This is a genomic window from Pseudomonas sp. NFPP28, assembly GCF_900115535.1.
GTDB lineage: Bacteria > Pseudomonadota > Gammaproteobacteria > Pseudomonadales > Pseudomonadaceae > Aquipseudomonas > Aquipseudomonas extremorientalis.
Map to the genome: position 1 here is coordinate 342,976 of NZ_FOWT01000007.1, position 87,632 is coordinate 430,607.

Sequence of the window (87,632 nt, forward strand, 5' to 3'; positions counted from 1 at the left end):
AGCGCATCGTTGAGACGGCGCTGCTGGGTCGCGTTGAACAGGGCGCTGTGGGCCGGGTCCAGGTGCAACAGCCAGTGGTCGCCTTCGATGGAGATCAATGTGCAGTTGGCGGCGATGCTGCCGGTCATGCCGGAGATCGGCAGTTTCGGGAACAGCTCCAGCCATTGCAGGGCCAGGCCGGTGGCGGGGGCCGCAGCGGGTTCCGCTTCGGGCTCGGGGGCCGGTTCGGCGGTGTGCTCGCTGGCCAGGTCGTCCAGGTAGCTGTAGGCCGAATCCATGTCCGGCTCGATGTAGTCTTCGTCCAGCGGCGGTTCGTCGTCGAGGTCGATACCCGGCGTGGCGGCTTCCACCTGGGCCACGGTCGGCTCGGGGACGGGGGCAGACACCCATTCGGGGGCATCCGGCACCACGCTATCCGGAGTCGGCGTGGGCATCGGTGTCAGTTCGGGCTGCTCGCCGCTGGTTTCCAGCACAGGCTCCACGGCGGGCGCTTGCTCGGCCTCGGCGTCTGCTTCGACCGGATCATTCCAGGGCAGGTCGACGACCGGCTCGGGCTCGACAATGGGTGCCGGCTCGACCACTGGCGCAGCTGCCACAGGTTCAGGCACCGGTGCAGGTGCAGCAACCACTGGTGCGACCTGCGCCGCGCCAGCCACTGGTTTGGCGGAATCAACTGTGGCCTGGCTGATCCCCACTGGCTTTAGCGGCTGTCTCGGCGCGTCTGCCGAATCAGCGGGCCGGAACGCCAGCATTCGCAGCAACACCATTTCAAAGCCGCCGCGCGGGTCGGGCGCCAGGGGCAAGTCGCGGCGACCGATGAGGCCCATCTGGTAGTAGAACTGCACATCTTCAGCCGGCAGCGCCTGGGCCAGCGCCAGCACACGGTCGCGGTCGCCATGGCCGTTGTCGACGCCTTCGGGCAGCGCCTGGGCGATGGCGACACGGTGCAGCACATTGAGAATTTCCGAGAGCACGCCGTTCCAGTCCGGGCCTTGCTCCGACAGGTGGCGCACGGCTTCGAGCAGCGCCTTGGCGTCGCCTTCGATCAGCGCGTGCAGCACGTCGAAGACCTGGCCGTGATCGAGGGTGCCGAGCATGGCGCGCACGTCGGCGGCCATGACCTTGCCTTCACCAAAGGCGATGGCCTGGTCGGTGAGGCTCATGGCATCGCGCATCGAACCATCGGCGGCGCGACCGAGCAACCACAGCGCGTCGTCTTCGAACGGTACGTTCTCGACGCCCAGCACATGGGTCAAATGCTCGACCACCCGCTCGGGGGTCATGTTTTTCAGGGAGAACTGCAGGCACCGCGACAGAATCGTTGCAGGAAGTTTCTGCGGATCGGTGGTGGCCAGGATGAATTTGACGTAGGGCGGCGGCTCTTCCAGGGTTTTCAACAGGGCGTTGAAGGAATGGCTGGACAGCATGTGCACTTCGTCGATCAGGTAGACCTTGAAGCGGCCACGGCTGGGCGCGTACTGCACGTTGTCGAGCAACTCGCGGGTGTCTTCGACCTTGGTGCGGCTCGCGGCGTCGATCTCGATCAGGTCGACGAAACGCCCTTCGTCGATTTCCTTGCACACCGAGCAGGTGCCGCAGGGCGTCGAAGTGATACCGGTTTCACAGTTCAGGCATTTGGCGATGATGCGCGCAATGGTGGTCTTGCCCACCCCACGGGTACCGGTGAACAGGTAGGCGTGGTGCAGCCGTTGGCTGTCCAAGGCATTGATCAGAGCCTTGAGCACATGGGTCTGGCCGACCATTTCGCGGAACGAGCGCGGACGCCATTTACGTGCAAGAACCTGATAACTCATCGAAAACCGTCGCAACTGGGAAGCGGAAGCCGGTAATGCTAGCGGAGCAAGGGGGAAATTGCATCCGGCACGCTCGCCTAATCTGACTAAGCTTGCCTGGCTGGCCCCAAAAAGGCCTGAACCCGGAGTGTGTATGCGCGTAGTCCTGGGCGCTTTATGGATGATCACCACGGCTTGCCTGGCAGCGCCCGCACCGTTGCGTTTCTCGGTTTCCGACAGCTGGGCGATGCCCATGGTGCAACTGGACAGCGGCCGGCCCACCCAGGGCATTTTGTATGACCTGATGTTGAGCCTGGCTACCCAGGTCGGACGGCCGGCCGAATTCCATGTGTTGGCACGGGCGCGTATCTCAAGCGCCATGGAGCATGGCGATATCGATGTACGCTGTTATGTCACCCAGGCCTGGGTCGACGACGCGTCCGGCGATTACGTCTGGAGCGTGCCGCTGATGGTGCAGCGCAACCTGTTGGTGAGCACCCACATCCCCCCGAAGCCGATACAGCTGGACACACTCGTACCGCAGGCCATCGGCACTGTGCTCAACTACCGCTACACGTCCCTCGACCCTCTGTTCGCCAAAGGCCAGCTCAGCCGCGACGACGCGCGCAGCGAAGAGCAGGTGCTGCACAAACTGGTGGCCGGGCGCTTCAAGTTTGCGGTGAGCAACGAATGGATACTCGAGCGTTTCAACCAACGCATGCCGGTCGGCAAGCGGCTGCACAAGGTTGCGGTGATTGATGAGCAGCGCCTGGGCTGCATCGTGCGCAACGACCCGAATGTGCCGGTGCAGTTGATCCTGCGCACCTTGCTGCGCATGCAGCAGTCGGGCGAGATCGAGCAGATCATCCGGCTCTACACCGGTGAGACTCCTGACAGAAACTGACAATGCCGCCTTATAGACTTGGCTCCATCGAATCGAACACGCATTCCCAAGGAGCCTGCATGAACACCCTCGCCCATTACTTCCTGCTGTACGTCGACAGCCCGGCCACCAGCGCCAACTTCTATAGCCGCCTGCTGGACAAGCCGCCCGTGGAACTCAACCCGACCTTCGCGCTGTTCATTCTCGACAATGGCGTAAAGCTGGGGCTGTGGTCGCGTCATACCGTGGAACCGGCGGCCCGGCTCACCGGGGGTGGCGGCGAAGTGGGCCTGTCCCTGGCTGACCAGGCCGCGGTGGACGCGCTGCATGATCAATGGGTAGAGCGCGGCGCAACCATCATCCAGTCACCGACCACCCTGGATTTCGGCTACACCTTCGTCGCCCAGGACCTCGATGGCCACCGGCTGCGCGCGTTTTGCCTGAGCGACTGACCGCCAGCGCCCCTCCAGGCTGATGGCGGCCACGCTGGCCAGCACGATCACGCCGCCCAGCACCACTTGCAGGGCGATGTGCTCACCGAGCAGCGTGGCCGCCATCGTCATCGCCACCGGGGGGATCAGGTACATCGCTACCGAGGCGCGGCTGACCTCGACATGTTTCAACACATAGCCCCAGGCCAGGTACGCCAGGGCGCTGGGGAAAACCCCGAGCACCAGCACCGCGAGGTTCTCGGGCAACGGCGCCTGTACCACCGCAGCCGGCAGGCCCGGCAGGTTCACGCAGAGCATCAAGGTGCCGGCCCAGACCATGTAGCACGCCATCGTCAGCGGGCTGTAGCGATGGGCGTAGTGTTTCTGGATGGCGAAGTACAGGCTCCATGAGACTGCCGCCAGCAGAATCAGCAAGCCGCGCGGGTCAATATCACCCACGCCGTGATCGCCCCAGATCACCACCAGCACGCCGAGCAACCCCAGCAGCACGCAGCTCCAGCGCCAGAGGCTGACCCGCTCCTTCAAGCAGAAGAACGCGATCAACACGCTGAACAGCGGCGCCGATTGTGCCAGCACACTGGACGCCGCCGCCGTCACGAATTGCTGCCCATAATTGAGGCTGGTGTGGTGCAGGAACACGCCGAAAAAACTCAATACCAACAGCCACGGCAGATCCCGCAGGCGTGGCCGACCGATGCCGAGCACCAGCGCCACGCCGGCCATGAACAGCGAGGCGATCAGAAACCGCAACAGCGCAAGCTGGCCAGGGCTGTAGCTGTGCAGGCCCGTGTGCACGCCAATCGGCGAATAGGCCCAACAGAGGATGACGCTGGCGATGATTAGCGTAAGCTTCAGGGGTGACGGGGTGTTCATCGACGGCATCCGAAAACGGGGAAGGAATGCCGTCAGTCTTCGCCCGAGCAACGCGCAGGACAATTAACCGTTTCTGACTTCTGAAATCACTGGAACTGAGCAATGGAACTGGCCCAACTGAAAATGGTGCGCGCCGTGGCACAAACCGGCAGCGTGGCCCAGGCCGCCGTGCAATTGCATTGTGTGCCGTCCAACATCACCACGCGCATCAAGCAGCTGGAAAGCGAGTTGGGCACACCGCTGTTTATCCGTGCCGGACGCGGGCTGGCGATCAGTGCGGCCGGTGAGATCTTCCTGGAATATTGCGAACGGATCCTGGCCCTGGTGGACGAATCCAAACGCGCCGTCGATGCCAATGCCATCCCCCGTGGCACCCTGCGTATCGGTGCTGTGGAGTCCAGCGCCAGCGGACGCCTGCCGCCGTTGCTGGCCGAATACCATCGGCGCTACCCGGATGTCAGCCTGGAGCTGGTGACCGGCGCCTGGGGCGAACTGCTCGATGACCTGCAACACCACCGCCTGGACGTGGCGCTGGTGGCCGCGGGCAACAAACGCGCAAAGCTCGAACACAGCGTGGTCTACAGTGAGCGTCTGGTGTTGATCGCCAGCGCTTCCAGCGCACCGATCCACAGCGCCGAAGACCTGGCCGGCCGCACCCTGCTGGTATGGCCGCCCGGCTGCCCTTATCGGGCAGCGCTGGAGAACTGGGTCAAGCCCCACGCGTTCAAGCCGGCCATTGCCAGCTATGCCAGCTGGGGCACGATCATCGGTTGTGTCAGTGCGGGAATTGGCGTGGCACTGGCGCCGGAGGGCATCCTGGCCCGCTATGAACAGGCCAACCAATTGGCGTCGTACCGATTCGAGGAACTGCAGGCGGTGGACAACCTGCTGTTCTGGCACAAGGACACCCAGCGGCACCTGGCACGGGATGCGTTTGCCGGGTTGTTGCGCGAAACCTTCGGCTGATCAGCTTTTGGGTGCCGCCAGACGGCTGTACTGATCCTGGCTGATCCACCCGGTAAACGAACGATCATCGGCATTGATGAACTCGACCTGGGCCCAGCCATCCTTGAAGGCCAGGACCCCCACTACGTCATTCTTGACGATGTACGGACGCTTGGCGGCCTTGGCGCTTGGGTTTTTCAGCAGGTAAGCCTTGTCGGCGGACACCTTCACCAGGCCGATCCATTTCGTGTTGGCGGTCTGGCTCAGGTCCAGGCCGGTGGCGATCTCCGGCATCAGCACATTGAAGCAACCCGGATGCTGGCGGCCTTCTGCCACGGTCAGGGTCACGCCATCGGACGAGGGTGCCACGCTGCCGGGGTAGGTGGCGTCGGCCCAGGTGGTCAACGCCGCGGGTTTGCCTTGCAGGTAGAACGCGCAACTGCGGGTCACGCCTTCGCCCATCTCCTCCGAGTAGTAACCTTCCACCTGATGCTCAGGCGTCACCGCCAGCATCAGCCCTTCGTACTTGCCCGAATGCAACGCGGGCGAACCGGCAAACGCAGGGGCTACGGCGCACAACGACAACAGGCCCATCGCTAGAAAACGGATCATCTTATTTTTTCCCTTCAAGTTTCTCGTAGGCTTTCTGCATAAGGACGTCATAGTTGCCATAGTCCTCGCCATTATAGTTACGCGCCATGCCGGTAAAATCCTTGGCTTTCATGGCTTTCATCAACGCCGGGCTCTTGCTGCAAAAACCGAGGAAGGCCTTTAGTTGGTTACCGGCATTCACTTTTAATGCCGCAGAGAATTCAAACACCGTCTTGTAGCCGCAGGACGCGTAGTTGAAGCCCATGATCTGAAACATGCCCCAGGACGCCGACATCAACGCGGCTTCCTGATCCAGCGCAAACGCGGTGGCCATGGTTTCCCAGGCCTTGGTCTGGTCCTTGTTATTGGTCTGCCACTGCGGCCCGGCTTTTTTCTTGTAGGGGTAGGACAGCAGCGGATGCGCCTGGTCGTAGATGTGCTTGGTGTACTTGCGAAACAGGTGCCCTTCGAACGCGATTACCGGCAACTTGGCCGGGCCGAAACCCGAACGGCCGCCGGATTCCACCGTGGCGAAGGCCTTGATGATGTTCACCGAAATACCGCCACCCAACTGCGTAGCGGCATTCTGGAAATCCGTCTCGCTGAGGGTCATGCCCCCGTCGCACGTGGCCTGCAGCATCAATTGGCGGTTGCGCTTCTCGGCCTCGATCATCGCGCGCATGCGGTCCAGGTACACATTGACCGTGGCCTGCACTGCGTCGCCCTGATTGTTGCCGAACACATTCAGAAAGCTCGGGATACGCATGCTCGGGAACGCCTTCACCGGCACTTTCACCGCTTCTTCGATCAGGCTGTTGAAGGTTTTACCAGTCGGGTCGATCACGCCATCAGGGTGGGCATATTTGAGATGACGGAATTGATACTGGCTGATGCATTGCACCAATTGGCCATCGCACTTGCCGTTTTCGGCCAGCGGGAAACCCATTTTCGGAATGATCAGATTGAATAAATACTGGACGCACTGCACATCGGCGGGCAAGTTGCGGGCTTTGCCGGGCGCGCCTACCGAAGCACTGATAAGACGGGGCAACCCTTGCAGGCTTTTCATCACAGACATCCTTGTTAGTTAAAGAAGTGATGGCACTTCAATATCAACCTCGCATACTTGTCACACTCTGAAACAAGTAGCTGGCGGAAACTAGCAAGGTGGTTTTGGGTTGTCCAGAGCGACCTGCAAAAGTTGTGAAACAGCCGAATTAAATCACTCAGTAACCGTGGAACTCCCGGGTTTTCTGATACGTGTGGAAATCAATCCACTCGACCACGTCGTAAGGCAGGTAAAGCTGCATCCGCGCGCGGGAAATGGCGATATACACCTCGCACAGCCGTTGGTCGAACGCGTAGGCGTCCTTGAACTTCAAGTTGGTCAGCAACTCGGGCGTCAGCAGCACCCGGTCAAACTCCATGCCGCCCGCCTCTGCCGCCAGCATCAGCAGGCAACGTTTACCGGGCACGCCGCCCAGCCGGTTCAAGCGCGTGATGTCGGCGACATTGAAGCCTTTTTCCAGCTCGCTCTCGACCCACAGAAACGCCTCGTCGAACTGGCTGGCGTCGCGCACCTGCTGCCAGTCTTGCATGTCACTGAAATAGGCGTGAGGGCCGTTGTCGTTGTGCTCGTTGCTGTAGAACTCCGGCTTGAACAAGGCAATGACGCTGATCATGAAACGCTGCAGATCCTGCTGCGCCGCAGTGTCGAAGAACCCGAACGGGCAGTTGGCCTGCTGCAACTGGATGGCCCATTTCATGGTGTCCCAATGGGAGGCGGTCAACACCACGCAGCCTTCCGGCGGTACGAAGCCCTGGGGGTAATGTTCGATGCCGACGTCCGCGTCCCGTGCGCCTTCGAAGGGGGTCTTGCACTTTTGTGAGTGCACACTGATCAACGGGTTGACCAGGCGCTCGACGTTGCGACCCGAGCGCACCGAATAATTGATGTCGGTGTGTCGGACTTCGCGCTTTCTTCGCACCATCACACCGCTGGCCAATTGGTATTCATCGCCGAGGGTGATCAAGACTTGGCGGCCACGCTCGATGATCTGCAGCAACGAAGGCGGGATGTCCTGGCTTTCATCGATCAACACATGGGTATAGCGAGGCGGCACCACACAGCCTTCGAGACTCGCACGCTTGATCAGCCATAGCGCCGCGAAAGCAGTCTGGCCGGCCCACTGTGGGTTGGCCTCCAGGTACGTCCACAACCGGCTGGAATACTCCAGCAACGCCTGGGTATCCACGCTGGACAACGGGTGCTTGAAATGCGGCAGGTGCCTGGCCGACAGGCTGTGATGGCTGGAGTGGCAATAGCTTTCGAGCACCTTCAGACAGATATCCAGCGTCGCCACGCCCTCGTGCCCTCGCCAGCCGTGGATATTCAGGGCCTCAGACACTTCATGTTTGCCGGGCAACCTGGCCGGCGTGCCCTGCACGGTAGGGCGTGGCCCCTGCAGCAGCGCCTTGGCGAACGCAGCGAAGGTCGAACCCGCCTTGCTGTCCTTCCCCAGCCCCATGCGCTCACGCAGGGTCGCCAGTTTTGCCCCCGTGCGGGCCAGCACCAGGGTCTGAGCGGGGCGCAGGCACTCCATCAAGGCGCCGAGCAGGTGGCTCTTGCCGATGCCGGCGTAGCCTTGGACGTGCAGGTCTTCGTTGAGGTTGGCGCGGAAGGTACGCACCAGTTTGTCTTGGGCCGGGCTGAGCCAGCGCTCACGCTGGCGGGGTGTGATCATCTGCTGGCTGAAGGGGTCATTGCTGCGCAGGTGGCGGACCTTGTAGCCGATATCCCATTTTCCCGTAGGCAGCAGGTAATCCCGCGCGGCGACCTCTTCAGCCGACAACAGGCGCAGGTTGACACTTTTCAGCGCGTTGAAACCGAAGTAGAGCTTGCGCGGGTCGAACAGTCGCTGGGCTTCGGACAGCAGCGTCGCGGCGCCCCCTGCCTGCGTGTCCACCGACCAGTCGAGCAACTTGGTCAGAATGCGCTCGGCGCCTGCGCAGGTCAGGTCTTTTTCCGCGGCCTGGGCCAGGTTCTGGATGACCAGTACGGCGGCCAGCTCCGGATTCGTCAGGCCGACCAGGGCCTGGGCGCCGTCCGAGCCGAGCAGGGTCGTGCAGGTTTGCTCCGTGACAGGCAGGAAGACCGGGCTGGATAAATCGAAGTGTTCAGGTTGCATAGTGCCTCGCCGCCAGGGAGTCAGGCATTGCCCTGACCGCCCAGTTCAAACCGATACTCGCCCAGCGAGCCCGACATCCCGCCGCAATGAGGGCCTGCGTCAGCCGCAGCCGCCATCGCATTGATCTGTTGCTGGAGTTCGAACACAGCCATATCGAGCAAGCGACGCAAGTCTTCGGCACTCTGCGCGGCCACGTTCAATTGCAGCGTGCAAGCGCCCGCCAGCGGTGGCTGCGCGGGCTCATCAGCCACTTGCGCAGAGCGGATCATTTCCGCCTGGCTGAGAATTTCCGCATGTTCGTCGTCCATGAGGTCCAGCACCCTCGACAATTCCAGGGTCTGCTCAGGGTGGGATTGAATGCGGTCCTTGATCTCCAGGCGGCGCATCTGCCATTCCCGCAGTTTTTCGCGAGTGAGGTCGTCGACTTTTTCCACGTGTGCTGTCTCCGGATGCCAGGCACTGGAGTATGCCGCCATGGACTGCCCGATGGCAGATGGCGTGAAAGCATTTTTGATTTGAATTTGAACAGGTACTGCAAGGAAGAGCGTTATGGAGGCAACCCCACCAGCCACACCCCGGCACACAATGTTCCCGCTGTGGCTGCTGCCTTCCGGCTCTGACCAGGTTCACGGGTAATCGTTGCGGGGGGACCGATGGGGTCACCATAACGACGCCTGCCTCTCGGCAAGCGGGGCCATTGTACCGATCTCATCGGAAGTTACAACCGTTGGGGACGGATTAAAAATATGAAGGGGTTCAAGTACTTGTCACCGCCAACAGCATCTGTGGGAGGGGGCTTGCCCCCGATGACGGTACATCAGCCAATAAACAGGTGACTGACCCAGCGCCATCGGGGGCAAGCCCCCTCCCACAGTGCTCATCATTGTGCCAGTACCACCTCATCCGCTCGGCCGCCCTCTTCCTGGATCACCAGGTGAATGAAATGCAGCTTGGCGATCACCGCCGGTGGCAGCACGAAGGGATAGAAATCCGGCTGGCCCATGCTGCGCGACAGTTCGTTGAGCATGCCGGCCAGTTCGATCCAGGCGTTGACGAATGACAGGAATGCCGCGCCGCCAGGGTGTTCGGGATCATAGAGCGTGCTGAGGGGAAATGGCTGGTAGTCCAGGTCCATCTCGCGGGCGCTCATGCCAAAGCCGAGGGCGGTGTCGACGGCGTCCATCATATGCAGGTAGTGCGCCCAGGTTTCTGCCCAGTCTTCCCAGGGGTGCATGGTGGCGTAGGCGCTGACGCAGGTTTGCTGCCAGTCGGCACGTGGGCCGTGCTGGTAGTGCTGGTCGAGGGCTTCGGCATAACTGGCACGTTCGTCGCCGAACAGGTTGCGAAACGGTTCTAGCCAGTGGGTATTGGCGATCAGGCGATCCCAGTAGTAATGGCCGACCTCATGGCGAAAGTGACCGAGCAGCGTGCGGTAGGGTTCGCGCATCTGGACGCGGACCTTTTCACGGTGGGCGTCGTCGGCCTCCTTGATGTCGAGGGTGATCAGGCCGTTTGCGTGGCCGGTCATGGGCGCGTTGCCTTCCAGGTCGATACCGACAAAATCGAAGGCCAGGCCGGTGTCTTCGTCGACGCTTTTGGGCACCACTTGCAACCCCAGGCTGATCAATTGCGCGACCAACCGGCGCTTGGCGGTTTCGACTTTTCGCCAGCGTTCATGGTTTTCCGGGATCGACAGGTCAGGAATGGTGCGGTTCAGGCTACAGGCCACACACAGCGGCGCGGTGCTGTGGGCCGGGATCAGCCAGTTGCAGGCGGCAGGAGTGTCGAGGTTGGCGCAGCGACGGAAGGCGCCGGCGTCAAGGTTGCCGTCCTGCAGCCAGGTGCCTTCGACCGGGCCGGGCTGCAGGGAGTCCAGCCGGGCTTGCTGGGGTTGGTAGCCCAGCAGCGCCTGGCAGGCCAGGCACTGGCTGTTGCGAAAGAACAGGGATTGGCCGCAGCGGCACTGCCACACCTTGCTGTCGCGAGATGTGCCGGCTACAAAGGGGGCAGCGATGCGAGAACTGAGTTGCTCGAAGTAGCGGAACATGGCGATCTCTCCCTGGGTGACTGAGACTAGATCACTTTCTGTTCAGGATCGTTCCACTTTGGTGATGGTTGGGAGGGGGCTGCTGCGCAGCCCGACGCGGGGCAAGCCCGCTCGCCACAGCAAGCCCGCTCTCCACAGCGAACCCGCTCGCCACAAAGCCCGGATCAGACCGTGATGTTGTGCTTGGCCAGGAAGGCGACGAAGGCTTCTTCATCCAGTACCTTCAGGCCCAACTCGCTCGCCTTCGCCAGCTTGGAGCCGGCGCCCGGCCCCGCCACCACGCAGTGGGTTTTCGCCGAGACGGAACCCGCTACCTTGGCGCCGAGGCTTTCGAGTTTTTCCTTGGCCACGTCGCGGCTCATCAGCTCCAGGGAACCGGTGAGCACCCAGGTGTGCCCCGCTTCGGGCAAGCCTTCGACGACCTTCTTCTCGCTCAGCCAGTGCATGCCGAAGTCCTTGAGCTGCTGCTCGATGGCCAGGGCATGGTTGGCGTTGTCCGCGTTATCGAAGAACTCACGCACAGCCTTGGCCTGCTTTTCGGGCAGCGCCTGGCGCATATCCAGCCAGTCGGCCTTGATCACGCCTTCCAAGGTGCCGAATTTGTCCGCAAGTTTCTGCGCGGCGCCGGGGCCGACGCTTGGCACATGCAACTTGTCGAGCAAGCCGCCCAGCGTGGTACTGGCGGCGAATTCGGCACTCAGGTCGCCCTGGTCCTGCAATTGCAGGCCGCATTCGTCTGGCGACAGCAGCGCACCGATCACGTCCTGGTTATGGCTGTCTTCAAAGAAGCTGTGGATCTCGTGCGCCACTTCCAGGCCCACGTCCGGCAGGTACGTCAGCACTGCCGGCAAGGCCTTCTGTACGCGCTCCAGGGATGCCAGCGAACGCGCCAACACCTTGGCGGTCTCCTCGCCCACGTCGGGAATGCCCAGGGCATAGATAAACCGCGCCAGGGTCGGGGTCTTGCTGTTTTCGATAGCAGTGATCAGCTTCTTGCTGGAAATATCGGCAAAGCCTTCCAGGTCGATGATCTGCTCGTACTTGAGCTTGTAGAGGTCGGCCGGTGAGCCAATCAGTTTTTCATCCACCAGTTGCTCGATGGTCTTGTCACCCAGGCCATCGATGTCCATGGCGCGGCGCGAGACGAAATGAATGATCGCCTGCTTGAGCTGCGCGCCACAGGCCAGGCGCCCGACGCAGCGGTACACCGCGCCTTCGCTGACGGTTTCCTTGCCCTTGCTGCGCTTGACCAGTTGCGTGCGCTCCACATGGGAGCCGCACACCGGGCAGCTTTCGGGAATCTGCACGGCGCGGGCATTTTCCGGGCGACGCTCGGTGACCACCGAAACCACTTGCGGGATCACATCCCCGGCGCGGCGAATGATCACGGTATCGCCGATCATCAGGCCCAGGCGCGCGACTTCATCCATGTTGTGCAGGGTGGCGTTGGACACGGTCACGCCCGCAACCTTGACCGGCTTCAAGCGCGCCACAGGCGTCACGGCGCCGGTGCGGCCAACCTGGAATTCCACGTCGAGCAGTTCGGTCAACTCTTCCATGGCCGGGAATTTATGCGCGATGGCCCAGCGCGGTTCGCGGGCGCGGAAGCCCAGTTCACGCTGGGAGGCGATGCTATTGACCTTGAACACCACGCCGTCGATTTCATAGGGCAGGCTGTTACGCCGCTCACCGATGTCGCGATAGTACTCCAGGCAATCCTGAATGCCTTTGGCCAGCTTCAGCTCATGACTGATGGGCATGCCCCACTTCTTCAACTGTTGCAGGTTGCCGATGTGGGTATCACTGATGTCGGTGGTCACGCCGTAGCAGCAGAACTCCAGCGGGCGGCTGGCGGTGATCTTCGAGTCCAACTGACGCAGGCTGCCGGCGGCGGCGTTGCGCGGGTTGGCGAAGGTCTTGCCGCCGACTTCCAGTTGCGCGGCGTTGAGTCGCTCGAAACCGGCCTTGGACATGAACACTTCGCCGCGCACTTCCAGGGTTGCCGGCCAGCCGCTGCCGTGCAGTTTCAGCGGGATATTGCGCACGGTGCGCACGTTGACGCTGATGTCCTCGCCGGTGGTGCCGTCGCCCCGGGTGGCGCCGCGAACCAGCTCGCCATCCTGGTACAGCAGGCTGACCGCCAGGCCGTCCAGCTTCGGTTCGCAGCTGTATTCCACCGCTGCGCCACCGCCGAACAGGTCGCCCACCGGCAGGTCGAGGCCTTCGGTGACCCGGCGATCAAACTCGAGCATGGTGGTTTCATCGAACGCGTTGCCCAGGCTGAGCATCGGGATCTCATGCTTGACCTGGGTGAACGCCGACAGCGCCGCACTGCCGACTCGCTGCGTCGGTGAATCCCGCGTGACCAGTTCCGGATGCTCGGCCTCCAGGGCCTTGAGCTCGTGGAACAAGCGGTCGTACTCGGCGTCCGGAATGCTCGGCTCGTCGAGGACATGGTAGCGGTAGTTGTGCTGATCCAGTTCAGCGCGCAGTTCGAGGATGCGGGTGTGGGCGGCGGTCATGGGTGTTCTCTCATAAAGCAAAAGAGCAGCCGAAGCTGCTCAATATGTTAGTGCACGGATTCTACAGGCAACGCTTAAGATCGGACCTCAGCGCTTCTGTGTCAGGGCGCGACGCTCGAACTCGACGATGCGCTGACGGTAGTGCTCGATGGTCTGGGCGGTCAGCACGCTGCGCTGGTCGTCCTTGAGCTCGCCATTGAGTTCCTGGGACAGCTTGCGGGCCGCGGCCACCATCACGTCGAATGCCTGTTTCGGGTGACGCGGGCCTGGCAGGCCGAGGAAGAAGCTCACGGCCGGGGTGCTGAACAGATCGATATCGTCCAGGTCGAAGGTGCCCGGCTTGACCGCATTGGCCATGGAGAACAGCACTTCGCCGTTGCCGGCCATGCTTTCGTGACGGTGGAAGATATCCATCTCGCCAAACCGCAGGCCGCTTTCGAGGATGTTCTGCAACAGGGCCGGGCCTTTGAAGCCAGCAGCGTCGCGGCAGATCACGCTGATCACCAGCACTTCTTCGGCGGCCGGCTGGTCGTTCACGGATTGGCGCGGCGCATTCTTGCCGGCGTTCTCGTCCGGGAAATCATCATCGCGGCTGCTGAAGCTCGGGCCGTCATTGACGTCCAGGTCCAGGTCGGCCTGGCGCGGTTCCGCGACCACCGGAGCGGTGCGCTTGCCACGCTTGGGCGACGGCTCGCGGGCTTCACGCACCGGCGCGCTCATCGACGGCAAGTCGTGCTCGTCCAATTGCGGTTCTTTATGGGTGTCCAGCACACGGGGCGGCCCCAGCAGCTCGGCGCTGCCGTCGTCGTCAGGCAAGTTGGACAGGTTGCGGTCCAGACGGAATTTGAGCTTGCCCTTGCCACCGCGCATCCGGCGCCAGCCATCAAAAAGAATACCGGCAATGACAATAATGCCGATGACGATCAGCCACTCGCGCAGACCGATTTCCATGTAATCCCGTGCCTCTAATAAAAAATGCTGAAAAATAAGGGGTTTAGCAACGTGCAAACCGCTTTAAAACGTGGCGCCAACTCTATGTTCTGACTGACGTTTTGCCCACGCATACGAAAATTTGACATTAAACTAGCACGACCAAAGATAACTTTACACCGTCTGTCAAAATGCCTTGAACAAATATGTCCATTTGCCACTTTCGCCAGGCCGGTAAAGTCTCTTACCGCACGCTACAAAAATTCTTTGCCGGCATGGGTCAAGACTCCACCATTGCCATCGCTTCTTCGACATCCACCGCCACCAAACGCGAACAGCCCGGTTCGTGCATCGTGACCCCCATCAACTGATCCGCCATTTCCATGGCGATCTTGTTGTGGGTGATATAGATGAACTGCACGGTCTGGGACATCTCTTTCACCAACCGCGCGTAGCGTCCAACGTTAGCGTCATCGAGCGGCGCGTCAACTTCGTCGAGCATGCAGAACGGCGCCGGGTTCAACTTGAAGATGGCAAATACCAGGGCCAATGCGGTCAGGGCTTTCTCGCCGCCGGACAACAAATGGATGGTGCTGTTCTTCTTGCCCGGAGGCCGCGCCATGATCGTCACCCCAGTATCGAGTAGATCTTCGCCCGTCAGTTCCAAGTAAGCGCTGCCACCGCCGAAAACTTTTGGGAATAACGCCTGTAAACCGCCATTAATCTGATCAAAGGTATCCTTGAAACGGTTACGGGTTTCCTTGTCGATCTTGCGAATCACGTTTTCCAGGGTGTCCAGGGCTTCCACCAGATCGGCGTCCTGGGCATCCAGATAACGTTTACGTTCGGATTGCTGCTGGTACTCGTCGATGGCCGCCAGGTTGATCGCGCCCAGGCGCTGGATACGTGCGGCAATGCGCTCCAGTTCTTCTTCGGCTTCTTTCTCGTTGGCCTGGGCGGTCAGGGTGTTGAGTACGCCGTGCAGGTCGTAGCCGTCCTCCAGCAATTGGTCTTGCAGGGTCTTGCGGCGCACGGTCAGGGCTTGCCACTCCATGCGCTGCTGTTCGAGCTGGCCACGGATCAATTGGGATTGCTGCTCGGCCTGGGTCCGGCGTTTTTCGGCGTCGCGCAGTTCGCGGTCGGCGTCTTCGAGGGCGATCTGCGCGGTCTTGAGCTCTTCGTCGACGGTCATGCGCTTGTCGAGCAACTCTTCGAGCTTCAGGCGCAGCTCTTCCAGTGGCGCTTCGCCCTCCTCCAGGTTGAGGCTCAGTTGCTCGCGCTTTTCCGTCAGGCGTTCGGACTGCATCTCCAGGCGCTCAAGGGCCTGGGCGGTGGACGCGTGCTGGGCCTTGAGCGACCCCAGGCGCACGGCCAACTGGTGGGCGTGGTCCTTGTGCTGGCGCGCCTCCTGGCGCACACGGTCGAGGCGTTCGCGCAGGCTGTCGCGCTGGGCCAGCAACAGTTCGCGCTGCTCGGTGTCGAGGGCCATGCTGTCGAGGGCTTCCTGCAACTGCAGGCGCGCTTCGCCGATCTGTTCGTGTTCCAGGGCGCGCTGCTCGCCCATTTCCGCGACTTCTTCGTCGAGACGGGTGCGGCGCAGGGTCAGTTGCTCGACCTTGGCTTTGCTCGCGGAGAGCTGGGCCTTGAGTTCGCCTTGCTGGCGCGCTTCGTCCTGCAACAGGCGGCGCAGGTGCTCGCGGCCGGTCTCCTGCTGGCGCTGGGTGGCACGCAGGGTTTGCAGTTCGGTTTCCAGGCTTTCCAGGGTGGCTTCGCGCTCTTCGCGCTCGGCGATCAGGTTGACGATTTCCTGACCACGGGCCAACACGCCGCTTTCCGCTTCACTGGCGCGGCGCACGCGCAGGAAGTGGCGGCCGACCCAATAGCCGTCACGGCTGATCAGGCTTTTGCCGGCGCCCAACTGACCGCGCTGGGCCAGGGCCTGCTCCAGGGAATCCACCGGCTTGACCTGGCCCAGCCACGGCGACAGATCAATCGCCGCTTCAACTTTATCCAGCAAACTGCCCGGCACCCGCGTGCCATCGGCGGCAGGGCTGAGCAAACGCAGGTCGCCCTGGGCAAAACCGGCCAGGTCGAAGCCGCCAAAGTCATCCACCAACACCGCTTGCAGGTCGGCACCCAGGACGGTTTCCACCGCCAGCTCCCAACCGGCTTCTACCTTCAAACCTTCGGCCAAGCGCGGGCGTTCGGCCAGATGTTGATCACGCAGCCACTCGGCGGTGCCGGTGCCCGGGTCCAATGCAGCCTGCTGCAACGCTTCAAGGGAGGCGAGCCGGCCATTGAGTCGCTGCAAATCACCCTGGGCCTGTTGCTGTGCCTGGGTCGCCTGTTGCAACTGCTGACGCAATTGCTCCAGGCGCTCCACTTGTTGTTCTTCGCTGGCTTCCAGCTCTTCCAGCGTCATTTCGCTTTCGGCCAGTTGCTCGCTCAGCTCCATGATCGCCGCGTCTTCCGGGTCGGCGGACAGCAACGCGCGCTCTTCCTGCATGCGGCGTTGGCGCTCGGCCAGGCGCTCCATGCTGGTTTCCAGTTGCTGGATGCGTGACTGCTGCACTTCGGCCTGACGCCGGGGTTCGGCAGACTTCAGGTTGAAGGTGTCCCACTGCTCCTGCCAGCCGTGCATGGTGGCTTCGGCTTCTTCCAGGGCGGCGGCGGCTTCTTCGGCGGCGGCGCTGGTGACTTCCTGCTCGGGGGTGAGCATATCCAGCTCTTCGCCCAGGGTCAGCAGCAAGGTGCGGTCGTGGCCCAGGTGGGATTCGGTCTCCAGGCGCGCGCGCTCGGCTTCCTTGAGGTCATCCTGCAACTGGCGCAGGCGCTGCTGGCCGTGCTGGATGCTCTGCTCGACGCGGGCGATATCGCCACCCACCGAATAGAAGCGGCCCTGCACCAGATTGAAGCGCTCGGACAGGTCATGGTGACCGTCACGCAGGCGTTCGATACTGGCGTCGGCATTGCGCTGCTCGGCCACCAGGGCTTCAAAGCTGATTTCCTGGGTGCCGATGATCGCTTCGCGCTGGCCCACCTGGTCGTTCAGCGCCTGCCAGCGCAGGGCCGACAGTTGTGCCTTGAGCTGGCGCTCCTCGCCTTTGTATTCCTGATACTTCTCGGCGGCCTGGGCCTGGCGGTGCAGGCGCTCCAACTGGCGCTCCAGCTCTTCGCGCAGGTCGGTCAGGCGGGCGAGGTTCTCGTGGGTGCGGCGGATACGGTTTTCGGTCTCGCGGCGGCGCTCCTTGTACTTGGAGATGCCAGCCGCTTCTTCGATGAAGTTACGCAGGTCTTCGGGCTTGGCTTCGATCAGCTTGGAGATCATGCCCTGCTCGATGATCGAGTAGCTGCGTGGGCCCAGGCCGGTGCCGAGGAAAATATCGGTGATGTCGCGACGGCGACACTTGGTACCGTTGAGGAAGTAGCTGTTCTGGCTGTCGCGGGTCACTTTGCGGCGAATGGAGATCTCCGCGTAGGCTGCGTACTCGCCGATCAGAGTGCCGTCGGAGTTGTCGAACACCAGTTCGATGCTGGCCTGGCTCACCGGCTTGCGGCTGGTGGAGCCGTTGAAGATGACGTCGGTCATCGACTCGCCGCGCAGGTTCTTGGCCGAGCTCTCACCCATCACCCAGCGGACGGCGTCGATAATATTCGACTTGCCGCAACCATTGGGCCCGACCACCGCCGCCATGTTACTGGGGAAGTTCACCGTGGTCGGGTCGACGAAGGATTTGAACCCCGCCAGTTTGATGCACTTGAGCCGCACGTTTAGGCGTCCGCCAACGCAGCAATGACCAGCGAGCAACTGCGCTCGCCGTAGGCTGAGAGCACTTGGCGGATCTGCGGCAAGTCACGGGCGAGTACGGCGGCGAGCAGTTGCTCGAACAACGCCAGGTATTCGCTCATGGAGGCCTTGCGCTGATCCAGGGCCAGGTAATAGGCGCGATTCATCGCCGGCTGCAGGTTCTCGACGGTTTCCTGCAAGTACGGGTTATTGGCGAAGGGGTACGCGGCGCGCATCACGTTGAAGCTTTCTTCAACGAAAGCGCGGATGTCCTCGCGCTCGTAACTGGTCACCAGGCGCTGCTGGATCTGCAGGAACGGCGCCATGTCGGCCTGCACCTGCCAGCCCTGGGCGACCGCATTGCCGAGCAGGATGTACAGCTCGCCCATCAAGGTGCACAGGCTCTGCACCTTGTGCGCCGTCAACTCGGTGACATGGGCGCCACGGCGCGGCAGGATCGCGATCAGGTGGCGGCGTTCGAGGATCAGCAAGGCTTCGCGCACGGAACCACGGCTGACATTGAGCGCCAGCGTGACCTTCTGTTCCTGGATCCGCTCCCCAGGCTGGAGATCGCCGCGAATGATGCGTTCGGCGAGGTGGTGAGCAATTTGCTCGGCGAGACTGTCCGGCGCCTTGAACGTCATGTTTTCCCTTCAAAATCTTCTATCGGTACAAGCGCGGCAGTGTAGCGCATTGGCTGGCTGATGGCGCTACGCCCACCGTGGCGAATTTGGCACGGAATAAGCAACGATGAATAGCCACAAGCCCCCAAAAACGCCGGTTCCAGAAGACTGAACCATAATTGAAAGTGTTGCGATCGCAATTTCTTGACCTTCTGGTCAGAAAATCGTTGACCGAAAAGTCAGAGATGACTAGATTCGGCGCAAAGCGGTTAACAACAATAATGAGTCTGCGAGGCCTTCCGTGATCCAGTTTTTACTTAACCAGGAACTCCGTAGCGAGCACGCCCTGGACCCCAACCTGACCGTGCTCAACTATTTACGCGAGCATTTGGGCAAATCCGGTACCAAGGAAGGCTGCGCCAGCGGCGATTGCGGCGCGTGCACGGTGGTGGTCGGCGAGTTGCACACCGACGATCAAGGCGCCGAGCGGATCCGTTATCGCAGCCTCAACTCCTGCCTGACCTTTGTCTCGTCGCTGCACGGCAAGCAACTGATCAGCGTCGAAGACCTCAAGCACCAGGGCCAACTGCACAGCGTGCAACAGGCGATGGTCGAGTGCCACGGTTCGCAATGCGGCTTTTGCACCCCCGGTTTCGTGATGTCGCTGTTCGCCCTGCAAAAGAACAGTGATGCCCCCGACAGCCAGAAAGCCCATGAAGCCCTGGCCGGCAACCTGTGCCGCTGCACCGGCTACCGCCCGATCCTCGCCGCAGCCGAACAGGCCTGCTGCAACAAGCCCCAGGATCAGTTCGACAGCCGTGAGGCGCAGACCATCGCCCGCCTCAAAGCCATTGCGCCGACCCAGACCGGTGAACTCAACAGTGGCGACAAACGCTGCCTGGTGCCGCTCACCGTCGCCGACCTGGCCGACCTCTACGACGCCTACCCGCAGGCCCGCCTGCTGGCCGGTGGCACCGACCTGGCGCTGGAAGTGACCCAGTTCCATCGCACCTTGCCGGTGATGATCTACGTCGGCAACATTGAAGAAATGAAGCGCATCGACGACTTCGACGACCGTCTGGAAATCGGCGCTGCCACCGCCCTCTCCGACTGCTACACCGCGCTGCACCACGAATACCCGGACTTCGGCGACCTGCTGCACCGCTTCGCCTCCCTGCAGATCCGCAACCAGGGCACCCTCGGCGGCAATATCGGCAATGCGTCGCCGATCGGTGATTCGCCGCCGCTGCTGATCGCCCTCGGCGCGCAGATTGTGCTGTGCAAGGGCGACACACGCCGCACCCTGGCACTCGAAGACTACTTCATCGATTACCGCGTCACTGCCCGCCAGGACAGCGAGTTCATCGAGAAGATCATCGTTCCCAAGGGCCACACGCTGTTCCGCGCCTACAAGGTCTCCAAGCGCCTGGACGACGATATTTCCGCCGTCTGCGCCGCGTTCAACCTCAAGCTCGACAACGGCGTGATCCGCGAGGCCCGCGTGGCGTTCGGCGGCATGGCCGCCACGCCCAAGCGCGCCAAAAGCTGCGAGGCCGTATTGGTCGGCGCCACCTGGAACAGCGCCACCGTGGAGAAAGCCTGCGCCGCCCTGGCCCAGGACTTCACCCCGCTGTCGGACTTCCGCGCCAGCAAGGAATACCGCCTGCTCAGCGCACAGAACCTGCTGCGCAAGTACTTCATCGAGTTGCAAACACCGCACATCGAGACTCGGGTGACCGCTTATGTCTAACCATCACGCCGTCGTTAAAACCCAGGCCGAACTCGCCGAACTGTTTGCCCAGGATCTTACTTCCGGGGTCGGCCGCAGCGTCAAGCATGACAGCGCCGCCAAGCACGTATCCGGCGAAGCGCAGTACATCGATGACCGCCTGGAATTCCCCAACCAGTTGCACCTGTATGCGCGCATGTCCGACCGCGCCCACGCCCGCATCATCAGCATTGACACGTCGCCCTGCTACGCCATTGACGGCGTGCGCATTGTCATCACCCATGAGGACGTGCCGGGCCTTAAAGACATCGGCCCATTGATGCCCGGCGACCCCTTGCTGGCGATTGATACGGTGCAGTTCGTCGGCCAAGTGGTGCTGGCTGTTGCTGCCCGTGACCTGGAAACCGCCCGCAAGGCCGCCATGGCGGCGGTAATCGAGTACGAAGACCTTGAACCGGTGCTGGATGTGGTCGAGGCGTTCCGTAAAAAACATTTCGTACTCGACAGTCACACCCACCAGCGCGGCGATTCGACCGGCGCACTGGCCACTGCGAAAAACCGCATCCAGGGCACCCTGCACATTGGCGGCCAGGAACACTTTTACCTGGAAACCCAGATCTCTTCGGTGATGCCCACCGAAGACGGCGGCATGATCGTCTACTGCTCCACGCAGAACCCCACCGAAGTGCAGAAACTGGTGGCCGAAGTGCTGGACCTGTCGATGAACAAGATCGTGGTGGACATGCGCCGCATGGGCGGTGGTTTCGGCGGCAAGGAAACCCAGGCGGCGAGCCCGGCGTGCCTGTGCGCGGTGGTCGCACGCCTGACCGGCCAGCCGACCAAGATGCGCCTGCCGCGCGTCGAAGACATGCTGATGACCGGCAAGCGCCACCCCTTCTATATCGAATACGACGTCGGCTTCGACGACAGCGGTCGCCTGCACGGGATCAACCTGGAACTGGCGGGCAACTGCGGCTGTTCGCCGGACCTGTCCAACTCGATTGTCGACCGCGCCATGTTCCACGCCGACAACGCGTATTACCTGGGCGACGCCACCGTCAACGGGCACCGCTGCAAGACCAATACCGCGTCCAACACCGCGTATCGCGGCTTCGGCGGCCCGCAAGGCATGGTGGCCATCGAGGAAGTGATGGACGCCATCGCCCGCCACCTGGCGCTGGACCCGCTGGCGGTGCGCAAAGCCAATTACTACGGCAAGACCGAGCGCAACGTCACCCACTACTACCAGACCGTCGAGCACAACATGCTCGACGAGATGACCGCCGAACTGGAAGCCAGCAGCCAATACGCCGAGCGCCGCGAAGCGATTCGCCTGTACAACGCCCACAGCCCGATCCTGAAAAAAGGCCTGGCGCTGACCCCGGTGAAATTCGGTATCTCGTTTACCGCGAGTTTCCTCAACCAGGCCGGTGCGCTGATCCATATCTACACCGACGGCAGCATCCACCTGAACCACGGCGGCACCGAAATGGGCCAGGGCTTGAACACCAAGGTCGCGCAGGTGGTGGCCGAGGTGTTCCAGGTGGACGTCGACCGCGTACAGATCACCGCCACCAACACCGACAAGGTGCCCAACACCTCACCGACCGCCGCCTCCAGCGGTGCCGACCTGAATGGCAAGGCCGCACAGAACGCCGCCGAAACCATCAAGCAGCGCCTGGTGGAATTCGCCGCACGCAAGTACGACGTGAGCGAAGCGGACGTGGAGTTCCACAACGGCCATGTGCGCGTGCGCGAGCAGATCCTGACGTTTGAGGCGTTGATCCAGCAGGCGTATTTCGCCCAGGTGTCGCTGTCGAGCACGGGCTTCTACAAGACCCCGAAAATCTTCTACGACCGCAGCCAGTCAAGGGGTCGGCCGTTCTACTACTACGCGTTCGGCGCCGCGTGCTGCGAAGTGATCGTCGACACCCTGACCGGCGAATACAAGATGCTGCGCACCGACATCCTCCATGACGTAGGCGCCTCGCTGAACCCGGCCATCGACATCGGCCAGGTCGAAGGCGGCTTCATCCAGGGCATGGGCTGGCTGACCATGGAAGAGCTGGTGTGGAACGACAAGGGCAAGCTGATGACCAATGGCCCGGCCAGCTACAAGATCCCGGCCGTGGCCGACATGCCGCTGGACCTGCGGGTGAAGCTGGTGGAAAACCGCAAGAACCCCGAAGACACGGTGTTCCATTCCAAGGCCGTGGGCGAACCGCCCTTTATGCTCGGGATTGCTTCGTGGTGTGCGATCAAGGATGCCGTGGCGAGCCTGGGTGACTATCGCCATCAGCCCAGGGTCGATGCACCGGCCACGCCAGAGCGAGTGTTGTGGGGGTGTGAGCAGATGCGGCAGTTGACTGCGGCGAAGGTGGTTGAGGCGGATACCGAGATGGCTTCGCTTTAGACCGAGGCGCTGCCATCGGGGGCAAGCCCCCTCCCACATTGGAATGCATTCCAGTGTGGGAGGGGGCTTGCCCCCGATAGCGGCCTGACAGACACCACAAGAGGTGACCATGAACAACTGGATCAGCGCCCTCGCCGACCTGCAAAACCAAGGTGAACCCTGCGTGCTGGTGACCATCATCGAAGAGCTCGGCTCCACGCCGCGCAATGCCGGTTCGAAGATGGTCATCAGCGCCGCCCAGACTTTCGACACCATCGGTGGCGGGCACCTGGAATTCAAGGCGATGCAGATCGCCCGGGACATGCTCGTGCGCGGCCAGCAGAACACCCATCTGGAGCGCTTCAGCCTCGGCGCGAGCCTGGGCCAGTGCTGCGGTGGCGTGACCGTATTGCTGTTCGAGCCCATGGGCCAGGTGCAGGCGCAGATTGCGGTGTTTGGCGCCGGCCATGTCGGCCGGGCGCTGGTGCCGTTGCTGGCCAGCCTGCCGTGTCGGGTGCGCTGGATCGATTCCCGTGACCAGGAGTTTCCGGCACATATCCCCCAGGGCGTGCGTAAAATCGTCAGCGAAGAGCCGGTCGACGAAATTGCCGATCTGCCGGTGGGCAGTTATTGCATCGTCATGACCCACAACCACGCGCTGGACCTGGAACTCACCGCCGCCCTGCTCAAGCGCAATGACTTTGCCTACTTCGGCCTGATCGGCTCGAAGACCAAGCGCGTCAAGTTCGAACATCGCCTGCGGGATCGCGGCTTCGACTCCGCGCAACTGCAACGCATGCGCTGCCCCATGGGCCTCACCGAGGTGAAGGGCAAGTTGCCGGTGGAGATCGCCATCTCCATCGCCGGCGAAATCATCGCCACCTATAACGCCAATTTCGGCCAGCACACCGCCAGCGCCGAACCCATTGCCAAACTGCTGCCGGCCTCGCGTCGCAGCCAAGCCATTTGAAATGAGATCACCATGCCTTTGACTCGCAAAGCCTACCGTGCCGCCCTGCTGCACAGCCTCGCCGACCCCGCTGAAGTGGGCATCGAAGCCTCCTACGCGTACTTCGAAGACGGCCTGCTGGTGATCGAAAACGGTCAAATCAGCGCCATCGGCCATGCCAGCGATTTACTGCCGACCTTGCCCGCCGACATCGACATCACCCATTACCAGAACGCGTTGATCATCCCGGGCCTGATCGACACCCACATCCACCTGCCGCAGACCGGCATGGTCGGCGCCTATGGCGAGCAGTTGCTCGACTGGCTCAACACCTACACCTTCCCGTGCGAAAGCCAGTTCGCCGATAAGGCTCACGCCGAGGAAGTCGCGGATATCTTCATCAAGGAACTGCTGCGCAACGGCACCACCACCGCGCTGGTGTTCGGCAGTGTGCATCCGCAATCGGTGAATGCATTCTTTGAAGCGGCAGAAAAACTCGACCTGCGCATGATCGCCGGCAAGGTGATGATGGACCGCAACGCGCCGGAATACCTGACCGACACCGCCGAATCCGGCTACCAGGAAAGCAAGGCGCTGATCGAGCGCTGGCACGGCAAGGGTCGCCTGCATTATGCGGTGACGCCACGCTTCGCCCCGACCAGTACGCCGGAGCAACTGGCACTGGCCGGGCAACTGCTGGGGGAATACCCGGACCTGTACATGCAGACCCACATCAGCGAGAACAAGCAGGAAGTCGAGTGGGTGAAGGAGCTGTTCCCGGAGCGCAGTGGCTATCTGGATGTCTACGACCACTACAAGTTGCTGGGCGAGCGCTCGGTGTTTGCCCATGGCGTGCACCTGTGTGATGACGAGTGCGCGCGTCTGGCAGAGGCCGGTTCAGCGGTCGCATTTTGCCCGACCTCGAACTTCTTCCTCGGCAGCGGTTTGTTCAACCTGCCGATGGCCGAGAAGCACAAGCTGAATGTGGGCCTGGGCACCGATGTGGGGGGCGGCACCAGTTTCTCGCTGCTGCAAACCCTGAACGAAGCCTACAAAGTCATGCAGTTGCAGGGCGCGCGCTTGAGCCCGTTCAAGTCGCTGTACCTGGCGACCCTGGGCGGTGCGCGGGCGCTGCGGCTGGAAGACAAGATCGGCACGCTGCAACCGGGCACCGATGCGGACTTCCTGGTGCTGGACTACAACGCCACGCCACTGCTGAGCTATCGCCTGAAGCAGGCGAAGAACATTGCCGAGACGTTGTTTGTGTTGATGACGCTAGGGGATGATCGGACGGTGTTGCAGACGTATGCGGCGGGGCAATTGGTGCACCAGCGCTAATCCCATAAACACCCCAAAACAAATGTGGGAGGGGGCTTGCCCCCGATAGCAGAGTGTCAGTCTCTGGATTAATTGACTGATGCACCGCTATCGGGGGCAAGCCCCCTCCCACATTGTTGGTCGTATTTACAACTTTATGGACGAACGCCCCGGTTTCTTGGTCTGCAACAAATGCGAAAATACCGCATGCAGATCATCCGACGCGCTCTCTTCATCGAGGTTGAGCTTGCTGTCGATGTGATCCATGTGATGCATCATCAAGTTCACTGCCAACGCCGCATCTCGTGCCTCGATTGCGTCGATCAGCTGGGTGTGTTCATCGTAGGAACAGTGCGAGCGGTTGCCGCTTTCGTACTGGGCGATGATCAATGAAGTCTGGGACACCAGGCTGCGCTGGAAGCTGATCAGCGGCGCGTTCTTCGCCGCTTCGGCCAGCTTGAGGTGGAACTCGCCGGAGAGGCGGATACCGGCACCGCGATCGCCACGGGAGAAGCTGTCGCGTTCGTCATTGACCATCTGGCGCAGTTCGGCCAGTTGCTCGGCTGTCGCGTGTTGCACCGCCAATTCAGTGATCGCCCGCTCCACCAGACGCCGCGCGAGGAACACCTGGCGTGCCTCCTCGACGCTTGGGCTGGCCACTACCGCACCGCGATTGGGCCGCAGCAGCACCACGCCTTCATGGGCCAGGCGCGACAACGCGCGGCGAATGATGGTGCGGCTGACGCCGAAGATTTCGCCCAGTGCCTCTTCGCTCAACTTGGTACCGGGTGCCAGGCGTTGTTCGAGGATCGCCTCGAAGATATGCGCGTAGACGATATCGTCCTGGGTTCCGCTGCGACCGGCCTTGCCGGCACGCGGTTGTTTCTTGAGAGGTTGCAACTGTTCGTTCATGGGCACTCGGGTTTGGAGAACGGCGGCGAATTAACGGTAATACGGCAACAGCGTGTCGCTGGCAAGTATCACCTAAAAACAGGGCACATTGTACACAACCCAATGCGCCAACACACTGTACGGCTGTTTGCGGCGTCGGCTGTATTGCAATGGGTCGCTGCGTTTGAGTTTAGGCTTGAATCCGCAACTTCCCTGGTAAAAGGAACACCTGTTCATGACCGATGCCGCCCAAGCGCCTCTGCGCCCGCTGGCCGACACTTCACCCTCGGCCGTCGTCGCCGGCTTCATCGCCATGATGACCGGCTACACCAGCTCCCTGGTCCTGATGTTCCAGGCCGGGCAAGCCGCCGGTTTGACCACGGCGCAGATTTCCTCATGGATCTGGGCGATCTCCATCGGCATGGCGGTGTGCAGCATCGGCCTGTCCCTGCGCTATCGCACCCCCATCACCATTGCCTGGTCGACGCCAGGTGCCGCGCTGCTGATCACCAGCCTGGGCGGTGTGAGCTACGGCGAAGCCATCGGCGCGTACATCACCTGCGCGGTGCTGGTGACGATCTGCGGCTTGACCGGCAGCTTTGAAAAACTGGTCAAGCGTATCCCGGCGTCATTGGCGGCGGCCCTGCTGGCGGGCATCCTGTTCAAGATCGGCAGCGAGATCTTCGTCGCCGCGCAGCATCGCACCGGGCTGGTGCTGGGAATGTTCTTCACCTACCTGGTGATCAAGCGCCTGTCGCCGCGTTATGCGGTGCTGGCCGCGCTGCTGATCGGCACCGCGCTGTCGGGGTTGATGGGGCTGCTGGACTTCAGCGGTTTCCACCTGGAAGTGGCGACGCCGGTATGGACCACGCCGCACTTTTCGCTGGCGGCGACCATCAGCATCGGCATCCCGTTGTTCGTGGTGGCGATGACCTCGCAAAACATGCCCGGCATCGCCGTGCTGCGGGCCGACGGCTACAACGTGCCGGCCTCGCCGCTGATCACCGCCACCGGGCTGGCATCGCTGGTGTTGTCGCCGTTCGGCTCCCACGGCATCAACCTGGCCGCCATCAGCGCAGCGATCTGCACCGGGCCCCATGCCCATGAAGACCGCAACAAGCGCTATACCGCAGCCGTGTGGTGCGGGGTGTTCTACGGGATTGCCGGGGTATTCGGCGCGACCTTGGCGGCGCTGTTCGCAGCCTTGCCCAAGGAACTGGTGCTGTCGATCGCGGCGCTGGCGCTGTTTGGCTCGATCATCAATGGCCTGAGCATCGCCATGAATGAGCCGAAGGAACGTGAAGCGGCGCTGATCACCTTCATGGTCACGGCGTCTGGCCTGACGCTGTTTTCCATCGGGTCGGCGTTCTGGGGGATTGTGGCGGGGGTGTTGACGCTGCTGATTCTGAATTGGCGCAAGGCATAAAAAAACGGCGACCCTGGGGTCGCCGTTTTTTCAGTATCACTTAGCCGCGTTGATCGGCTTTTCCGGATACCACACGTCCAGCAGCGGGCTGACTTCAGCCTTGGTCAGCTCGGAACGGGTTTTCAGCCAGGCCTCAACGGCAGCACGTTGCTCTTCGGAGACCGAGCCACGCTTCTGCAGGCAAACCAGACCGTAGTCATCGCCGCCGACGTAGCCCAGACCATTGGCTTCCATGGCTTCTTTGATGAATGCTTCGAGGAAAGCGTCGATAGCTTCTTCACTCAGGCCTTCTTTGAAGTCCAGGTTCAGTTCGAAACCCAGCTCTTGAAATTCATCAACGCACAGTTTTTTGCGCAGACGCTGGGAACGGTTAGTCGCCATTGGAACAATCCTCATAAGTAATAACGGGCGGCACTTTAGCAGTTTAAGGCGGCGATTGCCCGACTCTCTGGGACAGGCGGCACAATGGCGCTAAAAAAAACGCGCAATACCAGCTATCGTTCAGCTACAAGTGGATCAACCTTGGGGCATAATGCCGACACTTTCATGACTATTGAGGGATTTTTCTTATTTACCCCTCGCCTTTTTCACCCTCCTCAGCAGTAGGGTTTTACTTCTTATGATCAAATCTTTGCGTTCCGTCTTGCTCGCCGGTCTTCTCCTTCCGCTGGCCTTTTCCACCTCCGCAGCCCCCGTCAACAATACCCTGCCACCGAATGTTCAGCAGGCACTCGCCAAAGCCAAGCTGCAAAACACCGCGCTGTCCCTGGTGATGATTCCCCTGAACGGCCCCGGTACACCGACCGTTTTCAACGCCGATGTCTCAGTGAACCCGGCCTCGACCATGAAGCTGGTCACCACCTATGCGGCGCTGGAAATGCTCGGCCCCAACCACCAATGGAAAACCGAGTTCTACACCGACGGCACCCTCAGCGGTGGCGTGTTGCACGGCAACCTGTACCTCAAGGGTGGCGGCGACCCCAAGCTGAACATGGAAAAACTCTGGCTGCTGATGCGCGACCTGCGCGCCAACGGCGTGCAGCAAGTCACTGGTGACCTGGTGCTGGACCGCAGCTTCTTCAACCAGCCGCTGTTGCCGGAATTCAACGACGACGGCAACGACGAGAACAAGCCCTTCCTGGTCAAGCCGGACGCGCTGCTGGTCAACCTCAAGGCCCTGCGCTTCGTGACCCGCAATGATTCGGGCCGGGTACTGGTATCGGTCGAGCCGCCGATTGCCAGCATCCGTATCGACAACCAGGTCAAGGTGTCCAACGCCAAGCAGTGCACCGGCGACGTACGCTATAACCCGGTCACCGCCGCCGACGGCAACGTGACGGTAACGGTCAGCGGCCAATTGGCCGATGGCTGCAGTTCGCAGACCTACCTGTCGCTGCTGGACCACGCCACCTACACCGCCGGCGCCGTCCGGGCGATCTGGAAGGAACTGGGCGGCACCATCCAGGGCCGTGACATCCAGGCACCGGTGCCCAAGGATGCCAAGGTATTGGCCCGGGCCTTTTCGCCGGACCTGGCGGAAATTATCCGCGATATCAACAAATACAGTAACAACACCATGGCCCAGCAGTTGTTCCTGAGCCTGGGCGCGCAGTTCCGCAATGACGCCGATGGCGACGATGCCAAGGCTGCGCAACGCGTGGTGCGCCAGTGGCTGGCGAAGAAAGGCATCACCGCGCCGCACCTGGTGATGGAGAACGGCTCAGGCCTGTCCCGCGCCGAACGGGTCAGCGCCCGCGAGATGGCGGCCATGCTGCAAGCCGCGTGGAAAAGCCCCTACGCTGCCGAGTACATCAGTTCGATGCCGATTGCCGGCACCGACGGCACCATGCGCAAACGCCTGAAGACCACCGCCATGCGCGGCGAAGCCCATATCAAGACCGGCACCCTGAACACCGTGCGCGCCATCGCCGGGTTCAGCCGCGACAACAACGGCAATACCTGGGCCGTGGTGGCTATCCTCAACGACCCGAAGCCATGGGGTGCTTCGTCGGTGTTGGATCAGGTGTTGCTCGACCTGTACCGCCAGCCGAAGGTGGCTGCGGCAGCACCGGCCCTCTGAAACATACTGGGGTGAACGGGCTTGTCCGCTCACCCCAGAAGCCCGCTCACCACGACGGGGCCAGTCAGCAAACCGACTGCGCTTCCACCCGATCCCTGCCCGCCTGCTTGGCCACGTACACGGCCGAGTCAGCGCGCAGCAGCAGCCCATCGATACCTTCGTCCACCCGCCAACTGGCCACGCCGAAGCTCGCGGTGACAATACCGACCGGCTCCATCGGCACGCTGCGCAACGACGCCCACAACTCCATCGCCAGGCTGTAGGCCTGAGCACCATCGGTGTGCGGGCACAGCACCATGAACTCCTCGCCACCCAGGCGGCAGAACACATCGGTGCGGCGCAGGCGCTGGCTGATGCGTTTGCACAACTCCTGCAATACCCCATCGCCGACGGCATGCCCATGCTGGTCGTTGATGCGCTTGAAGTGATCGATATCGAGCATGATCACCGACAAGGCCCCCGAGGTGCGGTTGAGCCTGACCATCTCGGCCTTGAGGCGGTCCTGGAAATAGCGGCGGTTGTGGATCCCGGTCAGGGAGTCGGTGATGGAGAGTGCACGCAGCTCTTCCTCCACCCGCTTCAGATCGGAAATATCCGACACGTAGCCATGCCACAGCGTCCCTCCTCCGGGTAACTCTTCCGGCGTCGCTTCGCCGCGAATCCAGCGCAGTCCGCGTTGCGGCAAGAGTACCCGGTACTCCTCCCGCCAATGGCTCAACTGCAACGCCGACAAGCGGATCGATGCGCGTACCCGCTCCGCATCCAGCGGGTGGATGCGCTCGAAGACCTTCTTCGCATCCTGCTGCAGCACGCCGGTCTCGATTTCATAGATATCGCGCATGCCGTCGCTGGCGTAGATGAATTTCCAGTTGTCTTGAGGCTCCAGGGTGAACTGGAAGATGCCGCCGGGCACATGGGCGCTGAGTTTCTTGAGCAGCCGATCCCTGGCCGCCAATGCCTCGTAGGCGCGCTTTTGTTCGGTAATGTCCAGGTAAATCGCCAGGTGACCGATCCACAAACCGTGGTCGTCCAGCAACACGGTGGCCAGCATGTTTACCGTCAGTTGGCTGCGATCCTCACGAACCAGGGTCCACTCGCGGGCTTGGTGCAGGTTGTCGGGGCTTTCCACCAGCATCGCCTGGCTTGCCGGGATGCGTTTGCCCAAGGCTACACTGAGGCTGGCGGAACGCGCTTCCAGTTCCGACGCCAGGTGCAGGCTTTCCAGGGTGTGCGTGCCCACCACCTGCTCGGCCTTGAACCCCAGCATCTGCTCGGCACCGGCATTGAAGGTATTGATGACACCGCGCAGGTCGGTGGCAATGATCGCGACCTGCGTCGCGGCATTCAGCACACTGCGCAATTGGCCGTGGGCGCCGCGTAATTCCTGCTCGCGCAGGCGCAACTGCGCCGTGCGCTGCTCCACCAGTTTCAACGCGCGCTGGCGTTGGCTGACCAGCACATAGAGCAACGCGCTGAGCAACAGGCTGAGCAGGCCGCCCATGGTCAGGATCGTGCTCAACGAGGAATGGTTGGCCTGGTCGAACACCTGGCTCGGACGCAGTGTGAGGGCATACACATGGTCACCCAGCGTGAGGCGGCGCGCCCCGACCAGATCACCGCTGGCCACGGCATTGCCGGACTCGAAAAGCACGCGCTTTTGCACGTCGGAGGTGTCGACGATCTGCATCACCAGGTTGTCGCGGTCCGGCTTGGGCAAACCGTCGGCCACCAGTTGGCGCATGCTGATCACCGCCATGACATAGCCGTAGGGCTCATTCTGGGATTGGTCGGAGCTGGGCAAATGACTGACCGGCGCGACCAATAAAACCCCGGTGGCATAGTCCGGTTCCACACCCACCAGTTGCATGGGCTGGGACACCGCCAGCTTGCCGGTGTTTTGCGCACGCTCAAGCACCGAACGCCGCAGGGGCTGGGCCAGCAGGTCAAAGCCGAGGGGTGCGCCCAACAGGCTTTGGGTCTGGCTGTACAGTACCGGTACGTATTCATCGCGCTCGGGCGCAGGGGCCAACTCACCCGTGGAATTCAACTCACAGATCATGAAAGGTGTGCCGCGCTGCGCGGACACGGCTTGCTCAAACTGACCGCGCTGTTCGCGATACACCCGGGGCGCCCAGGAGTAAGCGCGCGCGCGCAGCAACAAGGGCTGGGCAAAACCGTCAAACTCTTCGCGGGACACGTCATCGGAGTTGACGAAGAAACGCCGCAGGCTGTTCAGGCGTTGTTCCTGGTCGTCGAAGCGTTCCTGCAGGCGGGTGTAGCGTTCGTTGACCAACAACTGAAAGCGTTGGCGCACCTGCTGCTGATAGAGGTCGGCGGCCGCCCAGGCCACAACAGCCGTCAAGGCAAACCCTGCCAGCAACACCACCAATGCCACCAGCCAAGCCGACGCCTGCTCACTGATAAAGCCTAGGATTTTCGGGCGTACGGCTTGCAACGGCATAGGCAACACTCACAGCGCCAGCGTGCGGGGGGTGTCACTTTGGCTTGGCCTTAAGTTATAGCCACCGGCCTTGAATTTGACCAGCGTAAAAAAGCCGCAAACCCGGAATAATCCAGGCTTGCGGCCTGATTGACAGCCGTGTTCAGCGCGCGGTGATTTTCCATGCCCGGTGGATCTTCGCATTGCGTGCGAAATCCGGGTCGATGGTCTTGTCGCTGATTTCCTCGACCGCGTAGCGTTCGCTCAGGTTGTCCTCCAGTGCGAACTTGCGGAAGTTGTTCGAGAAGTACAGCACGCCGCCCGGCGCCAGGCGCGCCATGGCCAGGTCGAGCAACTGCACGTGGTCGCGCTGCACGTCGAAGATACCTTCCATGCGCTTGGAGTTGGAGAAGGTCGGCGGGTCAATGAAGATCAGGTCGAACTCATCGCGGCTGGCCTCCAGCCAGGCCATCACGTCACCCTGCTCCAGACGGTTCTTGTCGGAGAAGCCGTTGAGGGACAAGTTGCGGCGTGCCCAGTCCAGGTAAGTCTTGGACAGGTCGACGCTGGTGGTGCTGCGCGCGCCGCCCTTGGCCGCATGCACACTGGCGGTGGCGGTGTAGCAATACAGATTGAGGAAACGCTTGCCGGCTGCCTCTTTCTGGATGCGCAGGCGCATCGGGCGGTGGTCGAGGAACAGGCCGGTGTCCAGGTAGTCGGTGAGGTTGACCAGCAGCTTTACGCCGCCTTCGCTGACTTCGGTGAACTTGCCCTGGGCGCTCTGGCGCTCGTACTGCTTGGTACCGCTCTGACGCTCACGGCGCTTGACTACCACGCGGCTCTTGTCGATGTTCAGCGCCTGGGGAATGGCCGCCAGCGCATCGAACATACGCGCGGAGGCTTTTTCCGGGTCAATGGACTTGGGCGCCGCGTATTCCTGTACATGCACCCAATCGTGATACAGGTCGATGGCCATGGAGTATTCCGGCATGTCGGCATCGTACACGCGGTAGCAATCCACGCCTTCGCGTTTGGCCCACTTGCCCAGCAGCTTGAGGTTCTTTTGCAGGCGGTTGGCAAACATCTGCCCGCCTTCGCTCAGGCGCGCCTGCTCGACCACCGGGGCCGGAGCGGGTTTGATCGGGTTGCCGTTCTTGTTGTACTGGCGCTCTTGCGGCTCGGCCGGGGCCTGATCGTAGGTAGCTTGCTCACGCTCGGCCTGGCGCTGTTCCGGGGTACGACGCTCGCCGGTGACGAACTGGTCCGGGTTGACCTTGATCAGCAGCAACTTGCACGGCAACGCGCCGTTCCAGAACGAATACTGCTTGTGGCTACGGATGCCCATGCGCTTGCCCAGGTCCGGCGCGCCGGTGAACACTGCGGCTTCCCAGCCCATGCACGCCTGGCGCAGACGCTCGCCGAGATTCTGGTAGAGGTACAACAGGCTGGCTTCGTCACCCAGGCGCTCGCCGTACGGCGGGTTGCAGATGACCAGGCCTTTCTGGTTCTGGTCCGGGCGCGGTTCGAAGGTGCCTACTTCGCCCTGGTACACCTTGATCCAGTGGCTCAGGCCGGCCCGCTCGATGTTATTGCGCGCAGGCTGGATCAAGCGCGGATCGGCTTCGTAGCCACGGATCCACAGCGGCGGCTTGTTCATGCCGATGGCGGCGCGTTCAGCGGCTTCGGCGTGCAGCTTCTTCCACAGCGCCGGGACATGACCGAGCCAGGTGGTGAAACCCCACAGCTCGCGGTTCAGGTTGGGGGCCATGTCGGCAGCGATCATGGCGCCTTCCACCAGGAAGGTGCCCACGCCGCACATCGGGTCACTCAGCGCGCCGCCTTCAGCGGCGATGCGCGGCCAGCCGGCACGAATCAGGATCGCGGCCGCCAGGTTTTCCTTCAACGGTGCCGCCCCCTGCTGCAAGCGATAACCGCGCTGGTGCAGGCTGTGGCCGGACAGGTCGAGGGACAGGATCGCTTCGCCACGGTCCAGGCGCAGATGGATGCGCAGGTCCGGATTGATCTTGTCGATGGACGGGCGCTCGCCAGTCGGGGTGCGCAGCTTGTCGACAATCGCATCCTTGACCTTCAGCGCGCCGAAGTGGGTGTTGTCGATGCCCGAACCGTGGCCGCTGAATTCAACCGCCAGGCTGCCATCCGGCACCATGTGGTCGGCCCACTCAATGTCCAGCACGCCGTGGTAGAGGTCTTCGGCGTCCTTCATCGGGAAGCGCTTGAGCACCAGCAGCACGCGGTTGGCCAGGCGCGACCAGAGGCACAGGCGGTAGGCGGTTTCCATGTCGGCCATGCCGCGCACAGCCGAGGTGTGCTCGCGGGCGTCCTCAAGGCCAAGCCCGACGGCTTCCTCGATCAGCAGGCCTTCGAGGCCCTTGGGGCAGGTGAGGAAGAGTTCAAAACGGTCCGACATGGGGCATTCCAGGCTTTTCAGCAATAAATGAACGGGCGACGCATCGCCGGCTCGGTTTTCAATCAAGCACTTTTCTTGAAGAGTGCTCGCGTGGCACGAATGTGCCGTCCCACCCCGGCTGCCGGGCCTTTGGGCCTGTAATGACGGGGCAGAGAAACAATTGGCTGTAACAAAAAGAAATATTCCGACCCTTCGTCGAATAATAACTGACTGCAACGGGCGGACATTCTCACTAAAGGATAAAACCCATCCTCTATGCAGGGTGCATCATAGCTGGCTTTGCCCGATAAAAGGGGCGAAAAACCATCCCAGCTTATCGCTATAGCATCGTTATCGTTACGTGCTTATGACAAAACGATCATTGAATCCATGTGACCTATTGGTTAGAACTCAACACAGGTTGGCGCCGTAACGACGCCGACACATCGGCTCGCCACGCCGGCAGTGAGCCCACCAACGGCAGAAAAACTCTGCCCGGTCTCGGACGAGGCCGAAGGATATCAAGACAGTCAACAAGTGAGGGAAACACCCTATGAGAAGACTTAAGCGTGATCCGTTGGAAAGAGCATTTTTACGCGGATATCAATACGGCGTTCATGGCAAATCCCGTGAGCTTTGCCCATTTACTCTACCGTCGGTACGCCAAGCCTGGATCAACGGCTGGCGAGAAGGACGCGGCGACAACTGGGACGGTATGACTGGCACTGCGGGAATCCACAGACTCAACGAACTTCACGCCGTCGGCTAATCAAGGGCAATTAATTCCGACACCACCTCTGGATTTATAACGACTTACCATGCACGCCCCATCCGGGCGGCGGGCTTCGGCCCAGGGGGCTCCTTTTCAGGAGCCCTTTTTAATGGATGGTTTTCAGTCTTTTGGCAATGCCGCGATGGCATCTACCGACTGGCGAATCAGCGCCGGGCCTTTGTAGATGAAGCCGGAATACAACTGCACCAGGCTTGCGCCCGCGGCAATCTTCTCGGCCGCATGCTTGCCTTCGGTAATACCGCCGACGGCGATGATCGGCAAGCGCCCGGCCAACTCCGCAGCCAGCACCTTGACGATATGGGTGCTCTTGTCACGCACCGGCGCCCCCGACAGGCCGCCCGCTTCGTCGCCATGGGCCAGGCCTTCGACGCCTACGCGGCTGAGGGTGGTGTTGGTCGCGATGACTGCGTCCATCCCCGAGTCCACCAGGGCCTGGGCCACCAGCACGGTTTCTTCGTCGCTCATGTCCGGCGCGATCTTGATCGCCAGCGGCACGCGCTTGCCATGACGCACGGCCAGGTCTTCCTGGCGCTGGCGCAAGGCTTCGAGCAGTTGCTTGAGGGAGTCGCCGAACTGCAGGCTGCGCAGGCCCGGGGTATTGGGCGAGCTGACGTTGACCGTGACATAGCTGGCGTGGGCGTAGACCTTGTCCAGGCAGATCAGGTAATCATCCACCGCACGCTCGACCGGCGTATCGAAGTTCTTGCCGATATTGATGCCCAGGATGCCCTTGTACTTCGCCGCCTGAACCCGCGACAGCAGGTGATCAACGCCCAGGTTGTTGAAACCCATGCGATTGATGATCGCCTCGGCTTCCGGCAGGCGGAAGATACGTGGCTTGGGGTTACCCGGCTGTGGACGTGGCGTCACGGTGCCGATTTCAACGAAACCGAAACCCAGCTGTGCAAACCCATCAATGGCCGCACCGTTCTTATCCAGGCCAGCCGCCAGGCCGACCGGGTTGGGGAAGTCGAGCCCCATCACCGAGACCGGCATTTTTGCCGGTGCCTTGCATACCAGGCCATTGAGCCCCAGGCGGCCACCGGCACCGATCAGGTCCAGGGACAGATCGTGGGAGGTTTCCGGGGAGAGTTTGAACAACAGCTGGCGGGCCAGGGTATACATGGGCGGGCTAGACTCGGATGGCGGCGAAAGGTGGCGGCGATTATAGCCGGGGTCACGGGTTGCGCGCGAGGCGCGAACCTCAATCGTCAGTAGCGGTGCGCTACCAACTGCTCGTAATACGCCCAGATTTTCTGGGCATATTGCATGCGCAACGCCTCACGCGCGGGCCCGGAACCCGGGCCTGCGTTGTAGGAGCCTACCGCCGTCCAGTTGTAGCCAAAGCGCTGGATGAACTCGGCGAGAATCGAAGCCCCTACCTCCACCGACAGGCAAGGCTCATTGAGCAACCGCTCCTCGGTAATACCTCGCTCGAGCAGGCGCGGCAAATGGCTGCTGTTGATCTGCATCAGGCCGATGTCCCGAGTGCCATTACGGTTCGTATCGTTTATCGCGTGCGCACGAAAGCCCGACTCCACCGCAGCGATCGCCTGCAGCAATTCGGGCTCGATGTTGTAGCGGCTGGCCGCCTCCTCCCAGCAATACGCCAGCGCCTGATTGCCGGTCATCATCACACCCAACACCAAGCCCTTGCTCCAGAACCTAGCCACGGCCTGCCACTCCATTGCGGGTATGGCCGCATGCCGAGCACACATGGTCCATACGGCCAGACGAGGGGCCCTCGATCGTCACCGGGCAAATGAAACGGTACCCCCGACCGTAAATCGTCTTGATAAACCCCTTGTCGGTGCCAAGGTACTTGCGCAGTGAATAAATGCAGCGTGTCAGCGACTCTTCGGCAACTTCCCCCTGCGGCCAGGCCAGCTCCAGCAAGCGATCCTTGGTCATCAACACGCCACCGGACATCAGCAACAACCGCAACACCAGCCCTTCCTTGGGCGGCAGCTGAACATCTGCGTCCTCACCGGTCAGGCGACCATCGTCGTGCAGGGTCCAACGCGCAAAAACCAGGGAAGTCGTCGTCCCTCCATCATCCATGACAGCCATGATTACCTCGGCATCCGACTACTGACATTGAAGTCCTCATTTGCATTACGGGTTCAAGTGCCCCTGCCACGACTATAAAAACCTGCCTCAAGGCTCACGTTAGGAAAAAGCGCAGACATCGCGCGTTTTTTTGGAACCACGCTGTAAGACGTTTCGCTACCCATCAACTTCAGGTAGCCAGGCGTGGTAAACCTCGTGCAACTCAACCCCCAACCGGTCTTCCAACTGCACCAACTCACCCAAGGCCAGTAATTGCCCGTTAACCCGAACCTCCACGCAATGGATTATCTCTGGCATCAAAGGCAACACCTTCCCGGGCGCAAACTTTGCCAGGCGCCGGCGGCTGATCAGTTGTTCCTGAAGAAGAATTTCCAGATGCATCGGGCTAACACCTTGTTCACGGTGAGACATCGCGCTCAGGCCGTACAAACGCACGTTGAACACGCTCGTATTGCGCTGCCGTCAAAGGCGGTGGCCCTGCCCCCCCACCCGGCCCCAGCGTCTCACTGCCCACGGCCCTGGCCTGAATCACAAACAGACGCACTTGATCCGGGCGAGTAGTCGCCCGCCGTTCTGCCTCTCGTTGAAACGCGCCCAACCACAAACGCCTGCCCTGGGGCACACGCACCACACTGTTGACCCCCACCTGCCCCACCGCGGTATTTTTTTCACGCCGCCCCTTCTCACTCATCTGGCGCCCTTCCTCAATCTCAAGGCGCATTTCGATCTGGTTAGCTTCTGAAAAACGCGGCAGTACGCTGACCTGAGTGCCATAGCGCACAGGTTTCCAGTCAGTTCGGTTGTTTCCGGGGGGCGGTAGATAAAAGGTATGGCTATCCTGAAACACCGCCGGGACGTTCTCCTGAGTGAGAATCACGGGCAGTGCCACCACCTTCGCCCGTCGACGACGCTCCAATGCACCGATCCTGGCCATCACGCGGTTGTCATCCTGAGGCGCAAGGATTCGCGTGGTCGACATCCGGGCGTCTTCATCCCTGCCCAGGCCCAGTTTTTCCAGCTCGTCACGCTCAACATCCACCAGCCATAACGACACTTCGATCGATCGCTTGGGTATGTCGAGTTCAGCCACCAGTTTCTGGATGAAGGTCACCTGGGCCGGCTTGCCCTTGATCAGCAGGCTGTTGCTGTCCGGGTAGGCGATCACACCAAGGCTCTTGTCGGCCAGCAACCCCTTGTGCTCGCTGGCCAGCAGGGTCTCGATCATCGACGCCATTCCCGGCACGGTAACCGGGTTGTCGCGCGCGCCGTACTGACGGTCCGCCACATCGGTGTTAAGCACCTGAACCACACCAAAGGCCTGCGCGCCCACACGCAAGTCGGCTCTTTGCCGATCCATCAATTGGGCCAGGCGCATCACCTGGTCGACGTAGTTAGGTGGGCCGGACACATAAAATGTGCGTGCCCCACTTTCACGCAGGGGATGGCGTGACTCATCGATACCCGAGCGGCGCATAAGGCCACGCAACTTGTCGACCGTAATATGCCGCAAGGTCACCGCAGAGCTCTTTGCCTCGTCAGCATCGTAGATATGCAGCGCTTGCCCGTCGCTGTACCAGATCAACCCCTGCTCTTGCGCAAGCGCCTCCAACGCCTGTTGCGGCGCATCGAAATCCAGTGCGGTGCTCAGACGTTTGCGCGCCACCGCCTGGCTGACAACGATGGGCACCCCCAGCGGCTCCGACAGCGCAGTGAACACGGTATACAGGCTTTCATCCCGAACCTGGTGAAGCTCGGCCCAAGCCAGCGCACTTCCCAACCACAGGCCGGCAAACCACAACCAACGGTGAAACCGGAGACGGAGCATCGTTACAAGGGATTCGGCGTGCACCGTGAGGGTTCCTGGGCAGTCTGGCAGTAAGAGAGCGGCCATACTGAAAGCCCGCCCGGTTTCAATCTTGATGGAAAGCTGACGGCCAGCCGCGCCTCACCGCCCGTGGCATGTGCCTTGCTACGAACTCTGCATGAGAGCACGCGCCAACGGCGGAGCGCGCTACGGACAAAGGCGTCGTTACCCGCATTGGCTTACATCGCCATCTGAGGGAACGACGCTTTTTTTTGAAAGAAAAGGTAGGTGTTGATGAACGATTCGGTCGGCAACAGCCCGATGAACGACCCGCTGGCCTGGGTCAACGGCAGTGATGCCCCTGAAAAGAGCAGCCTTGACCTGGGTTTCATGGCCCTGAGCGACTGCGCCTCGGTGGTCGTAGCGGCCACCCAGGGCTTCGCTCAACCCTACGGCCTGACCCTGAACCTCAAGCGCCAATCGTCCTGGGCCAACCTGCGCGACAAACTGGTCAGCGGCGAACTGGACGCCGCCCACAGCCTGTACGGGCTGATCTATGCCGTGCACCTGGGCATCGGCGGAGTCGCGCCCACCGACATGGCCGTGCTGATGGGGCTCAACCAGAACGGCCAGAGCATCAACCTGTCCCACAGCTTGCAGCGACAAGGGGTGATCACTCCTGAGGCGCTCGACCGCCACGTGCACCAAAGCCGAACAAAACTGACCTTCGCGCAGACCTTTCCCACAGGTACTCACGCCATGTGGCTGTATTACTGGCTGGCGAGCCAAGGTATTCACCCCTTGCAGGATGTGGACAGTGTGGTGGTCCCGCCACCGCAAATGGTTGCGCACCTGCAAGCCGGACGCATTGACGGGTTTTGCGTCGGCGAGCCCTGGTGCGCCAGCGCAGTCAAGCAAAACCAGGGGTTTACCTTGGCGACAAGCCAGGCGATCTGGCCGGATCACCCGGAAAAGGTCCTCGGATGCACCCGGACGTTCGTCGACCAGTACCCCAATACTGCGCGCGTGCTGGTGATGGCGATCCTGGAGGCCAGCCGGTTTATCGAAGAAAGCACCGAAAACCGCCGTTCCACCGCGCAATTGCTCAGTGGTCGCGAGTACCTCGACGCCCCGCTCGACTGCATCGAACCGCGCCTGCTGGGCGCCTATGACGATGGCCTGGGCAACCAGTGGCAGGATCCCCACGCCCTGCGTTTTTTCGCCGGTGGCGAGGTGAACCTGCCTTACCTCTCCGATGGCATGTGGTTCATGACCCAGTTCCGGCGTTGGGGCCTGTTGCGCGAGGACCCCGACTACCTCGGCGTTGCCCGCCAGGTGCAGCAACTGGCGCTGTATCGTCAGGCGGCAGGTGCGCTGGGGATCCCGGTAAAGGCCCTGGACATGCGCAGCAGCCAGCTGATCGACGGCAAGATCTGGGACGGTTCCAACCCAACCGAATACGCCCGCAGCTTCCGCCTGCATGCCCTGGCCAATGATTCCAACCGCCAGGCCTGGCGTTGACAGGAGAATCTCCATGCTGCGAATCCTGTTGATCAATGACACCCCGCGCAAGGTCGGCCGCCTCAGGTCGGCGCTGATCGAGGCCGGTTTTGATGTCATCGATGAGTCCGGCCTGACCATCGACCTGCCCGCACGCGTCGAAACGGTGCGCCCGGACGTGATCCTGATCGATACCGAGTCACCGGGCCGTGATGTGATGGAGCAGGTGGTATTGGTCAGCCGAGACCAACCCCGGCCCATCGTGATGTTTACCGACGAACATGACCCGAACGTAATGCGCCAGGCGATCAAGTCCGGCGTCAGCGCCTACATCGTCGAAGGCATCCAGGCCCAGCGCCTGCAGCCGATCCTCGATGTGGCCATGGCGCGCTTCGAAAGCGACCAGGCCTTGCGCGCGCAGCTCCAGGCACGTGACCAGCAATTGGCCGAGCGCAAGCGTATCGAGCTGGCAAAGGGCATGCTGATGAAAATGAAGGCCTGCAACGAAGAAGAGGCCTACACCCTGATGCGTCGCCAGGCCATGAGCCGCCAGCAGAAACTGATCCAAGTGGCGGAGCAGATTATCGCCATGAGCGAGCTGCTCGGCTGATTTGGCTCAGCTCTTGCTAAGTATTCCGCACAGGTAGCCAACGGCGGTTGCCCCTCCACGACAAAGACGTCGCACACCCGGTTTGCCCTCGCGAACCCGGTGGCGGCGTTTTTTCGTTTTGGCCTTCTTACAAGACTCCCAACCGTTGAGGTGCGTGATGAAATCAAGCTTCTGGAAATCCGGGCACACCCCGACCCTGTTTGCCGCGTTCCTGTATTTCGACCTGAGCTTCATGGTCTGGTACCTGCTAGGCCCACTGGCGGTACAGATTGCCGCCGACCTGCACCTGACCACCCAACAACGCGGCCTGGTGGTGGCGACACCGATCCTGGCGGGCGCGGTGCTGCGCTTCCTGATGGGCATGCTGGCGGACAAGCTGTCGCCCAAGACCGCCGGGCTGATCGGCCAGGTGATTGTGATCTGTGCCCTGTTCGGCGCCTGGAAACTGGGCATCCATAGCTACGAACAAGCGCTGCTGCTGGGACTGTTCCTCGGTATGGCCGGTGCATCCTTTGCTGTCGCGTTGCCGCTGGCCTCCCAATGGTACCCGGCCGAACACCAGGGCAAGGCCATGGGCATCGCCGGTGCGGGCAATTCAGGCACGGTGTTCGCCGCGTTGCTGGCGCCTGTGTTGGCGGCCGCGTTTGGCTGGAGCAACGTGTTCGGCTTCGCTCTGATTCCGCTGGTGCTGACGCTGATCGTGTTTGCCTGGTTGGCGCGCAATGCCCCTGAACGGCCAAAAGCCAAATCCATGGCCGACTACTTAAAGGCCCTGGGCGACCGTGACAGCTGGTGGTTCATGTTTTTCTACAGCGTGACCTTCGGCGGCTTTATCGGCCTGGCGAGCGCCCTGCCCGGTTACTTCAACGACCAGTACGGCCTGAGCCCGGTGACCGCGGGGTACTACACCGCCGCCTGCGTGTTCGGCGGCAGCCTGATGCGCCCACTGGGCGGTGCGCTGGCGGACCGCTTCGGCGGGATTCGTACGTTGCTGGGCATGTACAGCGTGGCAGCAATCTGCATCGCGGCGGTGGGTTTCAACCTGCCAAGCTCTTATGCGGCGCTGGCGCTGTTTGTCTGCACCATGCTTGGCCTGGGCGCCGGTAACGGTGCGGTGTTCCAACTGGTGCCGCAGCGTTTCCGCCGTGAGATCGGCGTGATGACCGGCCTGATCGGCATGGCCGGCGGCATTGGAGGTTTCGCCCTGGCAGCTGGCATGGGCGCGATCAAGCAAAGCACCGGCAGCTATCAGATGGCGCTGTGGCTGTTCGCGAGCCTGGGTGTATTGGCCTGGTTCGGCCTGCATGGCGTTAAACGTCGCTGGAGAACCACCTGGGGCTCGGCCGCCGTGACGGCTGCACGGGTCTGATGAGCCTGCAACTGAGCATCGCTCAGGCCAGTGCCATCGGCCCTCGGGCACAAAACCAGGACGCACTGCGGGTGGTGACACCCGTGGCCGAACTGGCGGCGAGCAAAGGCTACTTGTGCGCCATCGCCGATGGAGTGAGTCAGTGCGCCGACGGCGGCCTGGCCGCGCGCTCGACCTTGCAGGCGCTGGCCCTGGATTACTACGCCACGCCGCAGACCTGGAGCGTGGCCCAGGCCCTGGAACGCTTGCTGTCGGCCCAGAATCGCTGGCTGCAGGCCAATGGCGGTGGCCAGCCGTTGCTGACCACCCTGAGCGCCCTGGTGTTTCGCGGCCAGCGCTTCACCCTCGCGCATGTCGGCGATTGCCGGGCGTATCGCTGGCTGGATGGCGAATTGCAGCGCCTCAGTGAGGATCACGTATGGGAGCAGCCGGGCATGGAGCATGTGCTCAAGCGTGCCCTCGGCCTGGATCAACACCTGGTAGTGGATTTTCTCGACGGCCAGTTGCGCGAAGGCGAATGTTTCCTGCTGCTCAGTGATGGCGTGTGGGCAACCCTGGGTGATCACAGCATCCGTTCGATTCTGCGCGAGCAAACCGACCTGGATCTGGCGGTCAACACCCTGGTGAACGCCGCGCACCTGGCGGGTAGCCAGGACAATGCCAGCGCCCTGCTCGTGCGTATCGACACCCTCGGCGCGGCGACCCTCGGCGACGCCCTGGTGCAGTTGCAGCAATGGCCGCTGCCACCGCCGTTGAAAGCCGGGCAACACTTTGAAGGCTGGCAGGTGCAAGGCGTATTGGCGCAAAGCCGACAGTCGTTACTGTACCGGGTGCGGGATGCACAGCAGCAACCCTGGCTGCTGAAAACCCTGCCGCTGAGCCGCGATGATGACACCGATGCCGGCCAGGCCTTGCTCGCGGAAGAATGGTTTCTAAGACGCGTCGCCGGCCGGGCGTTTCCTGAAGTCCATGCCGCCAGCGGACGCCAGCATCTGTACTACGTGATGCGCGAATACCCCGGCCAGACCCTGGCCGAACTGTTCCAGCAGCACGGCCCATTGCCTCTGGCGCAATGGCAGTCGATCGCCGAGCGCTTGCTGCGGGCGGTGGGCATGTTGCACCGGCGGCAGATCCTGCACCGCGATATCAAGCCGGAAAACCTGCTACTGGGGGATGACGGCGAACTGCGTGTGTTGGATTTCGGCCTGGCGTACTGCCCGGGCCTGTCGGAAGACCGCGTCCATGCATTGCCCGGCACACCAAGCTTTATCGCGCCCGAGGCGTTCAATGGCGACCGGCCTACGGCCCAACAGGATTTATACAGTGCCGGTGTCAGCCTGTATTACCTGCTGACCGGGCACTACCCCTACGGTGAAATCGAAGCCTTCCAACGGCCCCGGTTCAACCAGCCCTTCAGCGCCAGCCGCTACCGCCCCGATCTGCCGGATTGGCTACCCCTCAGCCTGGACCGGGCAGTGGCGGCTCAACCTGCGCATCGTTACGAAACCGCCGAAGAATGGTTGCGTGTGCTGGAACAGGCGGACCGGCAGGAACTGAGCATTCGCCCCAAGCCCTTGCTGGAGCGTGAACCCTTGAAGGTCTGGCGCACTCTGGGACTGCTGTCGATGTTGATCAATCTAGTGCTGTTGTACTCACTCTTTCACCGCTGACGTCATCCCTGGACGAGGAAAAATCCATGAGCGCAAAAGTCTGGTTGGTGGGCGCGGGTCCCGGTGACCCGGAACTGTTGACCCTCAAGGCCGTACGCGCCCTGCGTGAGGCGCATGTGGTGCTGATCGATGACCTGGTCAACCCGGCGGTACTGGAACACTGCGTTGAAGCACGGGTGATCACCGTGGGTAAACGCGGTGGCTGTCGCTCGACACCGCAGGACTTTATCCATCGCCTGATGCTGCGCTATGCGCGCCAGGGCAAATGCGTGGTGCGGCTCAAGGGCGGCGACCCGTGCATTTTCGGGCGTGGCGGTGAGGAAGCCATGTGGCTGCGTGAACGGGGCGTCGAGGTGGAGTTGGTCAACGGGATCACGGCGGGCCTGGCGGGCGCGACAAATTGCGCGGTTCCGCTGACGCTGCGCGGGGTGAGCCGTGGCGTGACCCTGGTGACGGCGCACACCCAGGACGACAGCAGCTTGAATTGGCGAGCCCTGGCAGAGGGTGGCACGACCTTGGTGGTGTACATGGGCGTGGCGAAGCTTGAGGAGATTCGCCAGCAATTGCTGGACGGCGGGATGGCAGCGGATATGCCGGTGGCGATGATCGAAAACGCATCACTACCACAACAACGGGAATGCCGCAGCGAGTTGTCACGGATGTATGCAGATGCGCAGGTATTTGCCTTGAAGAGCCCGGCCATCCTGGTGATTGGCCATGTGGCAGCCCCTGGGCAAGTCGCTTGCCTTACACAAGCCGCCAGCGCCTGAAGCAAATTCCAGGCGAAAAAAAGCCCGGCCTGAGCCGGGCTTTTTTCTACCACTCAGTAATTACTGAGCTGTAGCTTCTACCGACGCTTCTACACGACGGTTGATGGCACGACCAGCTTCAGTTGCGTTGTCAGCAACTGGGCGGGACTCACCGTAACCTACTGCGGTGATACGGCTAGGAGCAACGCCGTCTTTAACCAGGACTTGCTTAACAGCGTCAGCACGACGCTGGGACAGCTTCTGGTTGTAAGCGTCTGGACCTACGGAGTCAGTGTGACCAGCAACTTCTACGTTGGTAGCTGGGTACTGAGCCATGAAGTCGGCCAGGTTTTTCACGTCGCCGTAGCTGTTAGGCTTAACAACCGACTTGTCGAAGTCGAACTTGACGTCCAGCTCAACACGAACAACCTGAGCAACTGGAGCTTCTGGCTCTGGAGTTGGCTCTGGAGCTGGTGCTGGGGTAGGAGCTGGAGCAACTGCGCCAGCGTTACCGCCGAAGTTTACGCCCAGGCCGACCAGTGCGGAGTAGTCCCACTTGCCGTTGTCCAGACCGTAGTCAGCTTCAACACCGGCACGTGCGTACAGGTTGTTGGTGAAGTAGTACTTCACGCCAGTACCAACGGTAGCGAAAGTAGTCTGGTCGCGACCGCTGTGGCCGTCAGCCTGAACGTTGGTACGGCTCTGGTGACCGAAACCGCCTTCTACGTATGGACGCAGGCTGTCTACGCCAGCTTGACCGAAGTGATACTGGGCAACCAGGCTGCCGGTATCGCCTTTGATCTTCTGGTTACCAGTACCGTCGTTCGAACGGGTGTGGTTGGTCTTGTCGTAGGACAGGTTCAAGGACAGGTCGTCGGTCAGGAAGTAACCGATGCGAGCGCCAGGATTGAAGCCGTCTTCGATGTGCTTGACGCTATCGTTGTACTGCTTCTTGTAGAACAGCTCGCCTTCAACTGCGCCTTGGCCTTGTGCCAGAACGCCGAAAGAAGTAGCGGCAATAAGAGAACCAATGGCCAAGCCCAAGGTGTTTTTCAGTTTCATCCGTTAAATCCCCATCTGGTGATTGTAAAGCAGTCCCACAAACCGGGGGACAACTCGGCGACAAGTCTAACAGAACTTGCCTACACGTAAGAGATATTTGCCACGCACTAAGTTTCAGTCTCGCCCGCAAATTTCTCACGTAATTTATCAAGAGCACGCTTGTAACGCATTTTTGTAGCACTCAAACCCATGTGCATGATGTCAGCGATTTCCTGAAACTCCAGCTCTGCGACAAATCGTAGCACCAGAATTTCCCGGTCAATCGGGTTCACATACACCAACCAGCGATCAAGTCCGCCCTTCTCCTCGGGTGCCGGCGCCTTCTCTTCAGACGCCTCCTCAAGGGGGTCAAGACTCAAGGCGTCCATCAAGCGACGCTTTCGCCGTTCCTTCCGATACTGCGTGATGCACTCGTTGTACGTGATGCTGTACAGCCATGTCTTGAACTTCGATTTGCCTTCGAAGTTCTTCAGGCCGTACAACACCTTGAGCATCACTTCCTGACAGACATCATCCGCATCTCTATCGTTCCCCAAATACCTTGAACAAACGTTGAACAAAGTGCGTTGATATCTGCGCATCAATTCTTCGTACGCGCGAGTGACGTGAAACAGCTCCGTGTGCGAACGCGCGACCAGCTCCTCATCAGAGAGCTCACGGGGGTCATAGCGCGTGGACAGCGTTTGGGCTTTATTCAAAACAAGTCGTGCCGACAGTCAGGTCAATGTCCGCCACAGCCCGATCACCCAGGCTCGCGGCGGCGTACATTAGCAGGGTTTGCCGGGTTAGCGGCTATTGACCTGCTGCTCCAGGAGAATCCGGTTGGACAGCGACACCAGGTCGCCGTCATCGGTCAGCACCGTCGTCTTGACCGTGCCGATCTCCTCGATTTGCCCTTCAACCTCGCCCACACGCACCTGTTGGCCCACCTGGTACAACTCACGCACATAGATTCCCGCAAGAATCTGACCGGCAATTTCCCGGCTTCCCAAGCCCATGGCCAGCGCAACGGCCAGACCAACGGTAATCAAAACGATCACAATCACGTGGTTGAGCAGGTCAGTCTTGACCTCCAACTGGCTGATCGCGACCGAAATACTGATGATAATCACCAGGCCCTGGGCAATCCGCCCCAGGCCAGCAGCATAGTCCAAACCCACGCCTTCGGCGGCGCCGCGCACCAGCCCATTGGCCAGTTGCGCCAGCAAAACACCTACCAGCAGCACCAGCGCGCCGCCGAAAACCTTCGGCAAGTACAGCGCCAGCATGTCGAGCGTAGCTGAAACTCGCTCAAGTCCAAGGGATTGAGCCGCAGAAACCAGGAAAATCAGCAAAACAAACCAATAAACGATCTTGCCGATCAACGTCGAGATGGGTACCTGCAGCCCGGCACGCCCCAACAGTTTGGTCAGACCGGTGCCTGCCATCAGGCGGTCGAGGCCCAGTTTCGCGAGCAGTTTGGACAGCAGGGTGTCGAGCAGCTTGGCCACGACAAAGCCCAGCAACACCAGCACCAGGGCACCAAACAGGTTGGGAATGAAATTCGCCACCTTGGTCCACAATGCGGTCATCGCGGTGACCAGGCTCTGGGTCCAGAGATCAAGTTCCATATTCAATCAGCCTTATCAGCAGTGCGAGCAAGAGGTTTATCACGGGAAACCGGTGAGACATGGGCCGAACCGTTGTTCAGGGCCATCATCAACGCCGGCACCCAGCGCCCGAGCAGACCGAACAGATCACCCGCGCCCACCTGACGGTTGGCGGTTTTCAGCACGCGGCCCAGGCAGGCATCGTCGTCGCGGTTGGACGGCGAGGCATTGAGCATGTCACGCAAAGACTGTTCGAACGGATCGTGCATAAGGACCTCTCGCAAGTGATTTAAAAGACGAGGGTAAATTTCTTGGGGTCACATAGGACCCTTCCTACGTTCAGGTCATATTCAGGTCAAACCCAGCGCAATCGTCGAAAAAGCCACCATTGCCCAAGCGCCACCGAGACCATCAACAGGCACGCAATCATGAATCCATAGGGGCTGGCAGAGAACGGAATCCCACCCACATTGATACCCAGCAGGCCGGTGAGAAAACTCATCGGCAGGAAGATTCCGGTGATGATCCCGAAGCGGTACATGGTGCGGTTCATGCGCACGCTCAAACGCCGGTCTTCGGCCTCCAGCACAAGCCCCACGCGCTCTCGGGTCAATTCAAGCTCTTCCAGATAACGGGTGAGGCTGTTGTTCAATTCGTTCCAATAGTCGGCATCGTCGTCACAGAACCACGGCAGTTTGATCCGCGTGAGCTGGGCAAAAATATCCCGCTGCGGCGCGAGGAATCGCTTCAGCCCGGCTGCCCGTCGACGGATCTGCAGGACGCTGCCATGTTCCGGGGTATACCGTTCGTCGGTATCGAGTTTTTCTTCCTCTACGTCGACGATTTCAGACAGGTCACTGACCAGATCCTGCACTTTATTAGTCAGGTACTGAGCCATATAAAGGATGAGTTCAGAGGCCGTCTTCGGTCCCTTGCCATCCGCCAGCTGCACCAGCAACTCATCCGTGGCGCGCAACGGACGCAACCGCAGGGAAATCACACGGTTGGCCGCGGCGAAAATCCGCACCGAAACCATGTCCTCCGGTTCGGCACCGGGGTTGAGGTTGACCCCACGCAAGAACAGCAGCAATTGCGAGTCCGGCAACGGCAACAGGCGCGGGCGGGTGTTCTCCTCCAGCAAGAGGTCACAGGCGAACTCGCTCAAGCCACTGGATTTGCGCAGCCAGGTCTGGGTCTGCGGATGACTGCGATCCCAATGCAGCCACAGGCTTTCCTGGGACTGCAGTTGCAAGTTGTCGAGCTCTGTCCGGGCAATCGAACGCGCACCGCCTTTACCGTCCAGCACCAGGGCATGTACAAGCCCCCATTGCGCGTTTTCTTCCTCGAACATCCTCACCCCGTCGCTTACAGCAGTTTATTCAGGCATTTTCAGTGGGCTGGGCGACACAATCACGCCGTTATTGTCGGCGTAGATGTACTCACCCGGGCGGAACGTCACGCCTGCAAAGGTGACCACCACGTTCAGATCGCCAATACCACGCTTGTCGGTCTTCATCGGGTGACTTGCCAGGGCCTGCACGCCAAGGTCGGTCTGGGCGATGACATCCACATCACGAATGCAGCCGTAGATCACCAGCCCTTCCCAGCCGTTTTTCGCAGCTTTTTCGGCGATCATGTCGCCCAGCAGCGCACGGCGCAGGGATCCTCCACCGTCGACCACCAGCACCTTGCCAGCACCAGGCTGGTCGGCTTGTTCCTTGACCAGGGAGTTATCTTCGAAGCATTTGATGGTGACAATCTCACCGCCGAAGGAGTCTCGGCCGCCGAAGTTGCTGAACATCGGCTCGAGCACCTGCACCAGCTCCGGGTAGGCGTCGCACAGGTCGGGGGTCACATAATGGTTCATTGAACAATTCCTTTCCGTCAAAGAGGTGTCTTTCGAAAGAAGCGCCAGCCCAAGCAGGTGCGAAACATCCCATCCACTTCGTCGCAACGCAATAGCCACTGCGCGACTGAATATGACCAGAAGCGTTTAACGCGTCATATCTTAGCCGCAACCACACACGAGTGAAACGCCCTTGGCAGAGCCCTGCCCTCAAACAGTGGCCAACACCTCGGGCTGCACGCCGAACAATGGGGCGAGCGGGTCCTTCAGCCATTGCGCCACCAGTGGCCACACTTCAGCCTGTGCGGCTTTGCTGACGAGCATTTCAACGTGCCCGAAATCCTCGGTAAACCCTTGCTGACGGCCGAGGCACAAGTATTGACGGTGCTCGGAACCGACCTGCTCGAACAGCTTGCGACAGGCCCAGTCGGGGTCCTGACGATCGCCGGCAGCACTGACCGACAGCAACGGCACGTCGACCTCCGCCAGGCCTTTCCACCAGTCGTTCTTGCCTTCGCCAAAGCGGCCAAACAGGCCATTCCAGCGCATGGCTTCGATCATCACGCCTGCCGGCTCGTCCTCCGGGCCACGCTTGAGGCGCGAGCCGGAGACTTCGCCGAAGCGTTTCAAGAGCAAGCGCCCCGTCCATTCCACCGGTGGCAGCTTCAACGGCCAGTGGGTGCGGCTGACCTGGCAGCCAAACAACGCCACCGAAGCCACGGCTGGCGCGCCAAGGTGCCGCCCGCCAAGCGCCGCCGCCAGACTGGTGCCACCCAGGGAATGACCGATCCAGTGAGGAACCTGCCCGCTTTGCTCGCGCACGAACGCGCCAATGGCCGGCAAGTCGTAGCGCGCATAGTCAGCGACGCGGTTGCGTGCGTAGTCATGATTGCGCTTGGACAAACCATGACCACGCATTTCCGGGATCCACACATCAAATCCCTGGCGTGCCAGGTAAGCGCCCAGGCCGATGCCTTTGGGCGAATACCAGAAGCGGCGATTGGAAAAACTGCCATGCAATAAAATAACCGCAATGCCCCGGTTTTCCGGGACATCGGCCAGGCCCAAACGGGTAACTGCCAGCTCGACGGTGCCGTCGGGGCTGTTACCGGGCTTGAGGCGGTACACGTCTTCACTCAGGTCGCCACGACGCTCAGCGCTGATCAGGGCGACGGGAAACAGGTTGCTGCTGCTTTGCATAATGCTCTTGCACAAAAAAGGGCGGCGTCCGGAAGGAGTTCCGCCCTGCACAGATAAGAATGCCGGTCACCCTCATCGGGTGACCGGCACTTTTGACATGACGATCTTAGGCGGACGCCTGGCCTTCCGCCAGGAAGAACCAGGTTTCCAACACGGAATCAGGGTTCAACGAGACGCTTTCGATGCCCTGCTCCATCAGCCATTTGGCCAGGTCAGGGTGGTCGGAAGGACCTTGGCCGCAGATGCCGATGTACTTGCCGGCCTTGTTACAGGCCTGGATGGCGTTGGCCAGCAGCTTCTTGACCGCAGGATTTCGCTCGTCGAACAGATGGGCGATGATTCCGGAGTCGCGGTCCAGGCCCAGGGTCAGCTGGGTCAGGTCGTTGGAACCGATGGAGAAACCGTCGAAGAACTCGAGGAACTCTTCGGCCAGGATGGCGTTGGACGGCAATTCGCACATCATGATCACGCGCAGGCCGTTTTCGCCACGGGACAGGCCGTTTTCTGCCAGCAGGTCGACCACTTGGCTCGCTTCGCCCAAGGTGCGCACGAACGGCACCATGATCTCGACGTTGGTCAGGCCCATTTCGTTGCGCACGCGCTTGAGGGCGCGGCACTCGAGCTCGAAGCAGTCACGGAACGCTTCGCTGATATAACGCGAGGCGCCACGGAAGCCCAGCATCGGGTTTTCTTCTTCCGGTTCGTAGAGCTTGCCGCCGATCAGGTTGGCGTATTCGTTGGACTTGAAGTCCGACAGGCGCACGATGACCTTTTTCGGGTAGAACGCCGCCGCCAGGGTGCTGATGCCTTCCACCAGCTTCTCGACGTAGAAGCCCACCGGGTCGTTGTAGCCGGCGATGCGCTTGTCGACGCTTTCCTTGATGTCCAGCGGCAGGCCGTCGTAGTTCAACAGGGCCTTGGGGTGCACGCCGATCATACGGTTGATGATGAACTCCAGGCGGGCCAGGCCCACACCGGCGTTCGGCAACTGTGCGAAGTCGAAGGCACGGTCCGGGTTGCCGACGTTCATCATGATCTTGAACGGCAGGTCCGGCATGGCGTCGATGGAGTTCTGCTTGATGTCGAAGCCCAGTTCACCTTCGAAGATGAAGCCGGTATCGCCTTCGGCGCAGGACACGGTCACGCCCTGGCCGTCTTTGAGCAGCTGGGTGGCGTTGCCGCAACCGACTACCGCAGGAATCCCCAGCTCACGGGCGATGATCGCTGCGTGGCAGGTACGCCCGCCACGGTTGGTGACGATGGCGCTGGCGCGCTTCATTACCGGTTCCCAGTCCGGGTCGGTCATGTCGGAGACCAGTACGTCGCCCGGCTGGACCTTGTCCATTTCGGACACGTCCTTGATGATCCGCACCTTGCCGGCGCCGATGCGCTGGCCGATGGCACGGCCTTCCACCAGCACGGTGCCGGTTTCTTTGAGCAGGTAGCGTTCCATGACATTGGCCGAGGTGCGGCTTTTCACGGTTTCCGGACGGGCCTGCACGATGTACAGCTTGCCGTCGTCACCGTCCTTGGCCCACTCGATGTCCATCGGGCACTTGTAGTGCTTTTCGATGATCATCGCTTGTTTGGCCAGCTCGCTGACTTCAGCGTCGGTCAGGCAGAAACGCGCACGTTCGGCCTTGTCGACTTCAACGGTTTTCACGGAACGACCGGCCTTGGCCTCGTCGCCGTAGATCATCTTGATGGCCTTGCTGCCCAGGTTACGGCGCAGGATGGCCGGGCGACCCGCTTCGAGGGTGCCCTTGTGTACGTAGAATTCGTCGGGGTTGACCGCGCCCTGTACGACGGTTTCACCCAGGCCGTAGGCGCCGGTGATGAACACCACGTCACGGAAGCCCGATTCGGTATCGAGGGTGAACATCACGCCGGCCGTGCCGGTTTCCGAACGCACCATGCGCTGTACACCGGCAGACAAGGCCACCAGCTTGTGGTCGAAACCCTGGTGAACACGGTAGGAAATGGCGCGATCGTTGAACAGCGAGGCGAACACTTCCTTGGCGGCGCGAATGACGTTTTCCACGCCGCGGATGTTCAGGAAGGTCTCTTGCTGGCCGGCGAAGGAGGCGTCCGGCAAGTCTTCGGCGGTAGCCGAGGAACGCACGGCGACAGCCATGTCCGGGTTGCCGGCCGACAGGGTGGCGAAGGCGGTACGGATCTCTTCGTTGAGCTTCTCGGGGAACTCGGCTTCCATGATCCATTGGCGGATCTGGGCACCGGTCTTGGCCAGGGCGTTGACGTCATCGACATCCAGGGCGTCCAGCGCGGCGTGGATCTGAGCGTTGAGGCCACTCAGTTCGAGGAAATCGCGGTAAGCCTGGGCCGTGGTGGCGAAACCACCGGGCACCGACACGCCAGCGCCTGCAAGATTACTGATCATCTCGCCGAGGGATGCGTTCTTGCCCCCTACGTGCTCTACATCATGGACGCCGAGCTTATCGAGGGAAACTACGTACTCTACCAAGGTGATCTCTCCACTTTCTGTGTTGGAAAAGCTCAGGACGCCGGCTGCTCAATAGGAGCTGTCGCCAGCGCTTGTGGCCTGGACCTGGAAAATAAGTGAGAATGCGGCCCACCGCGGGACGGCAAAATCGCGCCTATCATATCCAAGATTCGCCATCAGCTTAAGGCCCAGGGCTCAAATGAAACGATCTGCTTTCTTTATCTCCGACGGCACCGGCATCACAGCCGAAACACTGGGCCAGAGCCTGCTCGCGCAGTTCGAAAACATTACCTTCGCCAAATTCACGCGGCCGTACATCGACAGCGTGGATAAAGCGCGGGCCATGGTACAACAAATCAATCTGGCGGCTGAAAAAGACGGTTTTCGGCCGATCATTTTCGACACCATCGTCAATCAAGACATCCGTGAGATTCTCGCAACGTCGAATGGTTTCATGATCGATATTTTCTCGACCTTCCTGGCGCCATTGGAGCAGGAGTTGAGCGAACACTCCTCGTATTCGGTCGGAAAGTCCCATTCCATTGGGCATAACTCCAACTACATGGAGCGTATCGAGGCGGTGAACTTCGCCCTCGACAACGACGACGGCGCCCGTACCCATTACTACGACAAGGCTGACCTGATCCTGGTGGGCGTGTCGCGCTGCGGCAAAACGCCCACCTGTCTGTACATGGCCATGCAATTCGGCATCCGTGCGGCCAACTACCCGCTGACTGAAGACGACATGGAGCACCTGACGCTCCCGGCGGCCCTGCGCGCGCATTCGCACAAGCTGTTCGGGCTGACCATCGACCCGGACCGGCTGACGGCGATCCGCAATGAGCGCAAGCCCAACAGTCGCTATTCGAGCTATGCCCAGTGTGAGTTCGAAGTGCGCGAGGTAGAAAATCTGTTCCGTCGCGAGAATATTGCGCACATCAATTCCACGCATTTCTCGGTGGAAGAGATTTCGGCGAAGATTCTGGTGGAAAAAGGCGTGGAGCGGCGCTTCAAATAACGCCTTGAGACGCTGTTGCACCGTGGCGAGCGGGCTCGCCACAACAAACCCTGCTACAACTGGAAGCGTCCCCCGCCCTGCCCCAGCGCCGTGGCCAGCGCATCAAACCCCGCCCGCAATAACTGATCATCCCCCGACGTATTGCAGATACTCGCCCGGATAAACTGCGGCACCGCCGTCTGCCCCACGGCAAACGCCTCGGCGGTGGCGATCAGGTAATTGTTCTGCTTGAGCTCGGCCTCGATCTCCGACGCCCGCCACGGCTCCGGCACTTCTATCCAGAAGTGCGGACTGTTGAGGTGAGTGCGGTACTCCAGGCCCGTCAGCAGGTCGCGGACCAGGGCCTTGCGGCGGCTGATCTCGTTGATCTGCTGGCGCAGCAGGTATTCCGCCGTGCCGTTCTCGATCCACTGGGTCGCGAGCTCGAGGGTGACGGGGGTAGCCATCCAGCAGGTCGAACGCAGGGCCGCCGAAATACGGCTGACCAGCGCGGGCGGCGCATGCACATAGCCCACACGCAGCCCGGCGGATACCGCCTTGCTCAGGCTGCTGATCAGAATCGTACGCTCAGGGGCGAAATGGCTGAGGGGCGGCGGCCGATCCTCCACCAGTACGCCGTGGGCTTCGTCCTCAAGAATCAGCAGATTGTGTTCGCGACAGACTTTGACCAACGCTTCGCGACGCGCCACCGAGAGCACAGCGGTGGTGGGGTTCTGGATGGTCGGCGTGCAGTACAGCGCTGAAATCCGGTGATTACGACAGACTTCGTCCAGCGCGCTCGGCAGCACACCTTCCTCGTCCATCTCCAGCCCGATCAAGCGAATACCGAGCATGCGGGCGGCAGTGATCAGGCCGGGGTATGTGAGTTGCTCAGTCACGACGGTATCGCCGGCCCGTAACAGCGCCATCATCGAGCAGAGCAAGCCATGCTGGCCGCCGTTGACGCAGATCACCTGCTCGGGGATCGGATGAAAATCGCGCTGCACCAGCCATTGTGCCCCCGCTTCACGGTAGCGCGGCAAGCCGGCATCCGGTGTGTAGGCACTGATGTCCTGGAGGAACTTGGCGTTGGTCGACAGGGTTTGGAAGCTCTGGGCCAGGAAGACTGTCTCCTGCCCCGGGATATGCATATTCCGGCTCATGTCGAAGTATTGGCGCGGTTCTTCACTGAAGTTGCGAAAGCCTTCATCGCGCTGGCGCTCCATCCCACGCTTGCGCACGAACGTGCCGTCACCGACCCGCGCCACCACCAGCCCCAGGCGTTCCAGTTCGCCATAGGCGCGGCTGATGGTGCCGATCGTGACGCCAAGATTGTCGGAAAGCACCCGGTGGGGCGGCAGTTTTCTTCCTGGCTCAATCAAGCCTTCAAGGATGCCCCGTTCCATGACATCGGACAGGCGCTTGTACTTCACGCCCTGACCGTTGGACAACCCCTCACGCATAATTGACACCATGTCAATATTTGTTTTGACAGCCATCTTTCGCCCTAATAGTGTGCTTTTACGGGTTCAATCGCCGAATTTTACAACTCATTACAAGCTCAATATAGAGTTCAATTCCGGCTCAGGGAAGCAATAAACGATGCCAATGTCCGCCATTCTCGAAAACACCGCCAAGACCAAAACCCAAAAACAGTGGCTGGCCGGGCTGATCACCAGTGTGATGTTCCTGATCGTATGCCTGAGCTGGGGCACCACCTGGCTGGGCATCAAGATTGCCGTGGAGAGCGTGCCGCCGCTCACCTCCGCCGGCCTGCGCTTCCTCATCGCCTTCCCGCTGTTCCTGTGCTTTGCCATGGTGCGCCGCGAGCCGGTCCTGTTTCCCCGCGAGAGCCGCTGGTTCTTCGTGTTCGTGACCCTGTCCTACTTCAGCGTGCCCTACTACCTGCTCAACTACGGCGAGATGCATGTTTCGTCCGGCCTTACCGCACTGCTGTTCAGTTGCATGCCGGTGTTCATCCTGATTTTCTCCGCGCTGTTCCTGCGCGAACGCATCTACTTTTCCCAGGTGGTCGGCATCGGTATCGGCTTCGGCAGCCTCTACATGATCATCAAGAGCCAGGGCCTGCACCTGGACCACGCCGAGTTCTTCGGGGTGCTGGCGATTCTGACCGCCGCGATCATGCATGCCTTGTGCTACGTCATCACCAAGCAGAAAGGCAGCGCCATCAGCGTAATCACCTACAACACGCTGCCCATCGGTATTGCCGGGCTGATGCTGTTCGTCGCCGGGCTGTGGTTTGAAGCGCCGACCTTCGAAGCCATCACCCTGCGGTCATGGGGTGCGCTGTTCTACCTGGGACTGGTGGCCTCGGTGGGTGGGTTCATCGTGTACTTCATGCTGCTCAAGCGCTTGAGCCCGATCATCCTGTCGTTCGTGTTCATCATCTTCCCGGTGTTCGCGGTGATCATCGGCGCCTGGTACGAAGGCGTGTCGATTTCCCGCGACCTGATGCTGTACTCGGCCATCCTGCTGGCCGGCTTTGCGATCACCAAGCTGCCGGTTGAAAAACTCCTGGCCAAGAAAAATTGACCCTCCTACCACCATGCGAGAGAAACATGGACGTCCTCCGCCCCGAAGCCCTGGAACAGATCTACGCCCACGCCAGCCGCAGCTACCCCGAGGAGTGCTGTGGTTTTGTCTTCGCCGACGGCAGCGTGTACCTGGGCAGCAATATCCAGAACGAGTTGCACAGCAAGAACCCCGAGATGTACCCGCGCAGCGCCGCCAACGGCTACACATTCTCGGTGGCCGACACCCTGCTGCTGAGCAAAGCGTTTCGCAGCAACAACCCAGTGGTGGTGATCTACCACTCCCACCCGGATGTCGGCGCCTATTTCAGCGACGAAGACGAGGACAAGGCGCTGTTCATGGGCGAACCGATCTACCACGTCAGCTACCTGGTGGTGGACGTTCGCCAGGGCCAGTCCCTGGGTTCCAAGCTGTTTGCCTGGGATGGCAAGCATTTCGCCCTTCAACCTTTCAACGACCTGCACACGGAGTTGTCCATGAACGCTGTCTCTTTCCCCGACATTCTGGTTCGCGTGGCCAAGCTGCCGGAATCGACCCTCGAGGGCGCCGGAACGACATTGCGCGAAGTCATTGAAAACCTCTGCAGCAGCCACCCGCAGTTGCGTGCGCACCTGTTCCACGAGAAGAACAACCAGCTCAAGGAGCACTTTCTGTTTACCGCCGAAGAAGAACTGGTCGGCGCCGACGATCCGCTTCCGGAAAAAGCCCGGATCGAAGTACTGCTCGCCACGTCGGGCGGTATGGATGTCGATGCCCTTAGCAATGAAGAAGTGCAACGCTACGTGCGCCATATCACCCTGCCCGGCGTCGGCCGCGAAGGCCAGTTGAACCTCAAGAAAGCCAAGGTGCTGATCATCGGCACCGGTGGCCTGGGCTCACCGATCAGCCTGTACCTGGCAGCAGCCGGCGTCGGCACCCTGGGGCTGGTGGACTTCGATGTGGTGGAAAGCAGCAACCTGCAACGCCAGATCGTGCATGGCAACAGCACCCTCGGCATGCCCAAGGTCGAGTCCGCCAAGCAACGTCTGCAAGACCTCAACCGCCATATCCAGATCAACGCCCACGACACCGCCCTGAACGCCGATAACGCCCTGGAACTGGTGGGCGCCTATGACCTGGTGATCGACGGCACCGACAACTTTGACACCCGCTACTTGGTCAACGACGCCTGCGTGCAATTGGGCAAGCCTTTGGTATACGGCGCCATCTACCGTTTCGACGGGCAGATCAGCGTACTCAACTATAAAGGTGGCCCCTGCTACCGCTGCCTGTTCCCCAGCGCGCCGCCCGCCGAACTGGCGCCCAATTGCAGCGCCGGTGGCGTGATCGGCGTGTTGCCCGGTGTGGTCGGGATGATCCAGGCCACCGAGGCCATCAAGCTGTTGATCGGCATCGGTGAACCGCTGTCCGGCCGCTTGATGCGCTTCGATGCGCTGGCAATGAAGTTCAGCGAGATCCGCTTCAAGCGGCGTGCCGACTGCCCGTGCTGCTCCGAACTGCGCCACAGCGAAAGCGTGGCGCCGGCTGTCTGTGCGGACGCTGTGCCCAGCCAGCCGTCCCTGGCCGAAGAGCGCTACATAAAGCCCCGTGTACTCAAGCAATTGCTCGAACACCCGCGCAGCGTCGATGTGTTGCTGGACGTGCGCGATGCCAGCGAACTGGAGGTGTGCAAATTGCCAGGTGTGGTGCATATCCCCCTGGCCGAACTGGACAATCAGCTCGACCGCCTCAGCCGGGACAACACCCATTACCTGATCTGCTACGCCGGCACCCGCGCCGAGCAAGCCGCCAGCACCTTGCTGGCGGCGGGTTTCGCCAATACCAAAGTCCTGCAGGGCGGCATGAAGCATTGGGTTCGCGACGTCGAACCTGACATGCCCTTGTATTGAGCCGAGGACTGAATGATGTTGCACAACTCCATTCTCGAGGTCATCGGCCAAACGCCGATCGTGCGCCTGGCGCAGTTCTCCGAAGACCTCGGCATCGAGGTCTATGCCAAGCTCGAATCCCTCAACCCGGGCGGCAGCCACAAGGCGCGCATCGCCCTGGGCATGATCCTCGACGCCGAACGCCGGGGCGTGCTGATCCGTGACTCCGGGCAAACCATCATCGAGCCCAGCGGCGGCAATACCGGTATCGGCCTGGTCATGGCCGGCAATGTGCTGGGCTACAAGGTCGTGCTGGTGATCCCCGACAACTACAGCCCCGAAAAACAGAAGCTGCTGCGCCTGTACGGGGCCAAGGTGGTGCTGTCGGACAGCCGCCTGGGCAACAACTCCCATGGCGAAAAGTGCATGGAGCTGCAGCTGGAAAACCCCAGCTACGTGATGCTCAACCAGCAACGCAACGGCGCCAACCCGCAGACCCATCGCGACACCACCGCGCCGGAAATCCTGCGTGCGTTCGGCGAGCGTCGTGCTGACTACTTTGTCAGCGGGATCGGCACGGGCGGGCATATCACAGGCATCGGCGAAACCCTCAAAGCCGCCTGGCCGGGGCTGCGTGTCATGGGGGTGGAACCGGAAGAATGCGACCTGCTGAAAAACCAGCACGCGCCGCACCATATCCAGGGCCTGTCGATCGGCCTGATCCCGAGCATCCTCAACCTGGACGTGATCGACGGCATGCTCAAGGTCTCGCGCCAGGACTGCATCGACATGATGAAACGCATCATGCGCACCGACGCCATCAGCCTGGGCTTGTCCTCGGCCGCCAACATGGTGGCTGTCGCCCAACTCGCCCCGGAACTGCCACCCGAAACGGTGGTGCTGACCATGGTCTACGACAATGCCGACAGCTACCTGCCCAGTTTCGAATAAGCGCTCTTCCAACCAATCAGACTAAGGGGGTGCCTCAATGGGTGGCTTTATCGACATGCAACAGTTGCACGATGAGTTGCTGACTCACCTCATCAAGACCCTCACGCCGGCACAGATGAAGCAGCTGGAGCCGCATCTGGCGCCGCTGGTACAGAATGCCGCCCAGGCGGTGGCCGAGGATTTGATCGCCTACGCCTACCGCGACCCGGCATCACGCGGGCGCGGTGAGCTGATCCTGGAGTCCTACGCGTCGTTCAAGGCGGTGCTGTATTACCGGCTGGCGCACCTGGTGTGGCATTTCCCCGACCAGACCAACGGCGTCTTCTCCCGTATCGCCCTCAAGCTGAGCAACCAGGGCAAGGTGCTTTCCGGCGCCGAGATCCACCCGGCGGCGCGTATCGGTCGGCGCTTCGTACTGGACCACGGCTACGGCACCGTGATCGGCGAAACGTGTGAGATCGGCAACGACTGCTACATCCTCTGCGGCGTGACCCTGGGCGCCCGCGGCATCGCCAACAACCCCGACGGCAAGCGCCATCCACGTCTGGGTAATAACGTCGAGGTCGGTTCCGGCGCCCGCGTGCTCGGCTATGTGTTGATCGGCGACAACGTGTTTATCAGCCCGTCCTGCGTGATCACCCAGGACGTGCCCGCCGGCACCAAGGTGAAGGTGGTAAACCAGATCCAACTGCAAAAAAACGACGAGTCGGACCACAGTAAATACCTCGGCGCCTTCGCCCTGGATGAGCGTCTGCACGTGGTCGGCGAGATCAATACCAGCCACAAGGTCACGGTGCTGGACGCCGACTTCCATCCCTTGCCCGGGCTGATGCTGGAGCCTACGGTGAAGGAACGTCACCACCTGCAATTTCGCCTGCATCGCATCGAATCGGGCAACCACCTGCCACGCCTGCCGCTGAACCTGAAGGTCTGCGGCCCGGAATTTGAAATCACCCTGCTTTCCCCGCCTGGCTTGAGTGCGATGGTGCGCTCCCTGTTGCAAGCCAGCCCATTGATCGTCGGAGGTTGAACATGTCCGTGCACACCATGGAAACCCTGGCGCTGTTCGACAGCGCCCCCTACCAGAACGCCTTCAGCGCCCGAGTGATTGCCGTTAGCGAACACGGCGTCGCCCTGGAACACACGTTGTTCTACCCCACCGGGGGCGGGCAGCCAGGCGACACGGGGCACCTCATCCTGGCAGACGGTACGCGGGTCGAAGTGACCGGCACAGTGCGCGACCCGGTGCAGCGCTCGATCATCTGGCACCAGGTGGAACACTGCCCCGAACAATTGACCGCCGGGGTGCAGGTGGACGCCGGCCTCGACTGGGACCGGCGCTACCAGCACATGAAGATGCACACCTGCCTGCACCTGTTGTGCTCGATCATTGACGCGCCGGTCACCGGATGCAGCATCAGTGCAGACAAAGGCCGCCTGGACTTCGACCTGCCGGAAATGACCCTCGACAAAGACAGCATCACCCGCGACCTCAACGCGCTGATCGAGCAGGCCCACCCGGTGAAAACCCTGTCGATGCCGGCCACCGAGTACGCCACCCTGCTGCAGATCACCCGCACCCAGGCGGTGGCGCCACCGGTGGTCCAGGGAGCGGTGCGGGTGATTGAAATCGCCGGTATCGATATCCAACCATGCGGCGGCACCCATGTGCTCAACACCGAAGAAATCGGCCGGGTGTTCTGCGAGAAGATCGAGAAGAAGAGCAAACACAACCGCAGAGTCATACTGCGATTCGAGTGAACACGGTCAACTGTGGGAGGCCCCCTCCCACATTCATTGGATTTGCACAGGTGAATACGTGGTGTCTGCTAGATCACGAACAGATCCACAAACCGGTTTACCGGTGTCGCCTCGAGCCGCGCCTGATCCTTGCACAACGCAAAAATCTCGGCACTGCGCTGCGCGGTAAACCGTGTGGCCAGGTTGGCCTTGAACTTGTCTTCCAATAACGGAATGCCCTCCACCCGGCGGCGGCGATGGCCGATCGGGTACTCCACCGCCACCTGTTCGGTATGCGTACCGTCCTTGAAGAACACCTGCACCGCGTTGGCAATGGAGCGCTTGTCGGCCTCCAGGTATTCGCGGCTGTAGCGCGGATCCTCGACGATGACCATTTTATCCCGCAGTTCATCGATGATCGGATGGGCGGCGTGGAATTCGTCTTCGTACTGCTCGGCCACCAGATTGCCGAAGGCCAGCGGCACGGCGGTCATGTATTGCAGGCAGTGGTCACGGTCAGCGGCGTTGGCCAGTTGCCCGACCTTGGAGATGATGCGAATCGCCGATTCATGGGTGGTGATCACGATACGCTCGATTTCATGCAAGCGATCCTTGACCAACGGATGCAAGGTCACCGCCGCTTCGCAGGCCGTTTGCGCATGGAACTCGGCGGGAAAGCTGATCTTGAACAGCACGTTCTCCATCACATAGGTGCCGTAGGGCTGGGACAGACTGAACCCACGCTTGTCCTTCGGTTTGAGCGCCAGGTCCTTGTTGGTATGGCTGAACAGTACGTCATAGAACCCCCACTGCGGCGCGCTCAACACGCCAGGGATGCCCATCTCGCCGCGCATCGCGATATCCGCCAGACGCACGCCCCGGCTGGAGGCATCTCCCGCCGCCCAGGATTTGCGCGAACCGGCATTCGGTGCATGCCGATACGTGCGCAATGCCTGCCCATCGACAAACGCATGGGACAGGGCCGCCAGCAGCTGTTCACGGTTGGCCCCCATCAGTTTGGCCGTCACCGCCGTTGAAGCGACTTTCACCAACAGCACATGGTCGAGACCGACGCGGTTGAACGAGTTTTCCAGGGCAATCACGCCCTGGATTTCGTGGGCCATGATCATTGCTTCCAGCACCGCGCGCAGGGTCAGCGGTGCCTCGCCGTTGGCGATGCGCTTTTGCGACAAGTGGTCGGCCACAGCGAGGATGCCGCCGAGGTTATCCGAGGGGTGGCCCCACTCGGCGGCGAGCCAGGTGTCGTTGTAGTCGAGCCAACGTACGATGCAGCCGATGTCCCACGCCGCCTTGACCGGATCCAGCCGGAACGAAGTGCCTGGTACACGAGCGCCAAACGGCACCACCGTGCCCTCGACCATCGGCCCCAGGTGCTTGGTGCACTCCGGGAAACGCAGGGCCAGCAGGCCGCAACCCAAGGTGTCCATCAGGCAGTTGCGGGCGGTGTCCAATGCATCCTGAGAGTCGATACGGTAAGTGAGGACATAATCGGCGATGTCCTGCAGGACCTGGTCGTAGTCGGGACGGTTGTTCTGGTCGACGTTGGCGCTCATGGCAGTACTCCTAAAAGGTTGGGTTAGTCCTCAGGATCACGGTTGATCGCTCCATCGCAGGTCTGGCCGCCTGCTTGGGGGTATGAAGATCCAATGTGGGTTGTTAGAAAGCGTCGCCGGGCACGAGTACGAAACCTTCCATCAGCACCCGGGCGCTGCGGCTCATGATGGCTTTCTTCACCACCCACTCGCCGTTCACCTGGGTGGCCTCTGCGCCGACGCGCAAGGTGCCGGACGGGTGCCCGAAGCGCACGGCATTGCGCTCCACACCACCGGCCGCGAGGTTGACCAGGGTGCCGGAAATCGCCGCCGCCGTGCCGATCGCCACCGCCGCCGTGCCCATCATCGCGTGGTGCAATTTGCCCATGGACAGCGCACGCACCAGCAGGTCCACATCACCCGCCTTGATCGCCTTGCCACTGGACGCCACGTAGTCGGCCGGCTTGGCCACAAACGCCACCTTCGGCGTGTGTTGGCGTTGGGCGGCTTCGTCCAGGTGCTGGATCAGGCCCATGCGCAACGCGCCATAAGCCCGCACGGTCTCGAACATTGCCAGGGCTTTCGGGTCGCTGTTGATCGCGCCTTGCAGCTCGGTGCCGGTGTAGCCGAGGTCTTCGGCGTTGATGAAGATGGTCGGGATACCGGCGTTGATCAGCGTCGCCTTGAAGGTGCCGACGCCAGGCACTTCCAGGTCGTCCACCAGGTTGCCGGTGGGGAACATCGAACCACCGCCGCCCTCTTCTTCCGCTGCCGGGTCCATGAATTCCAACTGCACTTCGGCGGCCGGGAAGGTCACGCCGTCCAGTTCGAAGTCGCCGGTTTCCTGCACCGCGCCGTCAGTGATCGGCACGTGGGCAATGATGGTCTTGCCGATGTTGGCTTGCCAGATACGCACCACAGCCACGCCGTTGTGGGGCAGGCGTGTCGGATCGACCAGGCCGGCGCTGATGGCAAAGGAACCGACCGCCGCCGACAGGTTGCCGCAGTTGCCGCTCCAATCAACGAAGGGTTTGTCGATGGAGACCTGGCCGAACAGGTAATCCACGTCGTGATCGGCGCGGGGGCTTTTGGCCAGGATCACCGTCTTGCTGGTGCTCGAGGTTGCGCCGCCCATGCCGTCGATTTGCTTGTCGTAGGGGTCGGGGCTGCCGATCACCCGCAATAGCAAGGCATCGCGTGCGGCGCCCGGCACCTGCGCCGATTCGGGCAGGTCTGTGAGGCTGAAAAACACGCCCTTGCTGGTGCCGCCACGCATGTAGGTGGCGGGGATCTTGATTTGCGCTACGTGTGCCATGGTGTCCCCTCAGGCCGTCGCCGCCGATTCCAGGAAGTCCTGGGCAAAGCGTTGCAACACCCCGCCCGCCTCGTAGATCGACACTTCTTCGGCGGTGTCGAGGCGGCAGGTCACCGGCACCTCGACACGTTCGCCATTCTTGCGGTTGATCACCAGGGTCAACTGCGCCCGCGGAGTACGCGCGCCGACCACATCATAGGTCTCGCTGCCATCGATCTTCAGGGTGTGGCGGTCGGTGCCCGGCAGGAACTCCAGCGGCAACACGCCCATGCCCACCAGGTTGGTGCGGTGGATGCGCTCGAAACCTTCGGCGGCAATCGCCTCCACACCGGCCAGCCGCACGCCCTTGGCCGCCCAGTCGCGAGACGAGCCCTGGCCGTAGTCCGCGCCGGCAATGATGATCAGCGGTTGCTTGCGCTCCATGTACGTTTCGATGGCCTCCCACATCCGCGTGACCTGGCCTTCCGGCTCGATGCGCGCCAGGGAACCCTGCTTGACCTTGCCGTTTTCCACCACCATTTCGTTGAACAGTTTCGGGTTGGCGAAGGTGGCGCGCTGCGCAGTCAAGTGATCGCCCCGATGCGTCGCGTAGGAGTTGAAGTCGACTTCCGGCAGGCCCATTTTCGCCAGGTATTCGCCGGCGGCGCTGTCGAGCATGATCGCGTTGGAGGGCGACAAGTGGTCGGTGGTGATGTTGTCCGGCAGCACCGCCAGCGGGCGCATGCCCTTGAGCGGACGGGCACCGGCCAGCGCACCTTCCCAGTAAGGTGGGCGGCGGATATAGGTGCTTTGCGGACGCCATTCGTACAGCGGCGCGACTTTCGGGCCAGTGTCTTCGTGAATGGCGAACATCGGGATGTAGACCTGGCGGAACTGCTCCGGCTTGACCGAGGCCTTGACCACTGCGTCGATCTCTTCGTCGCTCGGCCAGATGTCCTGCAGGCGGATTTCCTTGCCATTCGCGTCGAGGCCAAGCACGTCTTTCTCGATGTCGAAGCGGATGGTGCCGGCAATCGCATACGCGACCACCAGCGGCGGCGACGCGAGAAACGCTTGCTTGGCGTAGGGGTGAATACGCCCGTCGAAGTTACGGTTGCCCGAGAGCACGGCGGTGGCGTACAGGTCGCGGTCGATGATTTCCTGCTGGATCACCGGATCGAGTGCGCCGGACATGCCGTTGCAGGTGGTGCAGGCAAACGCCACCACACCGAAGCCGAGTTTTTCCAGCTCATGGCCCAGGCCGGCTTCTTCCAGGTACATCGCCACGGTTTTCGAGCCGGGTGCCAGGGACGATTTGACCCACGGCTTGCGGGTCAGCCCAAGCTTGTTGGCGTTGCGCGCCAGCAGGCCGGCGGCGATCACGTTGCGCGGGTTGCTGGTGTTGGTGCAACTGGTGATGGCGGCGATGATCACTGCGCCGTCAGGCATTTGGCCTGGCACTTCGTCCCACTGGCCGGAAATACCCTTGGACGCCAGATCGCTGGTGGCAACGCGAGCATGGGGGTTGCTCGGGCCGGCCATGTTGCGCACGACGCTGGACAGATCGAAGGTCAGCCCTCGCTCGTACTGCGCGCCCTTGAGGTCATCGGCCCACAGGCCGGTGTGGCGAGCGTACTGCTCCACCAGCGTGACTTGTTCGTCTTCGCGGCCGGTGAGCTTCAGGTAGGCGATGGTCTGTTGGTCGATGTAGAACATCGCCGCAGTCGCGCCGTATTCCGGGGCCATGTTGGAGATGGTTGCACGGTCGCCAAGCGTGAGTGCCGAAGCACCTTCGCCGAAGAACTCCAGCCAGGCGCCAACCACTTTCTGTTTACGCAGGAACTCGGTCAGCGCCAGCACCATGTCGGTGGCGGTGATGCCCGGTTGCAGCTTGCCGGTCAATTCGACGCCGACGCTTTCCGGCAGGCGCATCCACGAGGCGCGACCGAGCATCACGCTCTCGGCTTCCAGGCCGCCGACACCGATGGCGATCACGCCCAGGGCATCCACGTGCGGGGTGTGGCTGTCGGTGCCGACGCAGGTATCGGGGAAGGCCACGCCGTCGCGCACCTGGATCACCGGGGACATTTTCTCCAGGTTGATCTGGTGCATGATGCCGTTGCCGGGCGGGATCACATCGACGTTCTTGAAGGCCTTCTTGGTCCACTCGATGAAGTGGAAACGGTCTTCGTTGCGACGGTCTTCGATGACGCGGTTTTTTTCGAACGCGTCCGGGTCAAAACCACCGGCTTCGACGGCCAGGGAGTGGTCGACGATCAGTTGGGTCGGCACTACCGGGTTGACCTGGGCCGGGTCACCGCCTTGCAGGGCGATGGCGTCACGCAGGCCGGCGAGGTCGACCAGAGCGGTCTGGCCGAGGATGTCGTGGCACACCACACGCGCAGGGAACCATGGGAAGTCGAGGTCGCGCTTGCGTTCGACCAGTTGGCTCAAGGAAGCATTGAGGGTGGCTGGGTCGCAGCGGCGCACCAGGTTTTCCGCGAGGACGCGGGAGGTGTAAGGCAAGGTGGCGTAGGCGCCAGGGGTGATTGCCTCGACGGCCGCACGGGCGTCGAAGAAATCCAGGCGGCTGCCGGGAAGCGGTTTGCGGAATTCAGTGTTCATCGTCAGGACTCGGTCACGGTGATAACAAAGGGAGGACCTGCACCGATCCAGAATTGAAATGCGGTCACAATGTGGGAGGGGGCTTGCCCCCGATAGCGGTGGGTCAGTGCCCGCTGCATCAACTGACAGACAGCAATCGGGGGCAAGCCCCCTCCCACATTTGATCCGGTTAACAATTCGGGATCGTCGGCATTCCCATTCAGCGACGTTCGATTGGCACGAACTTGCGCTGCTCGACGCCGGTGTATTCGGCGCTTGGACGGATGATGCGGTTGTTGGCGCGCTGTTCGAACACATGCGCCGCCCAGCCCGTCAGGCGCGAGCACACGAAGATCGGGGTGAACAGCTTGGTCGGGATGCCCATGAAGTGGTACGCCGAGGCATGGTAGAAGTCAGCGTTGGGGAACAGCTTCTTCTGTTCCCACATGGTCTTGTCGATGGCTTCGGAGACCGGGAACAGCACCTTGTCGCCCACCTCGTCCGCAAGTTTTTTCGACCAGCCCTTGATCACTTCATTACGCGGGTCGCTGTCTTTGTAGATCGCGTGGCCAAAGCCCATGATCTTGTCCTTGCGCGCCAGCATGCCGAGGGTGCCTTCGACCGCCTCTTCAGCGGACGAGAAACGCTCGATCATTTCCATCGCCGCTTCGTTGGCGCCGCCGTGCAGCGGGCCGCGCAGCGAGCCGATGGCGGCGGTGACGCAGGAATACAGGTCGGACAGGGTCGAGGCACACACCCGAGCGGTGAACGTCGAGGCGTTGAATTCGTGTTCCGCGTAGAGGATCAGCGACACGTTCATCACCTTGACGTGCAACTCGCTGGGCTTCTTGCCGTGCAGCAGGTGCAGGAAGTGGCCGCCGATGCTCGGCTCGTCGGTCACGCAGTCGATGCGCTTGCCGTCGTGGCTGAAGCGGTACCAGTAGCACATGATCGCTGGGAAGGCAGCGAGCAGGCGGTCGGTGACGTCGCGCTGCACGCTGAAGTCTTTTTCCGGCTCGATATTGCCCAGGAACGAGCAACCGGTGCGCATTACGTCCATCGGGTGGGCGTCGGCGGGGATACGCTCCAGCACTTCCTTCAGCGCTTGCGGCAGGTCGCGCAGCTTGCCCAGCCTGGCGCTGTAGGCGGCCAGCTCGGTCTTGGTCGGCAACTCGCCGTACAGCAGCAGGTAGGCGACTTCTTCAAATTGCGCATCGGCGGCCAGTTCGCGCACGTCGTAGCCGCGATAGGTCAGGCCGGCACCCGCCTGGCCCACGGTGGACAGTGCGGTCTGCCCAGCCACCTGGCCACGCAGGCCGGCACCACTCAATACTTTTGCTTCAGCCATGTCTGTTCTCCAATCTTGAATTTATTCGGGAGTGCGCCGGGTTATTTTTTCGCGGCAAACAGCGCATCGAGCTTCTGCTCGAAGGTGTGGTAGTCGATGCGATCGTAAAGCTCCATGCGGGTCTGCATGGTGTCGATCACGTTCTGTTGGGTACCGTCGCGACGGATCGCGGTGTAGACATTCTCGGCGGCCTTGTTCATGGCGCGGAAGGCCGAAAGCGGGTACAGCACGATGGAAACATCGGCGGATTTCAACTGTTCGGTGGTGTACAGCGGCGTGGCGCCGAACTCGGTGATGTTGGCCAGGATCGGCGCTTTCACGCGGGAGGCGAACAGTTTGTACATCTCCAGCTCGGTGATGGCTTCCGGGAACACCATGTCGGCGCCGGCCTCGATGCAGGCGGCGGCACGTTCCAGCGCGGATTCCAGGCCTTCGACGGCCAGCGCATCGGTACGCGCCATGATCACGAAGCTGTCATCGGTGCGCGCATCCACGGCGGCCTTGATACGGTCGACCATTTCCTGCTGGGACACGATTTCCTTGTTCGGGCGATGACCGCAACGCTTGGCGCCCACCTGATCTTCGATATGGATGGCGGCCGCGCCGAACTTGATCATCGACTTGACGGTGCGCGCCACATTGAATGCCGAGGAGCCGAAGCCGGTGTCCACGTCCACCAGCAGCGGCAGGTCGCACACGTCGGTGATGCGGCGTACGTCGGTCAGCACATCGTCCAGGCCGGTGATGCCCAGATCCGGCACACCGAGGGAGCCAGCCGCCACCCCGCCACCCGACAGGTAGATCGCCTTGAACCCGGCGCGCTTGGCCAGCAGTGCGTGGTTGGCGTTGATCGCACCCACCACCTGCAGCGGGTGTTCACTGGCGACCGCGTCACGGAAACGCTGGCCGGGAGTCGTCTTGTTATTGGAACTCATCATTCACCTCGTGATGGGGGAGTGCCGTCCGGGAAGTGACGGGCAATATTGCGTTTGGATGCGCCGATATGCCGACGCATCAACAGTTCGGCCAGTTCACCGTCGCGATCGGCAATCGCGTCGAGAATGCGGTGGTGCTCGGCAAAGGCCTGGCGCGGACGATTGGGGGTGGCGGAAAACTGGATGCGATACATACGCACCAATTGGTACAGCTCGCCGCAGAGCATCTGGGTCAGGGTGCGGTTGCCGGCGCCCTGGATGATCCGGTAATGGAAGTCGAAATCGCCCTCCTGCTGGTAATAGCCCAGGCCGGCCTGGAAGGCTTCGTCGCGCTCGTGGGTGTGCAGCACTTGGCGCAATTCTTCGATTTCCGCGTCGGTCATGCGCTCGGCGGCCAGGCGACAAGCCATGCCTTCGAGGGATTCGCGGATTTCATAGAGTTCGATCAGTTCGTCGTGGCTCAACGACACCACCCGCGCGCCAACGTGAGGCACGCGCACCAGCAGGCGCTGGCCTTCCAGGCGGTGGATCGCCTCACGCAGCGGGCCACGGCTGATGCCGTAGGTGCGCGCCAACTCCGGCTCGGAGATCTTGCTGCCCGGGGCGATCTCGCCCTTGACGATGGCGGCCTGGATACGCCGGAAGACGTTCTCGGACATGGTCTGGGAATCGTCTTGCGCCACCACTGGGGATTCCAGCTGATCCAGCATATTGTCGACACCTTTGAAAGCAATGCCGCAAAAACTAGCCAATCAGCCCAGGATAGTCAAAGAATAAAAACACATTGTCGACAATCGTCTAATAACCAGGGTTGCACCCTATCAGGGCATGGCCGCCTGCCAGCGCTGGCGCCAAAAAAGCATCATGTTAGAATGCCCGGCACTTTTGCCTGACATCATTGGATGAAACGGCGTACGAGGGAGTTTGCGCAGCAATGCCAGTCGCCTTGAATTGAACATCGCACTGCCGCCTCGGGATCTATGAGACTCAAACCCTTCCTTCTATTGATGTGCCTGTTGACCGCACCCAGCCTCGGCGCTGCCGCCGAGAAGACCGTGTATGGCCTCAACGAATACGCCCAGTTGGCCGGTATCGATCTGGAAGTCGCCGCCAAACTGGATACCGGTGCCAAGACCGCCTCGCTCAGTGCCCGTGATATCAAGCGCTTCAAGCGCAACGGCGAATCCTGGGTGCGCTTCTACCTGGCCATCGACACCGCCCATTCCCATCCCATCGAGCGTCCCCTGGCCCGCGTCAGCAAGATCAAGCGCCGCGCCGGTGACTACGACCCCGATGAGGACAAGAACTACACCGCCCGTCCGGTGATTGCCCTGGATATCTGCATGGGCACTGCTTTACGCAGCATCGAAGTGAACTTGACTGACCGCAGCGCATTCCAATACCCGCTGCTGATCGGCTCCGAAGCGCTGAAACGCTTTGATGCGCTGGTCGACCCCAGTCTTAAATACGCAGCAGGCAAACCCGCCTGCGCCGCCGACGCTCATACCGCCGAGTAAACCGAATGCGCTCTCTGACCCTGCACCTGAAGATCCTGATCACCATCCTGGTGGTTTTGGGTATTTCGGTCACCGCTTATCAGATCTTCGTGCTGGGGATCCCCGTCACCGAGGACGCCACCGACGACTTGTGGAACATCGACGCCAAGGTCGAGTTCGTCGCCAACCCGAAAGACCCGGTAAAGATCCAGATGTTCGTGCCGCCCCTGAGCCGCGACTTCGTCAGCCTCAACGAAAGCTTCATCTCGAATAACTACGGGGTGAGCGTCAACCGCATCGACGGCAACCGCAAGGTCACCTGGTCGGCGCGCCGCGCCAAGGGTAACCAGACCCTGTACTACCGCCTGGTGCTCACCAAGCGCTACAGCGGCGAGAAGGTCAAGGTCAAAGGCCCCACCTTCCGCGACAGCATCGCCGTGGAAGGCCCGGAAAAGATTGCCGCCGAAGCCCTGCTGGCACCGATCCGCCAGCACTCGGCCGACGTCGAGACGTTTATCACCGAAGCGATCAAGCGCACCAACAACCTCAACGACGACAATGTGAAACTGCTGCTGGCGGGCGACCCTTCGACGCCACACAAGGCCAAGATCGTCGAGCTGCTGCTGTCCATCGCCCACGTGCCGGTGGAAAAGGTCCACACCATCCGCCTGGTCGCCGACCAGCCGCAAACCCCGGAACTGTGGTTGCGCAGCTTCAACGGCAATGACTGGTTGTACTTCAACCCGGAAACCGGCGAACAGGGCCTGCCCGCCGACCGCCTGCTGTGGTGGACCGGTGATGAAAACCTGATCACCGTCGAGGGCGGCAAGAAGGCCATGGTGACCTTCAGCCTGAACAACAGCGAGATGAACGCGATTCGCCTGGCCAAGCTGACCGACGAGAACACCGACGCCAACTTCCTCGAATACTCGCTGTACGGCCTGCCGCTGCAAACCCAGCAGACCTTCATGATCATGGTGATGATCCCGATTGGCGTGCTGGTGATCCTTATCCTGCGCAACCTGATCGGCCTGCAGACACTCGGCACGTTCACCCCGGTGCTGATCGCCCTGGCGTTTCGCGAGACGCAGCTTGGCTTCGGGATTGTGCTGTTTACGATTATCACGGCGCTGGGGCTGTCCCTCAGGTCGTACCTGGAACACCTGAAATTGCAGATGCTACCAAGGTTGTCGGTGGTGCTGACCTTCGTGGTAGTGCTGATTGCGGCCATCAGCCTGTTCAGCCATAAGCTGGGGCTGGAGCGCGGGTTGTCGGTGGCGCTGTTCCCGATGGTGATCCTGACCATGACCATCGAACGCCTGTCCATCACCTGGGAGGAACGCGGCGCCAACCATGCGCTGAAAGTGGCGATTGGTACGCTGTTCGCGGCGTCCCTGGCGCACCTGATCATGAGCGTGCCGGAGCTGATCTACTTCGTGTTCACCTTCCCGGCGGTCCTGCTGATCCTGGTGGGGTTCATGCTGGCCATGGGGCGTTATCGCGGTTACCGCCTGACCGAGCTGGTGCGTTTCAAGGCGTTCTTGAAGGCTGACCGGTAATGTTCGGTTTCTGGAAGACCTGGAAAGCCCTGGAAGCGCGCGGGATCATGGGCATCAACCGGCGTAACGCCGACTACGTGCTCAAGTACAACAAGCGCAGCCTGTACCCGATCGTGGATGACAAGATCATCACCAAGGAGCGCGCGCTGGCGGCCGGCATCCATGTACCGGAAATGTACGGGGTGATCAGCACCGAGAAAGAAATCGACAAGCTCGACGAGATCATCGGCGGGCGCAGCGACTTCGTGATCAAGCCGGCCCAGGGCGCCGGCGGGGACGGCATCCTGGTGGTCGCCGACCGCTTTGAAGGGCGCTATCGCACGGTGTCGGGCAAGATCATCAGCCATGAAGAGATCGAGCATCAGATTTCCAGCATCCTCACTGGCCTGTATTCCCTGGGCGGCCACCGTGATCGTGCGTTGATCGAATACCGTGTGGTGCCCGACCAGATCTTCAAGAGCATCAGCTATGAAGGCGTGCCGGACATTCGCATCATCGTGCTGATGGGCTACCCGGTGATGGCGATGCTGCGCTTGCCGACCCGCCAGTCGGGCGGCAAGGCCAACCTGCACCAGGGTGCAATTGGCGTCGGCGTGGACCTCGCCACCGGCCTGACCCTGCGCGGCACCTGGCTGAACAACATCATTACCAAACACCCCGACACCACCAATGCGGTGGATGGCGTGCAGTTGCCCAACTGGGACGGTTTCATGAAGCTCGCCGCCGGCTGCTATGAGCTGTGCGGGCTGGGCTATATCGGCGTGGACATGGTGCTGGACCAGGAAAAAGGCCCGTTGATCCTGGAACTGAATGCGCGGCCTGGGCTGAATATCCAGATTGCCAATGACTGCGGCCTGACCCTGCGCACCCATGCGGTGGAAGCACGGTTGGAAGCGCTGAACGCCGCTGGCGTGACGGAAACCCCGGAAGAACGGGTGAAGTTCGTGCAGGAAATGTTTGGGCATATTCCCCCCGTCGAAGGCTGATCAGGTCTTCAATCTGTCTATCCCCGACATCCCCCCTAGGAGCAAATCCTACGGGGGACTACAATCCCCTCCCCCGCGCCAATGGCTGATCCACCCCGCATGTTGACCTGCTCCGTACACCCGCTGCCCTACCGGGCCAACCCCGCCGAGTATTTCGCGGCGATTCGCCATGCGCCTGGCGCAGTGCTGCTGGACAGCGGCCGACCGGCAGCCGAGCGCGGACGGTATGACCTGTTGAGCGCGTGGCCACACACGACATTGACGGTATCGCACGACGAAAGCGGCAGTGATTTCCTGCAACGCTTGCGTGCAAATCTTACGCAGTTGGGCGAGGCGGATCTGCCTGCTGGTTATGAGCTGCCGTTTGCCGGTGGGTTGATCGGTTACCTGAGCTATGACTTTGGCCGACACCTGGAGCACATGCCGCACCTTGCCGCGGATGACCTGCACCTGCCGGATGCGCGCTTCGGGCTGTATGCCTGGGCATTGATCAGTGATCATCAGGCGCAGACCAGCCAGCTCGTGTTTCATCCGACACTGGCCGATAGCGAGCAGCAACGCTTGATCACTCTGTTCGGCCAGCCGGTAGCCGACAGCGCGGCAATCTTCAAGTTGAACGGTCCCATGGCGCCGGACCTCACCGCCGAGGCCTACCGCCAGGCTATCGTGCGCATCCAGGATTACATCCAGGCCGGCGACTGCTACCAGGTGAACTTTGCCCAGCGTTTCCGGGCCCCGTGCATCGGCGATCCATGGGTCGCTTACTGCGCCCTGCGCGAAGCCTGCCCGACGCCGTTCTCCGGGTTCCAGAGCCTGCCGGACGACGGCGCGGTGCTGAGCCTGTCGCCAGAGCGTTTCGTGCACATCAGCAAACGCCAGGTCGAAACCCGCCCCATCAAAGGCACCCGCCCACGCGGCCTGACGCCTGAGGAAGACGCCGCCAACGCCGCCGAACTGCTGGCCAGCCCCAAGGACCGCGCCGAAAACCTGATGATTGTCGACCTGCTGCGCAACGACCTGGGGCGCACCTGCCGCACCGGCTCGGTCAGCGTGCCGGAGCTGTTCAGCCTGGAAAGCTACCCCAACGTGCACCACCTGGTGAGCAGCGTCATCGGCGAGCTGGCCGACGGCAAGGACGCGCTCGACCTGATCGCCGGCAGCTTCCCCGGCGGCTCCATCACCGGCGCGCCGAAGATCCGCGCGATGCAGATCATCGACGAGCTGGAGCCGACTCGCCGTGGGTTGTACTGCGGCTCGCTGGTGTATCTGGATGTGCGCGGCGAGATGGACAGTTCCATCGCCATTCGCAGTTTGCTGGTGAAGGATGGCCAGGTTTGTTGCTGGGGCGGCGGCGGGATTGTCGCGGACTCGGAATGGGAGGCGGAGTACCAGGAGTCGCTGACGAAGGTGCGGGTGTTGTTGGAGACACTGGACGGTTTGTAGTGACTGGGCTGGCCTCTTCGCGGGCAAGCCCGCTCCCACATTTGACTGCATTCTCATGATGGAACTCGGTCAAGTGTGGGAGCTGGCTTGCCTGCGAAGAGGCCATCAGCCGCGCTGAAAGCCTTACAGGCTCAACGACCGATTCGAGGCCTTGATGAATTCTTTCTTCAAATCCTCGAAGGTATGCACCGCCGGGAATTGCGGGAATTCGCGAATCACGTTTTCCGGCGCGTGGAACAGAATCCCACAGTCGGCTTCGCCCAGCATGGTGGTGTCGTTGTAGGAGTCGCCGGCGGCGATCACGCGGTAGTAGAGGGTCTTGAAGGCCAATACCGACTGGCGCTTCGGATCTTTCTGGCGCAGTTGGTAACTCACCACACGGTCAGTTTCGTCGGTAATCAGCCGGTGGCACAGCAGGGTCGGGAAACCCAGCTGACGCATCAGCGGCTGGGAGAATTCGTAGAAGGTGTCGGACAGGATCACCACCTGGAAGCGCTCGCGCAGCCAGTTGACGAACTCGACGGCGCCATCCAGCGGTTTGAGGGTGGCGATCACTGCCTGGATGTCGGCGAGCTTGAGCCCGTGCTCGTCGAGGATGCGCAGGCGCTGCTTCATCAGCACGTCGTAGTCGGGAATGTCCCGAGTGGTGGCGCGCAGGGATTCAATACCGGTTTTTTCGGCGAAGGCGATCCAGATTTCCGGAACCAGTACCCCTTCCAGGTCGAGACAGGCAATTTCCACAAGACACTCCCCTATAGATGTTGTTGGTTGAGCGAGCAAAAGGACTGCCGAACTCTAGCGATTCATGCTCGCCGCCGCAACGCAGGGCGGATTTTGATACCATCGCTCCCCTATAGAGCGCTCAGCGCCACTGACCTGTAGGAACCGTCCTGATGAACCAAGCCTTCGACGTCGCTGAACTTGCCGCGACTTATGCCAACAAATCCGCCCAGGACATTCTCAAGCTGGCCTTCAACCAGTTCGGTGATGACCTGTGGATTTCCTTCAGCGGCGCCGAGGACGTGGTGCTGGTAGACATGGCCTGGAAGCTGAACAAGAACGTCAAGGTGTTCAGCCTCGACACCGGGCGCTTGCACCCGGAGACCTATCGGTTCATTGAGCAGGTGCGCGAGTTCTACAAGATCGATATCGAGTTGATCTCGCCGGACCAGAGCAAGCTGGAACCCTTCGTCAAAGAGAAAGGCCTGTTCAGCTTCTATAAGGACGGCCACGGCGAATGCTGCGGCGTACGCAAGATCGAACCGCTGCGCCGTAAACTCGCCGGCGTCACTGCCTGGGCCACCGGCCAGCGCCGCGACCAGAGCCCCGGCACCCGCAGCCAGGTAGCGGCGCTGGAAATCGACACGGCCTTCTCTACCCCGGAACGCACCCTGTACAAGTTCAACCCGCTGGCGCAGATGACCAGTGAGGAAGTCTGGGGTTACATCCGCATGCTGGAGCTGCCTTACAACAGCCTGCATGAGCGCGGCTTTATCAGCATCGGCTGCGAGCCCTGCACCCGCCCGGTGTTGCCGAACCAGCATGAGCGTGAAGGTCGCTGGTGGTGGGAGGAAGCCACGCAGAAGGAATGCGGGTTGCATGCGGGGAATATCATCAGCAAGGCCTGAAGTTGCGCTGTAAAAAATGTGGAAGGGGGCTTGCCCCCGATAGCGGTGGGTCAGCCAGGTCAATAGTGACTGACACTCCGCAATCGGGGGCAAGCCCCCTCCCACATTTGAGTTATGTTAGCCACTGAACGTGTACACACATATGTAACCATCGGTGCCATTTATGTGTGCAATCCAGCTTGTTGCGCACCATTACGTAACACCTCTCCCCTCCTGCCTTTTGTCTTTACAAATAGCCCGGTTCCCAACAAAAAATAAATAACTGTTCAAACGGTCAATTTATATCGCTTTGAATTCAGCTAGTTATTCAATAAACCTATAAAAACGAAATTACCCCAGGTTTTCATAGATCAAAAACTGGCACGCAAGTGGCTTAAGGTGAAACACGCTTTGTATACAATAAATACAAAACATACATACACTTTGCCATCTGCGGCCTGGCTGCCGATGTGCTGGAGCCTGCCGGAATGCGTACAAGCCTCTCGAATAACATCGCACTGGATCTGCCCTCCTCCCTGAAGCCCGAAGCCATCGAGCCCGGCCCCCTGGTGCTGAGCCCACGCCTGCACAACAAGGACCTGGCGCCCACCAAGATTGAAGGCCGGCGCTGGGGTCGCTATAGCATCTTTGCGCTGTGGACCAATGACGTGCACAACATCGCCAACTACTCGTTCGCCATTGGTTTGTATGCGCTGGGCCTGGGCGGCTGGCAGATTCTGTTGTCTCTCGGCATCGGTGCGGCGCTGGTGTACTTCTTCATGAACCTGTCGGGTTATATGGGCCAGAAAACCGGTGTGCCGTTTCCAGTGATCAGCCGTATCAGCTTCGGCATTCATGGCGCGCAGATTCCGGCGTTGATCCGCGCGGTGATTGCGATTGCCTGGTTCGGCATCCAGACCTACCTGGCGTCGGTGGTGTTCCGCGTGTTGCTGACGGCGATTCATCCCGGCTTTGCCGAATACGACCACAATTCGATCCTGGGCCTGTCGTCCCTCGGCTGGGTGTGTTTCGTGGCAATCTGGCTGGTGCAATTGGTGATCCTGGCCTACGGCATGGAAATGGTACGCCGCTACGAAGGCTTCGCCGGACCGGTGATTTTGCTCACCGTGGCGTCGTTGGCCGGTTGGATGTATTTCCAGACCGGCGGGACTATCGCCTGGTCGATCCGCGAGCCGCTGAGCGGCGGCGAGATGTGGCGCAATATCTTTGCCGGCGGCGCGCTGTGGCTGGCGATCTACGGCACGCTGATCCTCAATTTCTGCGACTTCGCCCGCTCCTCGCCGTGCCGCAAGACCATTCAGGTGGGTAACTTCTGGGGCCTGCCAGTGAATATCCTGGTGTTTGCCGCGATCACCGTGCTGCTGTGCGGCGGGCAATTCCAGCTAAATGGCCGAGTCATCGAAAGCCCGACCGAGATCATCGCGGCCATCCCGAGTACTTTCTTCCTGGTGCTGGGCTGTCTGGCGTTCCTGATCGTCACCGTGGCGGTGAACATCATGGCCAACTTTGTCGCGCCGGCCTTTGTGCTGAGCAACCTGGCGCCCAAGTACCTGAACTTCCGTCGCGCCGGGTTGATCAGCGCCACCGTGGCGGTGCTGATCCTGCCGTGGAACCTCTACAACAGCCCCCTGGTGATCGTGTACTTCCTGTCCGGCCTGGGCGCGCTGCTGGGGCCACTGTATGGGGTGATCATGGTCGATTACTGGTTGATCCGTAAAAGCCAGGTGGACGTGCCGCAGTTGTACAGCGAAGACCCGCGCGGCGTTTATTACTACAGCCGTGGAGTCAATTTGCGTGCGGTGGCAGCGTTTATTCCTGCGGCGGTGATCGCCATTCTCCTGGCCTTGTTACCGGGTTTTGCCAACGTGTCACCGTTTTCCTGGATGTTTGGCGCCGGTATTGCAGGGCTGTTGTACTTGCTGATCGCCAAGCGCCAGCCGTTCTACGCCGATGTCAGCGGCGAAAGCATTGCCGTCGATAACGTCAGTCATTAATCAAGGACCTTCCATGCGTATCCTCGTGGTCAACGTCAACACCACCGAATCCATCACTGAAACCATCGCCCAGCAAGCGCGCGCCGTGGCTGCGCCGGGCACCGAGATTGTCGGGCTCACGCCGTACTTCGGCGCCGAATCGGTGGAGGGCAACTTTGAAAGCTATCTGGCGGCCATCGCGGTGATGGACCGGGTGATGGCCTATGACCAGCCGTTTGATGCAGTGATCCAGGCCGGGTACGGCGAGCATGGTCGTGAAGGCTTGCAGGAATTGCTCAACGTGCCGGTGGTGGACATCACCGAAGCCGCCGCCAGCACCGCGATGTTCCTGGGTCACGCCTACTCGGTAGTGACCACCCTGGACCGCACGGTGCCGCTGATCGAAGACCGCCTGAAACTGGCCGGCCTGTACCAGCGCTGCGCCTCGGTGCGCGCCAGTGGCATGGCGGTGCTGGAGTTGGAAGAAAACCCGCTGGCAGCGATGGAGGCCATCGTGCGCCAGGCGGAACTGGCCATCAGCGAAGACAAGGCCGAGGTGATCTGCCTGGGCTGTGGCGGCATGGCCGGGCTGGATGAGCAGATTCGCCAGCGCACCGGTGTGCCGGTGGTGGATGGGGTGACAGCGGCGGTGACCATTGCCGAGTCGCTGGTGCGGCTGGGGTTGTCGACGTCGAAGATCAGGACTTACGCAACGCCAAGGGCGAAAAAAGTCATCGGTTGGCCGCGCTGAAGCGTTGGTTCAACTGCTGCTCGGCGAATTGCTCGATGATGAAATCCACAAACGCGCGGGTCTTGCCGGGCAGCAGTTTGTGTTCGGCGTAGTAGATGGAGATGTTGCCGTCGTCGACGTACCAGTCGGGCAGCACTCGAACCACCGCACCGCTGTCCAGGAATGGCACGGCCATAGGCATGCTCACCAAGGCGACGCCCAGGCCTTGGGCGCTGGCGCAGCAGGCGGCTTCGGAATCGCTCATGGTCATGCTCGGTCTAAGCACCAGCGGGCGGTGTTCACGCTCGGTACTGGTCAATTGCCAGGAGCGCACGCGTCCGGTCTGCGGTGAACGGATGAGAATCCCGTGGCAACGCGCCAGGTCTTCGGGCACCCGCACCGGGGGATGCTGCGCCAGGTAGTCCGGTGACGCCACCAGCACGCGATGGGCCGGGGTCAACTTGCGCGCCACCACTCCCTGGGGCAGCTCGAAGCCACCACCGATGGCGGCATCGAAGCCCTGGCCGATCAGGTCGACCTGGCGGTTATCGAAATGCCAGTCCGGGCTGATGTCCGGGAAGCGGCGCATGAACGCGTCCAATAGCGGCACCACGTAGCGATTGCCAAACACCGTACCCATGCTCACTTTCAATGTGCCCACCGGCCGCCCTTCAGCGCTGGCCAGGTTGGCCACGGCGTTCTGGATGGTGGTAAGGCTGCCGCTGACCTCTTCGAGAAACAGCTTGCCGGCTTCGGTGAGGGTAAGGCGCCGGGTGCTGCGCTGGAACAGGCGTACGCCCAAACGCGCTTCGAGCTTGGCGACACTTTTGCCCACCGCCGCCGGTGTCAGGCTCAGGTGCCGCGCCGCTTCGGCAAAGCTGCCACCTTCGGCGCTGCGCACGAAACATTCGATACTGCCAAAGCTTTCCATATCGACCACTCTAAACTTTTGGTTTACACAGACTATAGCAATCCTGGTCTACCGGGAGGGGCTGGCGAGGTCGATACTCGGTTCCAACAACAAGGCATCCCGCCTTGAACAGCTTGGAGATCGACATGACCACCCAAAACCTCAGCGGCAAAGTCGCCTTGATTCAAGGCGGTTCTCGCGGCATCGGCGCCGCCATCGTCAAACGTCTTGCCGCGCAGGGCGCAGCCGTTGCCTTTACCTACGTCAGCTCGGCCGCCAAGGCCGAAGAACTGCAGAACAGCGTGATCAGCGAAGGCGGCAAAGCCCTGGCGATCCATGCCGACAGCGCCGATGCCGATGCGATACGCAATGCGGTCAACGCCACCGTCGAAGCCTTTGGGCGTCTGGATATACTGGTGAACAACGCCGGCGTGCTGGCCATCGCGCCGCTGGAGGATTTCAAGCTGGAAGACTTTGACCAGACCCTGGCAATCAACGTACGCAGCGTGTTTATCGCAACCCAGGAAGCGGCCAGGCATATGGGTGAAGGCGGCCGCGTGATCAATATCGGCAGCACCAATGCCGAACGCATGCCGTTTGGTGGCGGTGGCCCATATGCGATGAGCAAGGCAGCGCTGGTGGGCTTGACCAAGGGCCTGGCGCGGGATCTGGGGCCACGGGGGATCACCATCAACAACGTGCAACCTGGGCCGGTGGACACCGATATGAACCCGGCCAACAGTGATTTTGCCGAGAGTCTGATTGGGTTGATGGCGGTGGGGCGGTATGGGCATGTGGAGGAGATTGCCAGTTTTGTGGCTTACCTCGCAGGACCGGAAGCGGGCTATATCACCGGTGCAAGCTTGACCATCGATGGTGGCTTCAGCGCCTAGGGCTTCCTGAACACTGCAAATCAAATGTGGGAGGGGGCAAGTCGAATCGTCGCACCGCCCCTCCCACATTTTCAACCGCGATCAATCAGGTTCGAGGTGGCAGGCCGTAGGCCGCCAGGTCAAAATCCGCGAGCTTGCGGATGATCTGGTCGGCGTGGTGGTACTTGCTGTCGGCCATGGCTTCATCCGGCACAGCGATGGCGGTCATATGGGCAGCTTTGGCAGCAGTGACGCCGAAGGGTGAGTCTTCGAACACCAGGCAATCCTCGGGCGCAACGCCCAGGCGGCGGGCGGCGGTGAGGAAGATGTCTGGCGCGGGTTTGGCGGCGCCCACTTCCGGGTCGTCAGCGGTGACGATGGTGTCGAACAGGCCAAACCATTCGCGGTGCAAGGTGGTCTTGTGGCCAAACGAATTGCGCGACGAACTGGTGCCCACGGCAATCGGGATATTGTGCGCCTTCAAGTGCCGCACCAAGGCTTCGGCGCCGGGCATGCCCAAGGCCTTGGGGAAACGCTCGCTCATCAGCGGTTCGCGGATCTCCAGGAATTGAGCCGGTGTGATCGGCAGGTCCAGCGCCTTCACCACGTAGTCCGCCAGGTCCTGGGCACCACGCCCGATGATGTGCTGCTTGATGCCCCAGTCGTAGGTGCGGCCGTAGCGCTCGGCGATGATTTGCGTGACTTCGGTATAGATGCCTTCAGTGTCCAGCAACAACCCGTCCATATCGAAAATCACGGCCTTGATCGGACCGACTGCGGTACGCGGTGCATTCATCACGACAACCCAAGGGAAAGACTAAAAGGATTCAGCACAATAGCGGTGCGGGTCCCATGCAGGCAACCGCCATGACTTTGTATCGATTCGATTCCCGAGTTGATGGCCCTTCATATCAGTGCCTCATAACTGGCAACAGTTATACCGGTCGGTGTGTGCGGCGACCGTCTACGGTTTGTGAGGGCAGCGCGAACCGCCACTGGCCGGCGTCTGAAAATATCGCTTGATAACCTTATAAAAGACTTATTAATCTTCCAATGAACTCCATCCACTGGACTAGAAAATCCGTAAAGCAACTGCTTCGGTTGCATACGTATCATCAGCAACAGGTACGCGATGCGGTGTCAGCGCTTGAGCGCATGCCCGAGGCAGCCAACGTCAAGGCATTGGTCAATTACCCCCATGGTTATCGCTTGCGCGTGGGTAATTACCGAGTCCTTTTCGATTGGGATCGCGATATCCATGTGGTCAGCATTGAAGAGGTCAAGAAGCGTGACGAGCGAACCTACTGCCGTACAGATCATCCACAATACGGAGGGCAAGCCAGCCTTTGTGGTGATTCCCTATGAACATTATCTGGCCCGGCAGAACGATCCAAATCTGATTCCCCATGCGGTGGTAAGCCGCCTGGTGGATGGGGCAACCCCTATCCGTGCATGGCGCGAACACCTGAACCTGACCCAGGAAGAGGTTGCCAAACGCCTGGGCATTTCCCAATCCGCATTTGCCCAACAAGAGTCGGTGAACAAACCTCGCCGTGCAACGCGGGAAAAAATTGCCAAGGCCTTCGGCATCAACGCCAGTCAACTGGAGCTATAAAGCGTAACTCTGGAAAATCCGCGCCCTCAGCCCACCCATTGCAGCCCTTGCTCAAGGCTTCCACCTGGATCCGCGCATGGGCCAGTGCCGTAGAGGGCGATGCCACAGGCCACTTCGAGCTAAACTTCACACCGCCCGAGGCAGGCACCCCATGCCGGCCAGGGTCGTCTCCACCGCTTCATCCAGCGGCGTGCAAGGTTCAGCGCCCAATACCGCAACCAGCCGCGTGTTATCGAGCAGCACAGGGGTTTGCCACAGGTAACGCATCTCCAGCATTTCACGGAAGGTGACGACAAAGGGCGAAGCTATTTTGAGCAGCCACCAGGGGAACATCCTGACGACAGGCTGTTGCCCCGTCCTACGCAGCACCACGCGCTGGATCGCCCGGCTCAGCTGTGTGCCATCCGTGTCCACCTGCCCCGCCATATGAAAACGCGCGAACGCCTCCAGGGTTTCACGGCGCTCGAGCAGTTCAACCATCGTACGCGCCACATCGGGCAGGTACGCCCACTGATGGGCCACACCTGGCGCACCCGGATAATTGACGCTGCGCACAAGGTTGCCAGGTTTGACCAAGCCCTGGGAAAACCAGCTGTTGGCCGCCTGCGCACCGAAAAAGTCACCGGCGCGCACGATCAGCACCCGCGCCCCGTTGCCTGAAGCTTCGTATAAACGCTGCTCCAGTTGCACACGGATCGCGCCCTTGCGGGTTTGCGGATGTTGGGGAGAGTCTTCGTGCAGCACAGGAAACGCGTCCGGCCCGAAGTTGTAGACGGTACCGGGCAATACAATGGTGGCGCCTTCAGCAACGGCCGCCGCGATGCTGTTGTCGATCATCGGCAGCACCCGCTCGGCCCAGTGCCGATAGCCCGGCGGGTTGACCGCGTGCACGATCACTTCACAGCCTCGGGCTGCAGCAAGTACGTCATCGCGGTTGAGTGCATCACCCTCAAGCCAGTCAAATGCGGCGTTCTGGCCACGGGCCTTGTCGACATCACGGGTCAACGCACGTACCTGCCAACCCGCCGCGAGCAGCTGCCGTGCGACTTCGCCACCAATGCCACCGGTTGCACCCAACACCAATACTTTGTTCATCACACTCTCCCACAGGGGTTGATGGGGACATTTTCTGCGTGCCGGCGCTATAGAGGAATTGTCGAAGATCGCCCAGGCGCTATACATTTATGCATGGCAATGAATATTGGTTGGGAGCTTTACCGGTCGTTCCTCGGCGTTTTCCGAGAAGGATCGTTGTCGGGAGCCGCGCGGCAACTCGGCATTACACAGCCCACGGTCGGCCGGCACATTGCCGCGCTGGAAACGGCGCTGGGCGTGGTGCTGTTTACCCGTTCACCGAGCGGCTTGTTGCCCACGGCGGTAGCCCGGACCCTGCGCGCCCACGCCGAAACCATGGAACGCACAGCGGCGGCACTTGAGCGTGCAGCGTCTGCCCAGGGTGATGAAGTGCGCGGCGTGGTGCGCGTGTCCGCCAGTGAAGTGATCGGCGTGGAAGTGCTGCCGCCGATCCTCACGCAAGTGCGCCAGGCACACCCGCACCTCAAGGTCGAACTGGTGCTGACCAACCGCCTGAGCGACCTGTTGCAACTGGAAGCCGACATCGCCGTGCGCATGGTCCGCCCCAGCCAGGAGCAACTGCTGGCGCGACGCATCGGCTTGATCGAAGTGGGCCTGCATGCCCGCGACGATTACCTGCAGCAACACGGCACGCCCCTGTTGATGCAGGACCTGGCCGGCCACTCAGTGATCGGTTTCGACCAGGAAAACGCATTTATCCGCAGCCTGGCCATCACGGGCTTCGAGCGCAGCGCCTTCGCCCTCAGCAGCGACAGCGACCTGGCACAATTGGCGCTGATCCGCGCCGGTGCCGGTATCGGCGGCTGCCAGGTCCAACTGGCCAAGCGCGATCCCTGCCTGCGCCGGGTCCTGCCAGAAGGCTTTGCACTCAAGCTGGACACCTGGGTGACCATGCACGAAGACCTGCGCAACAGCCCGCGCTGCCGCGTGATGTTCGATGCCCTGGTGGAAGGTTTGCAGCGTTACGTACAGGATTGAGACAGCTTCACTGGTGAAGAATCAGACTCCCTCAGTCCCTTCACAGACGCCCCCATGCCCGAAGCCTTCGAAGTCCCCAGCCCCCACGGAAAACACATCGAACACACCACCGAACATGCCCACGGCCGTGGTGACACCTTCGCCAGCCGCATCGCCGTGATGACCGCGCTCATGGCCACCCTCGGCGCCATGCTCAGCTACCAGGCCGGCTCCACCGAAAGCGAAGCGGCAATGGACAAGAACAACGCCGCCATCTTCAAGACCGAAGCCGCCAACCAGTGGAACTACTACCAGGCCAAATCCAGCCGGCAAAACCTGGCAGAACTGGCCACCCACATTCCCGGCGTGGACGCGGTGCATTACAAGGAAGAGATAGAGCGCTACAGAAGCCAGAAGGAAGACGTGCGCAAACAGGCCGAAAAGCTTGAGACCACGTCAAAGCAATGGGATGAAAAGTCGGAACAGGCGCTGCACCAGCACCATCGCTGGGCCCAGGCGATGACCGCGATTCAGATCGCGATTTCGCTGGCGGCGATTACTTTGCTGACCAGGCGGGAATGGTTGAAACGCCTGTCGTATACGGCGGCGGGTGTCGCGGTGGTGCTGGGCAGCCTGGCGTGGCTGCATATCTGAGACGATGCAGTCAAAAGGTGGTGACGCCATGATCACTGGGATCAGCACCTTCTCTCAAGGGCTCACGCAATAGTCCTGTATGGCACTTGCCATGGCCTGATTGGGTAGTTTCAGCCAATCAATGACTTCCTTGTCGGGGCCCTTATGTCACGTACTCACAGCGCTTGCGTTTTCCTGTATCTCCTATTGCTCAGCATCGTCTGGCCCTGCCACGCCAGAGACCTGGCCGAAGGACTTACCGAACAGTCACCGTCCATGGCACTTGAGAATAAACACCACCGTTACCCGCAATGGACCGGCATCGGTTCACTGAAAAACGCCTTAGGCCAGACCTGCAATGCCGTTCTGCTTGACACTCATGATCGCCGGGGCAAGGCCACCGGTCCGGCTTATGTGCTGACCAGCGGGCACTGCGTGTTCTTCAGCTACGGTACGGCGCTCCTGCGCCGGGCGTTCACCGCCGATGTCACCTTCAATTACTTTCATGACACACCTGAGCGGCATGTCACCTACGCCGTCAAAACAGCACATTGGAGCAGCATGGCGGGCACCGATTTAGCCGTGCTCGAACTGGATACGTCACTGGCCGCGCTGGTGGCCAGCGGGATCATGCCACTCAGGCTGGCATCTCAACGTCACACGTCGGATCGAGAAGTGATCAATGTGGGAGCGCCGACCGGGTTTCTGAAAAAGGGACTACGCATGAGCGCCTGCGTGGAGTCGACTATCAACAGTTTTGCCGAACAACCCGGTGTGTTCCCCAACGCCTTGCGCAACCGCTGCAACGGTCTGCGCCCAGGCAGCTCCGGCAGTCCGATGCTGGACCGGAATACCAATGAAATCACCAGTATCATCAGCAAGGTCGCGTCCGCCATTCAGAAGGACATTCTCAATAGCTGTCAGAACAACTCGGTGTGTGAAGCCGCCAAATTCAACTACAGCTATCCCGCCAACCACTTGTACTACTGCTTTGTAGACGGTGTGTTCCGTAATGACACCCCGACCTGCCAGCTCAAGGCCGTTGAAATCACGCTGGACGAACCATGGAACCTGAAGCCGTATGTGCATTTACAACGTGATGCCGCCGGCCAAATAACCCGTCCAACCTGGAACCTGAGATTCTCGATCCAGGAGCCGTTCTACCGATTCAAGGCCGTAAATGACATCAACGATTGTGCACGCACCCACGGCTACCAAGTCGCCGCCGCCTCTGACGAGGCCTACATCGACCAGTCCATCGGCCCCGTGCTGGGGCCGCATGTGCTGTGCATACTCGGCGTGCAAAAGGCCGAGCAACCGCTGACCGAAGCACTCCTGCGCAATGTATTCACCCATTCGGTCTTCCTGACCAACCCCGCACCGGCACCGCAGATCAAGCACCGCTATCACATCGCCTGGGAAAACCAGCACAGCGGTTTTAGCCAGCATTACTACTACAGCGTGCATTCGGCGAGCAGGACCACCTGTGGCGATATTGACGATGAACGCTACACCCTGGCCATGGATGGCATTTTCCTGGAAATAGCAGAGCTGCCGGTCACGTTATGCAGCTATGCACGCAACGGTGTTGGGCAACCGTCAGCCATTCGCACAGACATGATCGAAAGCGCAACGGTTCGTTCGCAGCATCATGCCAGGTGAGGCAGCAAGCCCTTTTCAGCAACCTTTGATGAAATTCGGGTATGAGAATAGGCAATGCCCAAAAGGCACCACTCGACCGGGGCACAGATGGGGGTAGGCTGCGAAATCGAGAGCAAAAAAAATCCCGCAGAGCGTCTAACTCGCGGGATTTCTTCAAGAATTTGGCGGTGAAGGAGGCAGGCATGGCGGAGAGAGTGCCACCACAATGGTCCGTTTCCACCCACCCCATGAAGGCTCACAAAGCCCTGAATAGACAGGTGGCACAAGCCATGCCGGGAGATGAAGATACCTCTTAACGGCCCACACCCACCCAAACAATCCCGTCACAAACGGGGGTACGGACGGGGGTAAAATCGCCAACACTGTCAATCCGACACCTACCATTTCAGTATCGGCGAGCTTGAGCAGATGACAAGTTGCTTGCTGCCACGAGTCATTGCGACATAGAGGTTCTTTGCATTCATCTTTTCTGGCTCAAGAATGACGGCTACGTCCGCCTCAAGTCCTTTCAACAACAAGGTACTTCCCACAGACCTAGGCTCTGTACGAAAAGAGATGTCGCAAACACCGTATGGAACAAGCCTGTGAGACCATTGCGGCATAGCTTTTCGCGAGCTTGTCGAAGCGTGTCACGATGCGGCGGTTCTCTTTCAGCCAGCCAAACATGCGCTCGATGATGTTGCGCTGTCGGTACTTGGGCCGATCAAACAGTCTGGGTAAGCCGGGCTTGGGTTTGCGTTTCATTGAGCGTAGCGGGATGACGGGCTGCATTCGATATTGATCGCAGTAGCGGCGAAGCGCTTCGGCGTCATAGCCTTTGTCGGCAAGCAGCCATTTGCAGCGCTTGCGTGGGCGACCTCGTTGGCCTGATGGAATGCTGACGTCGTCCAGCAGTGGTTGGGCGTAACTAATGTCACTGGCTTGACCGCCAGAGAGGAGGAAGCGCAACGGTGTCCCGTTGGCATCGCAGAGCATGTGAATCTTGGTTGTCAGGCCACCGCGACTACGGCCTAGAGCGTGATCGGCAGGCTCGTCAGGCCCCCTTTTTTCCCGGCGCCAGAAGAGGCTCGGGTTGCACGTACTGCGGTTGAGTCGATCATCCAGGTTTGCACATCGATCAAGCCTTGCTCATTCAGTCTCAGGTGCAAGCGTTTGAGCATCTGATCGAAGGTGCCCTGGTTTCGCCAACCCCGGAACCGTTGATACACCGTTGACCATGGGCCGAAGCGTTCCGGCATATCT

The 87,632-nt window shown here is 61.1% G+C and carries 72 protein-coding genes, 1 other RNA gene and 3 pseudogenes (1 of these 76 running past the window's edge); 34 read left to right on the forward strand and 42 right to left on the reverse strand.

Annotated features, from left to right (window positions below; translation table 11 throughout):
• Window positions 1–1,814, reverse strand: partial view of a DNA polymerase III subunit gamma/tau gene (dnaX, locus tag BM110_RS19985; protein ID WP_092242809.1) — the 5' portion only. The gene continues 226 nt to the left of window position 1, outside the view; only the first 1,814 of its 2,040 coding nucleotides appear in the window; it begins with the start codon at window positions 1,812–1,814; its stop codon lies off the left edge, out of view.
• A gap of 133 nt (window positions 1,815–1,947) precedes the next feature.
• Between dnaX and BM110_RS19990 the strand changes: the two genes are divergently transcribed.
• Both BM110_RS19990 and BM110_RS19995 read left to right on the forward strand, forming a co-directional pair.
• Window positions 1,948–2,697 carry a substrate-binding periplasmic protein gene (locus tag BM110_RS19990; protein WP_093514047.1) on the forward strand — a complete coding sequence of 250 codons (750 nt, stop codon included), beginning with the start codon at window positions 1,948–1,950 and terminating at the stop codon, window positions 2,695–2,697.
• Window positions 2,698–2,756: 59 nt separating this feature from the next.
• Entirely contained in the window at window positions 2,757–3,128 is a 372-nt protein-coding gene (locus tag BM110_RS19995; RefSeq protein ID WP_071491378.1) for a VOC family protein, read from the forward strand.
• On the opposite strand, the gene BM110_RS20000 is transcribed toward BM110_RS19995, so the two are convergent.
• A complete protein-coding gene (locus BM110_RS20000) occupies window positions 3,042–4,001 on the reverse strand; it encodes a DMT family transporter (protein WP_093514048.1) in 960 nt (319 codons plus the stop codon). The genes BM110_RS19995 and BM110_RS20000 overlap by 87 nt on opposite strands.
• A gap of 102 nt (window positions 4,002–4,103) precedes the next feature.
• On the opposite strand from BM110_RS20000, the gene BM110_RS20005 reads away from it, so the two are divergent.
• Complete coding sequence (locus tag BM110_RS20005) at window positions 4,104–4,967, forward strand: LysR family transcriptional regulator (RefSeq protein ID WP_071491380.1); 864 nt, start codon at window positions 4,104–4,106, stop codon at window positions 4,965–4,967.
• On the opposite strand, the gene BM110_RS20010 is transcribed toward BM110_RS20005, so the two are convergent.
• The 10 genes from BM110_RS20010 to BM110_RS20055 all read right to left on the reverse strand — a co-directional run bounded on the left by BM110_RS20010 (window position 4,968) and on the right by BM110_RS20055 (window position 18,655).
• Window positions 4,968–5,558: a hypothetical protein gene (locus tag BM110_RS20010; RefSeq protein WP_093514049.1), complete on the reverse strand. Its 591-nt coding sequence runs from the start codon at window positions 5,556–5,558 to the stop codon at window positions 4,968–4,970.
• Between the two features lies 1 nt (window position 5,559).
• Window positions 5,560–6,606, reverse strand: a complete 1,047-nt coding sequence (locus BM110_RS20015; protein WP_058427350.1) for an N-acetylmuramidase family protein — start codon at window positions 6,604–6,606, stop codon at window positions 5,560–5,562.
• 157 nt (window positions 6,607–6,763) lie between these two features.
• Window positions 6,764–8,725, reverse strand: a complete 1,962-nt coding sequence (locus tag BM110_RS20020; RefSeq protein ID WP_093514050.1) for a hypothetical protein — start codon at window positions 8,723–8,725, stop codon at window positions 6,764–6,766.
• Between the two features lie 20 nt (window positions 8,726–8,745).
• Window positions 8,746–9,159: a hypothetical protein gene (locus BM110_RS20025; protein ID WP_093122035.1), complete on the reverse strand. Its 414-nt coding sequence runs from the start codon at window positions 9,157–9,159 to the stop codon at window positions 8,746–8,748.
• A 125-nt stretch (window positions 9,160–9,284) separates the two neighbouring features.
• Window positions 9,285–9,381: signal recognition particle sRNA small type (ffs, locus tag BM110_RS20030), an RNA gene on the reverse strand.
• A gap of 224 nt (window positions 9,382–9,605) precedes the next feature.
• The gene (locus tag BM110_RS20035; RefSeq protein WP_092242782.1) at window positions 9,606–10,772 is read right to left on the reverse strand and encodes a zinc-binding metallopeptidase family protein; all 1,167 of its coding nucleotides are present in this window, start codon (window positions 10,770–10,772) and stop codon (window positions 9,606–9,608) included.
• 164 nt (window positions 10,773–10,936) lie between these two features.
• Window positions 10,937–13,294 carry an NAD-dependent DNA ligase LigA gene (gene ligA / locus BM110_RS20040; RefSeq protein ID WP_092242776.1) on the reverse strand — a complete coding sequence of 786 codons (2,358 nt, stop codon included), beginning with the start codon at window positions 13,292–13,294 and terminating at the stop codon, window positions 10,937–10,939.
• Between the two features lie 87 nt (window positions 13,295–13,381).
• The gene (zipA, locus tag BM110_RS20045) at window positions 13,382–14,245 is read right to left on the reverse strand and encodes a cell division protein ZipA (RefSeq protein WP_071491386.1); all 864 of its coding nucleotides are present in this window, start codon (window positions 14,243–14,245) and stop codon (window positions 13,382–13,384) included.
• A 259-nt stretch (window positions 14,246–14,504) separates the two neighbouring features.
• The gene (smc, locus tag BM110_RS20050) at window positions 14,505–17,993 is read right to left on the reverse strand and encodes a chromosome segregation protein SMC (protein ID WP_093514051.1); all 3,489 of its coding nucleotides are present in this window, start codon (window positions 17,991–17,993) and stop codon (window positions 14,505–14,507) included.
• A 2-nt stretch (window positions 17,994–17,995) separates the two neighbouring features.
• Complete coding sequence (locus tag BM110_RS20055; RefSeq protein ID WP_093514052.1) at window positions 17,996–18,655, reverse strand: GntR family transcriptional regulator; 660 nt, start codon at window positions 18,653–18,655, stop codon at window positions 17,996–17,998.
• Window positions 18,656–18,935: 280 nt separating this feature from the next.
• On the opposite strand from BM110_RS20055, the gene xdhA reads away from it, so the two are divergent.
• From xdhA to guaD, 4 genes are all read left to right on the forward strand, one after another.
• On the forward strand, window positions 18,936–20,384 hold the full coding sequence (gene xdhA, locus BM110_RS20060) for a xanthine dehydrogenase small subunit (protein ID WP_092242763.1): 1,449 nt from the start codon (window positions 18,936–18,938) through the stop codon (window positions 20,382–20,384).
• Entirely contained in the window at window positions 20,377–22,776 is a 2,400-nt protein-coding gene (xdhB, locus tag BM110_RS20065; RefSeq protein WP_093514053.1) for a xanthine dehydrogenase molybdopterin binding subunit, read from the forward strand. The genes xdhA and xdhB overlap by 8 nt, the downstream gene beginning before the upstream one ends.
• Before the next feature lie 109 nt (window positions 22,777–22,885).
• Window positions 22,886–23,725 (forward strand): xanthine dehydrogenase accessory protein XdhC, encoded by an 840-nt coding sequence (xdhC, locus tag BM110_RS20070; protein WP_093514054.1) that lies wholly within the window; start codon window positions 22,886–22,888, stop codon window positions 23,723–23,725.
• 12 nt (window positions 23,726–23,737) lie between these two features.
• On the forward strand, window positions 23,738–25,042 hold the full coding sequence (guaD, locus tag BM110_RS20075; RefSeq protein WP_093514055.1) for a guanine deaminase: 1,305 nt from the start codon (window positions 23,738–23,740) through the stop codon (window positions 25,040–25,042).
• Between the two features lie 126 nt (window positions 25,043–25,168).
• Here the strand turns inward: guaD and BM110_RS20080 are convergent, their stop codons facing one another.
• A complete protein-coding gene (locus BM110_RS20080; RefSeq protein WP_015885332.1) occupies window positions 25,169–25,933 on the reverse strand; it encodes a GntR family transcriptional regulator in 765 nt (254 codons plus the stop codon).
• Between the two features lie 214 nt (window positions 25,934–26,147).
• Here BM110_RS20080 and BM110_RS20085 point away from each other — a divergent pair, with 214 nt between their 5' ends.
• Entirely contained in the window at window positions 26,148–27,338 is a 1,191-nt protein-coding gene (locus BM110_RS20085; RefSeq protein ID WP_058427362.1) for a benzoate/H(+) symporter BenE family transporter, read from the forward strand.
• A gap of 36 nt (window positions 27,339–27,374) precedes the next feature.
• Here BM110_RS20085 and BM110_RS20090 read toward each other — a convergent pair whose 3' ends face one another.
• On the reverse strand, window positions 27,375–27,719 hold the full coding sequence (locus tag BM110_RS20090) for a YggL family protein (protein ID WP_010208515.1): 345 nt from the start codon (window positions 27,717–27,719) through the stop codon (window positions 27,375–27,377).
• A 238-nt stretch (window positions 27,720–27,957) separates the two neighbouring features.
• On the opposite strand from BM110_RS20090, the gene dacB reads away from it, so the two are divergent.
• Complete coding sequence (gene dacB / locus BM110_RS20095; protein WP_093514056.1) at window positions 27,958–29,418, forward strand: D-alanyl-D-alanine carboxypeptidase/D-alanyl-D-alanine endopeptidase; 1,461 nt, start codon at window positions 27,958–27,960, stop codon at window positions 29,416–29,418.
• A gap of 64 nt (window positions 29,419–29,482) precedes the next feature.
• On the opposite strand, the gene BM110_RS20100 is transcribed toward dacB, so the two are convergent.
• Both BM110_RS20100 and rlmKL read right to left on the reverse strand, forming a co-directional pair.
• Complete coding sequence (locus tag BM110_RS20100) at window positions 29,483–31,879, reverse strand: sensor domain-containing diguanylate cyclase (protein ID WP_093514057.1); 2,397 nt, start codon at window positions 31,877–31,879, stop codon at window positions 29,483–29,485.
• A gap of 142 nt (window positions 31,880–32,021) precedes the next feature.
• Window positions 32,022–34,286: a bifunctional 23S rRNA (guanine(2069)-N(7))-methyltransferase RlmK/23S rRNA (guanine(2445)-N(2))-methyltransferase RlmL gene (gene rlmKL / locus BM110_RS20105; RefSeq protein ID WP_093514058.1), complete on the reverse strand. Its 2,265-nt coding sequence runs from the start codon at window positions 34,284–34,286 to the stop codon at window positions 32,022–32,024.
• Window positions 34,287–34,818: 532 nt separating this feature from the next.
• Here rlmKL and rmf point away from each other — a divergent pair.
• Window positions 34,819–35,034: a ribosome modulation factor gene (gene rmf / locus BM110_RS20110; protein WP_002553055.1), complete on the forward strand. Its 216-nt coding sequence runs from the start codon at window positions 34,819–34,821 to the stop codon at window positions 35,032–35,034.
• Window positions 35,035–35,157: 123 nt separating this feature from the next.
• Here the strand turns inward: rmf and BM110_RS20115 are convergent, their stop codons facing one another.
• The 5 genes from BM110_RS20115 to sctC form a co-directional block, all read right to left on the reverse strand.
• Complete coding sequence (locus BM110_RS20115; RefSeq protein WP_093514059.1) at window positions 35,158–36,183, reverse strand: quinone-dependent dihydroorotate dehydrogenase; 1,026 nt, start codon at window positions 36,181–36,183, stop codon at window positions 35,158–35,160.
• A gap of 86 nt (window positions 36,184–36,269) precedes the next feature.
• A complete protein-coding gene (locus BM110_RS20120) occupies window positions 36,270–36,731 on the reverse strand; it encodes a transglycosylase SLT domain-containing protein (RefSeq protein ID WP_092243316.1) in 462 nt (153 codons plus the stop codon).
• On the reverse strand, window positions 36,724–37,128 hold the full coding sequence (locus tag BM110_RS20125) for a winged helix-turn-helix domain-containing protein (RefSeq protein ID WP_092242736.1): 405 nt from the start codon (window positions 37,126–37,128) through the stop codon (window positions 36,724–36,726). The genes BM110_RS20120 and BM110_RS20125 overlap by 8 nt, the downstream gene beginning before the upstream one ends.
• 156 nt (window positions 37,129–37,284) lie before the next feature.
• Window positions 37,285–37,509, reverse strand: a complete 225-nt coding sequence (locus BM110_RS20130) for a FliM/FliN family flagellar motor switch protein (protein ID WP_092242733.1) — start codon at window positions 37,507–37,509, stop codon at window positions 37,285–37,287.
• Window positions 37,510–37,525: 16 nt separating this feature from the next.
• Window positions 37,526–38,953 (reverse strand): type III secretion system outer membrane ring subunit SctC, encoded by a 1,428-nt coding sequence (gene sctC, locus BM110_RS20135; RefSeq protein ID WP_093514060.1) that lies wholly within the window; start codon window positions 38,951–38,953, stop codon window positions 37,526–37,528.
• A 273-nt stretch (window positions 38,954–39,226) separates the two neighbouring features.
• On the opposite strand from sctC, the gene BM110_RS20140 reads away from it, so the two are divergent.
• The 5 genes from BM110_RS20140 (at window position 39,227) to cobA (ending at window position 44,851) form a co-directional block, all read left to right on the forward strand.
• A complete protein-coding gene (locus BM110_RS20140) occupies window positions 39,227–40,453 on the forward strand; it encodes a CmpA/NrtA family ABC transporter substrate-binding protein (protein WP_093514061.1) in 1,227 nt (408 codons plus the stop codon).
• A gap of 13 nt (window positions 40,454–40,466) precedes the next feature.
• A complete protein-coding gene (locus BM110_RS20145) occupies window positions 40,467–41,042 on the forward strand; it encodes an ANTAR domain-containing response regulator (RefSeq protein ID WP_071491401.1) in 576 nt (191 codons plus the stop codon).
• A 157-nt stretch (window positions 41,043–41,199) separates the two neighbouring features.
• Window positions 41,200–42,411, forward strand: coding sequence for a nitrate/nitrite transporter (locus BM110_RS20150; RefSeq protein WP_071491402.1), 1,212 nt, complete (start codon window positions 41,200–41,202; stop codon window positions 42,409–42,411).
• Window positions 42,411–44,081 (forward strand): bifunctional protein-serine/threonine kinase/phosphatase, encoded by a 1,671-nt coding sequence (locus tag BM110_RS20155; protein ID WP_093514062.1) that lies wholly within the window; start codon window positions 42,411–42,413, stop codon window positions 44,079–44,081. The genes BM110_RS20150 and BM110_RS20155 overlap by 1 nt, the downstream gene beginning before the upstream one ends.
• A 26-nt stretch (window positions 44,082–44,107) precedes the next feature.
• On the forward strand, window positions 44,108–44,851 hold the full coding sequence (gene cobA / locus BM110_RS20160) for a uroporphyrinogen-III C-methyltransferase (protein WP_093514063.1): 744 nt from the start codon (window positions 44,108–44,110) through the stop codon (window positions 44,849–44,851).
• Window positions 44,852–44,911: 60 nt separating this feature from the next.
• On the opposite strand, the gene BM110_RS20165 is transcribed toward cobA, so the two are convergent.
• The 8 genes from BM110_RS20165 to ppsA form a co-directional block, all read right to left on the reverse strand.
• On the reverse strand, window positions 44,912–45,892 hold the full coding sequence (locus BM110_RS20165) for an OmpA family protein (protein ID WP_071491405.1): 981 nt from the start codon (window positions 45,890–45,892) through the stop codon (window positions 44,912–44,914).
• 107 nt (window positions 45,893–45,999) lie between these two features.
• Window positions 46,000–46,590: an RNA polymerase sigma factor SigX gene (gene sigX, locus BM110_RS20170; protein WP_010208495.1), complete on the reverse strand. Its 591-nt coding sequence runs from the start codon at window positions 46,588–46,590 to the stop codon at window positions 46,000–46,002.
• Between the two features lie 87 nt (window positions 46,591–46,677).
• Window positions 46,678–47,502: a mechanosensitive ion channel family protein gene (locus BM110_RS20175; protein WP_071491406.1), complete on the reverse strand. Its 825-nt coding sequence runs from the start codon at window positions 47,500–47,502 to the stop codon at window positions 46,678–46,680.
• Between the two features lie 2 nt (window positions 47,503–47,504).
• On the reverse strand, window positions 47,505–47,750 hold the full coding sequence (locus tag BM110_RS20180; RefSeq protein WP_092242715.1) for a CrfX protein: 246 nt from the start codon (window positions 47,748–47,750) through the stop codon (window positions 47,505–47,507).
• 86 nt (window positions 47,751–47,836) lie between these two features.
• Complete coding sequence (locus BM110_RS20185) at window positions 47,837–48,832, reverse strand: zinc transporter ZntB (RefSeq protein WP_093514064.1); 996 nt, start codon at window positions 48,830–48,832, stop codon at window positions 47,837–47,839.
• Window positions 48,833–48,856: 24 nt separating this feature from the next.
• A complete protein-coding gene (gene rraA, locus BM110_RS20190; protein WP_058427377.1) occupies window positions 48,857–49,348 on the reverse strand; it encodes a ribonuclease E activity regulator RraA in 492 nt (163 codons plus the stop codon).
• A 189-nt stretch (window positions 49,349–49,537) separates the two neighbouring features.
• Window positions 49,538–50,527 (reverse strand): alpha/beta fold hydrolase, encoded by a 990-nt coding sequence (locus tag BM110_RS20195; protein WP_071491408.1) that lies wholly within the window; start codon window positions 50,525–50,527, stop codon window positions 49,538–49,540.
• Between the two features lie 106 nt (window positions 50,528–50,633).
• The gene (gene ppsA, locus BM110_RS20200; protein ID WP_025854225.1) at window positions 50,634–53,009 is read right to left on the reverse strand and encodes a phosphoenolpyruvate synthase; all 2,376 of its coding nucleotides are present in this window, start codon (window positions 53,007–53,009) and stop codon (window positions 50,634–50,636) included.
• 178 nt (window positions 53,010–53,187) lie between these two features.
• Here ppsA and BM110_RS20205 point away from each other — a divergent pair, with 178 nt between their 5' ends.
• Window positions 53,188–54,006: a posphoenolpyruvate synthetase regulatory kinase/phosphorylase PpsR gene (locus BM110_RS20205; RefSeq protein ID WP_003193298.1), complete on the forward strand. Its 819-nt coding sequence runs from the start codon at window positions 53,188–53,190 to the stop codon at window positions 54,004–54,006.
• A 53-nt stretch (window positions 54,007–54,059) separates the two neighbouring features.
• Here the strand turns inward: BM110_RS20205 and BM110_RS20210 are convergent, their stop codons facing one another.
• The gene (locus tag BM110_RS20210; protein WP_071491410.1) at window positions 54,060–55,484 is read right to left on the reverse strand and encodes an aminotransferase-like domain-containing protein; all 1,425 of its coding nucleotides are present in this window, start codon (window positions 55,482–55,484) and stop codon (window positions 54,060–54,062) included.
• Between the two features lie 160 nt (window positions 55,485–55,644).
• On the opposite strand from BM110_RS20210, the gene BM110_RS20215 reads away from it, so the two are divergent.
• From BM110_RS20215 to BM110_RS20235, 5 genes are read left to right on the forward strand one after another with little or no spacing between them, the layout of a single operon-like run.
• On the forward strand, window positions 55,645–56,538 hold the full coding sequence (locus BM110_RS20215; protein ID WP_162276406.1) for a DMT family transporter: 894 nt from the start codon (window positions 55,645–55,647) through the stop codon (window positions 56,536–56,538).
• A gap of 26 nt (window positions 56,539–56,564) precedes the next feature.
• Window positions 56,565–58,427: a molybdopterin-synthase adenylyltransferase MoeB gene (gene moeB, locus BM110_RS20220; RefSeq protein ID WP_093514066.1), complete on the forward strand. Its 1,863-nt coding sequence runs from the start codon at window positions 56,565–56,567 to the stop codon at window positions 58,425–58,427.
• A 15-nt stretch (window positions 58,428–58,442) separates the two neighbouring features.
• A complete protein-coding gene (locus BM110_RS20225; RefSeq protein WP_071491545.1) occupies window positions 58,443–59,357 on the forward strand; it encodes a PLP-dependent cysteine synthase family protein in 915 nt (304 codons plus the stop codon).
• 37 nt (window positions 59,358–59,394) lie between these two features.
• Window positions 59,395–60,387: a serine O-acetyltransferase gene (locus BM110_RS20230; protein ID WP_092242695.1), complete on the forward strand. Its 993-nt coding sequence runs from the start codon at window positions 59,395–59,397 to the stop codon at window positions 60,385–60,387.
• A 2-nt stretch (window positions 60,388–60,389) separates the two neighbouring features.
• Complete coding sequence (locus BM110_RS20235) at window positions 60,390–61,118, forward strand: alanyl-tRNA editing protein (protein ID WP_093514067.1); 729 nt, start codon at window positions 60,390–60,392, stop codon at window positions 61,116–61,118.
• A gap of 68 nt (window positions 61,119–61,186) precedes the next feature.
• Here the strand turns inward: BM110_RS20235 and prpD are convergent, their stop codons facing one another.
• The 6 genes from prpD to BM110_RS20265 all read right to left on the reverse strand — a co-directional run bounded on the left by prpD (window position 61,187) and on the right by BM110_RS20265 (window position 69,541).
• Window positions 61,187–62,671 (reverse strand): 2-methylcitrate dehydratase, encoded by a 1,485-nt coding sequence (gene prpD, locus BM110_RS20240; protein WP_093128079.1) that lies wholly within the window; start codon window positions 62,669–62,671, stop codon window positions 61,187–61,189.
• Between the two features lie 103 nt (window positions 62,672–62,774).
• Window positions 62,775–63,965: a 2-methylaconitate cis-trans isomerase PrpF gene (prpF, locus tag BM110_RS20245; RefSeq protein WP_093514068.1), complete on the reverse strand. Its 1,191-nt coding sequence runs from the start codon at window positions 63,963–63,965 to the stop codon at window positions 62,775–62,777.
• Between the two features lie 9 nt (window positions 63,966–63,974).
• Window positions 63,975–66,569: a Fe/S-dependent 2-methylisocitrate dehydratase AcnD gene (gene acnD, locus BM110_RS20250; protein WP_093514069.1), complete on the reverse strand. Its 2,595-nt coding sequence runs from the start codon at window positions 66,567–66,569 to the stop codon at window positions 63,975–63,977.
• A gap of 199 nt (window positions 66,570–66,768) precedes the next feature.
• Window positions 66,769–67,896 carry a bifunctional 2-methylcitrate synthase/citrate synthase gene (gene prpC / locus BM110_RS20255; protein WP_092242678.1) on the reverse strand — a complete coding sequence of 376 codons (1,128 nt, stop codon included), beginning with the start codon at window positions 67,894–67,896 and terminating at the stop codon, window positions 66,769–66,771.
• 41 nt (window positions 67,897–67,937) lie between these two features.
• Entirely contained in the window at window positions 67,938–68,831 is an 894-nt protein-coding gene (prpB, locus tag BM110_RS20260; protein WP_021491517.1) for a methylisocitrate lyase, read from the reverse strand.
• Window positions 68,831–69,541, reverse strand: a complete 711-nt coding sequence (locus BM110_RS20265; RefSeq protein ID WP_058427390.1) for a GntR family transcriptional regulator — start codon at window positions 69,539–69,541, stop codon at window positions 68,831–68,833. The genes prpB and BM110_RS20265 overlap by 1 nt, the downstream gene beginning before the upstream one ends.
• Before the next feature lie 270 nt (window positions 69,542–69,811).
• Between BM110_RS20265 and BM110_RS20270 the strand changes: the two genes are divergently transcribed.
• The 4 genes from BM110_RS20270 (at window position 69,812) to pabB (ending at window position 74,315) form a co-directional block, all read left to right on the forward strand.
• Complete coding sequence (locus tag BM110_RS20270; protein ID WP_058427391.1) at window positions 69,812–70,348, forward strand: retropepsin-like aspartic peptidase RloA; 537 nt, start codon at window positions 69,812–69,814, stop codon at window positions 70,346–70,348.
• A 5-nt stretch (window positions 70,349–70,353) separates the two neighbouring features.
• Window positions 70,354–71,886 carry an osmotic stress tolerance membrane protein RloB gene (locus tag BM110_RS20275; protein WP_092242672.1) on the forward strand — a complete coding sequence of 511 codons (1,533 nt, stop codon included), beginning with the start codon at window positions 70,354–70,356 and terminating at the stop codon, window positions 71,884–71,886.
• Window positions 71,886–72,872 (forward strand): alpha-L-glutamate ligase-like protein, encoded by a 987-nt coding sequence (locus BM110_RS20280; protein WP_071491420.1) that lies wholly within the window; start codon window positions 71,886–71,888, stop codon window positions 72,870–72,872. The genes BM110_RS20275 and BM110_RS20280 overlap by 1 nt, the downstream gene beginning before the upstream one ends.
• 99 nt (window positions 72,873–72,971) lie before the next feature.
• A complete protein-coding gene (gene pabB, locus BM110_RS20285; protein ID WP_093514070.1) occupies window positions 72,972–74,315 on the forward strand; it encodes an aminodeoxychorismate synthase component I in 1,344 nt (447 codons plus the stop codon).
• A gap of 123 nt (window positions 74,316–74,438) precedes the next feature.
• On the opposite strand, the gene thrH is transcribed toward pabB, so the two are convergent.
• The gene (gene thrH / locus BM110_RS20290; RefSeq protein WP_093514071.1) at window positions 74,439–75,056 is read right to left on the reverse strand and encodes a bifunctional phosphoserine phosphatase/homoserine phosphotransferase ThrH; all 618 of its coding nucleotides are present in this window, start codon (window positions 75,054–75,056) and stop codon (window positions 74,439–74,441) included.
• A 152-nt stretch (window positions 75,057–75,208) separates the two neighbouring features.
• Between thrH and BM110_RS20295 the strand changes: the two genes are divergently transcribed.
• The 3 genes from BM110_RS20295 (at window position 75,209) to BM110_RS20305 (ending at window position 78,667) form a co-directional block, all read left to right on the forward strand.
• The gene (locus tag BM110_RS20295) at window positions 75,209–75,943 is read left to right on the forward strand and encodes a phosphoadenylyl-sulfate reductase (RefSeq protein WP_071491423.1); all 735 of its coding nucleotides are present in this window, start codon (window positions 75,209–75,211) and stop codon (window positions 75,941–75,943) included.
• A gap of 467 nt (window positions 75,944–76,410) precedes the next feature.
• Window positions 76,411–77,937: an NCS1 family nucleobase:cation symporter-1 gene (locus tag BM110_RS20300; RefSeq protein WP_092242649.1), complete on the forward strand. Its 1,527-nt coding sequence runs from the start codon at window positions 76,411–76,413 to the stop codon at window positions 77,935–77,937.
• Between the two features lie 13 nt (window positions 77,938–77,950).
• Window positions 77,951–78,667, forward strand: a complete 717-nt coding sequence (locus tag BM110_RS20305) for an aspartate/glutamate racemase family protein (protein ID WP_071491425.1) — start codon at window positions 77,951–77,953, stop codon at window positions 78,665–78,667.
• Here BM110_RS20305 and BM110_RS20310 read toward each other — a convergent pair.
• Window positions 78,648–79,577, reverse strand: coding sequence for a LysR family transcriptional regulator (locus BM110_RS20310; RefSeq protein WP_093514072.1), 930 nt, complete (start codon window positions 79,575–79,577; stop codon window positions 78,648–78,650). The genes BM110_RS20305 and BM110_RS20310 overlap by 20 nt on opposite strands.
• 125 nt (window positions 79,578–79,702) lie before the next feature.
• Between BM110_RS20310 and BM110_RS20315 the strand changes: the two genes are divergently transcribed.
• On the forward strand, window positions 79,703–80,449 hold the full coding sequence (locus BM110_RS20315; RefSeq protein ID WP_092243314.1) for a 3-oxoacyl-ACP reductase family protein: 747 nt from the start codon (window positions 79,703–79,705) through the stop codon (window positions 80,447–80,449).
• 85 nt (window positions 80,450–80,534) lie between these two features.
• On the opposite strand, the gene BM110_RS20320 is transcribed toward BM110_RS20315, so the two are convergent.
• On the reverse strand, window positions 80,535–81,224 hold the full coding sequence (locus tag BM110_RS20320) for an HAD-IA family hydrolase (RefSeq protein WP_093128093.1): 690 nt from the start codon (window positions 81,222–81,224) through the stop codon (window positions 80,535–80,537).
• 257 nt (window positions 81,225–81,481) lie between these two features.
• Between BM110_RS20320 and BM110_RS20325 the strand changes: the two are divergent.
• Both BM110_RS20325 and BM110_RS20330 read left to right on the forward strand, forming a co-directional pair.
• Window positions 81,482–81,733 (forward strand): annotated as a pseudogene (locus BM110_RS20325) (type II toxin-antitoxin system RelE/ParE family toxin); the annotation flags it as partial.
• Window positions 81,687–82,043, forward strand: a complete 357-nt coding sequence (locus tag BM110_RS20330; RefSeq protein WP_071491428.1) for a helix-turn-helix domain-containing protein — start codon at window positions 81,687–81,689, stop codon at window positions 82,041–82,043. The pseudogene BM110_RS20325 and the gene BM110_RS20330, both read left to right, overlap by 47 nt.
• Before the next feature lie 126 nt (window positions 82,044–82,169).
• Here BM110_RS20330 and BM110_RS20335 read toward each other — a convergent pair whose 3' ends face one another.
• Window positions 82,170–83,138, reverse strand: coding sequence for an SDR family oxidoreductase (locus BM110_RS20335; RefSeq protein WP_093514073.1), 969 nt, complete (start codon window positions 83,136–83,138; stop codon window positions 82,170–82,172).
• 93 nt (window positions 83,139–83,231) lie between these two features.
• Here BM110_RS20335 and BM110_RS20340 point away from each other — a divergent pair, with 93 nt between their 5' ends.
• From BM110_RS20340 to BM110_RS20350, 3 genes are all read left to right on the forward strand, one after another.
• Window positions 83,232–84,116 (forward strand): LysR family transcriptional regulator, encoded by an 885-nt coding sequence (locus BM110_RS20340; RefSeq protein ID WP_093514074.1) that lies wholly within the window; start codon window positions 83,232–83,234, stop codon window positions 84,114–84,116.
• Window positions 84,117–84,170: 54 nt separating this feature from the next.
• Window positions 84,171–84,749, forward strand: a complete 579-nt coding sequence (locus BM110_RS20345; RefSeq protein ID WP_093514075.1) for a DUF4337 domain-containing protein — start codon at window positions 84,171–84,173, stop codon at window positions 84,747–84,749.
• Window positions 84,750–84,893: 144 nt separating this feature from the next.
• Complete coding sequence (locus BM110_RS20350; protein ID WP_093514076.1) at window positions 84,894–86,390, forward strand: trypsin-like serine peptidase; 1,497 nt, start codon at window positions 84,894–84,896, stop codon at window positions 86,388–86,390.
• A 377-nt stretch (window positions 86,391–86,767) separates the two neighbouring features.
• Here BM110_RS20350 and BM110_RS29915 read toward each other — a convergent pair.
• Window positions 86,768–86,926: pseudogene (locus tag BM110_RS29915) on the reverse strand (DNA helicase UvrD); the annotation flags it as partial.
• A pseudogene (locus BM110_RS20360) lies at window positions 86,925–87,632 on the reverse strand (IS5 family transposase); the annotation flags it as partial. The pseudogenes BM110_RS20360 and BM110_RS29915, both read right to left, overlap by 2 nt.

What these genes read in the sequence shown, in the direction of transcription:
- BM110_RS19990 (WP_093514047.1), top strand. Translation starts at nt 1,948, where the DNA reads ATGCGCGTAGTCCTGGGCGCTTTATGGATGATCACCACGGCTTGCCTG.
- BM110_RS19995 (WP_071491378.1), top strand. Translation starts at nt 2,757, where the DNA reads ATGAACACCCTCGCCCATTACTTCCTGCTGTACGTCGACAGCCCGGCC.
- BM110_RS20000 (WP_093514048.1), bottom strand. Translation starts at nt 4,001, where the DNA reads ATGAACACCCCGTCACCCCTGAAGCTTACGCTAATCATCGCCAGCGTC.
- BM110_RS20005 (WP_071491380.1), top strand. Translation starts at nt 4,104, where the DNA reads ATGGAACTGGCCCAACTGAAAATGGTGCGCGCCGTGGCACAAACCGGC.
- BM110_RS20010 (WP_093514049.1), bottom strand. Translation starts at nt 5,558, where the DNA reads ATGATCCGTTTTCTAGCGATGGGCCTGTTGTCGTTGTGCGCCGTAGCC.
- BM110_RS20015 (WP_058427350.1), bottom strand. Translation starts at nt 6,606, where the DNA reads ATGAAAAGCCTGCAAGGGTTGCCCCGTCTTATCAGTGCTTCGGTAGGC.
- BM110_RS20020 (WP_093514050.1), bottom strand. Translation starts at nt 8,725, where the DNA reads ATGCAACCTGAACACTTCGATTTATCCAGCCCGGTCTTCCTGCCTGTC.
- BM110_RS20035 (WP_092242782.1), bottom strand. Translation starts at nt 10,772, where the DNA reads ATGTTCCGCTACTTCGAGCAACTCAGTTCTCGCATCGCTGCCCCCTTT.
- ligA (WP_092242776.1), bottom strand. Translation starts at nt 13,294, where the DNA reads ATGACCGCCGCCCACACCCGCATCCTCGAACTGCGCGCTGAACTGGAT.
- zipA (WP_071491386.1), bottom strand. Translation starts at nt 14,245, where the DNA reads ATGGAAATCGGTCTGCGCGAGTGGCTGATCGTCATCGGCATTATTGTC.
- BM110_RS20055 (WP_093514052.1), bottom strand. Translation starts at nt 18,655, where the DNA reads ATGACGTTCAAGGCGCCGGACAGTCTCGCCGAGCAAATTGCTCACCAC.
- xdhB (WP_093514053.1), top strand. Translation starts at nt 20,377, where the DNA reads ATGTCTAACCATCACGCCGTCGTTAAAACCCAGGCCGAACTCGCCGAA.
- xdhC (WP_093514054.1), top strand. Translation starts at nt 22,886, where the DNA reads ATGAACAACTGGATCAGCGCCCTCGCCGACCTGCAAAACCAAGGTGAA.
- guaD (WP_093514055.1), top strand. Translation starts at nt 23,738, where the DNA reads ATGCCTTTGACTCGCAAAGCCTACCGTGCCGCCCTGCTGCACAGCCTC.
- BM110_RS20080 (WP_015885332.1), bottom strand. Translation starts at nt 25,933, where the DNA reads ATGAACGAACAGTTGCAACCTCTCAAGAAACAACCGCGTGCCGGCAAG.
- BM110_RS20085 (WP_058427362.1), top strand. Translation starts at nt 26,148, where the DNA reads ATGACCGATGCCGCCCAAGCGCCTCTGCGCCCGCTGGCCGACACTTCA.
- BM110_RS20090 (WP_010208515.1), bottom strand. Translation starts at nt 27,719, where the DNA reads ATGGCGACTAACCGTTCCCAGCGTCTGCGCAAAAAACTGTGCGTTGAT.
- dacB (WP_093514056.1), top strand. Translation starts at nt 27,958, where the DNA reads ATGATCAAATCTTTGCGTTCCGTCTTGCTCGCCGGTCTTCTCCTTCCG.
- BM110_RS20100 (WP_093514057.1), bottom strand. Translation starts at nt 31,879, where the DNA reads ATGCCGTTGCAAGCCGTACGCCCGAAAATCCTAGGCTTTATCAGTGAG.
- rlmKL (WP_093514058.1), bottom strand. Translation starts at nt 34,286, where the DNA reads ATGTCGGACCGTTTTGAACTCTTCCTCACCTGCCCCAAGGGCCTCGAA.
- rmf (WP_002553055.1), top strand. Translation starts at nt 34,819, where the DNA reads ATGAGAAGACTTAAGCGTGATCCGTTGGAAAGAGCATTTTTACGCGGA.
- BM110_RS20115 (WP_093514059.1), bottom strand. Translation starts at nt 36,183, where the DNA reads ATGTATACCCTGGCCCGCCAGCTGTTGTTCAAACTCTCCCCGGAAACC.
- BM110_RS20125 (WP_092242736.1), bottom strand. Translation starts at nt 37,128, where the DNA reads ATGGCTGTCATGGATGATGGAGGGACGACGACTTCCCTGGTTTTTGCG.
- BM110_RS20130 (WP_092242733.1), bottom strand. Translation starts at nt 37,509, where the DNA reads ATGCATCTGGAAATTCTTCTTCAGGAACAACTGATCAGCCGCCGGCGC.
- sctC (WP_093514060.1), bottom strand. Translation starts at nt 38,953, where the DNA reads ATGCTCCGTCTCCGGTTTCACCGTTGGTTGTGGTTTGCCGGCCTGTGG.
- BM110_RS20140 (WP_093514061.1), top strand. Translation starts at nt 39,227, where the DNA reads ATGAACGATTCGGTCGGCAACAGCCCGATGAACGACCCGCTGGCCTGG.
- BM110_RS20145 (WP_071491401.1), top strand. Translation starts at nt 40,467, where the DNA reads ATGCTGCGAATCCTGTTGATCAATGACACCCCGCGCAAGGTCGGCCGC.
- BM110_RS20150 (WP_071491402.1), top strand. Translation starts at nt 41,200, where the DNA reads ATGAAATCAAGCTTCTGGAAATCCGGGCACACCCCGACCCTGTTTGCC.
- BM110_RS20155 (WP_093514062.1), top strand. Translation starts at nt 42,411, where the DNA reads ATGAGCCTGCAACTGAGCATCGCTCAGGCCAGTGCCATCGGCCCTCGG.
- cobA (WP_093514063.1), top strand. Translation starts at nt 44,108, where the DNA reads ATGAGCGCAAAAGTCTGGTTGGTGGGCGCGGGTCCCGGTGACCCGGAA.
- BM110_RS20165 (WP_071491405.1), bottom strand. Translation starts at nt 45,892, where the DNA reads ATGAAACTGAAAAACACCTTGGGCTTGGCCATTGGTTCTCTTATTGCC.
- BM110_RS20175 (WP_071491406.1), bottom strand. Translation starts at nt 47,502, where the DNA reads ATGGAACTTGATCTCTGGACCCAGAGCCTGGTCACCGCGATGACCGCA.
- BM110_RS20180 (WP_092242715.1), bottom strand. Translation starts at nt 47,750, where the DNA reads ATGCACGATCCGTTCGAACAGTCTTTGCGTGACATGCTCAATGCCTCG.
- BM110_RS20185 (WP_093514064.1), bottom strand. Translation starts at nt 48,832, where the DNA reads ATGTTCGAGGAAGAAAACGCGCAATGGGGGCTTGTACATGCCCTGGTG.
- rraA (WP_058427377.1), bottom strand. Translation starts at nt 49,348, where the DNA reads ATGAACCATTATGTGACCCCCGACCTGTGCGACGCCTACCCGGAGCTG.
- BM110_RS20195 (WP_071491408.1), bottom strand. Translation starts at nt 50,527, where the DNA reads ATGCAAAGCAGCAGCAACCTGTTTCCCGTCGCCCTGATCAGCGCTGAG.
- BM110_RS20205 (WP_003193298.1), top strand. Translation starts at nt 53,188, where the DNA reads ATGAAACGATCTGCTTTCTTTATCTCCGACGGCACCGGCATCACAGCC.
- BM110_RS20210 (WP_071491410.1), bottom strand. Translation starts at nt 55,484, where the DNA reads ATGGCTGTCAAAACAAATATTGACATGGTGTCAATTATGCGTGAGGGG.
- moeB (WP_093514066.1), top strand. Translation starts at nt 56,565, where the DNA reads ATGGACGTCCTCCGCCCCGAAGCCCTGGAACAGATCTACGCCCACGCC.
- BM110_RS20225 (WP_071491545.1), top strand. Translation starts at nt 58,443, where the DNA reads ATGTTGCACAACTCCATTCTCGAGGTCATCGGCCAAACGCCGATCGTG.
- BM110_RS20230 (WP_092242695.1), top strand. Translation starts at nt 59,395, where the DNA reads ATGGGTGGCTTTATCGACATGCAACAGTTGCACGATGAGTTGCTGACT.
- BM110_RS20235 (WP_093514067.1), top strand. Translation starts at nt 60,390, where the DNA reads ATGTCCGTGCACACCATGGAAACCCTGGCGCTGTTCGACAGCGCCCCC.
- prpD (WP_093128079.1), bottom strand. Translation starts at nt 62,671, where the DNA reads ATGAGCGCCAACGTCGACCAGAACAACCGTCCCGACTACGACCAGGTC.
- prpF (WP_093514068.1), bottom strand. Translation starts at nt 63,965, where the DNA reads ATGGCACACGTAGCGCAAATCAAGATCCCCGCCACCTACATGCGTGGC.
- acnD (WP_093514069.1), bottom strand. Translation starts at nt 66,569, where the DNA reads ATGAACACTGAATTCCGCAAACCGCTTCCCGGCAGCCGCCTGGATTTC.
- prpC (WP_092242678.1), bottom strand. Translation starts at nt 67,896, where the DNA reads ATGGCTGAAGCAAAAGTATTGAGTGGTGCCGGCCTGCGTGGCCAGGTG.
- prpB (WP_021491517.1), bottom strand. Translation starts at nt 68,831, where the DNA reads ATGAGTTCCAATAACAAGACGACTCCCGGCCAGCGTTTCCGTGACGCG.
- BM110_RS20265 (WP_058427390.1), bottom strand. Translation starts at nt 69,541, where the DNA reads ATGCTGGATCAGCTGGAATCCCCAGTGGTGGCGCAAGACGATTCCCAG.
- BM110_RS20270 (WP_058427391.1), top strand. Translation starts at nt 69,812, where the DNA reads ATGAGACTCAAACCCTTCCTTCTATTGATGTGCCTGTTGACCGCACCC.
- BM110_RS20275 (WP_092242672.1), top strand. Translation starts at nt 70,354, where the DNA reads ATGCGCTCTCTGACCCTGCACCTGAAGATCCTGATCACCATCCTGGTG.
- BM110_RS20280 (WP_071491420.1), top strand. Translation starts at nt 71,886, where the DNA reads ATGTTCGGTTTCTGGAAGACCTGGAAAGCCCTGGAAGCGCGCGGGATC.
- pabB (WP_093514070.1), top strand. Translation starts at nt 72,972, where the DNA reads ATGTTGACCTGCTCCGTACACCCGCTGCCCTACCGGGCCAACCCCGCC.
- BM110_RS20295 (WP_071491423.1), top strand. Translation starts at nt 75,209, where the DNA reads ATGAACCAAGCCTTCGACGTCGCTGAACTTGCCGCGACTTATGCCAAC.
- BM110_RS20300 (WP_092242649.1), top strand. Translation starts at nt 76,411, where the DNA reads ATGCGTACAAGCCTCTCGAATAACATCGCACTGGATCTGCCCTCCTCC.
- BM110_RS20305 (WP_071491425.1), top strand. Translation starts at nt 77,951, where the DNA reads ATGCGTATCCTCGTGGTCAACGTCAACACCACCGAATCCATCACTGAA.
- BM110_RS20310 (WP_093514072.1), bottom strand. Translation starts at nt 79,577, where the DNA reads ATGGAAAGCTTTGGCAGTATCGAATGTTTCGTGCGCAGCGCCGAAGGT.
- BM110_RS20315 (WP_092243314.1), top strand. Translation starts at nt 79,703, where the DNA reads ATGACCACCCAAAACCTCAGCGGCAAAGTCGCCTTGATTCAAGGCGGT.
- BM110_RS20320 (WP_093128093.1), bottom strand. Translation starts at nt 81,224, where the DNA reads ATGAATGCACCGCGTACCGCAGTCGGTCCGATCAAGGCCGTGATTTTC.
- BM110_RS20330 (WP_071491428.1), top strand. Translation starts at nt 81,687, where the DNA reads ATGTGGTCAGCATTGAAGAGGTCAAGAAGCGTGACGAGCGAACCTACT.
- BM110_RS20335 (WP_093514073.1), bottom strand. Translation starts at nt 83,138, where the DNA reads ATGAACAAAGTATTGGTGTTGGGTGCAACCGGTGGCATTGGTGGCGAA.
- BM110_RS20340 (WP_093514074.1), top strand. Translation starts at nt 83,232, where the DNA reads ATGGCAATGAATATTGGTTGGGAGCTTTACCGGTCGTTCCTCGGCGTT.
- BM110_RS20345 (WP_093514075.1), top strand. Translation starts at nt 84,171, where the DNA reads ATGCCCGAAGCCTTCGAAGTCCCCAGCCCCCACGGAAAACACATCGAA.
- BM110_RS20350 (WP_093514076.1), top strand. Translation starts at nt 84,894, where the DNA reads ATGTCACGTACTCACAGCGCTTGCGTTTTCCTGTATCTCCTATTGCTC.